General features: G+C 28.8%; 112 protein-coding genes, 1 riboswitch and 1 other annotated feature (1 of these 114 running past the window's edge). Of the genes, 12 read left to right on the top strand and 100 right to left on the bottom strand.

Features of this window, described 5'->3' with window-relative positions; translation table 11 throughout:
- Window positions 1-20, bottom strand: partial view of a staygreen family protein gene (locus OW729_RS12895; RefSeq protein ID WP_268061936.1) — the 5' portion only. It extends 454 nt beyond the left edge of the window; only the first 20 of its 474 coding nucleotides appear in the window; it begins with the start codon at window positions 18-20; the stop codon falls past the left edge of the window.
- A 254-nt stretch (window positions 21-274) separates the two neighbouring features.
- Here OW729_RS12895 and OW729_RS12890 point away from each other — a divergent pair, with 254 nt between their 5' ends.
- Window positions 275-643 carry a YraN family protein gene (locus OW729_RS12890; RefSeq protein ID WP_268061935.1) on the top strand — a complete coding sequence of 123 codons (369 nt, stop codon included), beginning with the start codon at window positions 275-277 and terminating at the stop codon, window positions 641-643.
- A gap of 71 nt (window positions 644-714) precedes the next feature.
- On the opposite strand, the gene OW729_RS12885 is transcribed toward OW729_RS12890, so the two are convergent.
- From OW729_RS12885 to pta, 20 genes are all read right to left on the bottom strand, one after another.
- A complete protein-coding gene (locus OW729_RS12885) occupies window positions 715-1,569 on the bottom strand; it encodes a ribonuclease HII (RefSeq protein WP_407647678.1) in 855 nt (284 codons plus the stop codon).
- Window positions 1,520-2,362: a ribosome biogenesis GTPase YlqF gene (gene ylqF, locus OW729_RS12880; protein WP_268061934.1), complete on the bottom strand. Its 843-nt coding sequence runs from the start codon at window positions 2,360-2,362 to the stop codon at window positions 1,520-1,522. Before ylqF ends, OW729_RS12885 begins: the two co-directional genes overlap by 50 nt.
- 154 nt (window positions 2,363-2,516) lie before the next feature.
- Complete coding sequence (gene rplS, locus OW729_RS12875; protein ID WP_268061933.1) at window positions 2,517-2,864, bottom strand: 50S ribosomal protein L19; 348 nt, start codon at window positions 2,862-2,864, stop codon at window positions 2,517-2,519.
- 273 nt (window positions 2,865-3,137) lie between these two features.
- On the bottom strand, window positions 3,138-3,845 hold the full coding sequence (trmD, locus tag OW729_RS12870) for a tRNA (guanosine(37)-N1)-methyltransferase TrmD (protein ID WP_407647677.1): 708 nt from the start codon (window positions 3,843-3,845) through the stop codon (window positions 3,138-3,140).
- Window positions 3,842-4,330: a ribosome maturation factor RimM gene (gene rimM / locus OW729_RS12865; protein ID WP_268061931.1), complete on the bottom strand. Its 489-nt coding sequence runs from the start codon at window positions 4,328-4,330 to the stop codon at window positions 3,842-3,844. The genes trmD and rimM overlap by 4 nt, the downstream gene beginning before the upstream one ends.
- 78 nt (window positions 4,331-4,408) lie before the next feature.
- Window positions 4,409-4,636 (bottom strand): KH domain-containing protein, encoded by a 228-nt coding sequence (locus tag OW729_RS12860; protein WP_268061930.1) that lies wholly within the window; start codon window positions 4,634-4,636, stop codon window positions 4,409-4,411.
- Between the two features lie 19 nt (window positions 4,637-4,655).
- Window positions 4,656-4,913 (bottom strand): 30S ribosomal protein S16, encoded by a 258-nt coding sequence (gene rpsP / locus OW729_RS12855; RefSeq protein ID WP_268061929.1) that lies wholly within the window; start codon window positions 4,911-4,913, stop codon window positions 4,656-4,658.
- A 30-nt stretch (window positions 4,914-4,943) separates the two neighbouring features.
- Window positions 4,944-6,296, bottom strand: a complete 1,353-nt coding sequence (gene ffh, locus OW729_RS12850) for a signal recognition particle protein (RefSeq protein ID WP_268061928.1) — start codon at window positions 6,294-6,296, stop codon at window positions 4,944-4,946.
- Between the two features lie 10 nt (window positions 6,297-6,306).
- The gene (locus OW729_RS12845; protein WP_268061927.1) at window positions 6,307-6,654 is read right to left on the bottom strand and encodes a putative DNA-binding protein; all 348 of its coding nucleotides are present in this window, start codon (window positions 6,652-6,654) and stop codon (window positions 6,307-6,309) included.
- Window positions 6,655-6,737: 83 nt separating this feature from the next.
- Window positions 6,738-7,655: a signal recognition particle-docking protein FtsY gene (ftsY, locus tag OW729_RS12840; protein WP_268061926.1), complete on the bottom strand. Its 918-nt coding sequence runs from the start codon at window positions 7,653-7,655 to the stop codon at window positions 6,738-6,740.
- A 262-nt stretch (window positions 7,656-7,917) separates the two neighbouring features.
- Entirely contained in the window at window positions 7,918-11,475 is a 3,558-nt protein-coding gene (smc, locus tag OW729_RS12835) for a chromosome segregation protein SMC (RefSeq protein WP_268061925.1), read from the bottom strand.
- Window positions 11,476-11,808: 333 nt separating this feature from the next.
- Window positions 11,809-12,069 (bottom strand): stage V sporulation protein S, encoded by a 261-nt coding sequence (locus tag OW729_RS12830; RefSeq protein ID WP_268061924.1) that lies wholly within the window; start codon window positions 12,067-12,069, stop codon window positions 11,809-11,811.
- Window positions 12,070-12,146: 77 nt separating this feature from the next.
- The gene (locus OW729_RS12825; protein WP_268061923.1) at window positions 12,147-13,220 is read right to left on the bottom strand and encodes an elongator complex protein 3; all 1,074 of its coding nucleotides are present in this window, start codon (window positions 13,218-13,220) and stop codon (window positions 12,147-12,149) included.
- On the bottom strand, window positions 13,213-13,920 hold the full coding sequence (gene rnc, locus OW729_RS12820; RefSeq protein WP_268061922.1) for a ribonuclease III: 708 nt from the start codon (window positions 13,918-13,920) through the stop codon (window positions 13,213-13,215). Before rnc ends, OW729_RS12825 begins: the two co-directional genes overlap by 8 nt.
- Window positions 13,921-13,983: 63 nt before the next feature.
- Window positions 13,984-14,217, bottom strand: coding sequence for an acyl carrier protein (acpP, locus tag OW729_RS12815; RefSeq protein ID WP_268061921.1), 234 nt, complete (start codon window positions 14,215-14,217; stop codon window positions 13,984-13,986).
- Window positions 14,218-14,307: 90 nt separating this feature from the next.
- Window positions 14,308-15,306 (bottom strand): phosphate acyltransferase PlsX, encoded by a 999-nt coding sequence (plsX, locus tag OW729_RS12810; protein WP_268061920.1) that lies wholly within the window; start codon window positions 15,304-15,306, stop codon window positions 14,308-14,310.
- A gap of 651 nt (window positions 15,307-15,957) precedes the next feature.
- Complete coding sequence (gene rpmF, locus OW729_RS12805) at window positions 15,958-16,140, bottom strand: 50S ribosomal protein L32 (protein ID WP_268061919.1); 183 nt, start codon at window positions 16,138-16,140, stop codon at window positions 15,958-15,960.
- A gap of 18 nt (window positions 16,141-16,158) precedes the next feature.
- On the bottom strand, window positions 16,159-16,656 hold the full coding sequence (locus OW729_RS12800; RefSeq protein ID WP_268061918.1) for a YceD family protein: 498 nt from the start codon (window positions 16,654-16,656) through the stop codon (window positions 16,159-16,161).
- Window positions 16,657-16,786: 130 nt separating this feature from the next.
- Complete coding sequence (locus OW729_RS12795; RefSeq protein ID WP_268061917.1) at window positions 16,787-17,980, bottom strand: acetate kinase; 1,194 nt, start codon at window positions 17,978-17,980, stop codon at window positions 16,787-16,789.
- A 49-nt stretch (window positions 17,981-18,029) separates the two neighbouring features.
- A complete protein-coding gene (gene pta, locus OW729_RS12790; RefSeq protein ID WP_268061916.1) occupies window positions 18,030-19,031 on the bottom strand; it encodes a phosphate acetyltransferase in 1,002 nt (333 codons plus the stop codon).
- A gap of 235 nt (window positions 19,032-19,266) precedes the next feature.
- Here pta and OW729_RS12785 point away from each other — a divergent pair, with 235 nt between their 5' ends.
- Window positions 19,267-20,469, top strand: coding sequence for a nucleotidyltransferase (locus tag OW729_RS12785; protein ID WP_268061915.1), 1,203 nt, complete (start codon window positions 19,267-19,269; stop codon window positions 20,467-20,469).
- Between the two features lie 126 nt (window positions 20,470-20,595).
- Window positions 20,596-21,792 carry a sporulation integral membrane protein YlbJ gene (gene ylbJ, locus OW729_RS12780; protein WP_268061914.1) on the top strand — a complete coding sequence of 399 codons (1,197 nt, stop codon included), beginning with the start codon at window positions 20,596-20,598 and terminating at the stop codon, window positions 21,790-21,792.
- On the opposite strand, the gene OW729_RS12775 is transcribed toward ylbJ, so the two are convergent.
- From OW729_RS12775 to OW729_RS12745, 7 genes are all read right to left on the bottom strand, one after another.
- The gene (locus OW729_RS12775; protein WP_268061913.1) at window positions 21,772-22,299 is read right to left on the bottom strand and encodes an ATPase; all 528 of its coding nucleotides are present in this window, start codon (window positions 22,297-22,299) and stop codon (window positions 21,772-21,774) included. The genes ylbJ and OW729_RS12775 overlap by 21 nt on opposite strands.
- Window positions 22,300-22,311: 12 nt before the next feature.
- Window positions 22,312-22,797 carry a pantetheine-phosphate adenylyltransferase gene (gene coaD / locus OW729_RS12770; RefSeq protein WP_268061912.1) on the bottom strand — a complete coding sequence of 162 codons (486 nt, stop codon included), beginning with the start codon at window positions 22,795-22,797 and terminating at the stop codon, window positions 22,312-22,314.
- A gap of 7 nt (window positions 22,798-22,804) precedes the next feature.
- A complete protein-coding gene (gene rsmD, locus OW729_RS12765; protein WP_268061911.1) occupies window positions 22,805-23,362 on the bottom strand; it encodes a 16S rRNA (guanine(966)-N(2))-methyltransferase RsmD in 558 nt (185 codons plus the stop codon).
- 134 nt (window positions 23,363-23,496) lie between these two features.
- Window positions 23,497-25,521 (bottom strand): ATP-dependent DNA helicase RecG, encoded by a 2,025-nt coding sequence (gene recG / locus OW729_RS12760; protein ID WP_268061910.1) that lies wholly within the window; start codon window positions 25,519-25,521, stop codon window positions 23,497-23,499.
- Between the two features lie 32 nt (window positions 25,522-25,553).
- Window positions 25,554-27,170 carry a potassium/proton antiporter gene (locus OW729_RS12755; RefSeq protein ID WP_268061909.1) on the bottom strand — a complete coding sequence of 539 codons (1,617 nt, stop codon included), beginning with the start codon at window positions 27,168-27,170 and terminating at the stop codon, window positions 25,554-25,556.
- 267 nt (window positions 27,171-27,437) lie between these two features.
- Entirely contained in the window at window positions 27,438-29,081 is a 1,644-nt protein-coding gene (locus OW729_RS12750; protein WP_268061908.1) for a DAK2 domain-containing protein, read from the bottom strand.
- A 13-nt stretch (window positions 29,082-29,094) separates the two neighbouring features.
- Window positions 29,095-29,442 (bottom strand): Asp23/Gls24 family envelope stress response protein, encoded by a 348-nt coding sequence (locus tag OW729_RS12745; RefSeq protein ID WP_268061907.1) that lies wholly within the window; start codon window positions 29,440-29,442, stop codon window positions 29,095-29,097.
- 197 nt (window positions 29,443-29,639) lie between these two features.
- Between OW729_RS12745 and rpmB the strand changes: the two genes are divergently transcribed.
- Window positions 29,640-29,831, top strand: a complete 192-nt coding sequence (rpmB, locus tag OW729_RS12740; RefSeq protein WP_268061906.1) for a 50S ribosomal protein L28 — start codon at window positions 29,640-29,642, stop codon at window positions 29,829-29,831.
- Window positions 29,832-30,424: 593 nt separating this feature from the next.
- Here rpmB and OW729_RS12735 read toward each other — a convergent pair.
- The 54 genes from OW729_RS12735 to OW729_RS12470 form a co-directional block, all read right to left on the bottom strand.
- Window positions 30,425-31,060, bottom strand: a complete 636-nt coding sequence (locus OW729_RS12735) for a thiamine diphosphokinase (RefSeq protein WP_268061905.1) — start codon at window positions 31,058-31,060, stop codon at window positions 30,425-30,427.
- Window position 31,061: 1 nt separating this feature from the next.
- Window positions 31,062-31,712, bottom strand: a complete 651-nt coding sequence (rpe, locus tag OW729_RS12730; protein ID WP_268061904.1) for a ribulose-phosphate 3-epimerase — start codon at window positions 31,710-31,712, stop codon at window positions 31,062-31,064.
- Window positions 31,706-32,575 carry a ribosome small subunit-dependent GTPase A gene (gene rsgA / locus OW729_RS12725; RefSeq protein ID WP_268061903.1) on the bottom strand — a complete coding sequence of 290 codons (870 nt, stop codon included), beginning with the start codon at window positions 32,573-32,575 and terminating at the stop codon, window positions 31,706-31,708. Before rsgA ends, rpe begins: the two co-directional genes overlap by 7 nt.
- 19 nt (window positions 32,576-32,594) lie before the next feature.
- Window positions 32,595-34,523, bottom strand: a complete 1,929-nt coding sequence (gene pknB, locus OW729_RS12720; RefSeq protein WP_268061902.1) for a Stk1 family PASTA domain-containing Ser/Thr kinase — start codon at window positions 34,521-34,523, stop codon at window positions 32,595-32,597.
- Window position 34,524: 1 nt separating this feature from the next.
- Complete coding sequence (locus OW729_RS12715) at window positions 34,525-35,274, bottom strand: Stp1/IreP family PP2C-type Ser/Thr phosphatase (protein WP_268061901.1); 750 nt, start codon at window positions 35,272-35,274, stop codon at window positions 34,525-34,527.
- 48 nt (window positions 35,275-35,322) lie between these two features.
- Window positions 35,323-36,351, bottom strand: a complete 1,029-nt coding sequence (gene rlmN, locus OW729_RS12710) for a 23S rRNA (adenine(2503)-C(2))-methyltransferase RlmN (RefSeq protein ID WP_268061900.1) — start codon at window positions 36,349-36,351, stop codon at window positions 35,323-35,325.
- 8 nt (window positions 36,352-36,359) lie between these two features.
- Window positions 36,360-37,691 (bottom strand): 16S rRNA (cytosine(967)-C(5))-methyltransferase RsmB, encoded by a 1,332-nt coding sequence (gene rsmB, locus OW729_RS12705; RefSeq protein WP_268061899.1) that lies wholly within the window; start codon window positions 37,689-37,691, stop codon window positions 36,360-36,362.
- 204 nt (window positions 37,692-37,895) lie between these two features.
- A complete protein-coding gene (locus OW729_RS12700; RefSeq protein WP_268061898.1) occupies window positions 37,896-38,576 on the bottom strand; it encodes a zinc metallopeptidase in 681 nt (226 codons plus the stop codon).
- A 96-nt stretch (window positions 38,577-38,672) separates the two neighbouring features.
- Window positions 38,673-39,602, bottom strand: coding sequence for a methionyl-tRNA formyltransferase (gene fmt / locus OW729_RS12695; RefSeq protein ID WP_268061897.1), 930 nt, complete (start codon window positions 39,600-39,602; stop codon window positions 38,673-38,675).
- Between the two features lies 1 nt (window position 39,603).
- Window positions 39,604-40,059, bottom strand: coding sequence for a peptide deformylase (gene def, locus OW729_RS12690; protein ID WP_268061896.1), 456 nt, complete (start codon window positions 40,057-40,059; stop codon window positions 39,604-39,606).
- A gap of 77 nt (window positions 40,060-40,136) precedes the next feature.
- The gene (priA, locus tag OW729_RS12685) at window positions 40,137-42,335 is read right to left on the bottom strand and encodes a primosomal protein N' (protein ID WP_268061895.1); all 2,199 of its coding nucleotides are present in this window, start codon (window positions 42,333-42,335) and stop codon (window positions 40,137-40,139) included.
- Window positions 42,336-42,670: 335 nt separating this feature from the next.
- Complete coding sequence (gene coaBC / locus OW729_RS12680) at window positions 42,671-43,861, bottom strand: bifunctional phosphopantothenoylcysteine decarboxylase/phosphopantothenate--cysteine ligase CoaBC (RefSeq protein WP_268061894.1); 1,191 nt, start codon at window positions 43,859-43,861, stop codon at window positions 42,671-42,673.
- 1 nt (window position 43,862) lies between these two features.
- Entirely contained in the window at window positions 43,863-44,084 is a 222-nt protein-coding gene (rpoZ, locus tag OW729_RS12675; protein ID WP_268061893.1) for a DNA-directed RNA polymerase subunit omega, read from the bottom strand.
- Window positions 44,065-44,697, bottom strand: a complete 633-nt coding sequence (gene gmk / locus OW729_RS12670) for a guanylate kinase (protein WP_268061892.1) — start codon at window positions 44,695-44,697, stop codon at window positions 44,065-44,067. Before gmk ends, rpoZ begins: the two co-directional genes overlap by 20 nt.
- Window positions 44,697-44,969: an extracellular matrix/biofilm regulator RemA gene (gene remA / locus OW729_RS12665; RefSeq protein ID WP_268061891.1), complete on the bottom strand. Its 273-nt coding sequence runs from the start codon at window positions 44,967-44,969 to the stop codon at window positions 44,697-44,699. The genes gmk and remA overlap by 1 nt, the downstream gene beginning before the upstream one ends.
- A 16-nt stretch (window positions 44,970-44,985) precedes the next feature.
- Window positions 44,986-45,867 carry a YicC/YloC family endoribonuclease gene (locus OW729_RS12660; protein ID WP_268061890.1) on the bottom strand — a complete coding sequence of 294 codons (882 nt, stop codon included), beginning with the start codon at window positions 45,865-45,867 and terminating at the stop codon, window positions 44,986-44,988.
- A gap of 131 nt (window positions 45,868-45,998) precedes the next feature.
- A complete protein-coding gene (locus tag OW729_RS12655; protein ID WP_268061889.1) occupies window positions 45,999-47,153 on the bottom strand; it encodes an aminotransferase class I/II-fold pyridoxal phosphate-dependent enzyme in 1,155 nt (384 codons plus the stop codon).
- Between the two features lie 183 nt (window positions 47,154-47,336).
- A complete protein-coding gene (locus OW729_RS12650) occupies window positions 47,337-48,701 on the bottom strand; it encodes an NCS2 family permease (protein ID WP_268061888.1) in 1,365 nt (454 codons plus the stop codon).
- Between the two features lie 123 nt (window positions 48,702-48,824).
- Window positions 48,825-48,924, bottom strand: a riboswitch (purine riboswitch).
- Window positions 48,925-49,012: 88 nt separating this feature from the next.
- Window positions 49,013-49,987, bottom strand: coding sequence for an asparaginase (locus OW729_RS12645; RefSeq protein WP_268061887.1), 975 nt, complete (start codon window positions 49,985-49,987; stop codon window positions 49,013-49,015).
- Between the two features lie 338 nt (window positions 49,988-50,325).
- A complete protein-coding gene (spoIVA, locus tag OW729_RS12640) occupies window positions 50,326-51,804 on the bottom strand; it encodes a stage IV sporulation protein A (protein ID WP_268061886.1) in 1,479 nt (492 codons plus the stop codon).
- A 298-nt stretch (window positions 51,805-52,102) separates the two neighbouring features.
- Entirely contained in the window at window positions 52,103-53,098 is a 996-nt protein-coding gene (locus OW729_RS12635) for an NAD(P)H-dependent glycerol-3-phosphate dehydrogenase (protein WP_268061885.1), read from the bottom strand.
- A gap of 1 nt (window position 53,099) precedes the next feature.
- On the bottom strand, window positions 53,100-54,416 hold the full coding sequence (der, locus tag OW729_RS12630) for a ribosome biogenesis GTPase Der (RefSeq protein ID WP_268061884.1): 1,317 nt from the start codon (window positions 54,414-54,416) through the stop codon (window positions 53,100-53,102).
- Window positions 54,417-54,702: 286 nt separating this feature from the next.
- Window positions 54,703-55,362, bottom strand: a complete 660-nt coding sequence (gene phoU / locus OW729_RS12625) for a phosphate signaling complex protein PhoU (RefSeq protein ID WP_268061883.1) — start codon at window positions 55,360-55,362, stop codon at window positions 54,703-54,705.
- A gap of 45 nt (window positions 55,363-55,407) precedes the next feature.
- Complete coding sequence (pstB, locus tag OW729_RS12620) at window positions 55,408-56,160, bottom strand: phosphate ABC transporter ATP-binding protein PstB (protein WP_268061882.1); 753 nt, start codon at window positions 56,158-56,160, stop codon at window positions 55,408-55,410.
- A 12-nt stretch (window positions 56,161-56,172) separates the two neighbouring features.
- Window positions 56,173-57,039 (bottom strand): phosphate ABC transporter permease PstA, encoded by an 867-nt coding sequence (pstA, locus tag OW729_RS12615; protein ID WP_268061881.1) that lies wholly within the window; start codon window positions 57,037-57,039, stop codon window positions 56,173-56,175.
- Window positions 57,039-57,929: a phosphate ABC transporter permease subunit PstC gene (pstC, locus tag OW729_RS12610; protein WP_268061880.1), complete on the bottom strand. Its 891-nt coding sequence runs from the start codon at window positions 57,927-57,929 to the stop codon at window positions 57,039-57,041. The genes pstA and pstC overlap by 1 nt, the downstream gene beginning before the upstream one ends.
- Before the next feature lie 83 nt (window positions 57,930-58,012).
- Window positions 58,013-58,924, bottom strand: coding sequence for a phosphate ABC transporter substrate-binding protein (locus OW729_RS12605; protein WP_268061879.1), 912 nt, complete (start codon window positions 58,922-58,924; stop codon window positions 58,013-58,015).
- A 267-nt stretch (window positions 58,925-59,191) separates the two neighbouring features.
- Window positions 59,192-60,898 carry a HAMP domain-containing sensor histidine kinase gene (locus OW729_RS12600; protein ID WP_268061954.1) on the bottom strand — a complete coding sequence of 569 codons (1,707 nt, stop codon included), beginning with the start codon at window positions 60,896-60,898 and terminating at the stop codon, window positions 59,192-59,194.
- Between the two features lie 7 nt (window positions 60,899-60,905).
- Window positions 60,906-61,601 (bottom strand): response regulator transcription factor, encoded by a 696-nt coding sequence (locus OW729_RS12595; RefSeq protein WP_268061878.1) that lies wholly within the window; start codon window positions 61,599-61,601, stop codon window positions 60,906-60,908.
- Window positions 61,602-61,618: 17 nt separating this feature from the next.
- On the bottom strand, window positions 61,619-62,329 hold the full coding sequence (gene pgeF, locus OW729_RS12590) for a peptidoglycan editing factor PgeF (RefSeq protein WP_268061953.1): 711 nt from the start codon (window positions 62,327-62,329) through the stop codon (window positions 61,619-61,621).
- Window positions 62,330-62,507: 178 nt separating this feature from the next.
- Window positions 62,508-62,975 carry a transcriptional regulator NrdR gene (nrdR, locus tag OW729_RS12585; protein WP_268061877.1) on the bottom strand — a complete coding sequence of 156 codons (468 nt, stop codon included), beginning with the start codon at window positions 62,973-62,975 and terminating at the stop codon, window positions 62,508-62,510.
- Window positions 62,976-63,039: 64 nt separating this feature from the next.
- A complete protein-coding gene (locus OW729_RS12580) occupies window positions 63,040-63,294 on the bottom strand; it encodes a YlmC/YmxH family sporulation protein (RefSeq protein WP_268061876.1) in 255 nt (84 codons plus the stop codon).
- A gap of 388 nt (window positions 63,295-63,682) precedes the next feature.
- Complete coding sequence (gene sigG, locus OW729_RS12575; protein ID WP_268061875.1) at window positions 63,683-64,456, bottom strand: RNA polymerase sporulation sigma factor SigG; 774 nt, start codon at window positions 64,454-64,456, stop codon at window positions 63,683-63,685.
- Window positions 64,457-64,529: 73 nt separating this feature from the next.
- Window positions 64,530-65,228 (bottom strand): RNA polymerase sporulation sigma factor SigE, encoded by a 699-nt coding sequence (gene sigE, locus OW729_RS12570; RefSeq protein ID WP_407647681.1) that lies wholly within the window; start codon window positions 65,226-65,228, stop codon window positions 64,530-64,532.
- Between the two features lie 33 nt (window positions 65,229-65,261).
- Window positions 65,262-66,056, bottom strand: a complete 795-nt coding sequence (gene spoIIGA / locus OW729_RS12565) for a sigma-E processing peptidase SpoIIGA (protein ID WP_268061873.1) — start codon at window positions 66,054-66,056, stop codon at window positions 65,262-65,264.
- Between the two features lie 186 nt (window positions 66,057-66,242).
- A complete protein-coding gene (gene ftsZ / locus OW729_RS12560) occupies window positions 66,243-67,367 on the bottom strand; it encodes a cell division protein FtsZ (protein ID WP_268061872.1) in 1,125 nt (374 codons plus the stop codon).
- Window positions 67,368-67,382: 15 nt separating this feature from the next.
- Window positions 67,383-68,636: a cell division protein FtsA gene (ftsA, locus tag OW729_RS12555; RefSeq protein ID WP_268061871.1), complete on the bottom strand. Its 1,254-nt coding sequence runs from the start codon at window positions 68,634-68,636 to the stop codon at window positions 67,383-67,385.
- Between the two features lie 310 nt (window positions 68,637-68,946).
- Window positions 68,947-70,002 (bottom strand): type IV pilus twitching motility protein PilT, encoded by a 1,056-nt coding sequence (locus OW729_RS12550; protein ID WP_326498377.1) that lies wholly within the window; start codon window positions 70,000-70,002, stop codon window positions 68,947-68,949.
- 171 nt (window positions 70,003-70,173) lie between these two features.
- Window positions 70,174-70,878, bottom strand: coding sequence for an RNA polymerase sporulation sigma factor SigK (gene sigK, locus OW729_RS12545; protein ID WP_268061870.1), 705 nt, complete (start codon window positions 70,876-70,878; stop codon window positions 70,174-70,176).
- Between the two features lie 66 nt (window positions 70,879-70,944).
- Entirely contained in the window at window positions 70,945-72,603 is a 1,659-nt protein-coding gene (locus OW729_RS12540) for a penicillin-binding transpeptidase domain-containing protein (RefSeq protein ID WP_407647676.1), read from the bottom strand.
- Between the two features lie 56 nt (window positions 72,604-72,659).
- Complete coding sequence (udk, locus tag OW729_RS12535) at window positions 72,660-73,286, bottom strand: uridine kinase (RefSeq protein WP_268061868.1); 627 nt, start codon at window positions 73,284-73,286, stop codon at window positions 72,660-72,662.
- Window positions 73,287-73,288: 2 nt separating this feature from the next.
- The gene (locus tag OW729_RS12530; protein WP_268061867.1) at window positions 73,289-74,512 is read right to left on the bottom strand and encodes a peptidase U32 family protein; all 1,224 of its coding nucleotides are present in this window, start codon (window positions 74,510-74,512) and stop codon (window positions 73,289-73,291) included.
- A complete protein-coding gene (locus OW729_RS12525) occupies window positions 74,505-75,161 on the bottom strand; it encodes an O-methyltransferase (protein ID WP_268061866.1) in 657 nt (218 codons plus the stop codon). The genes OW729_RS12530 and OW729_RS12525 overlap by 8 nt, the downstream gene beginning before the upstream one ends.
- 353 nt (window positions 75,162-75,514) lie before the next feature.
- Window positions 75,515-76,519: an endolytic transglycosylase MltG gene (gene mltG / locus OW729_RS12520; protein WP_268061865.1), complete on the bottom strand. Its 1,005-nt coding sequence runs from the start codon at window positions 76,517-76,519 to the stop codon at window positions 75,515-75,517.
- A gap of 21 nt (window positions 76,520-76,540) precedes the next feature.
- On the bottom strand, window positions 76,541-78,364 hold the full coding sequence (gene typA / locus OW729_RS12515; RefSeq protein ID WP_268061864.1) for a translational GTPase TypA: 1,824 nt from the start codon (window positions 78,362-78,364) through the stop codon (window positions 76,541-76,543).
- A 313-nt stretch (window positions 78,365-78,677) separates the two neighbouring features.
- Complete coding sequence (locus OW729_RS12510; protein ID WP_268061863.1) at window positions 78,678-80,345, bottom strand: ribonuclease J; 1,668 nt, start codon at window positions 80,343-80,345, stop codon at window positions 78,678-78,680.
- 53 nt (window positions 80,346-80,398) lie between these two features.
- The gene (locus OW729_RS12505; protein WP_268061862.1) at window positions 80,399-80,851 is read right to left on the bottom strand and encodes a Fur family transcriptional regulator; all 453 of its coding nucleotides are present in this window, start codon (window positions 80,849-80,851) and stop codon (window positions 80,399-80,401) included.
- Between the two features lie 111 nt (window positions 80,852-80,962).
- Complete coding sequence (locus OW729_RS12500) at window positions 80,963-81,229, bottom strand: DUF1292 domain-containing protein (protein ID WP_268061861.1); 267 nt, start codon at window positions 81,227-81,229, stop codon at window positions 80,963-80,965.
- Window positions 81,230-81,243: 14 nt separating this feature from the next.
- Window positions 81,244-81,651, bottom strand: a complete 408-nt coding sequence (gene ruvX, locus OW729_RS12495; protein ID WP_268061860.1) for a Holliday junction resolvase RuvX — start codon at window positions 81,649-81,651, stop codon at window positions 81,244-81,246.
- A 62-nt stretch (window positions 81,652-81,713) separates the two neighbouring features.
- Window positions 81,714-81,968, bottom strand: a complete 255-nt coding sequence (locus OW729_RS12490; RefSeq protein ID WP_268061859.1) for an IreB family regulatory phosphoprotein — start codon at window positions 81,966-81,968, stop codon at window positions 81,714-81,716.
- An 84-nt stretch (window positions 81,969-82,052) separates the two neighbouring features.
- The gene (alaS, locus tag OW729_RS12485; RefSeq protein ID WP_268061858.1) at window positions 82,053-84,692 is read right to left on the bottom strand and encodes an alanine--tRNA ligase; all 2,640 of its coding nucleotides are present in this window, start codon (window positions 84,690-84,692) and stop codon (window positions 82,053-82,055) included.
- 118 nt (window positions 84,693-84,810) lie between these two features.
- Window positions 84,811-85,002, bottom strand: a binding site (T-box leader).
- A gap of 154 nt (window positions 85,003-85,156) precedes the next feature.
- Window positions 85,157-86,191, bottom strand: coding sequence for an AI-2E family transporter (locus OW729_RS12480; protein ID WP_268061857.1), 1,035 nt, complete (start codon window positions 86,189-86,191; stop codon window positions 85,157-85,159).
- Complete coding sequence (locus OW729_RS12475; RefSeq protein WP_268061856.1) at window positions 86,188-86,679, bottom strand: PRC-barrel domain-containing protein; 492 nt, start codon at window positions 86,677-86,679, stop codon at window positions 86,188-86,190. The genes OW729_RS12480 and OW729_RS12475 overlap by 4 nt, the downstream gene beginning before the upstream one ends.
- Before the next feature lie 530 nt (window positions 86,680-87,209).
- On the bottom strand, window positions 87,210-87,686 hold the full coding sequence (locus tag OW729_RS12470; protein WP_268061855.1) for a DUF6985 domain-containing protein: 477 nt from the start codon (window positions 87,684-87,686) through the stop codon (window positions 87,210-87,212).
- 513 nt (window positions 87,687-88,199) lie between these two features.
- On the opposite strand from OW729_RS12470, the gene OW729_RS12465 reads away from it, so the two are divergent.
- Both OW729_RS12465 and OW729_RS12460 read left to right on the top strand, forming a co-directional pair.
- The gene (locus OW729_RS12465; RefSeq protein ID WP_268061854.1) at window positions 88,200-89,771 is read left to right on the top strand and encodes a CAP domain-containing protein; all 1,572 of its coding nucleotides are present in this window, start codon (window positions 88,200-88,202) and stop codon (window positions 89,769-89,771) included.
- 34 nt (window positions 89,772-89,805) lie between these two features.
- Complete coding sequence (locus OW729_RS12460; protein WP_268061853.1) at window positions 89,806-90,846, top strand: hypothetical protein; 1,041 nt, start codon at window positions 89,806-89,808, stop codon at window positions 90,844-90,846.
- A gap of 431 nt (window positions 90,847-91,277) precedes the next feature.
- On the opposite strand, the gene mnmA is transcribed toward OW729_RS12460, so the two are convergent.
- The 6 genes from mnmA to OW729_RS12430 form a co-directional block, all read right to left on the bottom strand.
- A complete protein-coding gene (gene mnmA / locus OW729_RS12455) occupies window positions 91,278-92,315 on the bottom strand; it encodes a tRNA 2-thiouridine(34) synthase MnmA (protein ID WP_268061852.1) in 1,038 nt (345 codons plus the stop codon).
- A gap of 161 nt (window positions 92,316-92,476) precedes the next feature.
- On the bottom strand, window positions 92,477-92,908 hold the full coding sequence (gene nifU / locus OW729_RS12450; protein ID WP_268061851.1) for a Fe-S cluster assembly scaffold protein NifU: 432 nt from the start codon (window positions 92,906-92,908) through the stop codon (window positions 92,477-92,479).
- Between the two features lie 3 nt (window positions 92,909-92,911).
- Window positions 92,912-94,102 carry a cysteine desulfurase NifS gene (gene nifS, locus OW729_RS12445; RefSeq protein ID WP_268061850.1) on the bottom strand — a complete coding sequence of 397 codons (1,191 nt, stop codon included), beginning with the start codon at window positions 94,100-94,102 and terminating at the stop codon, window positions 92,912-92,914.
- Between the two features lie 6 nt (window positions 94,103-94,108).
- A complete protein-coding gene (locus OW729_RS12440) occupies window positions 94,109-94,540 on the bottom strand; it encodes an RrF2 family transcriptional regulator (protein WP_268061849.1) in 432 nt (143 codons plus the stop codon).
- An 86-nt stretch (window positions 94,541-94,626) separates the two neighbouring features.
- Window positions 94,627-95,889: a replication-associated recombination protein A gene (locus tag OW729_RS12435; protein WP_268061848.1), complete on the bottom strand. Its 1,263-nt coding sequence runs from the start codon at window positions 95,887-95,889 to the stop codon at window positions 94,627-94,629.
- 177 nt (window positions 95,890-96,066) lie between these two features.
- Window positions 96,067-97,299 (bottom strand): EAL domain-containing protein, encoded by a 1,233-nt coding sequence (locus OW729_RS12430; protein WP_268061847.1) that lies wholly within the window; start codon window positions 97,297-97,299, stop codon window positions 96,067-96,069.
- A 322-nt stretch (window positions 97,300-97,621) separates the two neighbouring features.
- Here OW729_RS12430 and OW729_RS12425 point away from each other — a divergent pair, with 322 nt between their 5' ends.
- A complete protein-coding gene (locus OW729_RS12425) occupies window positions 97,622-98,701 on the top strand; it encodes an NAD(P)H-dependent flavin oxidoreductase (protein WP_268061846.1) in 1,080 nt (359 codons plus the stop codon).
- Between the two features lie 191 nt (window positions 98,702-98,892).
- Here OW729_RS12425 and OW729_RS12420 read toward each other — a convergent pair whose 3' ends face one another.
- Together OW729_RS12420 and OW729_RS12415 are read right to left on the bottom strand one after the other, a co-directional pair.
- The gene (locus OW729_RS12420) at window positions 98,893-99,564 is read right to left on the bottom strand and encodes an MBL fold metallo-hydrolase (protein ID WP_268061845.1); all 672 of its coding nucleotides are present in this window, start codon (window positions 99,562-99,564) and stop codon (window positions 98,893-98,895) included.
- Between the two features lie 3 nt (window positions 99,565-99,567).
- Window positions 99,568-100,899 (bottom strand): DUF5050 domain-containing protein, encoded by a 1,332-nt coding sequence (locus OW729_RS12415; protein WP_268061844.1) that lies wholly within the window; start codon window positions 100,897-100,899, stop codon window positions 99,568-99,570.
- Between the two features lie 267 nt (window positions 100,900-101,166).
- On the opposite strand from OW729_RS12415, the gene truA reads away from it, so the two are divergent.
- Window positions 101,167-101,904, top strand: a complete 738-nt coding sequence (gene truA, locus OW729_RS12410; RefSeq protein WP_268061843.1) for a tRNA pseudouridine(38-40) synthase TruA — start codon at window positions 101,167-101,169, stop codon at window positions 101,902-101,904.
- A gap of 137 nt (window positions 101,905-102,041) precedes the next feature.
- Window positions 102,042-102,434: a bacteriohemerythrin gene (locus OW729_RS12405; RefSeq protein WP_268061842.1), complete on the top strand. Its 393-nt coding sequence runs from the start codon at window positions 102,042-102,044 to the stop codon at window positions 102,432-102,434.
- Window positions 102,435-102,865: 431 nt separating this feature from the next.
- Here the strand turns inward: OW729_RS12405 and OW729_RS12400 are convergent, their stop codons facing one another.
- The 8 genes from OW729_RS12400 to OW729_RS12365 all read right to left on the bottom strand — a co-directional run bounded on the left by OW729_RS12400 (window position 102,866) and on the right by OW729_RS12365 (window position 109,550).
- Window positions 102,866-103,831 (bottom strand): 2-thiouracil desulfurase family protein, encoded by a 966-nt coding sequence (locus OW729_RS12400; RefSeq protein WP_268061841.1) that lies wholly within the window; start codon window positions 103,829-103,831, stop codon window positions 102,866-102,868.
- Between the two features lie 134 nt (window positions 103,832-103,965).
- Complete coding sequence (locus OW729_RS12395) at window positions 103,966-104,292, bottom strand: thioredoxin family protein (RefSeq protein ID WP_268061840.1); 327 nt, start codon at window positions 104,290-104,292, stop codon at window positions 103,966-103,968.
- Between the two features lie 111 nt (window positions 104,293-104,403).
- On the bottom strand, window positions 104,404-104,913 hold the full coding sequence (locus tag OW729_RS12390) for a DUF2179 domain-containing protein (protein ID WP_268061839.1): 510 nt from the start codon (window positions 104,911-104,913) through the stop codon (window positions 104,404-104,406).
- A gap of 161 nt (window positions 104,914-105,074) precedes the next feature.
- Window positions 105,075-105,701 carry a CAP domain-containing protein gene (locus tag OW729_RS12385; protein ID WP_268061838.1) on the bottom strand — a complete coding sequence of 209 codons (627 nt, stop codon included), beginning with the start codon at window positions 105,699-105,701 and terminating at the stop codon, window positions 105,075-105,077.
- A 165-nt stretch (window positions 105,702-105,866) separates the two neighbouring features.
- Entirely contained in the window at window positions 105,867-107,399 is a 1,533-nt protein-coding gene (locus OW729_RS12380; protein WP_268061837.1) for an MBL fold metallo-hydrolase RNA specificity domain-containing protein, read from the bottom strand.
- Window positions 107,400-107,513: 114 nt separating this feature from the next.
- Window positions 107,514-108,584, bottom strand: a complete 1,071-nt coding sequence (locus tag OW729_RS12375; protein WP_268061836.1) for an undecaprenyldiphospho-muramoylpentapeptide beta-N-acetylglucosaminyltransferase — start codon at window positions 108,582-108,584, stop codon at window positions 107,514-107,516.
- A gap of 320 nt (window positions 108,585-108,904) precedes the next feature.
- Entirely contained in the window at window positions 108,905-109,126 is a 222-nt protein-coding gene (locus OW729_RS12370; RefSeq protein ID WP_268061835.1) for an alpha/beta-type small acid-soluble spore protein, read from the bottom strand.
- Between the two features lie 211 nt (window positions 109,127-109,337).
- Window positions 109,338-109,550: an alpha/beta-type small acid-soluble spore protein gene (locus tag OW729_RS12365; protein ID WP_268061834.1), complete on the bottom strand. Its 213-nt coding sequence runs from the start codon at window positions 109,548-109,550 to the stop codon at window positions 109,338-109,340.
- Window positions 109,551-109,867: 317 nt separating this feature from the next.
- Between OW729_RS12365 and OW729_RS12360 the strand changes: the two genes are divergently transcribed.
- Window positions 109,868-110,047, top strand: a complete 180-nt coding sequence (locus tag OW729_RS12360) for an alpha/beta-type small acid-soluble spore protein (RefSeq protein ID WP_268061833.1) — start codon at window positions 109,868-109,870, stop codon at window positions 110,045-110,047.
- Window positions 110,048-110,117: 70 nt separating this feature from the next.
- Here OW729_RS12360 and OW729_RS12355 read toward each other — a convergent pair whose 3' ends face one another.
- Together OW729_RS12355 and recJ are read right to left on the bottom strand one after the other, a co-directional pair.
- On the bottom strand, window positions 110,118-111,740 hold the full coding sequence (locus tag OW729_RS12355; RefSeq protein ID WP_268061832.1) for a sensor histidine kinase: 1,623 nt from the start codon (window positions 111,738-111,740) through the stop codon (window positions 110,118-110,120).
- 156 nt (window positions 111,741-111,896) lie between these two features.
- Window positions 111,897-113,663, bottom strand: coding sequence for a single-stranded-DNA-specific exonuclease RecJ (gene recJ / locus OW729_RS12350; protein ID WP_268061831.1), 1,767 nt, complete (start codon window positions 113,661-113,663; stop codon window positions 111,897-111,899).
- A gap of 88 nt (window positions 113,664-113,751) precedes the next feature.
- Here recJ and OW729_RS12345 point away from each other — a divergent pair, with 88 nt between their 5' ends.
- Together OW729_RS12345 and OW729_RS12340 are read left to right on the top strand one after the other, a co-directional pair.
- Window positions 113,752-114,570: a TIM barrel protein gene (locus tag OW729_RS12345; protein ID WP_268061830.1), complete on the top strand. Its 819-nt coding sequence runs from the start codon at window positions 113,752-113,754 to the stop codon at window positions 114,568-114,570.
- A 56-nt stretch (window positions 114,571-114,626) separates the two neighbouring features.
- Window positions 114,627-115,205: a flavin reductase family protein gene (locus OW729_RS12340; RefSeq protein ID WP_268061829.1), complete on the top strand. Its 579-nt coding sequence runs from the start codon at window positions 114,627-114,629 to the stop codon at window positions 115,203-115,205.
- The last annotated feature ends 138 nt before the right edge of the window (window positions 115,206-115,343 follow it).

Here is a 115,343-nt window from a genome sequence, read left to right as displayed (position 1 = left end):
TCTGATTCTACTTTGTGCAAAACTGTCACTCCATTCAAAATCAAAACTTAATTTTTTGCTCTAAATGACTACTTAATTTAACATAATAGTCTTCTATAATAATATTATGATTTATATATTAAAATTGAAACTAAACTATGACTTTATTTATATTTTAAACTTTGAATTATGATTTAATTTATATATTTTCATATGATTTTGCGCTTCTTTTGAATATAAGGAGATCTGATTGACAATAATCTAAGATATATTGAGATTTAGGAGTTGAAATTTATTGGGCCATTATAATAAAAAAATAGGATCATATGGAGAATCTCTAGCTGAATCTTATCTAAAAAACATGGGATATCAAATATTAGAAAAAAATTTCATGTGTTACCATAAGGAAATAGATATTATAGCTTATCTTCCTAAAAATAATTGTATTTGTTTTATTGAAGTAAAAAGTAGATTTTCAAATAAGTACGGAACCCCCTCTGAAGCTGTTACATACAAAAAAATTATTAATTTAAACAGTGCAGCTAAATTCTATATCTCTAAAAATAAGCTAGAGAAATATAACTTTAGATTTGATATAATAGAAATTATGTTTAACAATATAGACACTAACTATAATCTTCAACATATAAAAAATGCTTTTTAAGTATAAATTATACTAAAAAGCATTTTTTATAATGTGCTATATGAAAATATATTTTTCATACCAAAATTAGCTCATATTATATTCAATATATTTTTCAAGAAACTTTTTCTGTGTATTGGGGTACATCCATACTTCTTAATTGCCTCTATATGTTCTTTAGTTCCATACCCTACATTTTTTTCAAACGCATACTTAGGATATAATTCAGCATACTTTTTCATAATATTATCCCTATAGACTTTTGCTATTATAGATGCACAAGCAATGCTTGCACTTTTGGCATCTCCCTTTATTATATATTCATTAGGGTATATACAATTCTTTATTGCATATCCATCTGATAGTACCAAATCAGGCTTTACTGAACTCCCTTCGCAGGCTCTTTTTAGTACTTCATTGTTACACCAAGCTATTCCTTTAGTATCTATTTTATTATTATCAATTTCAATAATAGAATAAGATATTGCTCTTTCTTTAATTAAGGTATCAAGTTCTTCTCTCAACTGAGCAGATATTTTTTTAGAATCATTTATGTGCAAGATTAACTCTTCGCTACTCTTGTAATTTAAGTCCAATACAACAGCAGCAGCTACTATAGGTCCTGCTAGAGGCCCTCTTCCTACTTCATCTACTCCTATAATGTAGCCATCTTTAAGAAAATTTCTATCTTTTTCATACATACCCTTCACTCTATTAATCTCTTTTTCTCTTGCCTTTATAGTCTTTTCTACGCTTTCACTCAACTTTTGAACTGTCTTTCTACTATCCTTATTAAGTAAATTCATAATTAGATTATAATCACAATTTTTTTTCTTTAACAACAAAGATACGTACTTCTTTACTTCTCCTGCTTTCATATCTTTAAAGTTAATATTGTTAAGGTCTTTCAAGTGATATTGCTCCAAGTTTACCACCCCTAAATTCATCTAAAATTAAAACAGCAACTCTATTGTAGTCAATATTTCCTTTAGATACTACCGCTCCTCTTTTTCTAGCTATGTTTTCCATATTTTCTAAAGCTTCACTGCTTATAGAACTTAATTTATATCTTTCAATTAATCTTTCTGGATAACGTTCTTGTAACCTCTCAATTAATCTTAAAGCTAAAGTTTCAATATCCATTATTTCATCTTTTATAGCTCCTGTAAAAGCTAAATTCAATCCTACTATATCATCTTCAAATTTAGGCCATAAAACTCCTGGAGTATCCAAAAGCTCTATACCTATACTTGTTTTTATCCATTGTTTGCTTCTTGTAACCCCTGGTTTATCGCCAACTTTTGCTCTACTATTTTTAGCCATTCTATTAATAAACGAGGACTTTCCTACATTAGGTATACCAACAACCATTACTCTCGTAACTATATTAGCAATACCTTTATTCTTTAATTTATCATGCTTTTCTTTTAAAAGCTCTTCTAATAAAGGTTTTATACTATTTAAGCCTTTACCAGTTAAACTATTAACAGTTGTAACTTTCACTGAATCTCTTGATAAATTTTTTATCCACTGTTTTGTAACGCCTTCCTCAGCTAAATCACTTTTATTTAATAATATTATCCTTGGCTTACCTGCACATATTTCATCTATATCAGGATTACTACTTGACTTAACTATTCTTGAATCTCTAATTTCAATCACTGCATCCACAAATTTAAGGTTTTCTTTAATCTCTCTTCTTGTTTTCGCCATATGACCTGGGAACCAATTGATTGCCATATTCTACAAAACCTCCTAAATATATAATTATTATTTCCATATAAAATAATATATAATTAGTTTTTATTGAAATTAAAACTAATTATACTTCTAATTCCAATTAATTATATTTAATGTATATAAATAAAAAAAGGGACTCTCAAGTCCCTATTTTTTATTTGATTAATTCTTTTACTTTTGCTGCCTTACCTACTCTATCTCTTAAGTAGAATAATTTAGCTCTTCTTACTTTACCTCTTCTAACTACTGTGATTTTATCAAGCATTGGAGAGTTTACAGGGAATGTTCTTTCAACACCAGTACCATAAGCTACTCTTCTTACAGTAAATGTTTCTCTTGATCCACCATTTTGTCTTTTTATTACTGTTCCTTCGAAAGCTTGAATTCTTTCTTTGTTTCCTTCAGTAATTCTTACATCCACTCTTACAGTGTCTCCAACTTTAAAATCTACCATATCTTTTTTAATTTGTTCTGCTTCAATTTCTTTTATTATATCTAACATGTGCTTTCCCTCCTTATAATTTTTTTTGACGTTCGTATCTAATATGTATTCGACAGATAGAGGACCGCCCGTACTAGCACGAAGCTTATTTTACCATAAATACATATGTATTTCAATAATATTTTATATTATTTAATTTTAAACACCTAAAGTAATCTAAAATTAATTTATATTCTCTTATTATCTTTCTCTTGCACTCGAACACTAATACCCCAATCCCCAATGGATTTAATCTAACAATCACTATATTCTATATTAAAATTTATATGATTTTTATTTTTGTAAAAGTTTTTTATCTTCCTTAGATAACTTTAATTTGTTAAATAAATCTGGTCTTCTATTTTTTGTAATTAAAAGAGATTGTGTTCTTCTCCATTTTCTTATATTCTCATGATGGCCTGAAAGCAAAATTTCTGGCACTTTTTCTCCTTCAAAAGATTCAGGCCTTGTATATTGAGGATATTCTAATACCCCATTATAAAAAGATTCTTCCATATAGCTCTCTTCAGAAGATAGCACTCCAGGAATTAATCTACAAATACTATCTACAATAGGTATACATGCCATTTCTCCACCAGTTAATACAAAATCCCCAAGAGATATTTCCATATCTATATACTTATATACCCTCTCATCAATGCCTTCATAATGTCCACATAAAAATATCAGTTCATTCTCTTGAGCTAGTTTTTTAGCTATATCCTGGTTAAATTTTTTACCTCTAGGTCCTAAAAAAATAACCTTACCTTTATTATATTGTTTCAAATTCTTTATAGAATCTACTATGGGCTGAGGTGTCATAACCATACCAGCTCCCCCACCATAAGGATAATCATCAACTTTTTTGTGTTTATTCAATGAATAATCTCTTATATTATGGGCTGTTATTTTTATAATATCATTGTTTATTGCTTTTCCTATTATACTGTGATTAAAAATCTCAAACATCTCAGGAAATAGCGTTAAAATATCTATCTTCATTGCCATACATCCACAGGTTTTATTATTATTTTTTTGTTATTTATATCTATATTAAGTATTATATCCTTAAGTGCTGGAATTAAAACTTCATTCTCTCCTTTTACCCAATACACATCGTTACTTCCTGTATATATAATCTCATCTACTTTTCCTAATTTTTTTCCTGTTTCTTCATACACTTCACAGTCAATAATATCTACAGCAAAATAAGTATCCTTAGGAAGTTTTATTGCGTTTTCCCTTTTCACTTGAATAAGTTTGTTTTTTAATCTTTCCGCATCGTCCATAGAATCTATGCCTTCAATTTTTAGTATAACCTTATCTGGTTGAAATTTGCATCCAATTACTTTTATTTCTTCCCCATCTATATAAGCTTCTTTAAGTTTTTTAAATCTTTTAACATCATCGGTAGTTGATTTTACTTTAACTTCTCCTCTAACACCATGAGTATTTATTATTTTACCTACAGTTAAAAACTGTTCCATAAATTCTATACTCCTTTTATTATATATTTAAAAGAGTTAGGAATCCCTAACTCTTCTTATAGTTTAAAATATAATGGACTAAATTATTTCTACAACAACTCTTTTATTTTCTTTTACAGCTGCTGCTTTAACAACAGTTCTTATAGCTTTTGCTATTCTTCCCTGTTTTCCAATTACTTTGCCCATGTCTTCTGGGGATACTTTTAATTCAAGTATTATGGACTGTTCCCCAACAATCTCATTAACACTAACCATGTCTGGGTCATCAACTAATGACTTAGCTATTACTTCTAGCAAATCTTTCATCTACTACACCCCCAGCCTACTATTTAGAAAGTTTTTCGCTTATTCCTGCTTTATCAAAAAGCTTCTTAACTACATCTGTTGGTTGCGCACCATTTTGTACCCATTTAACAGCCTTTTCTTCATCTATTTTTATAGTTTTTGGTTCAGAAACTGGATTATAGTAACCTATTTCTTCAATGAATCTTCCGTCTCTTGGAGATCTTGAATCCGCAACAACAACTCTGTAAAATGGAGCTTTTTTAGCACCCATTCTTCTTAATCTTATTTTTACTGCCATGTATTTCACCTCCTTAAATCCAAATATCTATTACATGAATGGAAATTTTCCAAACATACCCTTTTTGAGAGATTTCTGCTGTCCTTTCATTTGCTTCATCATCTTTTTCATCATCTGAAAATCTTTTAGAAGTTTATTAACTTGTTGGACATTAGTACCTGATCCTTTAGCAATCCTTCTTTTCCTTGATGGAGAACTACTCACTAAATCTGGATTTTTTCTTTCTTTTGCTGTCATGGAGTCAATAATAGCTTCTATTCTTTTCATTTCTTTTTCTCCCTGACTAAGATCCACTCTATCAAGTTGCTTTGTATTAACACCAGGTATCATTTCAACTAATTTAGACATAGGCCCTAATTTTTTCATTTGAGCCATTGACTCTTTAAAGTCTTCTAAATTAAATTCCATACTCATCATTTTGCTTCCAAGCTCTTGCGCTTTTTTCTCATCAATAGCTTCTTGTGCTTTTTCTATTAATGACAATACATCGCCCATTCCTAATATTCTAGAAGCCATTCTATCTGGATAAAAAACCTCAAGATCATTCATTTTCTCTCCAAGACCAACAAACTTGATTGGCTTGCCAGTTACAGCTTTAATAGATAAGGCAGCACCACCTCTAGTGTCACCATCTAATTTAGTAAGTACAACACCTGTTATATCTAATTTATCATTAAAGCTTTGAGCAACATTTACTGCATCTTGACCTGTCATCGAGTCAACAACCAGTAATATTTCATTTGGTTCTACACTTTCTTTAATGTCATGAAGTTCATCCATTAAGTTTTCATCTATATGAAGTCTACCTGCTGTATCTATTATAACTACATTTAAGTCATTGCTTTGAGCATGTTCTATAGCTGCTTTAGCAATATCAACAGGATTTACCTTATCACCCATAGAAAATACAGGTATATCTATTTGCTTTCCTACAACCTGAAGTTGTTTTATCGCTGCCGGTCTATAAACATCACAAGCAACCAGCAAAGGTTTTTTATTCCTCTTTTTTAAGTGAAGAGCTAATTTACCAGCTAAAGTAGTTTTACCAGCACCTTGAAGACCTGCTAACATTATTACAGTAGTTCCTTTCTGAGAAAATTCAACCTTACTTTCTTCATTTCCCATAAGTTCTTTCAACTCTTCATTAACTATCTTTATAACTTGTTGTCCAGGAGTTAAACTCTCCATAACCTCTTTTCCAAGGCACTTTTCTCCTGCACTTTTAACAAAGTCTTTTACTATTTTATAGTTAACATCTGCCTCAAGTAAAGCTAACTTTACTTCTCTCATAGCAGCTTTTATGTCTTTTTCAGATAGCTTTCCTTTACCTTTTAACTTTTTTAATGTTTCCTGAAGCTTTGATGCTAATCCTTCAAACGCCATCTTAAACCTCCTAAATAGAATCACTAATATAATTACTTAAATTTTCTAAAGCTACCTCTATATCTTTGTCTTCAACCTTATCTTTAATTACATCTATTTCTTTCATTACATGTTTTTTTACTTTTATTATATTATTAATTCTTTCCACTAATTTCAGCTTATTTTCGTAATCAAAAAGTATTTTAGTACATCTCTTTATAATATCGTATATCGCCTGTCTACTAGTTTTCGTAAGCTCTGAAATTTCAGCCAAAGACAAATCTTCATTAAAATAAAGCTCCATAATATCTCTTTGCTTTTGTGTTAATAATTCTTTGTAATAATCTAATAAAATAGATAATTTTATTCTATCTTCCATGTAATCACCAACTCACAAATATGATAATAACAAAATTTTAAAAAGGTGTCAAGTATTTTTACTTAACACCTAATTTTTTTTTTTTAGAAAAGAGCTTCAACAAAATCTTCTGCCTTAAATTCTTGTAAATCTTCTATACCTTCTCCTACACCTATAAGTTTAACTGGAATATCTAGCTGATGCTTTATTGCTATAACTACTCCACCTTTAGCTGTACCATCTAACTTAGTCAAAACAATACCATCTATAGGACAAACTTCTGTAAATTGTTTAGCTTGTTGAAGAGCATTTTGACCTGTAGTGCCATCAAGGACTAGTAGAATTTCTTTACTAGCTTCACTATACTCTCTGTCTATTATCCTATTTATTTTTTCAAGCTCATTCATTAGATTTTTTTTGTTATGAAGTCTCCCTGCTGTATCACATATTAAAACATCTGCTTTTCTTGCTTTTGAAGCCTGAATAGCATCAAAAACTACTGCCCCTGGATCTGAACCTTCTTGATGTCTTATTATATCTACTGCTGCCCTATTACTCCAAACCTCTAGCTGTTCTATAGCTGCCGCTCTAAAAGTATCTGCTGCTGCCATTATAACTTTGTATCCATCTTGCTTTAATTTTGATGATATTTTACCTATAGATGTAGTTTTACCGGCTCCATTAACCCCTATAACTAACATTACATGTGGAGTATTTTCAGGCTTTATGCCCTCCTTTTCCACTCCCTCACTTAAAACTTCTACTAGTACTTCTTTTAAGCAAGAATATACCTCCTTAGGATCTCGAATCTTTTTTTCCTTTACCTTATCTTTTACTCTATCAATAATTTCTATTGAAGTCTCTACTCCCACATCTGCAGTTATCAAAATCTCTTCTAATTCTTCATAAAGTTCATCATCAATTTTAACTGCCAAATTAAGTACTTCTGATACTCTGTCTGTTAAATTGTCTTTAGTTTTCGAAAGACCATTTTTTAATTTTTCAAATAAGTTTCCTAACATACATTCATCTCCTTAATAAAAATACGTATATTTTTAACCTTATTTATCCGATGTCTAGTCTACCTCCACCAATGCCTCAATGACACTCTGCAAAAGCAATTCACGCCAAATCAAATATTTGGGTTATCTGCTTTGAAGATAAGTAGAGCTATGACCCTGGATAATTGTTTCTCCTAAAAGATAACGACTTCTAAGGAGAAAATTCCTAAGAATTCTATTAATACCTTCAGTGAAGTTTAAAATTCCACTGAAGCTAATACCCCTATTTATTCAGATCTACTGAAACTATTTTAGATACCCCTTTTTCCTCCATTGTAACTCCATACAGAATATCACTAGCTTCCATGCTTCCTTTTCTATGAGTTATTGTTATAAACTGAGTATTATCTGAGAACTTTTTAAGAAATTCAGCATACCTAGTTACATTAGAATCATCTAAGGCTGCTTCTATCTCATCAAGTATACAAAAAGGTGTTGGTTTCATTTTTAATATAGCAAATAATAATGCAATAGCAGACAATCCTTTTTCTCCTCCAGACATTAAATTTATATTCTGAAGTTTTTTACCTGGAGGCTGTACATTTATATCTATATTTGCACTTAATTCATCTCCTTCTCCTAGTATTAAGTCTGCATTTCCTCCTTTGAATAATTCTATAAATGTTTCATTAAAATTCTTTCTAAGCTTTGCAAAATTTTCTCTGAATACCTCTTTCATTTTGTCAGTCATTTCACTAACAACACTTTCAAGTTCTTCTTTCGCCTTAATAAGATCTTCTTTTTGAGTTTTCATAAAGTCATATTTCTGAGCTAGATCCTTATATTCCTCAATTGCTCCTAAGTTGACTACTCCTAATTTTGAAATCTCATCTTTATAAAATCCTATATCTCTCTTACATTCATCAATACTAATATCATGTATTTTAAATTCTAAAGCTTCTGCATAAGTTAACTTCATTTCATCATTTAGTTTAGTATACAAATTCTCTTTTTCAACTTCATGTCTAGCCAATAATACTTGGCTATTATTTTTTATACGCTCATTTTTATCATATTTTGCACTAATTTCTTCTAATTCTTCTGTAAGCTTTTTTATGCTTTCTTTTATTTTTATGAGTATTATTTCACTTTCTTTAAACTTTTCTTCTAAATTATATATCAAGCCATTAATTTCTTCTACTTTTGTATTATTATTTTTAATTTTTGATTCTGTATCATTTAAAGTTTGATTCCAATCACTTTTTTCTTTATTTAAAATACTAATTTCTTCAATTATTCCTTCAATCTCTTCTTCTATCCTTTTAATATTATTATCTATATTTAAAATATTCTCATCAAACTTCGCATTTTTTATTCTTAGTGAAGTTATAACTTCGCCCTTATCTTTAATATTTTCTTTTTGACTTTCTAATTTTTTTTCTAAAACTACTATTTTCTTGTTATTGTCTTCCTCTTTCTTTGTTAAGTCTTGAAAATTTTTATTCTTACTTTCTAAATCTATATTGCTTTGATTAATTGTTTCTTTAATTAATATTATTTCATTATTAGCTACTTCTAAATCTCTCTTTAATTTTTCTGTTTCATTATTAATAGCATTAATTTTTTCATTAATTTTAGTTTTTTCGATATTTTCATAATGTATCTCATCTTTTAAATTTAGGCAAGTATCATCCATATTTTTTATGTTTTCTCTTCTATCATTAATATTAATAGTCAATTCTTTTATTAATTTATCAATTTCCTTTATCTTAAAAGAATTTTCTTCTATTTCTCTTTTTCTACTTATTATACTTGCACCTTTATGATATATACTTCCTCCAGTCAGAGCTCCTCCTACATTTAGAACTTCCCCTTCTAATGTAACAATTCTAATACTATATCCACTTTCTTTAGCAATCTTTAGAGCACTGTCCATATTCTCTACAATGACAGTTTTCCCTAGAGCATATTCTATAGCATTTTTGTATTTAAAATCATATTGAATAAGCTCACTAGCCACACCAATATACCCTTTTAGTGATTTTATCTTTTCTGATATGGAATTTTTCTTGCCTTTTACTATGTTTAATGGTAGAAATGTTGCCCTACCTAAGTGATTTTTCTTTAAGTATAAAATAAGTTCTTTGGCAATATCTTCATTATCAGTAATAATATTTGAAATAGCTCCTCCTAAAGCTATCTCAATAGCAGTTTCAAATCTTTTTTCAACTTTTATAATTTCTCCAAGAACACATGTTTTATCTTTAACTTTAGGAATTTGATTTTTGTCTATGTGCTGCATTAAATTCTTAACAGCTTTATTATATCCTTCATACTGCTTTTCCAAGTTTATTAATGCATTACAATTAGCCTCTAATTTATTATACTGGTTTATAGCTTCCTTACGTTTAACTTCACTACTATTCAAACTCCTATTTTCAAGTACAATAGCTTTTTTATATTCCTTAATAGTTTCTTCATACTCATTTATTTTATTTTGAATATTAAAAATTTCTTTTTCTAAAATATCTTTCGTTGTATAATTTATCTTAATTGAATTTACATATGTACTACTTGTATCTTTACATTCTGTTAATTTATTATTTAAAGAATTAATGTCATTTTGTAAAATTACCAATTCATTCTTATTTCTTGTTATATCACTTATCAATTGCACTTGATAATCTTTGGATTTTCTTAGTAAGATATCCTCTTCCTCAATAGTTTTATTGTATTCACTTATTTCTTTTTCTAAACTAGTTATCTTTTCTTTTATATCAAGATGTTGACTTTTTAAATCCTCTAAAGATAGTTCTTCATTTTCCTTTTGGTCTTTTAGTAATTTCTGTTTTACTTGTAATTGTTCTATTGATTTAGAGGTTTTCTTTACAGACTCTTCAATATTTTTAATTCTCTCTTTAAAAAGTTCAATCTCAGAAAGCAGATTTTGACTTTCCGCTTTACTATCATAATATTTTTTACGTTCATCACTATTTTCTATTTCAAACTTCTCTAATTCTTCATTTGTTGAAGATAACTTCTGCTTAATCCTATCTTTTTCATTGCATAAATCTCTTATTGTAATGTCATTTTTTTCTATATCATTCTTTAAAGAATTTATTTTTTCTTCAACATTATCTATATTGTATAAAATTAATGTTGCTTCCTTATCTTTTAAGCTATTTGATAGTTCTAGAAATTTTTCTGCTTTTTTATTTTCTATCCTTAAAGGCTCTAATCTATCCTCATAAGTACTAAAAATATCCGTTATCCTTTGAATATTTTGTTCTGTATTTGAAAGCTTCTTCTCCGCTTCTTCCTTTCTAGTTTTAAACTTTACAATACCTGCCGCTTCCTCTAAAAGACTTCTTCTTTCTTCTGGCTTTCCACTGAGAACAGCTTCTATCTTACCTTGTCCTATAATAGAATATCCTTCTTTACCAATACCCGTATCCATGAAGAGTTCTTGAATATCTTTTAATCTACACCGAGTATTATTTAAATAATACTCACTTTCTCCAGACCTAAAAATCCTTCTAGTTATAGTCACGTCATTATAGTCTATAGGAAGATCACCCTCACTATTATCTAATACTAATGTTACTTGAGCAAGTCCAACTGGCTTTCTATACTGAGTACCTGCAAAAATAACATCTTGCATTTTACCTCCTCTTAGATTTTTAACGCTCTGTTCCCCTAGAACCCACTTAACAGCATCTGAAATATTACTTTTGCCACTGCCATTAGGCCCTACTACTGCAGTAATTCCTTTCTTAAAAGAAAGCTCTGTTTTATCTGCAAAGGATTTAAAGCCTCTTATTTCAAGTGACTTCAAAAACATATTTATCTCTCCTATTATAATAATATTTAGTATAAATAGATTTCTTGACTTCAGATGGAGTTTTAAACTCTACCTGAGGCGTAGAAAACATTATCCGGGGTCGTGCCATTCTAATATCACCTCTTAAAAATAGAAGTATTAGAATGGTTAGACATCGCATCAATTTAATTAAATAATTTAATGCATTTTAGATATACACTTATATAATTTTATAGTATATATAGATAAATATCAATTATAACTAAAAGAACAACTCATTTACTATACTAAAATTTAATCATTAAAAATCTTTTCTTTTATAAAAATAAAAAACCGTGCGTAGCACGGCCTTGTTTATCTAGGTTCCACTATAAATTTTATGGCTGTTCTTTCTTCTCCATCTATAGATATTTGAGAAAATGCCGGGATAACAACTAAGTCTATTCCATTTGGTGCTACAAATCCTCTTGTAATAGCTAAAGCTTTAACTGCTTGATTTACTGCGCCTGCTCCTACTGCCTGAACTTCAACAATTCCACATTCTCTTAATACGGCTGCAAGTGCCCCTGCTACTGATTTTGGTTGAGATTGAGCTGATACCTTTAATACTTCCATTTTAAATCCTCCCTACAAAATTTGTTATTACATATTTTTGCATGTCTTATAGGGAATATATTCTATATATATTTAAATTATCCTTCTTTGTATTTATTTTTCAAATAATCTTTAACTGATATATTTTTACACATATTGTTATAAAATAACAACATTTCTCCTCGTTCAATATCTGATTTTTGTTGAACAATAGCTTTTTTTGGTGATATTTTAGATTCCATGTCTTTAAAAATTTTTTTCTTGTAAGCATATACCTTAGATAGATCCTTATTATTTATGTAAATTATAAAATCATCACAATTTTCATTTTGAATTTCTTCAAGAATTATATCATTATATATACTTCCTTCAACCAATTCTCTAAAAGCTGGATGGAAAGGGCCTGCAATAAGGTCTTTTCCCCAGTTTATTTCCTCTGTAGGTTGAAGTCCTATTCTTATGACATTAACATCATTAGCTACAAACATAGAATACACTTCTTTACTAATTTCTACTGCTTCTTCTAAAGTATAAGGACAATAAGTCCCGTAATTGTACATTTTTTCCATAGGAGTGTCTTTTATTACCAAGCTAGGATAAATTCTCGCTATGTCAGGGTTTAATTTTATAATATTTTTTGTGGTCTCTATATCCTTTTTAAAATCATCGCCTGGAAGCCCCAGCATTATTTGATGGCCTAATATAAACCCGTACTCCTTTATCATATGAGATGCTCTTATAACATCCTCTACAGTGTGACCTCTCCCTGATTTTAAAAGAACTTCATCATCTAGCGATTGAATCCCAAGTTCTATTATATCTGTAGAATATGCTTTTAAGTTTTCTAATATATCCTGATTAATATAATCTGGTCTAGTAGATAAGTGTATATAATCAATTTTCCCCTGATCCTTGTACATTTTAGCAACTGCCAGCAATTCTTTTTGTTTATTAATATCAATAGCCGTAAAAGTTCCTCCAAAAAATGAAACTTCTATAGTAGCATTCTCTTTATTAATAGTTTTTAGATATTCTTCAATAGTATCTTTAACGAACCTTGAATTTACCTTATTCACTTCTCCTGTAATACTATTTTGATTACAAAATACGCAATTGTGCGGACAGCCTTCATGTGGTACAAATATGGGTATTATGTAATGAGACTTACTCATATTTTTCCTCCAAGTTTCCAAGGGCCTCTTTAGCTGCATTTTGTTCAGATTCTTTCTTGCTGTATCCTTCCCCAATACCTTTTACCTCAGAGTTTATAATTAACTCTGTGAAGAATTTTCTTCTGTGTGGGGGACCTTCGTATCTTATCAAGTTATAACTGATAGTATATTCTCCATACTTTTGAATAATTTCCTGTAGTCTTGTTTTGTAATCTATTATTATCTCATCATTATCTGCTTTTTCAATAATATCTTGGAAATTATATATAATAAAGTCTTTTGATTTATCATAACCCTGGTCTAAATATATAGCAGCTATTATAGCTTCTACACAATCAGCTAATATTGATACTCTTGATCTTCCTCCCGTCATTTCTTCACCTTTACTCATGTTTATATATTCCCCTATATCCCATTTTTGTGCAACATTATAAAGGGAATTTCCACATACTATAAGAGCCCTCTTTTTAGTTAAAAATCCTTCTGGCATACTTTCATATTTATTAAATAGATATTCAGAAATACATAGTTGGAGTATAGAATCTCCTAGAAATTCTAATCTTTCATTATAGTCAGTAAACTTATTTTCATTTACACAAGAACTATGTGTTAACGCAGTATCTAATAAATTAATATTCTCAAATTTCACGTTAAGTTTATTTTCTAACTTATTGAGAACACACTTTCTATTTGAATTCATAAAAACAGCTCCCCTATTCTAATAGAAATTTAAAGTCCCGTTAAATACGGGACTTTAAATTTCTTACTCTTCAACATGTGAATTTATATATTCCACAACATCTCCAACTTTTGTTGCTTTTTCAGCATCCTCATCTGGTATTTCAACATCAAATTCTTCTTCTAAAGCCATTATTAGTTCTACTACATCAAGCGAGTCTGCACCTAAGTCGTCTACAAACAATGAATCCATTGTAATTGTATCCTCATCAAGACCAAGTTGGTCTGCTATTATTTTTTTTACTTTATCAAAAATCATTTAATTCACCTCCAATAAAAATTCTACAATATGATAATATTACATAACTTATACATCGTCAATAATATAATACATCTTTTACAGTATATTTTATACCATTTTGTCTTCAATATGTACTTTTATTTTAGTAATCACATCATTTTCATAAAAATTAATTGCTTGCCTTATTGCATTTTTAATAGCCTTACTATCTGAACTACCATGAGCTTTTATACATATCCCATTAACACCTAAAAAAGCTGCTCCACCATATTCACTATAATCATAATCTTTTTTAAATTTTTCAAAAACAGGCTTTAAAAGAACTCCTCCCATTTTTGTTGTAAAAGAAGACATAATTTCTTTTTTTAGTGTAGAAAATATGCTTTGTGCTACACCTTCATACATTTTTAATACCGTATTACCTATAAATCCATCACATACAAGTACATTTACTTTACCTTGTGGTATATCTCTAGGTTCTACATTGCCAACAAAATTCAAATTACACTCTTGTAAAAGCTTATGTGCTTCCTTAGTTAATTCATTTCCTTTTTCTTCTTCAGCACCTATATTTATAAGTCCTACAGAAGGTGTTTTTACTTTTAAAATGTTTTCAAAATAAACCTCTCCCATTTGTGCAAATTGGACTAAATTAATGGGTTTACATTCTGCATTAGCACCACAATCAATTATCATAAAAGGTCCATCTTTACCTGGCATAATTGGAGCAAGTGCAGGTCTATTAACCCCTTTTATTCTTCCAATAATTAATGTAGCTCCTGCTAAAAAAGCACCAGTACTTCCTGCTGATATAACAGCATCTGCTTTCCCATTTTTCACAAGATTAAGTGCTTTGCTAATACTGGAATCCTTTTTTCTACGAACCGCCATTACAGGATGCTCATTATTAGTAATTACTTCATTTGCATTTAGTATAGATATTTTATCAGTATTATATTCATGCTTATTTAATTCTTTACTTATTATGTCCTCTGGTCCTGTAATTATCATCTCAATATTGCTAAGTTCTCTTATAGCTTCAATACAACCCTCTACTACCACAGAAGGAGCATAATCGCCACCCATTCCATCAATTACTATCTTCATAACCCATCCCTCCTTTTATTTATCCGATGTCTAGTCATTCTAATACTCCCCTTTTTTTTAATGGGAGTAAAGATTGTCACGACCCTGGATAACGGTTTCTAGGGAGTAAACTCCTGAGAATCCTGTTTATCCGATGTCTAGTCATTCTAATACTCCCCTTTTTTTAATGGGAGTAAAGATTGTCACGACCCTGGATAACGGTTTCTAGGGAGTAAACTCCTGAGAATCCTGTTTATCCGATGTCTAGTCATTCTAATACTCCCCTTTTTTTTAATGGGGTAAAGATTGTCACGACCCTGGATAACAGCTTCTAGGGAGTAAACTCCTGAGAATCCTGTTTATCCGATGTCTAGTCATTCTAATACTCCCCTTTTTTTAATGGGAGTAAAGATTGTCACGACCCTGGATAACAGCTTCTAGGGAGTAAACTCCTGAGAATCCTGTTTATCCGATGTCTAGTCATTCTAATGCCCCCATTTTTTTAATGAGAGTAAAGATTGTCACGATTCTGGATAACCGTTTCTACCCTTCAGATGTAATAAAAAACTCCACCTAAAATCAAAAAACCTTTTTATATAAATTATAATATAACTTTACTAAAATATAAATTAGTATAATTTAAAAAAAGAAAGTCATACGACTTTCTCTTTTCTAAGCTTCTTTAGCTATTATTTCTTTTCCATTGTAATGTCCACAATTTTTACATACTCTGTGAGCAAGTTTCATTTCATGACATTGTGGGCATTCAACTATTCCTGGTGCACTTAATTTAAATGCTTGAGCTCTTCTTGAGTCTCTTCTAGCTTTTGATGTTTTACTCTTTGGATGTGCCATTCTTTTTCACCTCCTTAGCTAATTAGAAAAAAAATCTTTTAACTTTGCGAGCCTTGGATCTACATCATTCTTTTCGCAATTACACTTAGAATGATTTAAATTTGTGCCGCATACCGGACATAACCCTAAACATTCTTCACTACAAAGTTTTTTAATCGGTAGCGACAAAATCACATTATTTTCAATAATTGGTGAAAAATCTATCTCATCACTCTTCATAGTGATAATGTCGTTCTCTTCATCATTTCCGATTTTTGAAAATTTTTCATGAATCTCAATTTCTACAGGGTAATTAAATTCTTCAAGACACCTAGAACATACAAGTTTTAATGTTGTAACCATAACACCATCAAAACTAATTATATCCCCTATCATGGAAAAAATGCCTTTTATGTTAATCGGCTCAGCAAACTCAATTTCTTCTTGGTCAAATATAATATTTTCGCCTTCAAAAAACATATTTATTTCTTTTTGATTGACTTTTTTCCCTGTTAAATCAGAAATATTGACTAACATAATTACACCTCTATTATTATAAATGGGCTAATAAATTCTATGTTAAACATAGAATTTATTAGCCACAACCTATTATATAAATATGCCTAGAAAAAGTCAAGTATTTTTATACTGTTTGTTATATTCTACTTTATTTCTCAACAATTTCTCTAGTTTCTCTTGCTATCATTAATTCTTCGTTTGTAGGTATAACAACTACTTTAACTTTAGAATCATCAGCACTTATTACTCTTTCTTCGCCTCTTACATTGTTTCTTTCTTTATCTATTCTAGCTCCTATAAAGCCTAATTCATTAACTATTTCTTCTCTAATATCAATTCCATTTTCACCTAATCCTGCTGTGAATACAATGCAATCTACTCCACCCATTACAGCAGTATAAGAACCTATGTATTGAATTACTTTATATTTGAATATTTCTAAAGCTAATTGAGCTCTTTTGTTTCCTTTTGCAGCAGCATCTTCTATATCTCTAAAGTCACTACTTACTCCTGAAACCCCTAAAACTCCTGATTTTTTATTCATTATGTCATTAACTTCTGATTCTGATAAATTTAATTCCTTGATTAAGAATGTAACTATAGCAGGATCTATATCTCCACATCTAGTTCCCATAGTTAATCCAGCAAGAGGAGTGAATCCCATGCTTGTGTCAACACATTTTCCGCCTTTAATAGCTGCTAAACTTGCTCCATTTCCTAAGTGGCAAGTAATTATTCTTAAATCTTCAATATTTTTTCCTAGCATTTCAGCTGCAGCTGCAGATACAAATCTATGAGATGTTCCGTGGAATCCGTATCTTCTTATTGCATGATTTTCATATAACTCATATGGAAGAGAGTATAAGTAAGCTTTTTCTGGCATTGTTTGATGGAAAGCAGTATCAAACACACTTACCATAGGAGTTTTTGGCATTAATTCTTTACATGCATTAATACCTATCATGTTAGGTGGGTTATGAAGTGGTGCTAACTTAGCACATTCTTCTAATTCTTTCATAACTACATCATCTATTAAAACAGAAGTAGCATATTTTTCTCCACCATGAGCTACTCTATGACCAACAGCAGAAATTTCAGACATATCTTTTATAACGCCTTCTTTTTCATCAACTAAAGCTCCTAAAACAAGTTCAATAGCCTTTCTATGATCATTCATAGGCTCTTCTATAACATATTTTCTTCCATTAGCCTTTTGTGTTAAAATAGAACCTTCTATTCCTATTCTTTCAACTAACCCTTTAGCTAAAACACTTTCATCTGTCATATCAATAAGTTGATATTTTAAAGATGAACTCCCACAGTTTATTACTAATATTTTCATGAGTTATCCTCCTAAATTAAATATATTTTAGTTTGCAACAATTATAATATTATATTCCTCTTTGAGCTTGAACTGCAGTTATAGCTACAACATTTACTATATCAGTAGAGCTACATCCTCTTGATAAGTCATTTATAGGTTTAGCAAATCCTTGAGATATAGGTCCTATAGCTTCAGCTTTTGCAAATCTTTGTACTAATTTATATCCTATATTACCTGTTTGCAAGTCTGGGAAAACTAATACATTTGCATTTCCTGCAACAGTACTATTAGGTGCTTTTAATTTAGCAACAGTTGGATCTATAGCAGCATCTAATTGCATCTCACCATCAATTTTTAGGTCTGGTCTGAACTTTTTAGCTATTTCTGTAGCTTTTCTAACCTTTTGAACAAGTTCATGATCAGCACTACCCATAGTTGAGAATGATAACATTGCAACTTTTGCATCTATTCCACATAATTTTTTAGCACTTTCACCTGTTGTTACAGCAATTGAAGCTAATTGTTCAGCTGTAGGACAAGGATTAACTGCACAGTCAGCAAAAACTAATGTTCCATCTTCACCATATTCACAATCTGGAACTTGCATTACAAAGAACCCAGAAACCATTGATGCCCCTGGAGCTGTTTTTACTATTTGTAAACCTGGTCTAAATAAGTCACCTGTTGTATGTATTGCTCCTGAAACTAATCCATCAACTTCTTCTCTTTGAAGCATTATTGTTCCAAAGTAAAGAGGGTCTCTCACTACTTTTAAAGCTTTTTCAAAAGTCATACCTTTATTTTTTCTTATTCTATACAATTCATCCGCATAAACTTCAAGTTTATCAGAAGTTTCAGGATTAATTATTTCTACCCCTGTAATATCTGATCCTAATTGCTTTGCTTTACTCTTTATAACAGCTTCATCACCAAGTAAAACTAACTTAGCTAATGAATTTTTTAAAATTTCCCCTGAAGCAATAAGAGTTCTTTCTTCTTCACCCTCTGGAAGAACTATTGTTTTTACATCTGATTTAGCTATCTCCCAAATTTTTTCCATAAATCCCATGTTAATTTCTCCTTTCAATTTATCCTACAATAATATATATTATACTGTATAACACATTACATATTATACTATACACCTTTTCTTAGGTATTTTTCAATAACAAAAATAAGATTTTTTAACTGTATTATATTTTTTTTTTTTCTGTATTACATTTATATTGTATATTTTTTACCTTGTTTTCATATACTATTTTGTTGTATTTAAAATTTACATATTTCTGTTAGGTGGTGCTTATATGAATATTACTGCTATAATCGCTGAATATAACCCTCTACACAAAGGTCATATTTATCATATAAACGAAAGCAAAAAATTAACTAATTGCGACGGAGTTTTATGTATAATGAGCGGAAATTTTGTTCAAAGGGGTGTACCCGCCATAGTAGATAAATGGAGTAGAACAGAAATGGCCCTAAAAAGCGGGGTAGATTTAGTGATAGAACTCCCGGTAATTTACAGTCTATCTTCTGCTGAATTTTTTGCTCAAGGTGCTGTTAGTATCTTAAATAATTTAGGAATCGTAAAAAATCTATGTTTCGGAAGCGAAAGTGGAGATGTAGATATTCTAAAAAGAATAGCACATATATTATCAGAGGAACCTTTAGAATTTAAACTTAAATTAAAAGAATTTTTAAATAAAGGTTTGTCCTTTCCTTCTGCAAGAAGTAAAGCTCTTAAATATTTTTTTAACAATACTTCTTTAACATCAGAAGTACTGTCTTCATCAAATAATATTTTAGGTATAGAATACTGTAAAAGCTTATTAAACTTAAAAAGTTCAATTACTCCATACACCATACAAAGACAAGGTGGTACCTATAATAGCACTTCATTAGAAAACAATTTTTCTAGTGCAACAGCTATAAGAAAAGCATTAAAAGAAAATAATTCAGTTTCTTCCATAGAAGACAATATTCCTTCTTGTTCATCTGAGATACTAAAAAACCTTATAAATAAAAACTCTTTAAGCTTTGCTGAAGAAATGTTTAATTTTCTCAAATTCAAAATTTTCACATGTCCTTATAATATAGAAAATTTGCCTGATGTATCAGAAGGACTTCACAATAAAATTATAAAATCTATTTATAAATCAAATTCATATAAAGAACTTATAAATAATATAAAAAGTAAAAGATATACAGAAACCAGAATAAATAGGATATTATGCCAATATTTTATAGGTTTCGAAAACTACGATACAAAAACCTTAAGGAAATCTAATGGTACTCATGCAAGAGTATTAGGTTTCAACGAAAAAGGAAAGCAAATATTAAAGATATTAAAAACTACATCTTCTATACCCATATATACTAAACTGCCTAAAATCTTAAATCCATACTTATCACTAGATATTCAGGCAACTAAAGCTTATAGCTTAATAAATAATAATATTTCACCTTTTTCAGACTACTTGTTAAATCCAGTAATGTTATTTTGATTTACTGGTAATATTATTTGTCCCTCTTAAAATATATTTATTATAAGCTATGATTTCGGAAATTTCTTATTAAGTATAAATTTCAAAATCATTTGCTATAAAAATATACTTTAAGGGGATTTTTTTATGAAATTTATAATTTTTATATTAATTATAATAATATCTTTATTGACTTTTATATTATTTAAACTCTTAATACCTAAAATAAAAAAAAGCATATTTTTTACTGTTATATCCACTATTATAATTACTCATATAATTTTCAACCCTAACATATGTCTTAATTCTTCATTAATAGGTTTAAAATTATTTGTAAACTCGGTATTTGTATACTTATTTCCTTTTCTTGTATTAATTAATATAATGATATCTTTTAATGGTGTACATATTTACTCAAAATTTTTAGGCAATATATTATGTAAACCTTTAAAACTCCCTAAAAACTGTTCTATTGTTTTGATTGTAAGCATATTGTGTGGTTATCCTTTGGGAGCAAAATATGCTTGTGATTTATACAATGATAATTTTATAGATTTTGAAACCTGTGAGCGTCTTATAAGTATAGCTTCTAATCCAAGCCCTTTATTTATAATAGGTTCTGTAGGGAATTCAATGCTACATAATAATTATATTGGTTTTATTTTGTTAATATCTTGTTATCTATCTTGCTTTATCATAGGATTAATTATTCCCCCTGAAATTCATCCTAGACTTAATAAATATAGAGATTTAAATAATAATGTTTCAGAAAGAAATCTTGGAGATGTACTAAAAGAAAGTATTGATAATGCACTAAAAACTTCTATATCCATTGGGGGCTTTATTGTATTCTTTTCAGTTATTTCTTCAATAATAAAAAACAATATCTTATTTGATATTGTTTTAGGAAATTTGTCTATATATTTAGATTTACCTTCAAACTTATTAAAAAATTTAATATTAGGATTTTTAGAAATGACAAATGGATGTAATTTAATATCCTTGAATAACATAAACATGGTATATAAAATTATATTTATAAGCTTTTTTTTAGGATTTAGTGGACTATCTATAATAAGCCAAGTATACTCAATTATATTTAAATATAATTTTTCTATAAAAAAATATATAAACATTAAATTTGTTCAAGGAATATTGTGTAGTATATTATCATTAATTCTTTATAAGATAAATTTACCTCATATAACAAATTCCGTATTTAAAGTTAATATTACAAATGCTTACTCCTTTACCTCAAATGGTATATGTATTATTTCTATTATAATTCTAATAATACCATTTGTCTTGGCAAAATTAAGTAAACTATTTAATAGTGTTTCTTAATTCATCAATATTTTGTTTAATAATATTGCTTGTTCCACTAATACTTTCCTCAATAGATTTTAGATGCTCCTCTGTTTTATTTTTAACATCTAAAATCATTTTATTACTTAAATCAGAAATTTCTTTTTCTACACCACATAAAATTTCATCTGCATATTCCCGTGCTCCAACCCTAATCACTTTTGCATCCCTCTTAGCTGAAGTAACAATTTCTTCAGCTTTTACTTTTGCTTCTCTTGTAATATCATGATTTTCTATTTGTTTTTTTAACATTACATAACTCTCTTTTTTTATCTCATCTGCTTGTTTATGGGCGTCTCTTAAAATTCTTTCTTTTTCATCACATATCCATTGAGCCTTTTTGAATTCATCTGGAAGATAATTTATTATTTGTTCTATTACATCTATTAATTCTTTTTTCTTTACCATTGTTTTACCTAAAAGAGGTACTTTATGAGATGTCTCCACTATTTCTTGAAGATATTCAAGTAATTTCATAACTTCCATCTATCTATCACCCTATTTCTTATCAATTTTAAGCATTATATCTGGTATTATTTCATTTGGAACTAAATCATCAATACATCCTCCAAACATAACAACTTGTTTAATTGAAGATGAGCTTAAATAAGAATATTTAGCACTTGTCATAAGAAAAACTGTTTCTATTGTTGCATCTAATTTTTTATTCATATGAGACATCTGAAGTTCATATTCAAAATCAGAAACCGCTCTTAACCCTTTTATAATTACATTTGAACCTTTTTCATTCATATAATCAACTAAAAGCCCATGAAAGCTTTCTGTTTTTACATTTTCAATATCTCTTGTGACTCTCTTTATTAATTCCACTCTTTCTTCTATGTTAAAAAGACCTTTCTTATCAGGATTTATTAAAACAGCTACAATTACTTCATCAAATATTTGTGAAGCTCTTTTAATTATATCTAAATGTCCTTTAGTAATAGGGTCAAAGCTCCCTGGATAAACTGCTGATCTTTTCATCTAATCCTTATTCCTCCTCATAAGCATATAAACATACTGTTGTATTGCCATACTTCCTTTTGTTTATAAGAACTATATCTTTATATCCTTCATATATATTTTCAGAAGAGTCAATTTTTGTAACTATAAGACCATCTTTTCTTAATAATTTCTTTTCAAAGACTATCTCCATAGCTGGTGGAATCATCTCTTTAGCATAAGGCGGATCAATAAATATTAAATCAAATACTTTTCCTCTTCTTGATACCTCTCTTAACGCATCATAAGAATCCATATTTAAACATGAACAAAAATCTTCAAATTTTAAACTTTCAACATTCTTTTTTAATCTCTGAAATGTAGTAGGATGTTTATCAACTAAATAGCATTCTTTAGCTCCTCTACTAGCAGCTTCTAAACCTAAGCTTCCTGTACCTGCAAATACGTCTATAATAACAGCATCTAAAGTCCTATTTTGAATTATATTAAAAATATTTTCCTTAACTCTATCTAATGTAGGTCTAGTTTGCATTCCATCAGGTGGCAATATTGTTCTCCCTTTTGCCTTTCCTGCTATTATCCTCATATTTATCCTCCTTTGTTATAACTTACTTTACTTAGTTCATATTTTAACACATATTATTTCATTATACAAAATCAATTATAATTTGCTCTATTTTTAAATAGTGTAAAAAACAACACTACTTTAAAACAGAGCTTTTAATTAAAACAAATGTATTTAGAAGTTTTATCTAATTTATTTAGTATTTCATTTTTTATATGAGAATCTTCTATTGAATCACTATTAATCATGTATTTAGCTTCGTTGCTAGCTGCTTTAAATACGTTTATATCTTCCACTATGTTTCCTAAAACAAATTCATTTTCTCCATGCTGATTTAATCCAAATATTTCTCCACTTCCCCTAAGTTTTAAATCTTCTTCTGCAATATAAAATCCATCATTGCTTTTAGCCATTATTTCCATTCTTTTTTTAGTAACATTATTATTGGCTTCCGCAATTAAAATGCAATAGGACTTTTTATGTCCTCTTCCGACCCTTCCTCTTAATTGATGCAATTGAGAAAGTCCAAATCTTTCCGCATTTTCAATTATCATTAAAGTAGCATTTGGAACATTGACACCTACTTCTATTACTGTAGTAGCTATTAATACTTGTATATATCCATCTTTAAATTTTTTCATAATATTTTCTTTATCTTTAGGTACCATTTTTCCGTGAAGAATCTCTAAATTTACATTACTAAAGACTCCTTCTTTTAACTCGTGATACAGTTTATCTACAGAAGTTATGTCCATATTGTCATTTTCTTCTACCAAAGGACATACGATGTATACTTGCCTTCCATTATTTATTTCATTTAGTGCAAACTTATATACCCTTCTTCTCATATTTTTTTCTACATAATAAGTATCTATTTTTTTCCTTCCTGGTGGGAGTTCATCTATAGAAGATACATCTAAATCCCCATATAAAGTTAGAGCCAAAGTTCTAGGTATAGGCGTCGCACTCATAACTAAAACATCTACATTTTTATCCTTATTAAACAACCTACTTCTTTGATTCACACCAAATCTATGTTGTTCATCTGTTACAATCATTCCTAATTTTTTAAATTTAACATCCTCTTCTAACAAAGCATGAGTTCCAATTATTATATCTATTTCTCCATTTTCTAATTCTTCTTTTAATCTTCTCTTATTTTTTAAGGTAGTACTTCCACAAAGTAATTCTATATTTACATCAAATTCTTTTAAAAGTTTTTTTGCTTCTTCATAGTGTTGTATAGCTAGTATTTCTGTAGGAGCCATTAATGCTGTTTGATATCCATTCTTTACCACATTAAATAAAGCAATAAGAGAAACTATTGTTTTTCCACTTCCTACATCTCCTTGTACAAGTCTATTCATAGAAATATCTTTTTTGGAATCTCTTAATATTTCTCTTATGACCCTATTTTGTGCATTAGTTAAATTAAATGGTAGCATTTCTTTCAAATTCTTTAATTCTTTTGCAATAGCAAAAGCATTTCCTTGATTGTTTCTTAAACTTTTCATCATAAATAATTTTAGTGAATAAGTAAAAAACTCTTGAAATTTCAATCTTTTTTTAGCCATTTCTAACTCTTCTTTATTACGAGGATTATGTATATTTTTTATAGCTTCATCTAGAGAACATAAATTATACTTTTCTATGATTTTCAAAGGCAAGTTTTCTTTGATTTCTATATTATTAAAAATCCATGTATTTGTTTTAATAAAAAAATTATTATTCAAATTATTTTTTAATAAATATTTAGGTGAAATGCCCTTTACATTGTTCTTATCTATAATTTTAGGATTTAATAATATTTTTTTGCCTCTCTGTATTTCTAATTTACCTTGTAAATTATAATCCTCTCCTATTTTAAAACTCTTTTTTATATAAGGCTGATTAAACCATTTAGCCTCAAAATTTGTTCTTCCATCACTAAACACCATAGTACTAATAGTCATATTTTTTCTTACATAAATATCTCTTTTAATAAATTTAGCTTTTGCTTTTATAATAATTTTTTTAGATTCTCTTATCTCATCAATTTGGCTATAATATTCGTTATGTTCATAGTCTCTTGGAAAATATAATAAAAAATCTAGTATATTAAAAATACCACATTGATTTAATACCTCTTTTGTTTTAGGTCCAATCCCCTTTAAAGTACTTATATCATCATAAATATTCACAATTATCCCTCACTAATTTATTAAAAACTTTTTTAAATAGTTTGTTTTTTCACATTTAAAGAATTCATTACTAAAATATCATTTTCTTTTATTACTGTTTTTCCCCTAGGTATAATAATTTTTTCATTACGCTTTATCATAACAACAATTTGATCTGGATTAGGTGAAAACTCAGAAATTTTCTTTTCTCGCCATTTGCTGTCTGAGGTAATTTTTAATTCAACAAGATGTACTGCAGTCTCATCTTGAAATGCAGGAGCGCTTAAAACAGCAATATCATTTTCCAGTAAAGTCGTCCTACCACTTGGAATAATAATTTCTTTATTTCTTATAAGCATTACAATTAATGTATCTGGTGGAAATGTAATTTGTCGTAACGCCTTATTTTTCCATGGATGGCATGCCGTAATAGCTAACTTTATAAATTGTACATCTGTTTCCTCGGTATAGTCATTAAAAGTTTTTAAAACATTGACATTATTATCAATCATTTTGAGTTTATTTGCCATAATTGGTATCAATGTCCCCTGGAACGAGATTGATAGAAGAACAATAAAAAATACAATATGAAACACGTCATTCTTTGTATATGCTTCACTTACTGTAACCATAATTGCAAATACAATAGAAGCAGCGCCCCTAAGCCCTGCAAATGATACTAAAATCTGTTGACGTATTGTGCATTTTGTAGGTGTAAGTAGTAAAAAGACAGCAACTGGCCTCGCTACAAATGTCAAGAACAATGTTATTGCAACAGATATCAGCAGAACAGATGAAAATTGAGATGGAAATGCTAAAAGACCAAGTAGGAAAAATATCAACATTTGCATAAGTCCTGTTACTCCATCAAAAAAGTGAACTAGGGATTGCTTGTTTTTTATATTAGCATTGCCCAAAACAATTCCAACGATATAAGCACTCAGGTATCCATTTCCTCCAATTAAATCTGGAATAGCATAAGCTAAAATAGCAACTGCCAAAACAAATGCAGCATTAAATCCCTCGGTTGCAAATTTGAAATGCCTCAATACAAAAACTCCACCCAAGGCTACTATAATACCAATAACTGAACCATATGCCATTTGTGCAAAAACCGTATATGCCACAAATCCTAGATTAGCTTTACCACTCATAATTGACAACATAATTGTAGTCAACATATATGAACAAGGATCATTACTACCACTTTCCAATTCCAATATGGAGGCAGTATTGTCTTTGAGATTCAATTTTTTAGATCGTAATATAGAGAATACTGAAGCGGCATCGGTTGAACTAATTACAGACCCCATCAATAAACTCTCCATAAATTTCATCTTTAACACAAAATAACAGAACACCCCAGTAAGTCCTGCAGTAAGAACTACTCCTACCGTAGAAAGTAAAATAGATTTTACAGCAACAGGTCTAGCTTCACTCCACCTCGTTCCAAACCCACCATAAAACATAATAAAAATCAGAGCCACAGAACAAATTTGTTCCGCAAATCTATAGTTTTCAAAAGAAATTTTAAAAAGTCCATCAGAGCCAAAAATCATTCCGAGCACAATAAATGCTAAGAGCGTAGGAACGCCAAGTTTACTTGAAATTTTATTGAACAGTACACATATAACAATGATAATAGATGTAATTAAAAGATAAATTGACAAATATTCGCCTCCTATAAACCTAAAGAATAATGTAAATAAGTCCTGTTATATCAAATAATTTAGATTATGCAAAAATTTTCTTACTGTTTAATATATTATACTAATAAAGGCTATGAGAAGCAATCACGCCAACCTTCAGCTACCTTAATGAATAAAATTTTTAACTAATTTAGATCTTAAAAATCATATATTCTTAATTTATTTTCATTAGTAGTCTGACCTTAAATATATCATAATCAAAATAAGAAAAAAAAGCCCTTAGGCTTTTTATTCAACAGATACTATGAAATAATATAAAGGTTGCTTTCCACTATAACATTGAATATCAATGTCTGAATATTTTTCTTCTAATTCTTGTGCAAATTCTTCAACTTTTTCTTCATCACAATCTTTTCCATAAAAAATTGTGATAAGTTCACTATCTTCACTTACCATATTAGATATAATATTCTCACAAACATTGTATATGTCTTTTCCTACTTCATTAATCTTTCCTTCAACCAATCCTAAAACATTACCTTCTTTAATAACCTTGCCATCCATTTCCGTATCTCTTACAGCATAAGTTACAGATCCTGTACTAACAGTACTTATAGCTGAATTCATTGCATTGGTGTTATCTTCTATAGTACCATCAATATTGAATACTGTTACTGCAGTTATACCTTGTGGTATTGTCTTTGTTGGAATTACAACCACATTTTTTTCAGCAATTTCAGCTGCTTGTTGTGCTGCCATAATAATATTTTTATTATTAGGAAGTATAAATATATTTTTTGCATTTATATTATTTACAGCTTCTAATATGTCCTGAGTACTAGGATTCATTGTTTGACCGCCTTCAATAACAAAGTCAACACCAAGATCTTTAAATATATTTCTAAGTCCTTCTCCCATAGTAACAGCTATAAAAGCACATTCTTGAACATCTTTCTCACTACTTGTTTCTTCTTTAGTAGTAGCATATTCTAATTCAAGAATCTTTCTATGTTCTTCTCTCATATTATCAATTTTAATCTTTGATAATTCTCCTAACTTTAATGCTTGTGAAAGTACATCCCCAGGATTATTTGTATGAACATGAACCTTTATTATATCATCTACACCAACTACAATTATAGAATCTCCTATAGGTTCAAGGAAATTTTTAAAATCTAAAGATTTTTCCATTGCACTTTGCGTATTTATAAAGAATTCTGTACAATAACCATATTTTATATCTTCTGATTTTATGGTTGCTTGGGCTGGTTTATTAGTTTCACCCAAAGACTGAGTATATTCGATTCTTTCAGCCTGAATGTTTTCTTTTAATGCATTATACATGCCTTTTAAGATAATTAATAATCCCATTCCTCCTGCATCTACAACTTTAGCTTCTTTTAATGCAGGAAGCATTTCAGGTGTTTTATTTAATACAATTTCACTGTGTTTGCATACTTTATTTAAAAGTTCTACTATATCAGTTTCATTTGAACTAACAGCACTTTCTCCAGCTGCTCTTACTATAGTTAAAATGGTCCCTTCTGTTGGACGCATAACTGCCTTATATGCATGATTTGCTCCCTCTTCTAAACTATTAGCAAAGTCTATAGCATCAGCACTATCTTTACCCTCAAATCCCTTAGCTATTCCTCTAAATATTTGAGAAAGAATAACTCCTGAATTACCTCTGGCACCCATTAATGCTCCTCTAGCAACCTTTTTAGCTATTTCTGATATAGAGGCACTATTTACATCTTCTATTTCCTCTACCGCACTTCTAAAAGTCATAGACATATTTGTTCCTGTATCTCCATCCGGAACTGGGAATACATTCAAAGAGTTTACAAACTCTTTCTTTTCTTCCAAGTTGTTTGAAGCATTTATTATCATATTACGCAAATCATGTCCATCTATCTTAAAACGTTCCAATTTTAGTACCTCCTTAGACCCTTACACCTTGAACATTGACCGTTATACTTGAAACCTTTAAACCCGTATATTTTTCAACATTGTATTTTATTTTTTGTATTATATTATTAGCAATAACAGATATCTTTGTTCCATATTCTACTATAATGTATAGTTCTATAGATAATTTATCATCTCTGCTATTAATTTTTACACCTTTACTTAAACTTTCTTTCTTTAATATCTCCCAAAGACCATCCTTAGCATTCTTTGAAGCCATACCAACTACTCCATAACATTCCATAGTTGACAGTCCAACAATATTAGCCAAAACTTCATGGGTATAATTTACAGAACCCATTTCGTTAGTTAAACCTAACATATCTATTCCTCCTTAATCTGCGTACATAATACTTATTTTATATTATATACATAATTTTATCAAGAAAATTAATCACATTAATACTTATTCTTACTATTTATTTTATATTTTACTTGCCAAAAACATAATAACTGTGCTACAATAAAATACGTTCTATGGTATGGAATTTTTAACTTCAGTATAGGAGGTGTTTTTAGATGTCAAAAGTATGCGAAGTATGCGGAAAAGGCGTTATAGCAGGTGTACAATACAGCCACTCTCATCGTCAATCAAAAAGAAGATGGGCTCCAAATATAAAAAGTGTTAAAGCTATAGTTAACGGAACACCTAAAAGAATAAAGGTATGTACTAGATGCCTACGTTCAGGAAAAGTACAACGTGCTATATAAGCAAAAAAAAATGCAATTGACAAAAGCAATTGCATTTTTTTATTTTTTGATATGTTCTAAACAAAAATTGTCTTTTAATACTAATCAAAGCATTGAATTGAATCTGAACACTCACCTCTTAATCCTTACTTTTTGGTAAAAATTTTTATTATTTTAGATAAAAACTTAGGAAGTTTAATTGCTATAATTTTCATAATAACCTCCAACCTCCCATTACTACAACTTAGATTTATCCCATACCTAACCATTCTAATACTCCCATCTTTTTTTAAGTGGGAGTATTAGAATGGCACGATAATGGATAACCGGTTCTTTGTTTAGAATGAAGCAAAAACTTCACCCGAAACCAAGAGCCCTGTTTATACTCTTCTATTCATTATATGTATAATTATTATTTAGGTTACAAATATTTTTTAATATCATTATTTTATTTGTAGCCAATTATAAAAAACTAGTGAAAGGATGAATCTTAATTAAGGTCCATACCTTCACTAATTTTCCAATTACTATTTTAGCGAAAATAAACACTATATTTTTAATCTTTAGTTAAAAACTAATAAGTTACTAATTAATCCATTAAGTCCTTTATTATTTTAGTCTATGGAGTCAATAACAAGTAAAACTCCTTTATCAAAACTTATTTTCACTTCTTCCTCTAAAAACTCATTAGAAATAGTAACTGGATTTCCTACTTCTAAATAAAATTTGTTTAAAGGATATTTTGCTCCAATTATAGTTAAATTCTTTACATTATTATAATAGGCAGCTAAAGAAAATGTTTTTCCTTTTTCTCCATATATAGTTATCGGTTTGTCTATTATAGTAATAACATTATTATCATCTTTTATGTATGAAGTAATATTTTTCCGTAAACATTTTAAAAGCATACCTAAATTTCCCAAAAGATGATCCACTCTTGTTCCAGTACATCCTAAGAAAATTATTTCATCACATCCAAGTTCAATAGCTTTATTTACAGCAATCTCAGTATCCGTGTAATCTTTTTCTGGATTATACTTAATTATTTCACATCCTCTATCAGTAAAATAACTAAGAACCTCTTTATCAATAGAATCAAAATCTCCCATTAATATATCAGGCTTTATGTTATATTCATACAAACAATTAGCACCACTATCTGCACAAATCAAATATGAAGCTTCCTTTAACTCTTCTTCAATTAACTCATAAGAAGGTGGATTTCCCCCTGATACTATTATACCTTTCATATTAGAATCCTTCTTTTAAATTTTTTATATTTTCTTCAATTTCTCCATTTTTAAATACTGCAGAACCAGCTACAATGACATTTGCTCCACACTCAACAACTTCTTTTATATTATCTACTCCAACCCCACCATCTACTTCTATTAATAAATCTTTGTTACATTTTTCTGCCATTTTCTTTACTTCTCTTATTTTATCTGAACAGTATTTTATATATTTTTGTCCTCCAAATCCAGGGTTAACAGACATAATTAAGACCATATCTACAATTCCTATTAGATGTTTTATTGCTTCTACAGGAGTAGCTGGATTTAATGAAATACCTGCTTTTATTCCAAAACTTTTTATGTAATTTATAGTTCTATCTAAATGCTTTTCTGCTTCATAATGAATAGTTATTATATCAGCTCCTGCTTTAACAAAATCCTCAACATATCTTGACGGCTCTTCTATCATTAAATGTACATCAAAAGGTAATTTAGTGATAGGTCTCAAACTTTTCATAACTGGAATTCCAAATGAAATATTAGGAACAAACATTCCATCCATTACATCTATGTGAATTAAATCTGCACCGTATTTTTCTAATTTTATTGTGTCTTCTCCAAGTTTTGCAAAATTTGCTGATAATATAGATGGTGATAATTTTACCATTTGTTCTTACCTCCGTTTATAACTTCCTCTAATGTTCTAGTATAAAATTTATATCTATTTTCATCAATTTTTTCTTCTTCTACTGCTCTCTTTACAATACATCCTGGTTCTTTATAATGTAAACATCCATTAAATTTACATTGATGTTCATAATCCCAAAATTCAGGAAAATAATCTTTTAAATCTTCTTTTGATTCAATAGTTAAATTAATACTTGAAAAACCTGGTGTATCAACTACAAATCCTTCACATACTTCTACTAATTCACTATGTCTTGTAGTATGCTTTCCTCTTTTTAGTTTTTCACTTATCTCTCCAGTTTGCATTACATCTTTTCCAACTATATTGTTTAATATAGTTGATTTTCCTACACCTGATGGTCCACAAAAAACCGTTATATTTCCTTTTAATTTTCCTCTTACCTCTTCTAAGCCTATACTATTTTTAGCATTTAAGAAAATATACTCATATCCAGCCTTTTTAATCATTTTTACTGCTTCATGCTCTTCATAACTATCAATCAAATCAATTTTATTAAAACAAACAACTGCTTTTATATCTTTAATTTCACATTGAAGCAAAAATTTATTTAAAAGGTCTAAATTTATATCTGGATTTTTCATTGCAAAAACAACAAATGCTTGAGTAATATTAGACACTAACGGTCTTACTAATTCGTTCTTTCTTTCATAGATTTTTTCAATAGCGCCTTTACCTTTATCCAGAGTTATTTTTACTCTGTCCCCAACAATTGGGGACAGACCATCCTTTCTAAATTTCCCTCTAGCCTTACATTCAAAGATTTCATTATTAATTTTAACATAATAAAATCCCCCAATTCCTTTTACTATTATTCCTTCCATATATCCTCCTAAATGTATTTTAAGGATTTGGTTCACTCCTCAATCTTATGGTAGTTCCTTGTGGAACTTTTTTACCTGGAGATACACTTTGAGCTGTTATTATAAAATCTCCTTTACCACTTACTTGTATATTCAAGTTATTCTGTGCGGCTATACTTTTAGCCTCACTTACCGTTTTATCTGTAAATTTAGGTACATCAACTAAATCTTTATTCCCATAAGCATAATAACTTAAGTTAATTACTGTACCTTCCTTTACTTGTGAATTTGCTTCAATGCTTTGCACAGAAACTTTACCATCTAAACTTTCATCGGATGTTGGTATTTTAGTAATTGTCCCAAGCTTTAACTTTGATGATTCTAATATTTCCATAGCTTCGTCAAATATTTTATTTACTACATTTGGTACTTTAACAGTTTTCACTTCTAATCCTCTACTAACTACTAAATCTACAGTTGTATTTTCTCCGATTTCTGTTCCAGGTTCAGGTGATTGATCACACACACGATTTTTTTCTATATTACTATATTCATAAGTTGTCTTACCTAATTTCAAGTTGTATGTCCTAAGATATTCTTTAGCTGCTTCAATTTCTACATCCATTAGATTTGGTATGGCAGCTACTCTAGGCCCAGAACTAACAATTACTCTTATTTCTTCCACTTCTCCTGTATTAATTTCTTTTCCTTCCTCTGGAAAACATTTAATAACTACACCTTTAGGTTTATCACTACTTTCTGTAGATGGAGTAAATTTAAGTCCTAAATCCTCTACTTTCTTTCTAGCCTCATCTTGACTAATTCCGATTATTTTAGGTACCGTAACGTTTTTACCTTTTTTACTACCTAATTTGCTTTGTGAATAAAAATAAGCTGTCATACCTATTATGAATATGGAAAATATAGCCAAACTACTAATTATAATCTTTTTTGTCTTACCGCTTATTTTCGGTTTGTTTTTTAGTGACTTATGTTTATAGTTATTGTCTTCATCTTCTTCGTATTCTTCATCTTCATCATTCACATTTTTACCATAAGTAGCTTTATCTATAACAGTTGTAGCATCTGTTATAGGTTTCATAACTCTTGTATATTCATTTTCTTTATTTTCAAGAGTTATCTTAGAATCTGGGTTATTTTTAATTTTTTGAAGATCTACAAATAATTCATTAGACGTATGATATCTTTTGTATGGCTCTTTCTCAATAGCTTTCAATATAACATTATTTAAACTATCTGGGATATCCGGATTTATCTCCTTAGGTGGTACAACTGGTTCTTGTATATGTTTTAATGCTACTGAAACAGGACTTTCTGCATCATACGGAACCTTTCCTGTAACCATTTCATACATTACTATTCCTAAAGAATATATATCAGTTTTGCAATCTACAAAACTTCCTTTTGCTTGCTCTGGAGAAAAATAATGGGCAGACCCTATAACTCTATCAGAATTGGTTATTGTTACAGAAGAAGTAGCTTTAGCTATACCAAAATCAGTAACCTTAATTATACCATCTTTAGTAACTAGTATGTTATGTGGCTTTACATCCCTATGTATTATATTATTATTGTGGGCACACTCTAATGCTTTTGCTATCTGCATAGCAATAACAATAGCTTCATCAGTTTTTAACACTTTCTTTTCATTTATAATTTGCTTTAAAGTTTTCCCATCTACATATTCCATTACTATATAATTAATTCCATTTTCAGAGCCTATATCATATATACCCACAATATTATTATGAGACAAGCTTGCTGCAGCTGATGCTTCATATTTAAATTTTTTTACAAATTCTTCATTATCGGAATATTGGTTTTTTAGAATTTTAACTGCAACAAATCTGTTTAACAGGTGGCACTTAGCTTTATATACTTCAGCCATACCACCTTCTCCAATTTTTTCTAGTAATTCATACCTATTTCCTAGCCTAGCTCCTATCATCTTAGCACTCTCCTCCAAATATCAAAACTGAGATATTGTCTCGTCCACCTTTGTTTTTGGCTAATTCTACCAGTAATTCACAAGCTTCTCTATTTTTATTCTTTAATATTATATCATACATTTCATCTTTATTAACTTCATTTGTAAGTCCATCTGTACATAAAATAACCTTTGTAATTTCGTCCCTTTTTCTAATAAAAATATCAATTTCTACACTTTTCTTTGTACCTAGAGCTCTTGTGATTATATTCTTATTTGGATGATTATTAGCTTCTTCTTCAGTAATACTTCCATCATCAATTAGTTGTTGCACTAAAGAATGGTCTTTTGTTATTTTTTCAACACCTCTTTCATCAACTATAAAGCAACTACTATCTCCTACATTAGCAATTACAATATGATCACCTTTCAATAAACAAGCTGTAATAGTTGTTCCCATACCATTCAGTTTATCATTTTTCTTCGATTCACTATAAACAACTTCATTAGCATATATAATTGAGTTTCTCAAAGTTTCAACAGCATCATCAATCTCATATAAGCCTTTTATGTAATTTATACAAGACTCTACTGCCATCTTACTTGCGATTTCTCCAGCATTATGTCCACCCATTCCATCTGCAACAACACATAATTGAAAAGCCTCATTGCCATAAAAATCAAGGTAATCTTCATTTATCTCCCTTACATTACCTTTATCCGACAAATAACCCACAGTGCCTTTCCCATTATTTTGCCTGTAAATATTCATAAAAAATTTACCTCCATAATACCTTCCAATTATTATATTAAATAAAGTTTACTGTTTCATGTATTTCCTTCTAAGTTGACCACAAGCTGCATTGATGTCTGAACCCATTTCCCTCCTTATTGTAGTTTCTATTCCTTCATTTGTCAAAATACTTTTGAATTTATTTATCTCATGAGCTTCTGATTTTTTATACCTATTCTCTTTTATTTCATTTATAGGTATTAAATTCACATGGCAGTTGATTTTTTTTAATATAAAACTTAATTCTCTAGCGTTTTCTTCTTTATCATTAAATCCCTTTATTAAAGCATATTCAAAAGTAATTCTTCTTTTAGTTTTATTAAAATAGTATTTACAAGCTTCCATTATTTCTTCAATTGTATATCTATTAGCTATAGGCATAGTGTTTCTTCTTATCTTATCATTAGGAGCATGTAAAGAAATAGCTAATGTTATTTGAAAATTTTCATCAGCAAGCTCTTTAATTTTAGGAACTATACCACAAGTTGATAAAGTAATATGTCTTTGACCAATATTTACAGTATCTTCTGAATTAACTAAGTTAATAAATTTTAAAACATTTTCATAGTTGTCTAAAGGTTCTCCGCTCCCCATTAAAACAATATTAGAAATTCTTTCTCCTATTTCTGATTGAGCCTTTAAAATTTGTGCTATTATTTCACCTGAAGTTAAATTTCTTACCATTCCTTCTATAGTTGAAGCACAAAATTTACATCCCATTCTACATCCAACTTGCGTTGATACACATATAGAATTTCCATAACTATATCTCATAACAACAGATTCTATTATGTTACCATCTTCATATTTAAAAAGAAATTTTTTAGTATTATCTATATTAGAAGTAAATACCTCTAATACTTCAGGTATACCTATATAAAAAGCCTCTTTCAATCTTTCTATAGTTTGTTTTGATATATTAGTCATTTTTTCAAATTGAAAAACTTCCTTTTTATATATCCAATCAAAAATTTGCTTAGCTCTAAACTTACTTTCTCCATTGTCTTCCATCCACTTTTTTAGTTCTTTTAAATCCAAATCTAAAATATTTATCATCTAAACACCTACCATTGCCTCTTTAGTTTTGTTATAAAAAATCCATCCATATATTCATTTGGTAAAATAGTAACACATCCTTCTTCTGTATATATAAAATTATCTAATTTACCATAGTACAACGGTTCTATAGAATATTGAGGGTTATTCTTTAAAAACCATCTTATATTATCTTCATTTTCTTTTTTATTTAATGTGCATGTAGAATAAAGAAGTGTTCCATTGGGCTTAACATAAGTAGATGCATTGATAAGTATCTTTCTTTGTATTTCTACCAATTCATTTAACCCTTTTAAATTTTTAGTATATTTTATTTCAGGTTTTTTTCTTATAATTCCTATACCTGAACATGGAACATCTATAAGAACAGCATCTGCTGATTCTTTTAAGTTTTCATTTAATATACTTGCATCCATTTTCTCACACGCTAAATTTTTTATTCCTAACCTTCTAGCATTAGACTTCACTAACTTAAGTTTATTATCATATATATCAAAAGCTCTAACTTTTCCTGTATTATTCATAACTTCTGAAATATGAGTAGTTTTTCCACCAGGGGCGCTACATAAATCTAAAACATTCATATTATCTTTTAAATCCATGGAAGGAGCAACTAGCATAGCGCTTTCATCTTGAACAGTTACTAGCCCTTCCTTAAATAATGGATTTAATTCAATACTCTTTCCTTTATTTATAACAATAGCTTCAGGACAAACATATCCTTCTTCTACATTGTATCCATCTTCAACTAACTTATTATAAGCTTCGTCATAACTAACCTTAAGAGCATTTACTCTTACAGTTACAGCAGGCCTTTTATTTAATCCAGATAAAATCCTCTCAGCAATCTCCTGTCCATATTGATTTATAAATAATTTTACAAGCCATTTATCAAATGAATAGTTGAAGCATAAAGCTTCAACTAAATTCTTATCATTATAATATTTTTTATCTAAATTTCTCAAATAATTCCTCAAAACTCCATTAACTAACTTAGAGGCCCCAATAGATTTTTTCTTTTTAGTTAGTTCAACAGCTTCATTTACGACAGCAAAATTAGGAATTTTATCTAAATATTTGATTTGATATACAGACATTCTTAAAATATTTAAAATATATTCATCAATTTTATTTATTCCGTTCTTAATAAAGCTATTCAATATTATATCAATTGTATATTTATATTTTATAGTGCCATATACGATTTCTGTAATTAACCCTTTATCATTACTATTTAAATCACACTTGTTTAACTCATTTTTCAATACAATGTTTGAATATGAATTTTGGTTAAACACTTTATAGAGTATGTCAGCACATATTTCTCTACTGTTTTTCATTAAAATTCTCCAATCTTATATTATTTATCCGATATCTAACTATTCTAATACTCTCATTTTTTTAAGTGGGAGTAAATAATTGTACGAGACCCTGGATAACGGTTTCCCCTAAAGGATAACAGCTTCTAAGGAGTAGGCCCCCTAAGAATTCTGTTAATAACTTTCAGATGAAGTAAAAACTCCACCTGAAACCAAGAATCCTGTTTATTCATCTCTACTACTTAACGCTAAAAGTCTTATGAGTTGTGATATAGCCATTAAAGCAGCAGCGACATAAGTCATTGCAGCAGCAGTAAGAACTGATTTAGCTCCTTTTATTTCATCACCATATAATATACCTCTTTGAGATAATATTTTAAGAGCTCTATTAGAAGCATCAAACTCTACAGGAAGAGTAATTAATTGAAATATAACCACTGCACTAAATAGATATACCCCTATATTAACCAAAGACGGTATTCCTAATATAAAACCTAAGAAAAAAATAACCCATGAAGCATTAGAACTAAAATTAACTAAAGGTACAATAGCCCCTCTTATCTGAAGTGGAGCATATTCCTTTTGATGTTGAATAGCGTGACCAGTTTCATGAGCTGCAACTCCAATAGCGGCAATAGACGTACTTCCATAGACATCTTCTGACAATCTCATAACTCTTGCTCTAGGATCATAATGATCCGTTAAATTTCCACCTATATGCTGTACAGGAACATCATATAAGCCCTCTGCATCTAAAATCATCCTGGCAACTTGAGCTCCTGTATAGCCATTGATACTTCTAACTTTTGAATATTTATAGAAAGCAGATTTAACTTTCATTTGTGCCCATAAAGAGATTAACATAGCAGGTATTAAAATAATAAAAGTTGAATCAAATATTGGCATATGTCTTCCTCCTTTAATTAAAGATCACTTAAATTTATAATTTTGTATGGAATTGTTTTAAATTATATCAAATCAATGATTTATTAAAACATATCCTTAGTTTAAAATAAATCCTTCTTCTATACTATTACCACGAATATACTCTTCCACTTTTAAAACCTTTTTACCTGGAAATTGGATTTCTTTTACAAGTAAGCACCCTTTTCCACAAGCTATTTTTATTCCTTGCTTTGAAACATCTAGTATAGTTCCAGGCTCATTTTTGCATTCCTCATCTAAAACTTCTGCTTTATATATTTTCATAGCATTTTCATTATAGTGGGTATAAGCTACTGGCCACGGATTTAAACCCCTTATAAGGTTATTAACTTCTTTGGAACTTAAATTCCAATTTATTAATCCTGTTTTTTTATCTAGCATAGAAGCATAATCTGTAGTTGTATCTCCTTGCTTTATTCTGGAAACATTGCCTTCTAAGATACCTTTTACAGTATCAACAAGAAGTTTTCCTCCCTCTTCCATCAAAATATCATGTAAATCTCCTGCTGTCATATCTTTTGTAATTTCAACTTCCTGCCTTAAAAGCATATCACCAGTATCTAAGCCTTCATCCATCATCATAGTAGTGTTTCCACTTTTCATTTCGCCCTTAATGATAGCCCAGTTTATCGGTGCCGCCCCTCTATATTTAGGAAGTAATGAAGCATGCAAATTTATACATCCGTATTTAGGAATATCTAAAACTTCCTTAGATAATATCTGACCATATGCAACAACAATTATAAAATCTGGTTCCATATCTTTAAGTTTTTGTATAAATTCAGTATCTTTTCTTAATCTAACTGGCTGATACACAGGAATATCGTATTTCAATGCAAGTTCTTTTATAGAAGACATTCCTAGTTTTTTCCCTCTTCCTTTAGGTTTATCTGGTTGAGTAAAAACAGCTTTAACTCCAAACTCATCAATTAAAGCTTGGAGAGAAGGGACTGCAAATTCAGGAGTACCCATAAATACAATATTCATTTTAATTCTCCTCACTTTCTTGTAACACCTTATCAATGAAAAGAACTCCATTTAAATGATCTATTTCATGACAAAATGCTCTCGCAAGAAGTTCCTCCCCTTCCATTTCAATCTTTTCACCTTTTTCATTTAATGCTTTTACAGTAACTTTAAATGGTCTCTCTACTTTTCCTTGTTCTCCAGGAACACTTAAACATCCCTCAAAATCGATTTGACTTCCTTCACACTTCACTATTTCTGGATTTATTAAAACTATAGGACCATTTCCAACATCTATCACTACTACTCTCTTAAGTATACCTACTTGTGGAGCTGCTAAACCTACTCCATCCGCAGCATACATAGTCTCTATCATATCATTTATTAAAACTAAGGTTCTATCATCAAGTTCTTTGACTTCTCTTGATTTCTTTCTTAGTATTTCGTCACCTTCAGTTCTTATATTTCTTATTGCCATATTAAAACCTCCAATATATTAATTCTACTTTTATTTTTACTATAAATTAATTTACAATTTATAAGGATTAAACACATTTATAATAAATTGCCTGGGTTTATATCAATACTTACTTTTACATCTCTATAAACATCTTTTAAATTTTTATACACTACATCTTTTATATTAAGAGCTAGTTCAGTATCAAAACTTCCTTTAATCAATATTTGCCATCTATAGTGTTCCTTTATTTTAGACAAAACACAAGGACAAGGTCCTAATATTTCTATTTTATCATTATTTTTTAATATATTTTTTAATATTATACCAATATTTTGTATATTTTTTATTAACAAATCTTCATTTTTGCTACTAAAATTTATAAGTAAAATTTTAGTGAACGGTGGATAATTCATACTATATCTTATTCTTATATCTTCTTCATAAAAACTATCAAAATCATTTTTTGAAGCACACTTTATACTATGGCTATCTGGAGTATAGGTTTGAAGAACTACTTTACCCTCTTTCTTTCCTCTTCCTGCTCTTCCAGCAACCTGAGTTATTAATTGGAATGTTCTCTCACCAGACCTAAAATCAGGTAAATTAAGAGATATATCCGCTGCAATAATACCTACTAAAGTTACATTTTTAAAATCTAATCCTTTTGTCACCATTTGAGTTCCTATTAATATATCTGCCTCTTCATTTTTAAAGGCATTATAAATATCTTCATAAGAATTTTTCTTTCTTGTAGTATCAAAATCCATTCTTAAAACTCTAGCTTGAGGAAATTTTTTCTTTACTTCTTTTTCAATTTTTTCTGTTCCTACTCCAAAATATTTAACATACTTACTTCCACACTTAGGACATATTTTACTCACTGGATAACTTTTTCCACAATAATGACAGCTTAAATAATTATTATGATGATAAGTTAAAGAGATGTCACAGTTTTCACACTTGAATACATATCCACACTTTCTACAAGAAACAAATGTGGAAAACCCCCGTCTATTTAAAAATAAAATTATTTGTTCTTTGTTTACCAAAGAGTTGTTTATACCATTATATAATTCCTCACTAAAAATAGACTTGTTATTTTTCATTAATTCTTCTCTCATATCAACAATACTAATATCAGGCATCAAAGCTCCATCTGCTCTTTGGGTTAGTTTTATAAGTTGTATCTCTTTATTCAAACACCTATAGTAAGTTTCTATTGATGGAGTTGCAGACCCTAAGATTACTTTACATCCTTCTATATTAGATTTAAGCTCAGCTATTTCTTTTGCATTATATTTAGGATTACTATCAGATTTATAACTTCCTTCATGCTCTTCATCTATTATAATCATTCCCAAATTGTCAAAAGGTAAAAATATAGCTGATCTTGCTCCTATAGCAACTTTAACTTGTTTATTCTTAACTCTAAGCCATTCATCATATCTTTCTCCATCAGATAATCTACTATGAAATACTGCAATGTCCTTTCCAAATCTACCTTTAAACCTTTCTACCATCTGTGGCGTTAAAGAAATCTCTGGTACTAACATTACACACTCTTTGTTTTCTTCTATCATATTTTTTACTAAATTCATATAGATCTCAGTTTTACCACTACCCGTTACTCCGTAGATAAAAAATACTTTATCATCAGATCCCATTATTGTATTCACAGCATTTTGCTGTTCTAAATTCAGAATTTTTTCATTATAATCAGAGTATTCCCTTGAATTATATCTATTAACAATAGTTTTATTAGTTAATAAAAAATTATGTTTTATTAACGTATTTATAGATGATAATGAAACTTGAAATTTTTTACTTATTTCAGTTTTTGAATAAACTCCATTATTCTCTTCTACGATTTTATATATTGCCTTATAAGAATCTTTAAGAAATTTTCCTTCTAGATTTTTTCCTAAAAGTATTGTTTCTTTTACCTTGTTTTTAACTCCTTTAATTATGCCTGTGGGCAAAAATACCTTTATACAATCTAGGTAAGTGCATAAATATCTTCTTCTCATTTCTTTTATAAGCTTAATATCATTTTCCCTAATTACAGTAAAATCATCACAAATATCACTTATATACTTTAGCGATACGGAATTAGAACATTCCTCATAAAATTCTAATACAAAGCCATCTATTCTTCTATTTCCTTTTCCAAATGGAACCTTAACTCTATGTCCTATTTTTATTTTTGGTAATAAATTTTCTGGTATCTTGTATGTAAAAATCTTATCTACTTGAAATGACTCATTATTAACTACTACTCCCGCATATAGATACATTTACTTCACCCTTTATCTAAATCTAAGGTTCTGTTTTAAAACAGTATTGTTTTTTACACTTTTTAAAACCACCTTTAGTATTCCTACGGATATGTTTTAAATTGTTGAGTTTATTATTAATAAAAGTTTAGAATTGTTTTTAAAATTATATAATCAACAATTTATTAAAACATAGCATTATTCAATAAATAGTTTTCTAAGCCTCATACTGAATCTTAGAAACCATTTTCCAAAATCTAACCATTCTTCACTTCTATTTTAAAGAAGATAGGGGCATTAGAATTGTTAAACATCATATGAAAATTAAACCCTTACAACTACAAGAAAAAAGCGCGTTAGCGCTTTTCATTAATTATATTAAATAACTCACGTGCTATTTTTTTCTTACTCATTTTTTCTAATGGTATGATTTTGCCATCCCTACACAGCACATTAACTCTATTATCATTAGATGCAAAACCTGTGTCACTACAAGTAATATCATTAGCAACTATGTAATCCAAATTCTTTTTCTGAAGTTTGCCTTTTGCATTTTCAAGCAAATCATGGCTTTCTGCTGCAAAACCAACTAAAATTTGATCCTTTTTCTTTGAACCAAGTCTTTTTAGTATGTCTGTATCTTTTTCTAATAAAAGATTAAACTCATCTTCATTCTTCTTGATTTTTCTATCAGAATACTCTTTAGGTTTATAATCAGCTACAGCTGCAGCTTTTATTACAATATCTGCCCAATCAAAGTTATCCTCAACAACTTTTAACATTTCCTCATTAGTTGAGATATTTATATTCTTCATTCCAAAAGGTTTTTCAATACTACTAGGGCCTGAAATTAGTATTACTTCAGCACCTCTATCTCTTGCTTCTTCTGCAATAGCATATCCCATCTTACCACTAGACCTATTAGTTATATATCTTACAGGATCTAATGGCGCAATAGTAGGTCCCGCTGTTACTAATACCTTCTTACCTCTTAAGTCTTTTATATCATATAACATACTTATTATAGTATCTGAAATCAGTTTAGTATCTGCAAGTTTACCAGCACCAACATCTCCACAGGCAAGTCTTCCACTTTCTGGTTCGATAAATTTATATCCATATTGTTTTAATTTTGTAATATTATCTTGAACTATAGGATTTAAAAACATGTTAGTATTGGCTGCTGGTGCAAAAACTACAGGCGCCTTAGTTGCCATTATTGTAGTAGAAAGCATATCATCTGCGATCCCACAAGCAACCTTACCTAATATATTTGCTGTAGCAGGAACAATAACCATCAAATCTGCTTTTTTAGCTAATGATATATGTTGTATCTCCCAAGCTTTAGGTTCGGCAAACATATCAACTATGACCATATTTTGGCTTAGAGATTGAAACGATATAGGGTTAACAAACTTTGCTGCATGTTCAGTCATTATAACATGTACATCTATATCTTCTTTTTTTAACCTACTAACAACATCTAGGGCTTTATAAACTGCTATTCCTCCAGTTACCCCTAGCACTACTGTTTTCTTACTGTCCATTTTACTTTATTCCTTCCACTAAAGATTTATATAAAACCTTTCCTTCATTAACTTCATTTATTGCCATAGTAAGCGGCTTTACATTTTCATCAATATTTACTAATACTGAATCTCCATCAATTAACTGCCTTGCTCTTTTAGAAGTTACAGTTACTAAAGAATATCTGTTATCAACTTTATTTAGTAGATCAACAATTGATGGATTAATCATTGAGTTGTTCATGGATTAGTCTCTCCTTAGAAAAAATATTATTTTTTATTCTTTCAACACTACATTTTTCTGCTGTTATTATACTTTTAATCTTTTCAACAGCTGTATTTAAATCATCATTAACTACTGCATAATTATACTTAGATACATAATTTATCTCTTTATATGCAGATTTGAATCTTGTCATTAAAGATTCTTGCGTTTCACTGCCTCTTTTAATTATTCTATTTTTTAATTCCTCCATGCTTGGAGGTAAAATAAAAATAAATAACCCTTCAGCATAATTTTCTTTTACTTTTAGAGCACCTTGAATATCTATTTCTAATATTACATCTTTCCCATCATTGAGTTTTTCTATAACCTTAGATTTAGGAGTTCCATAATAATTTCCATAAACTTCTGCATATTCAAGGAAGTCATCCTCATTAATTTTTTTTATAAATTCATCTTTAGTAAGAAAATAGTAGTTTTCACCTTCAACTTCTCCATCCCTCGGAGATCTTGTAGTTGCTGAAACTGAAATCCACAAATCATTTTTTTTAAGAATCTCTTTGCAAATAGTACCTTTGCCTGCACCAGATGGCCCTGATATTACAATTAATAATCCTTTTTTATTTAACTCCATTATTCATCAGCCTCATCAATGCTCACTTCGCCTTTTGATGATAACCTATGAGCCACTGTTTCTGGTTGAACAGCTGATAATATTACATGGTCACTATCAGTAATAATTACTGCTCTCGTTCTTCTACCATAAGTAGCATCAATAAGCATTCCTCTATCTCTAGCCTCTTGAATTATTCTTTTAATTGGCGCAGATTCAGGACTTACAATCGCTACCAATCTATTTGCTGAAACAATATTTCCAAATCCAATGTTTATTAATTTTATGCCCATGATGGCCCTCCTACTACTATTCAATATTTTGTACTTGTTCTCTTATTTTTTCTATATAATTTTTAATATTTATAACTGAATTAACAATTTCCAAATCATTAGCTTTAGAAGCAATTGTATTTGCTTCTCTATTCATTTCTTGAACAATGAAATCAAGCTTTCTTCCAACTGATTCTTCTTTTAATAAATTTTCCTTCAATTGGACTACATGACTATTAAGCCTTACAATTTCTTCATCTATTGAGGCTTTATCTGCAAATATGGCAACTTCTGTCGCTATTCTATTTTCATCAATGACTGTACTCTCTAAAAGTTCACTTAATCTACCTTCAAGTTTTAATTTATACTCTTTTACAACAATTGGAGACTTTTCTTCAATTTCATCTACTAATTGTTTAATGTTATTGCACTTTACTAATATATCCTCATGCAACTTTTCCCCTTCTTTTTTTCTCATATCAACAAGACCATCTAAAGCCTCAATAAGAGGAGTTCTTAGAGATTCCCATACTTGTTCCAAATCTTCTTCCTTTTTTTCCATAGTAATAACTTCTGGGAACTTAGCAATCAAAGAAATAGATATATCGTTAATAATATCATATTTACCTTTAATTTTTTCTAGACATCTAAAATAATTATCACTTATTTCTTCATTAAAACAGATTTCTCTGTCCTGTTCATCATATGAATTTTGAGAAATAAATACATCTACTTTTCCTCTACTAATTTTACTATTAATCGTCTCTCTAACTTTATTTTCTAAGGATACTAACGTTCTAGGCATCCTCACATTTAAATCAAAGTATCTATGATTGACCGTTTTAATTTCAATAGTAAAACTGCGACTGGTACCTTCTTCTGAGATAGCCCTGCCAAAGCCTGTCATGCTCTTTACCATTATTATCATCCTTTCGCAGTACATTGTGAATTTATTTTAATTATACATAAATACTACTTGAAAATTCAAGAACATTTTGTTTTAGCTGCACATTAATTATAATATCATATTTTAACCAATATTAAAATAGACTACTTATCATACACTTTAAAACTATTTAAAGCTCCTATTAAATTACTTTTATTAACAGTTAAAGCTATTCTAAAATATCCTTTACCACAAACTCCAAAAGTATCTCCTGGCGTAACAATTATACCACATTTAAATAATATGTCTTTACAAAACTCCTCAGTAATATAATTTTTTGGAGTCTTACACCATATATAAAAAGTACCTTTTGAATCATAAAATTGTATGTTTTTCTTTTTTAAAATTTTTTTAGCTAAGCTTCTTCTTTCATCATATATTTTTCTTATATCAATTACATACTCTCGTGGTAAACTCAAAGCTTCTATAGCTGCATATTGAATAGGCTTAAATTGACCTGAATCTATATTAGATTTTACTTTTAATAGATTATTTAGGATTTTTTTATTTCCTACAGCATATCCTATTCTAAAACCAGTCATATTATATGTTTTTGATAATGTCCCAAATTCAATACAAATATTCTTATCATATTGCAAAATGCTAATATTTTTTTCATCAGCTCCAATTATTTCATTATAGGCACCATCGTTACATAAAACTATGTTTTTTTCTTTACAATATTGTATTAACTCTAAATAAAATTTTTTATTAGCAACAGCTCCTGTAGGATTATTTGGATAATTTATTATCATAAGCTTGCTTTTTTCGGATATGTGATCTGGTATATCTTTTACATTTAAAAGATATTTATTTTCTTCTTTTAAAGGTACACTGTATGGTTTAGCTCCCCATAAATATGAGCATTTTTCATAAACAGGATAAGCTGGATTAGGAACTATAACATAATCTCCAAAATTGCAAACAGCAGGTATTATATTACTCAGCCCCTCTTTTGAACCAATAAGTATTAAAATCTCATCTAAATCCAACTTTACAGAATACACATCATAATAGTATTTAGCTATTTTTGTTTTTAATTCTTTTATTCCTTCATAAGAGGGATATTTATTAAAATCTTTGTATTCTAAGCCTGCAATTAAAGCGTTTATTATCTTACAATTTGTTTTTATATCTGGGTCACCTATCCCTAAATCAATAATATTTTTTCCTTCATTTATTAATTTAAGCTTTATATCATCAATTTGCTTAAAATGATATTCATTTATTTTTATAAGTCTATCATTATTAATTTGCATAAAACTTCCTCCATTTAAAAATAGTTTACTAATTTATTTTATTCACATACAAATTTTCTTGTTACTTTGTAGTATAAAAATAAACTTAGAAACATAAATGAAGTTTTTAAAAATAACTCTCTTTTGAAACTAAACATAAAAATAAAGCCCAGAACCAAAGTCTGAACTTTATAAATATAATATCTACATTTTAATTCCTGTAGCAATCAACTTAATTATAAATAATATTGCTAATACATATATTATAGGAGAAATTTTCTTCTTTTCATCCTCTTTTTTAGTAAATAAATTATTTAAAAAATTAAGAACTGCATAAGATAGTACACCCATAGTTAATCCATCACCTATACTATAAGTTAGAGGCATTAATGCTATAGTTAAAAAAGCTGGTATACCTTCTGTAAAATCAGTAAAATCTACTTTAACTATGTTTTCCATCATGAAAAACCCTACCACTATAAGAGCCGGTGCTGTAGCACAACCTGGAATAGCAATAAATAAAGGTGAAAAAAACATAGCAATTAAAAATAATATTCCTGTAACAACAGATGTTAATCCAGTTCTTCCTCCTTCAGCAACTCCAGCTGAACTTTCAACATATGTTGTAACCGTAGAAGTACCTAAAACAGCTCCACATGTTGTTCCTATAGCATCAACAAGAAGCGCTTTCCCTGCATTCTTAACTCTTCCTTCTTCATCTATCATACCAACCTTGGAAGCAACGCCAACTAAAGTTCCTATAGTATCAAAGAAATCAACAAAAAGGAATGTCATTACTATAGTTAAAAAAGACCATATTTTCTGAGTATCTCTTATATATGAGAAATCTAACTTAAAAGCAATTGGTTTAATAGACTCATATCTAAAAATACCATCAGGTAAATATATGTGATAAACCTCAGCAGCCATCTTAGGATTTAAAGCCGCATATATCCAAGCTAAAGCTGTACTAGCTACAATACCCCACAAAAGAGCCCCTTTAATATTCTTCTTTGAAAGAATAACTATAACAATAATTCCTATAACTGCTATTATAACAGGCGGCCTAGTGAAATTACCCATTTTAACTAATGTAGCTTCATCTTTTATTACAATTCCTGAATTAACAAATCCTATAAATGCTATAAATAACCCAATACCAGCAGTTACAGCTAATTTTAAAGTTGTTGGTATAGAATTAACAACAGCTTCTCTTACATTTGTTAAAGATAATATTATAAATATAATTCCTTCTACAAATACTGCAGTTAAAGCTATTCTGTAATCCACTCCCATACCTTTACACACACTAAATGCAAAGAAAGCATTTAATCCCATACCTGAAGCTAATGCAAAAGGTAAATTAGCATAAAGCCCCATAAATATAGTTGTTAATCCTGCAGTAAGACATGTAACTGTTAAAACAGCTCCTTTTGGCATTCCTGCTACTCCTAAAAAATCAGGATTTACAGCAATGATATAAGCCATAGCTAAAAAGGTTGTAATTCCAGCTATGATTTCTTTTTTTACATCTGTTCCATTTTCTCTTAATTTGAAAAAGTTTTCCATCGTATAACCTCCAAATGCTATATTTGTTGTTTGTCCTAAAAAAACAGCCACCTAGAATAATTGAGTATTCTAAGTGGCTGTAAATCTCATATAAATAAGCTTATTGATTTCAAATTTATATAAAATATCACTTTGAACACTCATAGTCTTCAATTTAAGGTATCAGGTAGAAACTCCTAGACCGTATTACTAGGATTATATGAGTTTATTTTTTATCAAATTTACAAAACTATAATATCAAATATATTTTTATTTGTCAACCCGTATCGAATATTTTAAGTAAATTTACGTTTTATAATTCGTAATATTTTTTACGCCTCAAATAAATTTTTTATCATACTCAAATCTCTACATTTTCCTAAAGCAAGCATAAGCTTTATTCTAGCTTTTTGTCCTGGCAGTGTATCACCAAATATTACACCCATATTTCTAAGTTGTCTTCCCCCTCCTGCATACCCATAGGTATCTAACACTCTTCCTTGGAAACACCTAGAAACAATAACAACCACAATATTTTTATCTATAGCCCTTTTTACTCCTTCAATCATTTCAGGTGGTATATTTCCTCTTCCAAAACCTTCTATTACTATCCCCTTAGCTTCTTTATTTATACAGAAGTCAATAAAGCTAGAGTCCATACCAGTAACACATTTTATTAAATAAACATTTTCCTCTATTTTATCAGTACAGATTTTAACCTTTGGTAAAGAGCTTCTATGAAAAATAACTTCGTTATTATCTATTATTCCAATAGGTCCAAATTCTGGACTTTGGAAAGTATTTAATTTCATAGAATGAACTTTTGTAACCTCACTAGCACAATTTAACTCATCATTTAAACAGACCATAACTCCCTTATTTTTAGATTTTTCAGAAATAGCAGTACATATGGAAGCTGCTAAATTTGCTGGTCCATCATATCCTAATTCTGAACTATTTCTCATAGATCCCGTTACAATTACTGGTTTATCACTTTCAATTGTTAAATCTAACAAATATGCTGTTTCTTCTAGAGTATCAGTACCATGTGTTACTACTACACCAGCAATATCCTCTCTCTTCAAGATATTCTGAATATATTTTGACAACTCCATCATCTTTTTTGGTGTTATATGAGGACCAGGTAAATTTGAAAATGTAAAACATTCAATTTCTGCATGTTTTTCAATACCAGTTACCATAGACATTATTTCTTCTCCAGTTAGTTTTGGTACTGCTGCTTTTATTCTATGATCTACTTTCATTGATATGGTTCCCCCATTAAAAATAACTGCAACTTTCTTCATTACTTTATTTCCTCCCTATTTTTCACAAATAGAATTCTAAGCTTTAAGAGGATTTTAAATTCCATCCAAAAGCTTAGAATCCACTATCGTATCCTATATAAATATAAATTAATTTATATGAAAAATTTTTTAAGTTTTTTCAACTACTCACTACTTTAATATTTTACAATACATTTTAAATATACATCAATAGGTTCCTTAATTAAAAATATTTTTAAGTTCGAAAACTCAACCCTAAGTATAGAACAACTTTATATTTATTTTATGATATAATATAAAAATGAGGCTATATCAAAAATGATTAACAAACCACATTTTGATACAGCCTCATTTTTATGTTATAAGATAATACAAATCAGTCCTCCGTTACCTTCATTGATAATCTTCTCTAAAGTTTTTTGTATTTTAACTTGAACATCTTCTGGCATTTTATACAGCTTATTACGCAAACCATCTTTAACTAAAACCTCTAATGATTTACCAAACATATTGCTTTCCCATATTTTACCTGGATCACTTTCAAATTGTTCTAACAGAGATTTAACTAATTCTTCACTTTCTCTTTCTGTTCCCATTATAGGGGATATCTCAGTTTCTATATCAGCTCTTATTAAATGTAATGAAGGTGCACTTGCTTTTAATTTAACTCCATACCTGCTTCCCTGTTTAACTATTTCAGGTTCTTCAAGCCTCATTTCACTCAACTGAGGAGATACAAGACCATATCCTCTTTCTCTAACATCCTTCAAAGCATCTGCTACCTTATCATACTCTGTTTTCGCCTCACTTAAAATCTTAATAATATCTAAAAGCTCATTTTCCGTATTTATGCTTCTATCACATACTTCACTTAATACTTTATAAAATAACTCTTTTTTAGGATTTAAAATTACTCTAGCTGTACCTTCTCCCATACTTATTTCACTTATTTTTGAATGTTCTAAGAAATCCACTTCACCAAATTTTTCTGCAAATCCTTTTATATCTCTTACTTTATATACACTATCACACATATCTTTAATTAATGCTATAAAATCCTTTTTCAGCCAATGATTCACATTCAATTTTTCAATCCATTCAGGCATATCTATGTTAATTTCTTTAATAGGGAACTCCTTTAGTACCCTTTCAAATACATTAGTGATATCCTCTTTTTTCATATTAAGTACATCCATTTCTTGCACAGGAATGTCATATTCCTCTTCTAATCCTCTTTTCAATTCTAGTGTCTCGTCAGAATTAGGATCCTTTGAATTTAAAACCATTATAAATGGCTTATTTATGGATTTCAATTCGTTAACTACTCTTTGCTCTGCTTCAATATAATCTTTCCTATTAAGACCAGTAATGGATCCATCTGTAGTAATAACTAGTCCGATAGTTGAATGCTCATTAATAACTTTTTTTGTTCCTATTTCAGCAGCTTCTTCAAAAGGTATCTCATAATCATACCATGGAGTATTAACCATTTTAGGTTGTTCTCCTTCTACGTAACCAAGGGCAGATTTAACTATATAGCCCACACAATCTACCATTCTAACTTTAAACTTTGTTTCTCCATTTAAGCCTATTTCTACTGCTTCATTTGGAACAAATTTTGGCTCTGTTGTATGAATAGACTTACCAGAAGCACTTTGTGGAAGCTCATCCTGGGCTCTCTGTTTTTTATAAGTATTTTCAATATTTGGTATAACCATAAGTTCCATAAATCTTTTTATGAAAGTAGATTTCCCAGTTCGTACAGGTCCCACCACTCCTACATATATGTCCCCTTGAGTTCTATCCGCAATATCTTTGTATATGTTAAAGTCCTCCAAAGTTTTACCCTCCTAGCACATACTTATTTTTTAACATTATATATATATTAATAAATATAAAAAATATTACAAAAATATACCAGTCTCCAAATTAGTCAAGGCAATATTAGCCTACTTCTACATTCATTTTATTTTTAATTTTAAAAAATAAAAGTTTCTTTTAATAAAACGTGCATATCATATATTTTAGCAAGCATATAACTTATACTTATATGAAAAAAGATATAAAAAAATAAGCTAAGTAAGTTTCATAATAAAACTTTACTTAGCTTATTTGTATTAATATTTATCATAAATATTAATAAATTTCATGTTTTTTATCTCTTGACATCAATTCGTAAACCCCATACTTAGGATCCATCCCTTCAAATAGAACCTTATATAATATATCTGTAATCGGCATAGCAATATTTAACTCTTCTTTTAATTTATAAAAAGCTCTACATGCTTTTACACCTTCAACTACCATACCAACTTCCTTACAAGATTCTTCTAGAGAATATCCTTTTCCTATTAATATACCTGCTCTTCTATTTCTACTATGCATACTAGTACAAGTAACAATTAAGTCTCCCATGCCAGTCAATCCAAAAAATGTATCCTGTTTTGCACCTAATTTTACTCCTATTCGTGTTATTTCGCTCATTCCTCTTGTCATAAGAGCAGCTTTTGTATTGTCTCCATATCCTGCTCCATCTGATATTCCAGCTGCTAAAGCTATTATGTTCTTAACTGCTCCTCCAATTTCTACACCAATTAAATCATCATTTGTATATACTCTGAATTTGCTAGTCATAAAAATATCTTGAACTTTTCTTGCAGCCTCCATATTCTTAGATGAAACTACCACCGTAGTTGGAATATCCACTGCTACTTCTTCAGCATGACTAGGCCCCGTAAGAACAACTATAGGATTGTTTTTTATTTCTTCTTCTATAACAACTGAGAGTCTTTTAGATGTTGACTCTTCAATCCCCTTAGATATATTAATGATTATAGCATTTTTATCAATTTTATTTTTTATTTGAGAACTTACTTCTCTAATTGCATGAGATGGTACAGCTAAAACTACTGCTCTACTATCTTCCAAAGCATCATCTAAATTAGTGAAAGCTGTAACATTAGATGGTATTACTACATTATGCATATATTTTATATTTTCTCTTTTTTCATTAATGTCTTTTATCACTAACGGATTTCTATCCCAAATACTAACATCGTATCCTTTCTTAGCTAGCATAACACTTAAGGCTGTACCAAAACTTCCCCCACCTATAAACGTAACGTCTGCCATGCTATTCCTTCCTTTCTCTAAATTCAAATTTTATTCCAGTTCCATTAAAATCAAAACTGTTTCTTAATTGATTTTCAAGATATCTCTTGTATGAAAAATGTAAAAGAGATGGGTCATTAACAAAGAATACAAAAGTTGGTGGCTTAACTCCAACTTGAGTTACATAATAAATTTTTAATCTACTTAGTCCTACAATTGGAGGTTCTTGCATCATCACAGCTTTACCTATGACTTCATTTAATACTCCAGTTTTTATTCTCTTTGTATAATTATTATAGCATTCTTTAGCTTCACTTAAAATCTTATGTACTCTTTGACCAGTTTTAGCTGAAATAAATAAGAATGGTACATAGCTTAAAAATGATAATTTTTGGCTTATTTCATCTTTAAATCTCTTCATAGTTTTATCATCTTTTTCTATTAAATCCCACTTATTTACTACTACCATTATAGCCTTATTAAGTTCATGAGCATATCCTATAATTCTTTCATCCTGTTCTGCTACTCCTTCAGTTGCATCTACCATAAGAATACATACATCTGCATTTTCTATAGATGCTATTGTTCTTACTGCACTATACCTTTCAATTTGTTCCTTTATTTTACTTTTTCTTCTAAGCCCGGCAGTATCAACTAAAATAAATTTTCCTTCTTCTTTTTCCACATAACTGTCTACTGAATCTCTAGTAGTTCCAGGTATATCACTAACTATGTGTTTCTCTTCCCCTAAAATTTTATTTATCAATGAAGATTTACCTACATTTGGTCTTCCTACTATTGCTATCTTTACGTATTCTTCTTCTTCCTCTTCATATTCATGACTTGGGAATTTTGCAATAACTTCATCTAACATATCACCAAGACCTAGCGCTTGAGAAGCAGATATTGCTACTGGATCTCCTATTCCTAAATTATAAAACTCGTATATATTTTCATCTAAAGCATTTCTGTCTATCTTGTTTACTGCTAATACAACTGGTTTGTTAGATTTACGGAGCATTTGTGCTACTTCGTTATCTGTATCAGTTAATCCTTGTTTACCATCAACAACAAATAATATAACATCTGCCATATCAATAGCAATTTGTGCCTGTCTTCTCATTTGAGCTATTATTATATCGCTACTTTCAGGCTCAATACCACCAGTATCTATTATTGTAAATTTGTGATTCAGCCATTCAGACTCAGCATAAATCCTATCCCTAGTAACTCCTGGTGTATCATCAACTATTGCAATTCTTTTTCCTGCTAATTTATTAAACAAAGTAGATTTTCCTACATTTGGTCTTCCAACTATAGCAACTATCGGTTTACCCATTTCTATTCCTCCTTAGGTTTACTGTTCCTTGTATAAGTTCATTTAACTATATTATCACTTACTTAATAGCATAGTCAAGATTTTACAAGCTATATCTTAAATTCTTGCAATTACTGGATATAGAATTTTCAGTACCAATGAGATTTATTTTATAATACAAAATGGAGAATTTTTATCTTCTAATACAATATATTACTAATCAAAATCTCTTTGCTACTTCAAGTACTAGTATACCCCAAAATATAATTCAAAATAAAAGCAACCTTATTAGGCTGCTATATATTTATTATTCATTTAAATCTACTTGCTCTCCTGTTACTATGTAAATAGTCCATTCGCATATATTAGTAACATGATCCGCAACTCTCTCTAAAAATTTGCATATAAACAAAAATTGAGTTCCTTGTTCTATTTTACTAGGATCTTTACTCATTACCGAAAACATCTCACTAAATACATTTTCAAATATATCATCTATTAAATCATCTCTTTTAGAGATTTCATACGCTTTATCCAAATCTCTTTCTACATATGCATCTAAACCATCTTTAATCATACAAGTTACTATATCTGCCATCTTAGGTATATCGATAAGCTGTTTCACGTATTTTTGACCTTTTAGTCTAATAGCTATTTTAGAAATATCTACAGCATGATCTGCTATTCTTTCTAAATCAGTAACTATATTTATGCAAGTAAATATAAACCTTAAATCTGTCGCTATAGGCTGTTGCATTGCAATTAACTTTATACTTTTATCTTCAATTTCTCGCATTAACTTATCTACTATGTCATCATTTTTTATGACTTCTTCAGCTATATTAATATCTTGTTCTTTTAAAGCTTTTATAGACTGATGTATTTGTTTTTCAACAATACTCCCCATTCTTAGTAAATCATTGTGTAATTCCTTCAATTCCGTTTCGAATACTTTTCTTGGAGCCACAATCTTCACCTTCCTATATATTATATATTTTCTTAAATAAAAATATCATCCAAATCTTCCAGTAATATAATCTTCTGTTCTCTTATCTCTAGGCTTATAAAAAATATTTTCTGTTTTATTATACTCTATAATAACCCCATTATAGAAAAAAGCTGTATCATCTGAAATTCTTCCTGCCTGCTGCATATTATGAGTAACTATTACTACAGTATAATCTTTTTTTAAAGTATCCATAAGTTCTTCTATTTTTGAAGTAGATATTGGATCTAGTGCTGATGTAGGTTCATCCATTAATATAACTTCTGGTTCAACTGCTAAAGTTCTTGCAATACAAATCCTTTGCTGTTGCCCTCCTGAAAGACCTAATGCACTCTTTTTAAGCCTATCTTTTACTTCATCCCACAAAGCTGCACCTTTTAAGCTTTTTTCTACAATTTCATCTAATGCATTTTTATTGTTAATTCCATGAATTTTAGGTCCATATGCAATATTATCATATATACTCATTGGGAAAGGGTTAGGTCTTTGAAACACCATACCTATTTTTTTCCTTAACTCAATAATATCATAATTAGATTCAAATATATTTTCCCCTTCGTATATTATTTTTCCCTCTATTCTTACCCCTTCAATTAAATCATTCATTCTATTTAAACACCTTAAGAAAGTTGATTTACCACAACCAGAAGGACCAATTAATGCTGTAACACAATTTTTCTTTATGGACATATTTATATCATTTAAGGCTTGCTTATTTCCATAAAATAAATTTAAATTTTTAATATCTATTATGTTCATTCTATTCCCTCCCTATTTGCTCCCCGTATGCCTTTCATATATCTTTTTTCCTATTATTCTGGCTAATACATTAAATAGAAGAACCATTATAATAAGTACAGCTGATGCCCCATTAGCTATTTTACTAGCATCAGGTACCATCCCTTCAGAATTTAATTGCCATATATATACCGATAAAGTTTCTGCTGGTCTAAATAAATTAAAAGCAGATCCATTACTAATCCTAACAATCGGAGCACTCATTCCTGCTGTGTATAAAAGTGCAGCAGCTTCTCCAAATATCCTTCCTGCGGCCAAAATTATTCCTGTTAATATTTGTGGTATAGCCGATGGTAGGATAACTTTTATCATTGTTTGCCATTGAGTTGCTCCTAATCCTAAACTAGCCTCTTTTACTTTTTTAGAAGCATCTAATATAGCACTCTCACTTACTCTTGTCATAGCGGGTATATTTAGGATAGTTATAGCCATAGCTCCTGCAAAAATGGAATAGCCCCAACCTGTCATATTTACAAAAACTAACAATCCAAATAACCCTACAACTATAGAAGGTAATGATGCCATAGTATCAATACATAATCTTATAATATTTAGCACTTTACCCTCTTTTGCATATTCAGCCAAATATATGCCTGCTCCTATTCCTAAAGGTACAGTAATAATTAATGATATTACTAGCATATAAAACGAATTAAATAAATGGAGTCCGATGCCTCCTCCAGCTTCCATTGATGGCTTGCCAAATAGGAATTCAGGATTGAAACAATGCCTGCCATTATAAATTATATATCCAATAAGGCCTATTAAAAGCGCCACTATTAAAACAGCAATCATATATAAAATCCCGGTAGCAATTTTGTCTATTTTCTTTGCATTCACTAAACTTTCCCCCTTCTACCTATAGCTCTTATGATTAATATAAATATAAAGGATATAACCAAAAGCAATAGTGATAAAGACCAAAGTGCATTATTGGACTGTGTTCCAAATATAGTATTAGCCATATCCATAGTAAGAATACTTGTAATAGTGGTTGTAGTATCTAATAACCCACCAGGAATTTTAATTGAATTACCTATTACCATCTGCACAGCCAAAGCTTCTCCAAATGCTCTGGCCAATCCTAATACAACCCCAGTTAATATACCACTTTTACATGCTGGTATAATTACTTTTACAATTGTTTGCCATCGCGTTGCCCCTAGTCCATAAGAACCTTCTATATACTCCATTGGTATAGCTTTTATAGCATCTGAAGATATACTGGTTATTGTAGGTAATATCATTATGCTTAATACTAAAATACCTGCAAATAAACTAAATCCAACTCCTCCAAAACTATTTTTGAGCATAGGAATTAATACAGTAATTCCTATCCAACCATATACTACCGAAGGTATACCTACAAATAATTCCATAGCTGGCTGAATAACTTTTTTTCCTAACTTAGGTGAAATTAAATTCATGAATATAGCTAAAGCTATACCTATAGGTGCGCTGATTAATACAGATCCAATAGACACAAGAGTTGACCCAACAACAAATGTTAGTGCTCCGAATTGAGGAGTTTCTCCTTCTGGCTTCCAATGAGTTGAAAATAAAAATTCTTTTATAGAATAACTATTCTCCAAAAAAATACTAAGGCCCTTTGAGGCCACAAAACCTATAATAGCTAATGTACATATTACAATAATATATCCGCAAATGATTGAAAAACTCCTACCTAAATATTCATTTTTAAATTTTTTCCAAAATGATTTTTTATTCATAATATCCTACTCCAAACTAAATTTTTCAAAAATCGAGACCAGTTATAGAACAACTAGCCTCAGTTCTTATTTTTAAGTATAATTTATTGTTTAGTTTTCATATCTGATACTGGAATATATCCTTTGCTTTCAATTATAGTTTTAACTTCATCTGAAACCATATAATCTAAGAAAGCTTTAGTAGCTCCTTTTGGCTCTCCCTTTGTATACATGTGTTCATATGACCAAAATGGATACTTACCACTTACTATATTTTCTTTATTTGCCTCTACTCCATCAATTTTTATTAAGTTCATTCCTTTTTTTGATTCTTCACTTACAAAATAAGATAGTGCTAAATATGAAATGGATCCTTTAGTAGCCTCTATTGACTTTTGTACCGCTCCGCTTGAATCCTGAGTTGTTCCTATTCCTTCTGCCTCTTCTTTATTATCCATTATAGTTTTTTTGAATGTGGCTCTTGTACCAGAAGATTTACCCCTATTAACAATTTCTATCTTCATATCATCCCCGCCAACTTGTTTCCAATTAGTAATTTTACCTTGAAATATATCTTGAATTTGTTGTTTTGTTAAAGAGTCGACTTTTACATCTTTATTTGTTACTATAGCAAATCCTATAGCACACACTTTATGGTCAACTAATTGTTTAGCTATTTGTGCTTTATCTCCTGTTAGTTTTTCTTCAGCTAACACATCTGAGTTTCCAATTTGCACTGCTCCTTGTGCCACTTGAGATAACCCTGTTCCACTTCCACCGCCCTGTATATTTATCTGAACGTTAGAATTTTTTTCCATGAATTTATCTGCTACTACTTTAGCCAGTGGTTGAAGAGCTGATGAACCTGATGCTGTTATAGAACCACTTACTTCTTCTATTTTTGCAGAATCCTTTTTTTCATCACTTTCTGAAGATTTACCGCATCCTATAAAAGTGCCTCCTATTATACTTATAGCTAAAACAACTCCCACTAAGTTTAAAACTCTTTTTTTCATATAACAATCCTCCATTCAAGTTAATAACCTCATTCATTTCACAATTAATATCTTATACCTATAAAGTTAAAATAATATTATGTCCATGTTAAGTTAAATTAACATAACAATCTAAAAAGGCTTACAGTATTTATTCTTTCATAAATACTGTAAGCCTATACTTTTAATTAATACTAAACTTGCATAAAAGTTAGTTTTTATCACTTTATTTAAAATCAATTTTCCTATTATATTATTGTAATAAACAAATGTTTAAAATGTAGTTTTTTATACTTCCCTAAACAAAGGTATTTTTACTATGAACTTAGTTCCCTTACCTAGTTCACTTTCAACATATATTTCACCTTCAAAATTAATAACTATATGTTTTACAATAGCCAAACCTAATCCTGTTCCGCCTCTTGCTCTGGCTCTTGCTTTATCTACCTTATAAAACCTTTCAAAAAGTCTAGGTATATGTTCTTTTGGAATTCCTGGTCCTGTATCTTTTACCCAAATAGTACATTTTTCATTTTCTATTTCACTGCCAATATAAACTTTATCTCCCTTTTCTGAATACTTTATTGCATTGTCTACAAGATTTATGAGCATCTGCTTAAATTTGTCCTTGTCTCCACAAATTTTAGGAGAATAGTTATTTACAAGTTCTATAGATATATTCTTTAAATTTGCTGTATTTTTCATAAGATTATATACATCTTTTATTGTAGAATTCACGTCAATAATGTCATTAATCTTTAATTCCCTATGCTGCTCAATATCAGATAGGATTAATATATCACTTATTAATCTTGTAAGTCTATCTGTTTCATCATCGATTATGCCTAAAAATTTATCTCTTGTAGCTTTGTCTTCAACATATCTTAAAGTTTCAGCAAACCCTTTTATAGATGTTAAAGGAGTTTTTAATTCATGTGAAACATTAGTTACAAACTGTGTTCTCATATTCTCTAGTCTCCGAATATCTGTTATATCTTGAACAACAGCAACCGTCCCTATTCGTTGATTAGAACTAATAATATCTGCTGTTTTAACTTTTAAAGTTCTTTTTTCTGGCCATAAAATTTTAATTTCTTTTTGTTCAATATTATTATTAAATATCTCTTCAAGTTCATAGTCTCTTATACAATCCATTAGGTTATGACCTATTATCTCTTTTTCAATCCCAAATATTTTTTCAGCATATGGATTTATTATAATAACTTTATTTTCTCTATCCACAGCTATAACGCCACTATCCATACTCTTTAAAATAGATTCTAATTTTGTTTGCTTCTCAACTGAATCTCCTATGGTATACTGAAGCTTATCTGCCATGTCATTAAATGTCTTAGCAAGCTGACCTATCTCGTCCTTGGAACTAATAGCAACCCTTCTGTCCAATTCTCCCTTTGCAATTCTAGATGTTATAAATTCTAGATCTTTTATAGGTTTTACAATTACATAAGATAATTTAGAAGAAATTATAATAGATATAAAAAATACTAATATTAAAACAAATATATAATACTTTAAATATTTCCCTTCAAATCCCGTTACAACTTCTATAGGCATAGAACTTCTAATTACACTTCCATCTCCAAACTTAGAAGCATAATAAATCATTACTTTTTTAGTTGATTCACTAAACCTTGTACTATAGGCGTTCCCATGATTTCTAGCTCCTACTACCTCTTCTCTTGTATTATGATTATCCATTACTTCTGTTGGTTCCTCTGAATCATAAAGCACATTTCCATCTACATCTATTAATGTTACTCTAAAGTTAGATTTTTTAAAATTTTTAAAATAGATATCTTTATCCTTAATAAGATTTGAACTTAACAAACCTATAACTAATTTGTTATTTTCTTTTAAACTCTTTTTAATATTCTCTTCTCTTTGATAATTAACTATAGTCATGTATAATGTCGTTACTAAAGATAAACTTACAATTATTGTAGCTAATATAGATGTCATAAGCTTCTTTTTCATATTCATTCTATTCACCTAAATTGAATCTATATCCAATACCTCTTATAGTTTCTATATATCTAGGATTCTTATCATCATCTTCTACTTTTTTTCTTAAGTGTCTTATGTGGACATCAACCGTTCTTGTCTCTCCAATATATTCATATCCCCATATTTTATCTAATAAAAAATCTCTAGTCATAACTCTTCCTTTATTTTTTATTAAAACTTCAAGTAATTCAAATTCTTTTAAAGTTAAATCTATTTTCACATCATCTTTTAATATTTCGTGTTTTTGGAAATCTATACTTACATTTCCAAAGCAATACACATTATCAATGTATTGTATCCTAGTTCTTCTTAAGACTGCTTTAACTCTAGCTACTAATTCTCTTATAGAAAAAGGCTTAATTATATAATCATCTGCTCCTAATTCTAATCCTAGAATTTTATCCAATTCCTCTCCCTTAGCAGTAATCATTATTATAGGTATATTAGATATAGTATTATCTTTCCTAATTTCTTTACATACATCATATCCATCCATTCCTGGAAGCATCACATCTAATAGAATCAGCTGTGGCATATATTTTTTAGCAGTTTTTAAAGCTTCTATTCCATCGCTAGCACATAAAACTTCATATCCGTTGTTTTCTAAATTGAATTTTATAAGTTCTTGTATATGTATCTCGTCGTCTACAATCAAAATTTTATCTCTGCCCATTATTCCATCTCCTTATATCATTTCAGGAAAATAAAAGAAAACATCCTTCCACTCTTTTCTCTATTTTTTCTATAAGAATACATACTATAATCTTTATTACAAAAAGTACATATGTCTAAAGTTTTTACTTGGTCATCTTTTACTCCCAAACTATTTAGCTGAATTAAAATACATTTCTGTAAATTTAAATTTCTTCCTTCTGCTATATTAAAATTTTTATATAAACTTAAAGATTTAAACTCATTTATTAGTTCTTCACTAACTTCATAACAACAGCTTTGATTATGTGGTCCTATATATATAGACAAATCCTCCACAGAAGTATTAAATTCTCCTATCATTCTATTTATAGCATTTATACATATACACTTTATCGTTCCCCTCCAACCACTATGAACAGCAGCAGCAACTTTATTTTTTTTATCAAATATAATTATCGGTACACAATCTGCACTAAAAACCCCTATAGCAACTCCCTTTTTGCTGGTTATAAGTGCATCTCCATCTTGTATTTGTCTACTATAAATATGTACTAAATCACTATGAACCTGATTTAAATATCCTACTTCTGACACCTGAAACCATTTTTTTATATTCTCAATATTTTGAAGGCCTTCTTTTGTACTCTTATTAAAGTCCAATCCACTTTCTGCTGTTGAAAAAAATATTTCAGCACCACTCTCTATACACTGTAAAAATTTATAACTTTCTATATTAACTATTCCCATATTCAAAATATACACTCCTCATATAAATATATTTTAGCATATCTATAAAATATTTTAATATTTTATAGATATAATTTAATATTTTTAACTAGATTTTAACAAGGCTATGTTTTAAGTTGTTCTATTTAATAAACAATTTTTAAAACATAGCCTTTACTAAAATAAAAATACTCCAATTTTATTTGGAGCATTTTTTATTTGATAACAAGTGTTTTATTTCTTCAACAAAAGTATTAACATCTTTAAATTGTCTATAAACAGAAGCAAATCTCACATAAGAAACTTCATCTATCTCTTTTAATCTCTCCATTATCATTTCGCCTATAATTTCTGATTTTATTTCAGTAATCATATCATTAGATAACTTTTTTTCAACCTCATCTGCAATACCATCTATTTGAACCCTAGATACAGGTCTCTTTTGACAAGCTTTCACAAGTCCACTAATTATCTTAGACTTATCAAAATATTCTCTATTACAATCTCTTTTTATAACTAATACAGGTATGTCATCTACCTTTTCATATGTAGTGTATCTTTTATTACACTTTAAACATTCTCTTCTTCTTCTAATTGCTCTATGATCCTCTGTAGATCTTGAGTCAACAACCTTACTCTCTTCAAAGCCACAGTAGGGACACTTCAATCTATCACGTCCTTTAAATAGTATTTTTCAACTATATTATACATTTTTTTTATAAAAATTGCTACTATTTCTCATTTTGTAAATTATTATTTTCATTTACCAATATAACATCAACACCTATCTTCACAATTTTATCCCAATCTATTTCAATATAATCATTTTTGCCAAACCAAGAAATTCTTTCTGTTGGTATTATCATTGATATTACTTTATGATCATTACAATCTATTTTTAAATCCCTAATATATCCAATTTTTGATCCAGTATTTATGTCTATAACTTCCATCAATTTTAAATTACCTATCGAATATAATTCCATATTTACCTCCTACACACTTTAACAGTATGGTATATTTTTCAGATACATATTTTAACTATAGATTCTGTTTTTTAATACTCTTTTAAAACTTCCTTTAGTATTCCTAATGCTATATTTTTAAATTGTTAAGCTCATTATAATGAGAAGTTACAAGTCTTATTTAGTTTAGATAATCGAGCGTTAAGAAATTTCATTTTTTGTGTTATGCTAGTTATGAAATTTTAGCCGTATTACTTAAATTAAATTTAGAATTGTTTTTGAAATTATAGGTCATCAATAATTTATTAAAATATAACCTACATATAAATTCTTATTAATATATAATATATATTGAATTTTCATATTATTACTAGTTTTTATATACAAAAAATATAGAGCCCCGAAGGCTCTATACATATTTTCTCATATGTTTTAATGCGGTTTTTTCAAGACGTGATACTTGGGCTTGAGAAATTCCTATCTCGTCAGCTACTTCCATTTGAGTTCTTCCTTGAAAAAACCTCATATTTAATATTAACTTTTCTCTATCATTTAATTTTTTCATAGCTTCTTTTATAGATATGTTTTCTAGCCAACTTTCATCAATACTTTTGCTGTCACTAATTTGATCCATTACATATAAAGCGTCTCCTCCATCATGATATATAGGTTCAAACAAAGATACAGGATCTTGAATGGCATCCAATGCAAAAACTACTTCTTCTCTAGGAAGGTTTAATTCTTTAGCAATTTGAGAAATAGTAGGCTCTTTGTTTTCTTTACCCACAAGTCTATCTCTTACCTGTAAAGCTTTGTAGGCAATATCTCTAAGTGATCTGCTTACTCTTATTGAGTTATTGTCTCTTAGATATCTTCTTATCTCTCCAATAATCATAGGAACTGCATAGGTAGAAAACTTAACATTTTGGCTTAAATCAAAGTTATCAATTGCTTTTATAAGTCCGATACATCCTACTTGAAATAAATCATCCACATTTTCTCCCCTATTATTGAACCTCTGAATTACACTTAATACAAGCCTCAAATTTCCTCTTATAAATTTCTCTCTTGAAACAGAGTCACCATCCTTCATCTTTAGTAACAATTCTTTCATCTCTTTTTCTTTTAAAACAGGTAATTTTGCAGTATTTACCCCACAAATTTCTACTTTATTTATCATCATAAAAATCAGCTCCCTCAGATTAGTCGCATTTTAATTATCTCCTTAGAAACCGATTTTTATACTTGAGACAATCCTATACCATTTTATTAATTTCTTTTTTTAATCTTTTTATAATACGTTTTTCTAACCTAGAAATGTAAGACTGAGATATTCCTAAAATGTCCGCAACTTGCTTCTGAGTTCTTTCTCCAGTACCACTTAAACCAAACCTTAGTTTTATTATCTCTTTCTCTCTTTCACTTAACTTTCTCATAGCTATAAATAAAAGTTGCTTATCTACTTCATCTTCAATCAAATTATATACGGTATCATTTTCAGTTCCTAATATATCTGATAGAAGAAGTTTATTTCCATCCCAATCTGTATTCAAAGGCTCATAGAAAGAAATTTCAGCCTTCACTTTATTATTTCTCCTTAAGTACATTAATATTTCATTTTCTATACACCTTGAAGCATAAGTAGCTAATTTAATCTTCTTTTCAGGATCAAAAGTATTTACTGCTTTAATTAACCCTATAGTACCAACTGATATTAAATCCTCAACTAAAATACCTGAATTTTCAAACTTTCTCGCTATATATACAACTAGTCTCAAGTTCCTTTCTATTAATATACTTCTAATATTTTCACCTTCATCTTTTATTCTTCCAACTAGATTTTCCTCTTCTTCTTTTGAAAGTGGAGGTGGAAGAGCATCATTTCCACCTATAAAATAAACACCCTTAATAAAAATTTTAAATCTTGTAAGAAATCTGTTTAAAACTAACAATATCTTTTGCAAAATTTCATCCCTCCTCTACTTTTTTTAAAAAATTCCCCTTGATAATAAAGCATTATAGTCATTTAATTGACTTAATTTATTTTCACATAATGCAATTATGACCTGATAACTTTGAATTTTATCATCCTTATAAATCTTTATCATTTTAGGTTTAAAGCCCTCCAACCTAGCTGAAAATCCATTAACAACCCTATAAGGAATAATAAATTTATCCTTATCTTCAATATTTAGATTGCGAAAAAAGCTTTTCTCTACAATCATAACTGGCAAATTTGTAGCTGGCTCTCTCAGTTCATTACCTGTGTCAAAAAACGCTTTAACTTTTTCTTGAAAATTATCGTCAATAATCTCAACATCATATATCAATTGATCTATTTTTTTTCTATCCCTTATATAAATAACCATTCTATGTATTGCTATATATATTACCATTAAAGAACAAATTAATGATTTGTAAGAAAAGTATTTAAAACTTAGGTCAATACTTGAACTTTTATTAAATTCAATAAATACGCACATCCCTCCTAAAAGAATTGAATACAAAATAAACGTGATGGCTGCTTTTATATTAAATAAAAAATCTTTTTTATTAAAAGATATTAAAACCATACTTATAGCTATAAGTAGTTTTATAGGAATATAAAATAAAAACTTTAAATTGGTGCATATTGTAAGAACTGCATATAAAGCTCCAAAGATAGCTGCAAGAATATTATTTTTAATTTTAATATTAATTTTCAAAGTTTGAGATGTAATATATAGTAAAAACAAATTTACAATAAAATTTTGAATAAAAAATATATCTATATAAACTATCAACTACCTTCCCCCTTTGAAATAATTATATAACTATTTTTTTCAAAATTTTGTCATTTCATATAATGAGATGTGTTTTTATGCTTTACATTTAATTCCATATTTTTCCATAGTGTATCAAAAAAATAATAAAACCTGTGTAAAAATACACAGGTTTTACCTTTAGATTAAAATTTATGTAAATAATCTTTATCTGTGATGTCTTCTTAAAAAAGCTGGGACCTCTAAATCCATTTCTTCATATCTTGATTCTCTAGAGGCAGCTGTTTCTTCAAATGCTGGCTTAAATTCCTCTTTATTATTAAATGTTTTTTCCTTGTTTTCAGGCTCACAAGACATAGTTGGTCTTTCACTCTCTGCCTTTTCTTCAAATCCTGTAGCAATAACTGTAATCCTTATTTCATCTTTTAAGTTTTCATCAATTACAGCACCAAAAATGATATTAGCATCAGGATCTGCCGCTTCTTGAACTATTTCAGCAGCTTCATTTATTTCAAGTAGTCCTAAATCTGCTCCTCCAGTAACATTTAATAATACACCTGTTGCCCCTATAATAGACGTTTCTAATAATGGGCTTGATATTGCTTGTTTAGCTGCTTCTTGAGCTCTATTATCACCAGTTCCATTACCAACTCCCATATGAGCTAATCCTTTATCTAGCATGATAGTTCTCACGTCTGCAAAGTCTAGGTTTACAAGTCCAGGAATAGTTATCAAATCTGAAATACCTTGCACACCTTGTTTTAATACTTCATCAGCTAATTTAAAAGCTTCCATTAATGAAGTTTTCTTATCAACCATAGCTAATAATCTTTCATTAGGAATAGTAACTAAAGTATCTACTGTCTCTTTTAAATTTTTTATACCCATTTCAGCATGAAGCATTCTTTTTCTTCCTTCAAAAGGAAATGGTTTAGTTACAACTCCAACAGTTAAAATCCCCATGGATTTAGCTATTTCAGCAACAACTGGTGCTGCACCTGTACCTGTTCCACCACCCATTCCTGCTGTAATAAAGACCATATCAGCCCCTTTTATGGATTGTGAAATCTCATCTTTACTTTCTTCTGCAGCTTTTCTTCCTATCTCAGGATTAGCTCCTGCTCCTAAACCTTTTGTTAATTTATCTCCAACTTGGATTTTAAGAGAAGCTTGAGAAACCGCTAATGCTTGTTTATCTGTATTTATACCGATAAATTCAACATTTTTAAGACCTTCTTTAATCATTCTGTTAACGGCATTGTTTCCTCCTCCGCCGCAACCTATTACCTTTATTTGTGCAAATTGTTGAACATCTACATCGAAATCTAGCACATTAATACCTCCTTACTAAAAAAATTCTGCAAAAAAATCTTTTAGCCTTGAAAAAAAGCCACCATTATCATCATTTTCTGTAACACTAGTTTTTTCTTTTGAAGAAGCAATTTCCTTCTTTAAATCATTTGAATTTTTGTTTATTTTTAAACTTTTAACAATATCCTCTATAATTCCAACTGATGTGGAGTATACTGGACTTACTGCCCCTATATAGCTTGGACACCCTATTTTCACTGACTTTTCTAACACCCTTGAAGCACAACTACTAATCCCTTTAAATAAAGCTAATCCACCTCCAACAATTATGACACCTGAAATCTCGTCTATATATTTGCTCTCTTTTAGCTTGTCCCTTACATAATACAATAATTCCTCTACTCTTGCTTCAATTACATCCTTTAAAAACTCAACATCCACTTCAGAAGAATTATTATATCCTGTATCAATATTTATTTTTCTATCTTTATCAAGCTCTTTATTACTTAAAGTGCCATATTGGATTTTTAACTTTTCTGCTTCTATAAAAGGAATCTTCAAGCAGATTGATATGTCATTTGTAATATTGTCGCCTCCTAGTGGAACCATACTAGTATAGCAAAGATTTCCTTTCTTATAAATAGAAATATCTGTAGTTTGAGCTCCTACATCAACAAAAGCTATTCCCATATTTATTTCTTCTTTATTTGATACAACCTGTGCAACAGCTTGTTGTTGTAGTACTTCCCCCGCAATATTTATTCCTGCTCTAGTAACACTTTTTCTAAGATTGTTTACCACATTGCTCTTTGCTAAAACTACTTGAGCATCTACTTCAAGTCTAGTACCGCTCATTCCTATAGGCTCCATTATATTGTCATATCCATCTACTATGTATTGATAAGGAACAACTCCTATAATCTCCTTATCTTGAGGCACAGATATTAATTTTGCAGCATCAAGAACTCTAAATAAATCTTTTTCTCTAATCTCTTTATCATCTGATGACACTGCCACAATTCCCTTATTCCAAAATATCTCACTGATTCCTGCTGGCAAAGTTATATAAACATCAGAAATACTTATATCTACCATTCTCTCCAAATTATTAATACATTCCCTAATTGATTGAGAGGTACTATCTATGTCCACAACAACAGACTTCTTTAGCCCATTGCATTTCACACTAGTAATTCCAATTATTCGGATTTCTCCCTCATTATCTACTTTTCCAACAGCACCATATACATTAGAAGATCCAATATCTAATCCTACTATATATTCGTGCATTTGGTTTCCCTCCCTTATAGCAATCCACTAACTATATATTCAACAAGAGAATCATTTTCCCTTTAAAATTTAATGAGATTTTGTATTTAATATACATTTTGCAGAAATATATTATAAACAAAATGTTATTATGTAATCTTTTCCCATGAATATATTGCAGTATTAATTATAATTTTATCACAAATAAAATTCATATACCATATCTTCTATAGAAAATATTTATATACAATATTTTCTATAGAACATTCTGTATACCATATTTTTTACATAATGTTTTATAAAAAAATATATAATTATGTTAATTCTAAGTTTATATTTGAATCATTCTGTTTATTATATCTTTGTCTATTGAGGCCGTTATTATATCTTCATAAGAAACTAATCCTTGCTTATATAATTCCACTAAATTCATGTCCATAGTCTTCATACCATATTTCATTCCGGTCTGAATAGAAGATTGTATTTGATGAGTTTTTCCTTCTCTTATTAAATTTTGGATTGCTGAATTCATGACCATTATTTCCATAGCTGCAATCCTACCTTTACCATCAGCTCTAGGTATTAATTGTTGAGAAATGATACCTTGTAACACAGCTGATAATTGTATTTTTATTTGTTCTTGTTGATGAGGAGGAAAAACATCTATAATCCTATCTATAGTTTTAGCTGCTCCTATGGTATGCAAAGTAGATAAGACCAAATGCCCTGTTTCTGCGGCAGTAACAGCTATAGATATAGTTTCCAAATCACGCATTTCTCCAATAAGTATAACATCTGGATCTTCTCTTAAAGCAGATCTTAGAGCCGCTTTATAGGATAAAGTGTCTTTTCCAATTTCTCTTTGGTTTATTATTGATTTATTATGTTTATGTAAATACTCAATAGGATCTTCAAGAGTAATAATATGGGAAGCTCTAGTTGAGTTAATTTCATTAATCATGGCAGCAAGAGTTGTACTTTTGCCACTTCCAGTTGGTCCAGTAACAAGTACAAGGCCCCTTTTTCTTTTGGTCAGTTCCTTAACCACAGAAGGCATCTTTAATTCACTTAAAGTAGGTACCTTTAATGCAACAACTCTTATTGCAACTGCATGACTTCCTCTTTGTTTATATGCATTTACCCTAAATCTTCCCACTCCTGGCAATGATAATGAAGTATCTATTTCACCAGTTTTTTCGTATAAATGGTATTTATCCCCCAAAATTTCCTTCACATAATTTTCAGTATTATTCGCTGTTAGCTTTTTATCTCCTAATTTCTTAAGTTCTCCATTAACTCTTATAGTAGGATAAATGCCTACTGTTAAATGTAGATCAGAAGCATTTTCCTTAACAGTTATCTCCAGTAATTCGCTTAATGTAATCAAAATAATTTCCTCCATTTTAGTTAAAAAATGCATAAATACCTTTTTAACTTTATTATTACTCTTATTTTCGTAAGATATCTACCAAGTTTTAATACTTTATTAAATGTATTTTTATAAATAATCTAAATATTTGACAAAAAGCTTATTTTTTATTTAAAATATCCTTAGATTTTATTTTTTATCTCCCCCGTTAAACTCTTTATATAATTTTCTTAACGCTCTTTTCTCTATTCTAGATACATATGATCTTGATATCTTTAAAAACTTTGCTATTTCTCTTTGAGTCCTTGGCTTACCGTCAACAAGACCATATCTCATCTTTATTATTATTTTTTCTCTTTCAGTTAAGCAAGAATTAATATTATCATACAGTTTTTTTATTTGTATTCTATTTTCTACAACTTCAATAACAGAATCTTCTCTGCTACTTAAAACATCCATAAGTGAAATTTCATTTCCTTCTTTATCTACACCTATTGGATCTTGAAGGTAAACTTCGTTTTTAATTTTTTTTGTATTTCTAATAAGCATTAATATTTCATTTTCAATACATCTTGCAGCATAAGTTGCAAGTCTTGTTCCTTTAGCGCTATCAAAAGAGTCTATAGCCTTTATTAGCCCTACTGTTCCTATAGATATTAAGTCATCTACGTCTTTATGTGGATACGAGTACTTCTTAACAATGTGAGCAACTAATCTAAGGTTTCTTTCTATAAGTACACTCTTAGAAAACAGATCCCCATCTTTAAATTTTTTTAAATAATATTTTTCTTCTTCTTCGTTTAAAGGTTGAGGAAAAGATGTTCCATTACTCACATAAGCTATCAGAAAAGTTATATTATCTATTATTGTAAAAAGGTAATTAATAATAAACACAAGGATATCCTCCCATTAGTGCTTATTACTATAATATGATTTATTATAATAAATTTGCATGTACACCTAAAAATTATTTAAGTATTCTTTTGTTTCTTGTACTATTTCTTTAAAAATTGGAGCTGCTGTGCTACCGCCGCCCTTATCAGAACCTATGTTTTTAACAAAAACCACCATAGAATAATTTTTTTTATCTATAGTAAAAAATCCAGCAAACCATCCATCATAAAACTTATTTTTGCCTTCTTCTCTTTCTGCCGTACCAGTTTTTCCCCCAACAATAATATCATTAAGGTATGCTTGTTTTCCTGTTCCTCTAGATGATTTTACCACTTCTAGCATTTGATTTTTTAATATATTGGCTGTAGTTTCGCTAAAAACTTTAGACTTAACAGTATTACATTCTTCAATAGTAACATTATCCTGATTAACATATGAATCTATAATATACGGTTTAACATAAACACCCTTATTTATTACAGTATTAGGTATACTTATCGCTTCAATAGGAGTTATTCTCTGCTTTTGTCCAAAAGAAGTTAATTCTACATCTCCAGCTTCTTTATCATTTCCTTCGAAAAAACCATGAGTTTCTTCATCCAAATTCAATACTTTATTTGTAAAACCCTGTTTTTCAGAAAAATTTTTAATGTCTTTTATTCCTACGTCTATTCCAATTTGAGCATATATATCATTTGAAGACTGAATTAAGGCTTCCCCACAATCCATAACCTCTTCTCTTTCATGCCCCTTATACCTTAAACTTAAATTAGTATTGAGTCTATATTTTTTATTTAAAGATATCTTTCCTGTTTCTAATCCAGCTTCTTCTACAATTACCTTAAAAATAGACCCTGGAAAAAACCCATGATTTGTAGATATGCCTAGGTTAACATTAGGATTCATATCATCTTTTTGAACCATAGCTCTAATTTTTCCAGTATCACTTTCCATTAAAACAACCCCTATTTGCTCATAAGAATTGTGTGGCTCATTATTTAAGATCTCTTTTATTTTGTCTTGAAGGTACTTGTCTAAAGTGGTTCGAATATGAATGTTGTCTTTACTACTAGTTACGTGTTCTTTGTACACATTCCCATTTACATCTTTTTTTAACATGCTATAAACATATTTGTTATTAGCTGTCTTATCTTTCAACATATACTCTAAAGAATCTTTATCTTTATCTATTTTCTGACCTTTAGGATCAATTTTATATGAATTAGTTAAAATATTCTCTACACTCCACCATTTATTTTCTCTATCTACTTTTACATATCTATATATATAAAAACCTTTTATTCCTTTTATCTTTGTTAACTTATTATAAGTAGTCTCATCAATTATCCATTTTATTTTTTCACTTTTCTTCTGAAAATCTATATTATCTAAATTGTATTCTTTATTATAATTCTTCAAAGTTACATTCAATGCATATAGCTCATCCTTTTTTGTGTAATAATTATTAAATTTAAAACTATAAGGGTCTATAACCGCATAGTATTCATTAGAATATGTTAGTAAATCTTTTCCATTGCAATCTAGAAGTAAATAATTTAATTCACTTACCTTTTCTTTGTATTGATATTGATTCTCTGCTATTGTTTTTAAATCTTTAGCATTAATATATTGATATATAAATATTCTTAAAGTTAGCAAAACAAATATTAAAATAAACACTACTCTTATAATACAAATTCTTTTTTTAAAAATTTTACTATCCAAAAAAAACACCCCTTTCAGGCAAAATTATAACCTAAAAGAGGGTAATTTATTCCAAACTATTTATTTTCTGATAAAATTTGTTTTATCTTTGATACTAATAAGTCTACAGCAACTTCATTTTCGCCACCTTCTGGTATTATTATATCTGCATATCTCTTGGTTGGCTCAGTAAATTGCATATGCATAGGTTTTACTACAGTTAAATATTGTTCAATAACAGATTCCACCGTTCTACCTCTTTCGTTTATATCTCTCATTATTCTTCTTATAATTCTTACATCATCATCAGTATCTACATATATTTTTATATTTAAAAGTTCCCTAATGGCTGATTCTTGAAGAACAAGTATACCTTCAACGATGATTATATTTCTTGGTTCTACCTTTATTGTTTCTATTTTTCTTGTGTGTTCTTTAAAATCATACATAGGCTTATAAATAGTTTGTCCGTCTAATAACTGTTTTAGATGGTTCATAAGAAGCTGAGTATCAAAAGCATCAGGATGATCATAATTAGTTTTAATTCTATCTTTAAAGCTTAAATGACCTTGATCTTTATAATATGAATCTTGTTCTATCATTACAATACAATCCTCATTAAAGCTATCATAGATTTTACTTGCAACTGTACTTTTACCAGAACCTGTACCACCTGTAATCCCTATTAGTATTGGTTTGTTCATAATTATTTCTCCTTAGCCTTTATTAAAATATCCTTTTCTTTTAATTCAATGTCTGTTACTGCAGTAAATATCATTTGTGCTGAACGAGCAGCATCAATCTTATTTCCATTCTTATCTTTCATATCCTTTAGAGTTACCTCAAAACTATCAGATGATGCTCTTAATATTTCTACTTTTTCTCCTTCAAAAACCCTATTCCTTTGTTCTATTAAAGCTGTAAAAGTATCTTTATCATATTTTTTTACAATACCAACTATATCGTAATCTCTTACATATGCTGAAGACTCATAATTTTGTATATTTTTGTCTCCAAAATAAAATCCTGTTGAATACTCCCTGTGACTAGGTTTCATCAAATATTCTAGCCACTCCTGTTTAAACTTATATTCTTTAGGATTTTCTAAATATGAATCTAAAGCTTCTCTGTAAGCTTTAACTACTGATGCAACATAATATGAACTCTTCATTCTTCCTTCTATCTTAAATGATTGAATTCCAGCCTCAACTAATTCAGGTATATGTTCAATCATACACATGTCTTTTGAATTTAATATATAAGTTCCTCTTTCATCCTCATTTACTGGGAAATATTCTCCTGGTCTTTTTTCTTCTACTATGTAATATTTATATCTGCATGGTTGAGCACAAAGCCCTCTATTTGAATCTCTTCCTGTCATATAATTTGATAACAAACATCTTCCAGAATATGACATACACATAGCACCATGTACAAATGCTTCTATTTCACAAGTTTGTGGAAGCTTTTGTCTAATTTCTTTTATTTCTTCTAAAGATAATTCTCTAGCTAAAACAATTCTTTTAACTCCTATTTTATGCCAAAATAAACCAGACTTCCAATTTACATTATTAGCTTGTGTGCTTAAGTGTAATTCTAAATCTGGAACTACTTCTCTTGCAGCACTTATAATTCCTGGATCAGAAACTATTAAAGCATCTACTCCCATTTCATACAATTCTCTTAAATAATCCTCAAGTCCATCTAAATCTTCATTATGAGGGAAAACATTTAGCGTTACATAAACTTTTCTATCTCTATCATGAGCATATTTTAACCCTTCTATTAATGTTTCATTATCAAAGTTATCTGCTAATGCCCTTAAGTTTAATTTACTTCCTCCTAAATATACAGCATCTGCTCCAAAATCAATAGCAGTTTTTAATTTTTCTAAGTTTCCTGCAGGAGCCAATATTTCAGGTTTATTCATGATTATTCCTCCTTGTAGTAACTGCAATACCATCGCCCATAGGTATAACAGACGTGATAAGTTTCTCATCACTAGATACTAATTCTAGATAAGTTCTCATCCTTTTAACAATTGTTATTTTTCTTCTCTTAACTAATTCATCAGAAGCTACCATTCCTCTGAATAACACATTGTCTGCTACAATAATGCCATCTTGGTTTAATAACCTTAAACAATGAGGTAAAAAATGATTATAATGTCCCTTACCAGCATCCATAAAAATCATATCATATTTATCATCTAGCTCTTCTAATACTTCTAAACAGTCACCTTCTAGTATTTCGATATTATCTTCAAATCCATATTTTTTTATATTTTCTTTAGCCAACTTTATCATTTCTATATCACGTTCAATAGTTGTAATTTCCCCTACTTCTTTTGAAGACAAAGACATCAGAATTGATGAATAGGCTATTGCAGTACCTAATTCCAATATTCGTTTAGGCTTCTTCATAGTAACCATTAATTTTAAGAAATTCGCAACTTCTTTCTGAACAATAGGTACTCTATTATCCTTTGCATACTCTTCTAATTCTTTTAAAATTCCGTCTTCTCTCGGAATTAAACTCCTTATATATTCAACCATATACTCATGCGCTATCCCGCTCATTAAAATTCCTCCATTTAAGTAGCCAAAAAAATTATCTTAAACAAGGTTTCAAGTTCTAGATGAAGTTTTAACTTTATCTAGAACTTGGAATCCATTATTAATAGCCATATCACCACTTACTTCTAATTTCTTGAGATTAGTTCATTAGTGACAATAGACATGGTATAAACAGATTTCTAAGCTTTAGATAAATTTTTTTACTCTCACTAAAGCTTATTAACAGACTTCTAAAGAGTTCTTTTACTCCTTAGAAGTCGTTATCCTTTATGGAAAATCGTTATCCAGGACATAACCGATCTTTATTCTCACTTTGAAGAAAATGGGAGTATTAGAGCGGATAGTCATCAGATAAATTACTTAAATTGTTTTTTATATCTTTCTTTAGCTTTCAAAAAATCTTTATAGTTACTAGTAAAATAATGTTTTTTATCATCTTGTAGTACATAATATATATATTGTGTACTTGTAGGATTTAGTGCAGCTTCAATAGACGGTCTTCCAGGTGAACATATCGGGCCAACTGGAAGTCCTTTTATCTTATAGGTATTATAGGGTGAATTAACTTTTAAGTCTTTCAAGTACAGTCTATCTTTATGCTGTCCTAGAGCATATAAAACTGTAGCATCTATTTGAAGCATCATATTTTTTTTCAATCTGTTAAAAATCACAGATGCAATTTCAGCTCTATCTTCGTCTATTCTAGCCTCTTTTTCTACTATTGATGCAATTATAATCGTATTTTTTAGATTAATAATCTTTTTATTTTCGTCTTTTTCTATTTCTTTTATAACTTCTTGAAATCTATTTAACATAGTAGAAATTATTTTATTAGCTGAATAGCCTTTCTCAAATTCATAAGTATCAGGAAACAGATAACCTTCTAAATTATATTTACCTTTAACATTAGTTTTGATGTTCTCTGGTACCTTATACTCCTGACAACTCTTAATAAAATCTTTTTTTGAAACTAATCCCTTTTTTTCTAACAACTCTCCTATACGTTCTATATCATACCCTTCAGGAATAGTAACATTTATCTTCATGCCTTTATTTAATATACTCACAAATTCTTCAATTGAGATATTGCTAGGGATTTCATATTCTCCTGATTTTATAGTAGTATTTAACTTATTATTTTTAATATACATTTTCATTAACTGTTTATTTTTCATTAAACCATCTTTATTTAATTTATCAATAACATAAAAAAGAGACTCTCCTTTATTTACAACAAATTCAACTTTATCTTTTTCGGTAATAAACGGATGGCTAATATCGCTTTTAAACTTTAACAGTATTCCTAAAATCAAAGCTACTATAATAATTATAACTGCACTGACTATCCTCTTCGTATTCATAAATTCACCTCATAAATAAATTTATTTGTTCCTTGAGGCTCTTTTTCTTTCTGTACTGTCAAGTAGGCTTTTTCTCATTCTAATACTCTTAGGGGTAACTTCAACATACTCATCTGAAGCTATAAATTCTATACATTGTTCAAGACTCATTTCTGGTATTGGTACAAGTTTTAAAGCGTCATCTGAACCAGATGATCTTGTATTAGTAAGATGTTTTTTCTTACATACATTAACGTCTATATCATCAGCTCTTGAACACTCGCCTGCTATCATTCCTGCATAAACTGGTGTTCCTGGCTCTATAAATAATCTTCCTCTTTCTTGAGCATTAAATAATCCATAAGTTACAGCTTCCCCTGTTTCAAAAACTACAAGAGATCCTCTAGTTCTTTCTGGAATATCACCTTTATATGGCTCATAAGATTCAAATACATGGTTCATTATACCATTTCCCTTTGTATCGGTCATAAACTCATTTCTGAAGCCTATTAACCCTCTTGCAGGTATTTTGAATTCTAATCTAGTGTATCCATTAACAGCTGATGTCATATTTATCATCTCAGCCTTTCTTGGCCCAAGTTTTTCCATGACTACCCCCATAAATTCTTCTGGTACATCAATAGTTAACATTTCTATTGGCTCTAACTTAACTCCATTTTCTTCATGGTATATAACAGATGGTTTTGAAACTTGGAATTCATAACCCTCTCTTCTCATAGTTTCAATTAATATAGAAAGATGTAATTCTCCTCTTCCACTAATTTTGAAACGATCTGGTGAATCAGTTTCTTCCACTCTCAAACTTACATTTGTTTCTAATTCTTTAAAGAATCTATCTCTTAATTGTCTTGAAGTAACATAGTCTCCTTCTTTACCTGCAAAAGGAGAATTATTAACCATAAAATACATACTAAGAGTAGGTTCATCTATATCTACAAATTCAACTGGCTCTGGACAAGATGTATCTGCTATAGTTTCTCCTATATTTATATCTGATATACCAGAAACAGCCACTATTTCTCCTAGTTGAGCCTTATCTACTTCTTCTCTCTTTAATCCATTATAAACATATAAATTTGCCACTTTAACATTTCTTTTAGTTCCATCTCTTCCTATTACAGTTACTTGTTGATTTTTTTGTATAGATCCTCTTTCTAATTTACCTATTCCAATTCTTCCAACATACTCATTATAATCAATAGTAGTAACTAATAATTGAAGAGGTTTGTCTATGTACCCTGTTGGAGCTTTAACATTTTTTATAATAGTATCAAATAAAGGTTCCATATCAACATCAGGATCCCCTAATTCTTTTTTAGCATGGCCTGCTTTTGCAGATGCATATACTATTGGAAAATCTAATTGCTCATCATCCGCACCTAATTCAACAAACAAATCAAAAATTTCATCTATAACCTCTTCTGGTCTTGCATTTGGTTTATCTATTTTATTTATTACAACTATAGGTTTTAAATGTAATTCTAAAGCTTTTTTCAATACAAATTTAGTTTGTGGCATTGCCCCCTCATAAGCATCTACAACTAAAAGAACACTATCTACCATTTTTAATACACGTTCAACTTCTCCTCCAAAATCAGCGTGACCTGGAGTATCAATTATATTTATCTTAACTCCATTATAAGAAACAGAAGTATTTTTAGAAAGTATTGTTATTCCTCTTTCTTTCTCTAAATCATTAGAATCCATTACTCTCTCATCCATTTTTTCATTTTCTCTAAAAACATGACTTTGTTTTAACATAGCATCTACCAAAGTTGTTTTACCATGGTCAACGTGTGCAATAATTGCAATATTCCTTATGTCATTTCTTTCAAATAACTCCATTTTACTTCCTCCATCGTTTATCTATTATTTAACATTAATTGTATACACAAATAAAAATTGGATACTTAATGTATCCAATTCATACTTATCATATCTATGATAATATTATAAAATTAAAAAGTCAACATTTGCAAAAAAAAGTTACTTTTTAGTATCAAAATCAGGGTCTATATTTATGGTTTCATTTAACATTTTAATTATATTTATCCATAAAACTTTAACCTAGTTTTTGCTTAACTACATCCTATTATTTTAAATATGATGCAAATTCATATATTTTATCATACATACTTAGATGACCGATACCTCCTAATTATATTTCCATAATTATTGGAAGTATCATCGGTTTTCTCTTTGTTCTTTCATATAAGAACATTCTTAGCACTTCTTTCACTTTCGATTTTATTACTGCCCATTCCGTAATATGTTTATCTTCACATTCTCTTAAGGCATCTCTAACTATTAATCTTGCTTCTTCCATTAAATCTTCTGATTCTCTAACATATACAAATCCTCTAGAAATTATATCTGGACCAGCTATAACTTTGCCATCTTCCTTAGCTATAGTTACAACTACCGTTAATATACCATCTTGAGATAGATGTCTTCGATCTCTTAAAACAATATTTCCAACATCTCCAACGCCAAGCCCATCAACAAACACTTGACCAGATGATACAGTTCCAGTTTTCTTAATATAATCCCTAGTTACCTCAATAACATCTCCATTATCAGCTATAACAACATTTTTATCTTGCAATCCTAATTTAACTGCTAAATCTCCATGCTGTTTTAACATTCTATACTCACCATGAACAGGTATGAAAAATTTTGGTTTTACTAAAGTATGCATTAATTTCAATTCTTCTTGACAAGCATGCCCTGAAACGTGCACATCTGCAAGGGCTTCATATATTACATTAGCTCCCTGTTTAAATAATTGATTAATAACCTTAGATACTAACTTTTCATTTCCTGGAATAGGTGTTGCTGAAATAATAACCATATCTCCTGGTATAATATTAACTTTTTTATGATCAGAAGATGCCATCCTAGAGAGAGCAGACATCGGTTCCCCCTGACTTCCCGTAGTAATAATGGTTATTTTGTTATTAGGGTATTTTTTTATATCATCTATGCCTATTAAAGTACCTTCTTCATATTTTAAATATCCTAATTCAGATGCCACTCCAACAATATTTTCCATACTCCTACCTGAAACCGCGACTTTTCTTCCAAACTTAGCCGATGCAGTAATTATTTGTTGAATCCTGTGAATATTAGATGCAAAAGTTGCTACTATTATTCTTCCATCTGCCTTTGAGAAAATATTTTCGAAAGTTTCACCTACTGTTCTTTCTGACATTGTATAGCCCGGTCTTTCAACATTAGTACTATCCGCCATCATTACTATAACCCCTTCTTTTCCAAGCTCAGCAAACCTTGCTAAGTCAGCTACTTGACCATCGATAGGTGTATAGTCTATTTTAAAATCTCCAGTATGTAAAATAATACCTACGGGTGTATGAATAGCTATTGCAACTGAATCTGCAATACTATGACTAGTCCTTATAAATTCTAAAGATACATTTTCTAACTTTATTATATCTTTATGTTGTACTCTATATAATTTACAAGAACTTAGAAGTCCATTTTCTTTTAGCCTGTTTTCTACAATACCCAAAGTCAATTTGGTACCATATACAGGCACATTCAATTCCTTTAGAACATATGGTAAAGCTCCAATATGGTCTTCATGACCATGAGTTAAAAATATACCTTTGACTTTATCTCTATTTTTAACTAGGTAGCCTACGTCAGGTATAACTACGTCTATACCTAACATCTCATCATCTGGAAAACTAAGTCCGCAATCTATAACAATTATTTCATTTTTGTATTCAATAGCTGTTAGATTTTTGCCTACTTCATTTAATCCACCTAAAGGAATAATCTTTATTTTATCTTTTTCTTTTCTCAATAACCTACCCTCCTTCTTTATATTTTTATTTAAATTATTTTTATTAATCTTGTTTATTTTTTCAAACATTTACTACAAACTCCATAAAATTTAACACTATGATTTTCTATTTTAAATTCATACTCTTTTTCAACTTTTCTTTCTATTGAATCAAGTAAATCTCCTTCTACTTCTATAACATTGCCGCACCTTGTACATATCAAATGATGATGTTGATGTATCTCATCCTCATTTACTAACTCATATCTATTACAACCATCATCTAAATTCAATTTACAAATAACATTAATTTCTTCTAATAATTGTATAGTTCTATATACTGTAGCTAATCCTATTTCAGGACATTCTACCTTTACAAGATCATATAATTCTTCTGCGGTAAGATGTTTTCCTTTATTATCAATAATTATATTAACAATAGCTCTTCTTTGGGGTGTTAGTTTATATCCTTTTAATTTTAATTTATCTTTTAATTTTTCAATTTGCGTTGGAGACACCTTTGACATTTTAATACCTCACTTTGAAAAACATAATAATATAATATTTTTATAATTTAAACTTAGTTTAATATTATTTTATCATTTTGTCAATTGATAATCATTATTATTTTTTTGTACCTAGTTAAGATTGTCACTCTCCATACTTAATGTTTCATAAGCTTCAGTAACCATTCTAAATTCCTCATCATCTTCAATAGTTACAAATACATCTTCACCATTCGCATCTTTATCTATTCTAAAAGCTATAGCTTCATCTTCTTCAATATCCACTGGTATCACTATTACATATTCTTTATCTTCTATATCAAATTTCATTAATAACTCAAATTCAACCTCACTACCATCTTCCTCTTTTAATACTATAGTATTAAAATCTTCATTCATTACTATCACTCCTTTTATAAACTATCTAAATACCCCTGTAATATATATACTGCAGCTACTTTGTCAACTATTTTTTTTCGTTTTGATCTTGATAAATCTGCTTCAAGCATAGCTCTATGTGCAGCAGAAGTTGAAAGTCTCTCATCCCACATTTTTATTGGCAGAGGTATATTTTGTTTTAATAATTCACAAAATTTCAAAACCTTCTCTCCTTGTTCTCCTACTGTACCATTCATATTTTTAGGAAATCCACAAAGTATATTTTCCACTTCATATTCTTTACATATTTTTTGTAGTTCTTCTATATCATTTTTTATATTTTTTCTTCTAATTGTAGTTATACCCTGTGCAGTTAGTCCCAAAGGATCACTTATAGCAATTCCTATTGTTCTATCTCCAACATCTAATCCTAGTACTCTCATATAGTTTCTCCTCACAGATATATTATGCCTAATGTTAAAATAAAAATGCCCAAAAGGGCATTTTATTTAATTGACAAATAAGCTTTTAGAACTTCTTCAAGAATTTCGTCTCTCTCCAATTTTCTAACTAAAGCTCTTGCTCCATTATAGTTAGTAATGTAAGTAGGATCACCTGAAATTAAATATCCGACCAATTGGTTAATAGGATTATATCCTTTTTCTTTTAAAGAGTCATTTACTTGTGTCAAAATAGTTCTTGTTAAATCCTTTTTGTTTTTAGGAATATCAAATTGCATAGTATTTTGATCATTACCCATAACTGCTTCACCTTCCTTTTGAGATATGCAGCCTAAATTATTTATCTTTAAACTTATTATAAACTAAATCAAATAAAAAGTACACTATTTTGATAGATTTTCCACTATATATTGAACCTTACTTATTGCCTCATTAATTTTTTCTGGATTTTTACCTCCAGCTTGAGCCATGTCAGGTCTTCCTCCACCGCCACCACCAGCGATTTTAGCAACTTCTTTTATTATATTACCACAATGGACACCTTTTGAAACAGCATCCTTAGTAGCCATAGCAATTAGTTGAACTTTTTTTCCATCTGTACTTCCAAGAACAACTAACCCACTACCTATTTTATCTTTTATTTTATCAGCTAAGTTTCTTAAAGCCTCTCCATCTATATCTTTTAATACTCCAGTAGCATATTTAATTCCATTTGCTTCTTTAATATCTTTTATAATTTCATCCTCTGATCCACTAGCAAGTTTTGCTTTAAGGGCAGATATTTCTTTTTCCTTTTCCTTTAAATCATTTAATTGTTGTTGAATTCTACTTAATATATCTTTTTGTGAGCACTTAAGAACATTACTTATTTCATTTAAAAGCTCATTTTTATCTTCAACATATTTTAGTGCATTTTCTCCTGTAACTGCTTCTATTCTTCTTATTCCTGCAGCAATTCCACTTTCAGATAAAATTTTGAATAATCCAATTTTACCTGAATTATTTATATGAGTTCCACCACAAAGTTCTGTACTAAAATCTCCTACACTTACAACTCTGACTTTATCTCCATATTTCTCATCAAATAATGCCATAGCACCAGATTCTCTAGCTTCTTCTAGAGTCATCAATTGAGTTTCTACATTGTAAGTCTTCATTATATTAGTATTTACAATTTCTTCAACTTTTATTAATTCTTCTTCACTTACAGAAGTAAAGTGAGTAAAATCAAATCTTAATCTTTCATCATCTACATATGATCCTGATTGATGAACATGCTCTCCAAGGACTTCACGTAATGCCTCATGAAGCATATGTGTAGCTGTATGGTTTTTTGCTATATTCTCTCTCCTGTTCTTATCAACTCTAAGAGTCGCAATATCTTCTAAGCTAATTGAACCTTCTTCAACCTCTACAAATTGAACTATTTTACCTCCGATATTCTTTTTACAATCTTGAACCTTTGCTTTGAAATTATTATTACATATGATTCCTTTATCTCCTACTTGACCACCCATTTCTGGATAAAAAGGAGTAACTTCCGTAACTATAATCCCTTTCTCACCTTTTTCTATAGAAGATGCAAACTCATCATTTTTAATTATAAAGCTAACTTTAGAATCTAATTCTATTTTATTATATCCATCGAATTCAGTTTCTATTTCAGATGGTATTGTATCAAGAACTTTAACATCTGTTCCCATGTAAGTACTTTCTTCTCTTGCAGCCCTTGCTCTTTCTCTTTGAATTTTCATTTCCTCATTAAATCCATCTAAGTCAATAGCAATTTCTTTTTCTTCAAGTATTTCTTGTGTTAATTCAACTGGGAATCCATAAGTATCATATAATTTAAATATTTTCTCTCCTGAAAGTATTTTTACTCCCTCTTTTTCCATGTCCTCAATATACTGTTTTAATATTTCTATACCAGCATCTATAGTTTCTTCAAATCTTTCTTCTTCTATAGAAATAACTTTCTTAATATATTCTTGTTTTTCTTTAATTTCAGGATAAGCTTCTCCTGAATTTTCTACAACTGTATCTACTAATTTATTTAAAAATGCATCTTGAAGTCCAAGTAATCTTCCATGTCTTGCAGCTCTTCTTAAAAGTCTTCTTAAAACATATCCTCTTCCCTCATTAGATGGAAGTATCCCATCACTTATCATAAATGAAACGCTTCTAACGTGGTCTGTTATTATTCTTAAAGATACATCAGCTTTTTTGTCTTCTCCATATTTCACTCCGATTAACTCAGAAGCTTTAGCAAGTATGCTTTTTATAGTATCTACCTCAAAAATAGTATCTACTCCTTGCATTATTGTTGCCATTCTTTCAAGTCCCATACCTGTATCTATATTAGGAAATTGCAATTTATTATAATTTCCTTCTTCATCTTTATCAAATTGAGTGAAAACAAGATTCCAAAATTCAACTGCTCTATCTGCTTCTGATTTTTCCACAAATTCTTCTGCTGACTTTATTTCTCCACTATCTTTATAAAAGTGTATTTCTGAGCAAGGTCCACAAGGTCCTATACCATGTTCCCAGAAATTATCTTCTTTTCCTAATCTAAAAATATGTTTTGGATCTACATCTGTTTTAGTAGTCCATAATTTATAAGCTTCATCATCATCTAAATATATAGTTACATATAATTTTTCTTTTGGAAGCTTCAAAATTTCTGTTACAAATTCCCAAGCCCAAGGAATAATTTCATTTTTAAAATAATCTCCAAAAGAAAAGTTTCCAAGCATCTCAAAGAAAGTAGCATGCCTTGAAGTTTTCCCTACATTTTCTATATCCCCTGTTCTAATACATTTTTGGCATGTAGTAACCCTTTTACTTGGTGGAACTTGCAATCCAGTAAAATACGGTTTTAATGGCGCCATACCTGCATTTATTAACAATAAGCTTTTGTCATTTTTAGGAACTAATGAAAAACTATCTAATCTTAAGTGTTTTTTACTTTCAAAAAACTTTAAGTAAGCTTCTCTAACCTGGTTTAATCCCATTTTCTCCATTTGTAATTCCTCCATATATAAATTATTTTTTATAAACAGGGTTCTTGGTTTTAGGTGGAATTTTTATCCCATCTAAAATCTAGAAACCGGACAAAACAAAAAACTCTCATCTCCTTAAATAAGGGACGAAAGTTTATTCCGCGGTACCACCCTAGTTATATAAAACATATATTCAAAAAACATATGTTTATTATATCACTCCATTACACAAGCTCAAAGATAGCTTCAATATCTACTTTAAGAAGTTTTCACCCAACACTTCCTCTCTAAATAAAGATCAATATCTACTCATTCTTGTCATCACTCAATACTATACAGTTGTAAATAAATACATTTTGATTATAAGTAAAATTATTCTTTATGTCAATAATATTATGAATCCATAATTTAAATTCATATTAGCAGAAATAATAATTTAAATAAACTAAAATAAATTTAACAAACTATAACATAAATAATTAGCATTAAAATAAATAGTAATTCAAATCTTCGTATATTACTTTAATTATAACACTCACAGGAACTGCTAAAATCATTCCTAAGAATCCTCCAACCTTTTCTCCTATAAGTAAAATTACTATAACACCCACAGGATGTATACTTACACTTTCTCCTATAATTTTTGGAGAAATTATATTCCCCTCAATTAATTGGATTAAATATAACCATAGTGCAGTATATAATGCAACTTTGTTTGAAGTTAAAAATGCTACTATTACACAAGGTAATGCACCAAATATAGGTCCGAAATATGGTATTATATTTAGTATTCCATTTAAAATCGCCAGTATAAGTGGAAACTTTACTTTTAAAAAAAATAATACTATAAAAGTAAGTATACTGATAAATATAGAAAGCATAAACTGGGTTATTATATATCTACCTAAAATTCTATCTACATCTTTGTTTATCTCCTTAATTATACACCTACTACTTAACGGAAATAAAGTCAACACCTTACCTTTTAAATATTTACTATCACACAAAAAATAGTACGTAATTATAGGAATTACAAAGTAAGATAATATACTTTCACTAACTTGAGCACCAAATTCAATTATGTTATTGAACATATGTAAAAATGCAGCACTTATTTTATTATTTATAGTATTAAAAATAGTATAAATAATCTTATTGTTTCCTTCTGGCTTTAACTTATAATATAAGTTTTGAAAATACCTACCCATATCTTCTAAAGTACTTTTGATGTTAGAACTTTCTCTTATTATTGCTGGTATCAAAATCGTAAACATAATTATTATACCTAATATTAGTGCTAAAACTAATATCAAAGATGAAACTCTTCTTGTAATCCCTCTTTTAAGAAATGCATTTTGAATAGGCTTTAAAGAATATGCTAAAATAAAGGACAATAGTAGTAGTGACCCTATTTCTGTTATTATAGACACTTTTAAAATAAAAAAGATAGAAACTAAAAAAATAACTATCCACAACAAGCTTTTTACAAATTTTTTTTTCTTATCTTCTCTTATATTCATTTATTTACACCTGTAATATTATGCGGCATAGTTTTAAACTTTATTTTAGTTTCATCTCCATAATACAAAATATCTTTATCTCCCAATAATAGCTGTTTAATAAGAAAAATCTTTTTTCCCTTTATAAAGTTATTTATTAAACCTCTCGATATTATTAAGCCATAAATTTTAAAAGAGTAGTCATCAAAAATAATATCCTCCATCACTCCCATATCATTTCCATGCCTATCTATAACTTCCATACCTTTTAATTTAAAAAACCTTAATTTTTCTTCTTTAACACTTTTTGCAACTATAATATTTTCATTAAAAGATATAATATCTTCTTTTAATATAGACATATTCTTATTTAATAAATTACTACAGCACACACTAAAACCTTCTATATACCCCTTACTAAAATCAATTAAAATATCATTAATAAACCCTATCTTTTTTCCTTTTGTATTTAATACCTCCATTAATAAAAAATCCTTACTTCTATACATAAAATCATCCGTTCTAAGAGTTTAATATGATTAGTATTTCCAAACTTTATGAAAGTATTCAATGGAAAAATGTTGCGTGGCAACATTTTTCTATAGAATAGTGAATAGTAGATGAGGATTTTGTTTTAGACAAAATCATCCTCATGTCAGAAAACCTTTGAACTTAAATGCTTTATTTATGATTTGAATTGTCATATAGAATTTAGATGTGAAACAAAACTTTTAAAGAAAGCATCTAAGTCCTAACGGACAAAAGATTATTTCAAAGTTATTTTAAGGAATAAGAGATTAACCTTAAGATAAAGCACTAATCCCATTGAGCTATCGCTCTGAGAGCTTACAGTTCTTTTGAGAATAACAAGAAAAGCAGTTAATGAAAAATTAAATTTTTTATTAACTGCTTTTAAAATTTAAGAATTTTTTAACACCAGAAAAAAATCCTTTTTAATTGGTTACTGGTATCTGGTTATTAAAAAATGTTGTGACGCTACATTTGCTATTATTTATATTGATAAAGAGTAATAAGTTTCTTATTTGCTAAAAGCATAGTTCCAACTAATTTTTTCGTAATATGAAGGGTCTGACCAACCATCTTCGGCATTAAATGAGCCAACATAAAGTATTTTTCCATCATTAATTGTCCATTCTAATCCATGTTCTATTTCCCAGTCACAATTTAATTCTAAATGAATTACTGGCTTACTATTATCTTTTGGAGTATCAATTATTAAACAATTTGGTTGTATATAGTTCAATACATCTTTTACTGTATTGAATTTAGGCGGCTCTTCACCTATGTCATCACAAAAGTCATTGCAATAAAGTATAGAAAATTCACATAATTTATTTATAGTTATATCATCTAAGTTATTTAAACTTTTAGCACATAAGTTAGCATATTCTAAATCAATATCTTTGTCCATAAGAACATTAATAGCTGTATTAAATAATTTAAACTCAATAGTACCTTCTAATCCATAATTTGTTTTAGTTATATTATTAATCATTACATTCTCTCCTTACAATCGATGTTTTAAGGTTAATGTTTGCCTATATATTACTACTCATTTAAAGGCAAGAAACCTATCTATTAATATAAGTTATAGTGTTATATCGTATTTATTATAAAATAATTTACAGAGTATCTTATTAATTGAGAAAATTACATAGTTAAGGAAATTGCATAATTGAAAAATATATAACTCCATGCAAGTTTAACTGTTAATTGCTTTAAAATTTTAATTGTACAGTTTTGAATCAATGGCTTATTTCAAGAATTTACTACAATAGACGATAATTAAAAGTATTTCAATAATTTTGTGTGGAATTCTTTATGGTGATGATTAAATAAAACACTACGATTTTATATAAATAGTTCTAAACTTCACACGAAGTTTAGAACTTGCATTACGTATTGGAACTTTTTAATTATGCAATTTCCTCAAAATTAAAAACTTTATTTGGAGATGGAAAACTTATTTATTATTTTGACTTAAGGAAAACAAAGGAGCGAAGGAAAAGTGAAAAACAAAAAAATATCAGCATTAATTATTGGAGCAGCAATTCTAGCAGCAGGAGCAGGAACAATACCAGCAAATGCTCAAACTCAAACACCATCAAATACTACAAAAGAGTATGTAACAGCTATAAAAGTACAAGCTGTAAAAGGACATAAAGATTTACCTTCAAAACAGAACATAGACAGCAATAAAACTTTTGCAATACAATTCAATACAGAAATAGATTTCTCAACAGTAAGTAGAAATAATGTAAAAGTAACTGATAAAACAGGCAGTACTGTTCCAGTAACTTTAAAATTAAAGGAAGGTAATAGCAAAATACTTCTTGTAGAAGCTCCAAAAGGTGGATATAAAAGTGGAGAAAACTATACCTTAAATATATATGAAGGAATAAAAACTAAAAAAGGTAAAGGTTTAGGACATACTGTAACAATGAAATTTACTGTGAAGTCTAATGATAGTGGCTCAGAAACAGAAATACCAACAAATAGAGATAGTATGGATGTTATTATAGGGACACTAAAAGGAAAGCGTTCTTATGATATGAGTAGCGGAAATGATTACAAGAAACTTTCTGCTTGGAATAGTAGTAGAACTACGGAACAAATGCAAGAAATGTTTAATGTTAAAAACTATTATGATTATGAAAATTCTATAGTAACTTTTCTAAATAAGTATAAAAACTCTAAATATAGAGATATAACAGATTTAGATTATTATAAGAAACTTCCTAACTTAACTATAAACTTTGACAATGTTAATAACAGTAATGAGTATAGTGTTAGTTATAGTTATGATTCTACATTAACACATTATTTTGGAAAATCATTTAGAGATTTTGATGATATTAATTATCAAGCAGTTACTGTAGCACCTTCAAATATGAGAGGTACAGATATATGGTATGCTACAGTAAGTTTTTTAAGAGATTATAAAACAAAACATAGAGAAGGAGTATTTGTTTGGAGAACAGATGTAGAAAAAGAAATGCTTGATGAAATAAATAAAAGAAGAAAAGAAAAGGGTATGAATCCTCTTAAATTAGACAATGATTTAATTGCAATGGCAAAACATTCAGCAAAATTATCTCAATTAGGTTTTTCTCATAATAGTATGTTTGTAAAACCATTACCACTTACAGGTGGAACAAACAAACTTTGGGCAAGAGGAAGTGTACCTTATGCTTATAAGAATACTTCTGATAAGGACAGTTATATAGACGTAGTAAATTTTGAAGATAATGCTAAAAGAATGTTTGGATATAACAAAGAAGTTAAAGCCATAAGTGAAGCAACTGCCATATATACAAATGGTAAAGAAATTCTTAATGCTTGGGAAATGAAGGGAAATATATTTTCAGATGAATGGAGTTCTTTAAACTATTATGATGATAGAGTAAAAGATGTACCTTATGGTATCTCTAAAGAAAGATTTGATATGCCTATTAAGTTAGAGGAAAATATATATAATCCTAATATGAAAACAATAGGTATAGGATGTGTTCATGAACCACCTATTTCTGAAATAGAATTTAATGGTAGCTTAGGAGTGTTTATAGTAACAAGTAAATAAGTTTATTAGGTAACTGCAATGCAGTTACCTATTTATGTATACAAAACAAATACAATTTAAGGAGGGGATTGTTATTAATGGCAAAAGTGTTTCGAAATCATTAACAGCATTTACTATAATGGTTTCTTTGGTAACTTCATTGTTTACTGGTATAAATCCAAAAATAGCAAAAGCAGAGGAAACTAAAAAAACTAAAATCACAAGACCATTTGTTCGTGCAACAAAAGATGAACTTAAAGAAACCTTAGTTATAGATGGTGTAACATGGAAGAGAATAAGTCTTGTAGAGGAAAAAAAGCAGTTTTTTCCTGAAATAAGATTTAGCCATCATAGAGAACTCATTACAAATTATTATCTTCTTTGGAATTATGATAACAAAGATGGCTCAAAAGGACATCTTAGTAAAGGAAAACAAACAAATTATTGGAATTATCATGATAATGGATATGGATTTCAAAGTGGTTATAAAGTTTGGGATGGGTATGAATCTAAAGGTGGTAATTATAATGCTGATAAAGATTTAAGTCTTAGAGTGGAAATAACTCAAGGTCAGAAAAATACTAGTAGTGGTAAAGATTTTTTAAATAATGAATTTCAGACCAAAGACAAAAATGGACTTGAATATGTTTTTCAAACAGGAGGCAGTTTCACAGATGATATAATGTTTTATGCTTCAAAAGAAGTTATAGAAGAATTTTTAAAAACAGATTATGGTGAGAGTTCTACATTTAATTTAAATGACTTTAAAAGGTCAGCAAAACTTGAAAATAGAATGGTAAGGCCAACAGATGAAGGAACTGCTGACCCTAAAGTATCTCAATATGTTGAGAGCCATCAAACTGATTTACATAGTAAAGGTGATTGTAGAGATAGTTCAATAGGCGATAAGTTAGAAAATGCACCAGCGGGAATAAATTATAATATATATAATGATTATTACAAAAAATATAATTTTGAACAATACACTAACGCCAATACAGATATTTCAAAAATAAAAGATAAATTAGTTGTTGTTGAAAAAGCAAAAAAGAAAGGAGATATAGATATATTAGGTAAAAATTATTTTAAAGCATAAGAGATTAACCTTTAGTATTTAGTATCTCCTATACTCTATATAAATGTTAAACTATATTACCTATAAAAAAATAAGGCATAGGGATAAGATTTTCTTATATATGTAGTTAGCCGATTAAACTTTGAAGTAGCAATTAGAAGTACTTAAGGTGGAGAATTCTAATATTACAACGTAATATTAGAGTAGAGATTAGCGAACAGATAATAGAGAATAGTAGATGATGATTTTGTTTTGGACAAAATCTTTAACTTATATTATAGAAATTTATTGATGAAATAAATTTCAACCTATACTATTCACTATTCACTATTCCTTATTCTCTGAACAAATAGCACTTCTTTGTGTGCTGAAGGTTTAATGGATAACTACATATATTCTAGAAAATCCTATTTCTCTGCCGTTACTCATTACGTCACAATATTATTCTATTATTAACAAATTTCTTCTATAGTTCCGCCACCTATAAGTAAATCTTTTGAATAAAACACTACACATTGACCTTTTGTAATGGCTCTTTGCTTATTTTCAAACTCAACCTTAACTTTATTATTTTCAATAGGTACTATAGTCGCTTTGCTCTTTTTCATAGAATACCTTATTTTAGCCTGTACTTCCATAGGAAATTCAAGTTTGTCAAAAGGTATAAAATTTACATCCTTAGCAATTAACGTAGTCTTAAGTATTTCTTCTTCTTCTCCAATTACTACCTCATTTGTACTTGGACGAATATCTATTACAAACGCAGGCTTGCCCAATGACAGTCCTAGTCCTTTTCTTTGACCTATAGTATAGTTTATTATACCCTTATGTTTACCTAATACATTTCCTTCTTTATCAACAAAAGTTCCCTCTTTACATTTTCTATCACTTGCCTTATTAATATATTCTCCATGGTTATTATTAGGTATGAAGCAAATTTCCATACTATCTTTTTTATTATGAACTTCAAGTCCTATTTTCCTTGCTATTTGTCTTATTTCATCTTTTGAGTATTCACCACAAGGCATCAACACATGCTTTAAAACATCTTGACTTAAACTATAGAGCATATATGTTTGATCTTTTTTTTCATCTTCTGCGGTAACAATAACATATCTTCCATTATGCTCTTCTATTCTAGCATAATGTCCAGTAGCTATGTAGTCTGCCCCTAATTCCTTAGCCTTATCTAACAAAACTCCAAATTTAATATATTTATTACATACAGCACAAGGATTTGGTGTTCTTCCACCTAAATACTCACTAATAAAATTATCTATTACATAATTTTTAAACGGTTCCCTTAAATCAATAGTATAATGAGGAATGTTAAGTTTTTCAGCTACCTTTTTCGCGTCTCCAGAAACATCTACTTCTGAGCACAAACGCATTGTTAGCCCTATTACATCATACCCTTTCTCTTTTAAAAGATACGCTGTAACAGAACTATCTACTCCTCCACTTAACCCTACTGCTACTTTTTTCTTCATATAATCACCTATTTTTCATTAAGTTTAATCTGTCTAACGCATTATGTACTATAAAATTTTCAAATTGCTAATGGTTAAACATTACATAACAGTTTTTAAGCTTGAAATAGAGTCTTTAATCCATCTCAAGCTTAAAATCCTATCTTACAAATCCTATTTATTTATTCGTGCCCATGAACATCATCATGAATATGTTCTGAATGATTTTTCATTTCTATTGGTTCAAAACCACTTTTTACTCTATAATCATTTATAGCTTTATGAATTGCTTCTTCTGCTAAAACAGAACAATGCATTTTTATTGGTGGAAGTCCGTCTAGTGCTTCAGCAACCGCTTTATTGCTTAAAGTCCAGGCTTCATCTACTGTTTTTCCTTTTATCAATTCTGTAGCCATACTAGAAGAAGCTATAGCTGAACCGCATCCAAAAGTCTTAAATTTAACATCTTTGATAATATTATCTTCAACTTTTAAATATATTTTCATAATATCTCCACACTGTGGATTTCCAACTTCTCCTATTCCACTAGCATTCTCAATTTCTCCTACATTTCTTGGATTTCTAAAATGATCCATTACTTTTTCACTATACATAAATTATTTCTCCCCTTTCTCTTTCATAAATTGCTCCCAATATGGAGACATCTCTCTTCTTCTTTTTACTATATCTGGTATTACTTCTATTGCATAATCTACGTCTTCTTCTGTAGTTCCATCTCCTAATGTTAACCTTAAAGAACCATGAGCAACTCCATGTGATAATCCTATAGATAATAAAACGTGTGAGGCTGCTAAGTCACCTGAAGCACAAGCACTTCCTGTAGATGCATATATTCCCTTATCATCTAAATCTAATAATAAAGTTTCACCTTCAACCCCTACGAAGCTCATATTTACATTTCCAGGCAATCTGTCTTTTCCAATAGGTCCGTTTAATTTTGCATAAGGTATTCTTGCTGAAAGTTCTTTGATAAGTTTATCTCTAAGCCTTATTAGCTTACTATTCTCTTCATCCATATGAGAAATAGCTAACTCAATTGCTTTACCCAGCCCTACTATTCCTGGAACGTTTTCTGTACTAGCTCTCTTTCCTTTTTCTTGTCCTCCACCATGAATAAGATTTTCTATTCTTAATCCTCTTTTTATATAAAGCGCTCCTACTCCCTTAGGTCCATAGAATTTATGACCTGCCATAGATAATAGATCAATATTCATATCTTTTACATCTATAGGCACATGTCCAATCGCTTGAACAGCATCTGTATGAAACAATACTCTTCTTTCTCTACATATTTCTCCTATTTTCTTTATTGGTTGTATAGAACCGATTTCGTTATTAGCAAACATTATTGAAACTAATATTGTTTTATCGGTTATAGCTTTTTCTAAATCTTCAATATTTATAAGACCATATTCATCAACTGACAAATAAGTAATTTCAAATCCATTGTCTTTTAAAAACTCACAAGTACTTAAAATAGCATGATGTTCTATTTTTGTAGTAATTATATGATTGCCTTTATTTCTACGAGCAAACGCAACTCCTTTTAATGCCCAGTTATCTGCTTCAGAACCACCTGCAGTAAAATATATCTCATCTTTCTCAGCATTTATAGCCTTAGCTACTTTTTCTCTTGATTCGTCTACAGCTTTTCTATTTGTATTTGATAAACTATAAAATGATGATGGATTTGCAAAATTTTGTGTAAAAAAAGGAATCATTTCCTCAAGAACTTCAGGTTTTGTATATGTAGTTGCAGAATAATCCATATATACTTTTTTTGTCATGTTTTATCACTCCTTATCTTTAATCATCCTTCTATAATCATCAGCCATATCTTGCAATGTAACTGACTTCATTATATCTTCCATACTGGTTTTTACCTTTTCCCATAAAAGTCTTGTTGAGCAACACTCATAGTTACTATTACTGCATACTCCTTCATCAACACAAGTAGAAATTTCAATAGGTCCTTCTAATACTTCCATAACATCTGCCGCAGTAATTTCTTTAGGCTGTTTATTTAATACATAGCCTCCTTGAGCTCCTCTAATACTTTTAATCAGCTTAGCTTTTCTCAAAGGTGAAAATAATTGTTCTAAGTAGCTCTCAGATATTCCTTGCCTTTCAGCAATAGACTTAATTGATACTGGCATTTCACCATAATGAATAGCCAAGTCAACCATAGCTCTTACACCATATCTTCCTCTAGTTGATAACTTCATTAAATCACTCCTTTTAATCCCGAGTGTTTTGCTTGGTTTTATGTTTTTATATTATCAAACCCGACTAATTTTGTCAACTTTATTTTTTATTTTTCTTCATAATAACTTCTTCTCTTCATTTCTTTCGGTAAGTACTCCTGCTCAACATAGTTTCCCTCATAATCATGAGGATATTTATACCCCATATTTCCAAGTTCTTTCGCACCAGAATAATGTGCATCTCTTAAATGTACAGGAACCCTATATTGATATTTTTCAGCATCTCCTAGCGCACTATCTACAGCTTTAATTACGGCATTAGATTTGTTAGCTTTTGCAAGATATATAATAGCCTGAGCAATAGGAATTCTAGCCTCTGGCATTCCTACAGTTTCTAATGCATTCCAAGCCGCATGAGCAATAAGCATTGCTTGTGGATCCTTCATTCCTATATCTTCTGAAGCGTGTACTATCAATCTTCTTACTATGAACCTAGGATCTTCTCCTCCAACAATCATCCTACCAAACCAATATAAAGCAGCATCTACATCTGAACCTCTAATACTCTTTATAAAAGCTGATGTTATATCATAATGGTTATCTCCGCTAGAATCGTAATTTACTACAGGTTTTTGAATACATTCCTTTACAGTATTTGTATTTATAACATTAACTCCATTTTCATTTTTGGGAGTTGATAAAACCGCAAGTTCTAAAGTATTAAGAGCACTTCTTGCATCCCCTGCAGACATATTTGCTATAAGGTTAATGCTTTCTTTGTTCATATCTATTTTTAAATTCCCATATCCTCTTTCTTTATCTTTTAAAGTTTGAACTATAACTTCACTTAAATCATTTTCTGTCAACAAATCTAATTGAAATATTTTTGATCTACTAAGAAGAGCTCTATTAATTTGAAAATAGGGATTTTCGGTAGTAGCACCTATTAAAGTAATAACTCCTTTTTCTACTGCATCTAAAAGAGCATCTTGTTGAGCACCTTTCTTTAATGAATGTATTTCGTCTATGAAAAACATTGTTCTCTTACCATAAAATTTTATTAATTCTTCTGATTTTTTTATGTACTCTCTTATCTCTTTAACTCCTAAAGTTGTAGCATTTAACTTTATAAATTCACATTTAGTTTCTAAAGAAATTATATAAGCAAGTGTTGTCTTCCCTACTCCTGGAGGTCCAAATAAAATTATAGATGTTAAACTATCATTTTCTATTAATCTCCTTAGTAACTTTCCTTTACCTATTATATGTTTTTGCCCTATAAATTCATCTAAATTTCTAGGCCTCATTTTTTCTGCTAAAGGCTTTTTCATATTATTACTTTTACTCATGGCTAAATCAAATAAATCCATTTATATCGCTCCTATCCATAGTAAGCTATATTTTAACAATCCTTTATATCTTTAAAGTCATAGCGTTACTATATTTAGATTTTCCATTAATTTGTAATTTAAAACAAACATAAATCAATCTAATATTTAATTGCAACATTAAAGTCAGCAATAACTGCTGACTTCAATATTTTTTATTTAAATATTTATATCATTGGGATTAAAATCTATACATAAGATATATCTTTTATTATCTTTGCTCTCAAATACAGAAGATATTGTGGTACATAAATTTCCTGTAGCTAATGATATATATGGTTCAGTAATATATTTTGTAAGTCCCATGTTTTTAAGAAAATAATAGTACTTCTTTAAAGAATGATTTGTTCCTTCCTTTGCAGGCTGAAATATTAAAGCTTTTTGTTGAAGCATATTTTTGTAGTAAGTAAATGTCTTACTCACCTGAACGCCTTTGTCATTTAATAAATAAATGCATTCAAATTCTTGATTTATGCAAATCACATTATTAAGAATTTCATCGAACTCTCTTTCTGTTCTTTTGGATAATTCACCTAATACATTTTCCATCATTTCTTCATAGCTTTTATGCTTTGTTTTCTCTAATTTTATCTTATCCTTCATGTAATCTTCATACTGTTTAGCTACATCTTGAACTTTAATTTTAGCTTTTTCAATAAGCTCTTTTCCTATTTCTTCAGAATTTCCAAAGTAAATTCCTTCTAACATATCAGAGCCTAGCTCAATTATAGTTAAAGCCTGTTCATAACTTTCTATACCGTCCACAATAACAAGGGCCCCTATATTCTTTGATAAGTTTACTAAAGCTTTAAAAATTTCCTGTTTGTAATAGTCACACTCCACATTTTTACTTATAGCTCCACTAATTTTAATTATATCCGGTTCTACATAAGAAATCTTATCTAAGTTAGAAAACCCGTGTCCCATATCACTTAGGCATACCAAAAATCCTAAACTTCTATAGTTATTAATAAATGTCTTTAAGCTTTCTATATCTTTTACATTATCTTCTACAATTTCTAAAACTACATTACCATGATTTATTCCAAATTCATTTATCAAATCTTTAATAATTCCAGACCCTACATAATTTGAAATTATAGATGCATTTATATTAATGAACAATAGAAATTCTTTGTTTTTTTCATAGATTTTTTTAAAAGCTTCTATTGCTTTCTCTCTGTAGAGTCTATCTAATTCAATGGTACATGCTTCTTTTTCAGCTAAATCTACAAGTGTTTCCATAGTTATTATTTGATCATTATTTTCTGCTCCTATACTGGTTACTTGAAAACCAATAACTGAGTGTTTTATTACTGATACTACAGGTTCAAAAATAATTTTTAAATTTCTATTTTTTATTATATCTTTAATATCTATATTATCCATCATATATTCCGCCTTCCTCGTGTATTATATAATAAATTATATTAGGTCATATTTTAATAAAAAGAAGTTTTAAAAGAACATACAATATGACCTCTTTGAAAACACCCCTTTATATTAAAATTTAAAATTATGTATATAATAAGTATATTATACTACATTTTCAAGATATAAATTTCAGTTTTGTTTATATATATAATACTTATTTTCACTACAGGTTTCAATAAAAATAATTTTATTGACATACTATACATTTTCCAATATACTTTCATTATCAAATATTTTGTCAGTCAAAGTATTCACATTAAACATAGAAGGAGTAGATAACATGAATTTGCCATCTTTAAAAATAGGCGAATTGACCGCTAAAATTCCTATAATCCAAGGAGGTATGGGTGTCGGAGTTTCCCTTTCTTCTTTAGCTTCCGCTGTTGCAAATGAAGGAGGTATAGGAATTATTTCTGGTGTTCAGATTGGTTATAGAGAAAAAGACTTTGAAGAAAATACTCTTCAAGCAAATATAAGAGCTTTAAAAAAAGAAATCAGAAAAGCTAGAGAATTAAGTCCCAAAGGAATATTAGGAGTTAATATTCTTGTAGCAGCAACTCATTATGCAGAGCTCGTTTCCACTGCTGTAAAAGAAAAAATAGATTTGATAATTTGCGGTGCTGGCCTCCCTTCAACTTTACCTAAATTCATAAAAGGTACTAAAACTAAAATCGCTCCAATTGTCTCATCTGGTAAAGCCGCTTCAGTTATAACAAAGCTATGGAAAAAAAAATTCGATTATCTTCCCGATTTAATAGTAGTAGAAGGTCATAATGCAGGTGGACATCTAGGATTTTCTAACGAAGATTTAGAGTCATCAAATCTGAAAGATTTAAATACTATATTAAAAGAAGTTTTAGAAGTTACAAAATCATTAGAAGATAAATATAATAAACACATACCCGTAGTAGCTGCTGGGGGAATATTTACTGGAAAAGATATTGCTGAAGTTATTAAATTAGGTGCTGATGGAGTTCAAATGGCCACTAGATTTGTTACCACAGAGGAATGTGATGCCCATATAAACTTCAAAGAAGCATACATTAACTCAAATAAAGATGATATCATAATAATAAAAAGTCCAGTGGGTATGCCTGGTAGAGCTATTAATAATAAATTTATTAAATCACTAAATGAAAATAAAGAAGATCATAAAGTAAAAAAATGTTATTCCTGTATAAAACACTGTAATCCTGTTACAACTCCTTATTGCATTTCGAATGCTTTGATAAATGCAGTAAATGGTGATGTAGATAATGGGTTAATTTTTGCAGGAACAAATGCTGAAAAACTAGATAAAATTACGACAGTAAAAAAACTTATTAATGAATTAGTGACTGAGGCTGAAAATAATCTCTAAAAGAATGTAATACACTTTTTATCAATAATCAAATTGTAGTAATTGGTACTCATAATAAAAGAGAAGCTAATAAAAACTCAGTTTTTATTAGCTTCTCTTTTATCCTAATTTAAGTATTATCTGATATTTAGAAGTAAACCATACTTAATGGGGTAACCACCATTTAAGAAAATATTGTATCATAATATTTTTTACATTGATTTAAGTTTTTTTATATAATTTAAGTTCTTTATTACTAAATCATAATCAGTAATTTCTCCATGACCCGGAATAATACGTTTCACTTCCATAAATATATAATTAGTTAATGTTCTTTCATACTCATCAAAATTATTGCTATTTAAATAAGGATTAGGGCTCTCTACATTGTCTCCAGCAAATAATATATTGTCCACTCTATCAATGCAAGATGCTGAATCATTAGTATGCCCAGGAGAATAGATAAACTCTATACCCTCTTCATAAAAATGAATTTTATCTGTAAATATAATATTAGGTAGACATATACTCACCTTACCTTGGCAATAATTCCTATATTTATTTAGTTCAACTTGAGCATTTTTCTCTATATTCTTTATTGTATTTTCATGTGCTATAATTAATTGCTCTTTAAAAAAACAATTTCCCCAAATATGGTCCCAATCTGAATGAGAATTAAAAATAATAATCTCCTTCTTTTTTAAATATTTATCAATAAATTTTTTTATTAACAACATTGATTTTGGTCCCAAAAAAGTATCACATATAAATATATGACTTTTTCCATCTATAACATATATATTAGTAGTACAGTTGAACTCTGTGTTTAATAGTTCATCGAAAGTAAATACAAACCCTCTTGAACCAATCCTATCAACTTTCATATACTACTCCTTATTCTGTTTTTTTGAACCATTATTTAAATTTATACCTCTTTTTAATAACGTATTATCTAATTCTTTCTTAAGTTCATCATCAACCTTATAAGAAGAATTAACTGCTTGTACGCCTTTTCTTAACAATATATATATATCTGATCTTTTAACTATTCTTGACTTCTTTATTAAAGAAATATATTTTCTAGCATCCTCATTAGTCATTTCCCCTTTAATGCCATTTACATATTTAGTTATCTTATGTGTTGATATTAACTTCCAAAATTCCATAAAAGTAGCAGTACCAACTATTAATAAAACAATAACAATAGAAGAGGTACTCATTTTATCATCCTCAGATTTTTCATCTTTTCCTATTTTAAATACTTCTTTAGATGATCCATCTTTTTTCACTCGATTAAGTTTTGTAGAATCAAAACTTAATCCTTTAGAAGGGTCTGGCGTTGTATTCCAATAATAAATATAATCACCGATTACATTCATTTCTCCGACACCTTCGTCAGTTAATTTGACCTTATCTTTTCCATCTAGTTTAATCTTATATAGTTTCATATTGTCTTTTACATTAGAATAATATATATAATTATCTGATATATTTGCAAAAGATGTATTATCATCACTTATTTTTAAATTGTTTTGTCCATTTGTATTTATTCTATATATTTTATCTTGCTGAGCATGGTTTTGGTAATAAATAACGTTATCTACAATATCAATCAAAATAGATTCTTCGTCATTTAATTTTGTTTTTTCACTTCCATCTAATTTAATCTTATATAACTTATTTTTATCTGATTCATTTGAATAAAAAATCCAATCATCTTTTATTGTAAACCCGAATATCCTATCCCCTATAACTTTTGTTTCTTCACTACCATCTGTTTTTATTTTATATAATTTTTGTCCTTTATTATCTCTTTTTGCATAATAAACCCAATCTCCTATTACTTTAATCCAATGAGAACTTGCTTTATTTAATGCTGTTCTCTCGCTTCCATCTTTCTTTACTTTATAAATTCTAAATCCTTCTTTTACACTAGAATAGTAAATATAATCTCCAACTACATTTATATAATTTGGTATATCTTCAGTTATTAATTTTTCTTCTTTACCATCAGATTTAGCTTTATATAATTTACTTCCTGCCGCTATATTAGAATAATATATATAGTCCCCTTCCTTAGAAATATACCCTAAATTAGAAATATTACCGTTTGTATTTCCTTGAAATTTATCTTGTCCATAGGCAAATCCTTGAAAACTAAAAAGCATACTGAATATTAAAAATAATAAACTAAATCTAACTCTATATTGTCTTTTCAAAGTATTTCCTCCTTATTAAATATGGTATAAGTTAACCTAAAACCGTTTCCATAAATTTTATCATAAAAAATTTTTTTTTACAAATTAAACTAAACTCTCTTCCCTTTATGCTAGCTATTCCTCAATAATTTTAATACCATGCTATATTCCTAAAGAATTATAATAATGGAATTGCATATAATCTTAAATTTCTGTTATTATATTAAGTGAATGTAATAGCTATTATTTTAAAATATACTTTGCTATTATAGTAAAGGAGACATTTAAATGAGAAACATAAAATTAACCATTCAATATGACGGCTCTAGATATAAAGGATGGCAAAGACTTGGGAATACAGAAAATACAATTCAATGTAAAATAGAAAAAGTTCTTAGTACTTTATTAAATGAGAATATAGAATTAACCGCCTCTGGAAGAACAGATGCAGGTGTTCATGCTGAAAATCAAATAGCTAATTTCCATACTAAATCCAATATATCCACTAATACTATATTAAATCATTGCTATAAATACTTGCCTTACGATATTGTGGTAAAAAAAGCAGAGGATGTAGAAGAATCTTTTCATTCAAGATTTAATGTATCACAAAAAATTTATACTTATAGAATATGTAATTCTACTTTTCCTGATGTTTTTACTAGAAAATACTCTTATCATGTTACAGAAAAATTAGACATAGAAAAAATGAAGGAAGTAGCCTCTCTCTTTATTGGCACACATGACTTTAAAAGTTTTACTGCTTTAAAGTCAAAAAAGAAATCCACTATAAGAGAAATATTCTATATTCAATTTAAGCCCTCTGAAAATGGGATTGATATAATCTTCTCTGGAAATGGATTCTTGTACAAAATGCTTAGAATATTATCAGGAACATTAATACAAGCAGGGCTAGGAAAGATATCTCCAAGGGAAGTAAAAGAAATACTTGATGCCAAAGATCGTTCTTTAGCACCTGATACTGCACCATCCCATGGACTATTTTTAACTAGTGTTTTGTATTAAAAATATATAATAACTCATATATTTTTAATATATTGTTAATTTCAAAAACATAATTTAAGCATATGAGAATAAATAACAAGTCACAGATGCTGGTTATTTATTTGAATGTGCTTTATAATCATAAGGAGGTACACTAAGTGATAAAATGGAAAGATGAATTTCTTACAGGTATAGAACTTATAGATAATCAACATAAAAAACTATTTGAAATAGCAAATAGAGCTTACAAATTATTAAAAAGCGACTTTTTTACTGATAAATATGATAGAATTTTAGAAATATTAGAAGAATTGAAAAGTTATACAAAATATCATTTTAAATCAGAAGAAGAATATATGATGAGTATTAACTATAAAAAATTTTTCTCTCAAAAGATGGAACATGACGCTTTTATAAAGAAACTTGATGAAGTTAATCTTAAGGATCTTGATGAAAATCAAGATAAGTATTTAATGGACATACTAGAATTTATTGTAGATTGGATTGTAAATCACATATTAGGAAAAGATAAGCTTATAAATGCAGAATAGAATAATGTTGCGAGGCAACATTACAGTAGCGATTAGTGAACAGAGAATAGTGAATAGTAAAGGAGGATTTTCTGACGTTAGGAGGAAAATCATCCTTTAGTCTTCCTCTTCTCCCCAATGTGCATGTTAAGCTGTATTAATTATAAAAAAATCAAGGCATAGGAATAAGATTTTCTTATATATGTAGTTAGCCAATTAAACTTTGAAGTAGCAATTAGAAGTACTTAAAGTGTAGAATTCTAAAAATCCGTAATTGCAGGAATGGACTCCTGCAGCCGAACTGCGTCATGGACGACGCATAGTGAGGGTAGGGTTTTTAGAAGGCTACGCCTTTAGTACTTCTTTGCGTACTGAAGGTTTAATGGATAACTACATATATTTAGAAAAATCTATTTCTATGCCGTTATTCATTAAGTCGCAACATTATTCTATCATGTCAAAGCTTTTCCCGAATCCCTCATCTCTACTAATTCTTCAGGGTAAGGATTAAACAAACTTTGATCAATTATTTCTATATCATTAAATCTAAAAGCATAAGATTTAATTAAATATAAAGGCACACTATATGGAATATGCCCTTCTTTATATTTTTCAATAGTTTTTAAAACAAACCTTCTTTCTTCCTCTGAAACTTTATAAGAAAACCGTTTAAATACACTTAAAAGTAAGTTGTTCCTTGATGTATTTCTTGCATTTCTTATAAAAATAAGTTTCAAAGTATTTTCATAATCATTTAAAATTTCATCTATACACTCAACTTTGCCCTTGCTAATTATATTATTTAGAATATTCAACCTACTTTTATTATACATTAAAAATAATAAATTATTTTTCTTATGAAACTCCATCAATTCGTTTATCTTTCTTTTTTGTTTTACTTTTCTAAATTCATGCATAATAAAAACCTTAGTTAAAAAATGCTCTCTTATATCGAAATCCTTAAGCCTTCCATCATCTTCAATGGCTATTCCCATAATCTTATCTATTAATATTGCTCCAAATATACCCTTTCCCTTAGAACTAGAACTTCCTTTATCTATGCTGTTATATATTTTTACATCCTTTATACCACAAGAGGGAGATCTGCTTTTTAAAATACATCCATCAATCTCACCAACATTATCTAAAAATTCTTTAGAAAACTTCTCCATACTTTTAGTGTAATCTTTCCCTGTCTTAGGCTGTACAAGTCTAATTTGATTCTCTTTTTTAACTAGTCTTATGGGATCTCTAGGTGTACTCATGCCTATTTCTATTTCAGGACATACTGATATAAAATTAACATATTTGCTCATATTTTCTATAAAACTATCTTTAACTATTCCACCATTATATCTACACGCTTCAAACCCTATGCATCTACTAATTAATATTATTGGTTTTTCAAAGCCATTCATATTATCACCATCCAAATACAGAATTCATAATATATGTTCTGTACAGATGATTTATTTATTCTCTTTTTAGGTAATTAAATAATCTACTTTTCATATCAACACCTACTAATCAATTATTTAAATAATCCATTTTTCTATCCAAACATTATTTCATAATATCTTCCTATACTTCTATCTAATTCTTCAATACTTATAAACCTAGCTTTTCGAATATACTCTTTACCATTTATATATAGTATTACCGCTGGTATTGTAAAAACTGAAAATTCTCCTGCAACTTCAGTATAATCATCAATGCTTATAGCTTTTAACTTTATTTCAGGATACTTTTTAAGAATGAATTTAATTTTTGGTAATAATGCATGGCAAACACTGCATTGTGTTGAAGAAATATATAATAATACCAGTTTATTATCTTGAATAAGATTTTTTATACCTTCTATAACACCAGTTTTTTTCATATGTACAACTCCTAAATTATAAGACTTCTATAAAATAAACTCCATATTAAAAACTTAAATTATTTATTCTATAAAAGTCTATATTCTAAAAACTATTATCATTAATTAATACTACTTTTTTATACCATATCCACCATAAACAGTCTTTGTATCATTAATAGAAATTACTGCTGATATGTTAGTATTTTCTATAATCTTTATTATATCATTCTTCCTTTTACGCTTAGCATGAATAATTAAAATTTTTCTCTTAGAATGAATTCCTTCTCCTTCAACTATAGTAACTCCTACGCTTTCTTCTCTTAGCACACGAGATAACTCTATACTATCTTTTTCACTAACTATCACATTCATAGTTAGTATACCTATAGCAAGCTTATCTTCTATAATGCATCCTATATAATTTCCACAAGCAAATCCCAGTGCATATATAATCATCTTTTTTGGATCCTCTTGTATACCATTTAATACTCTTCCTATTACATATAACCATATTGAAACCTCAAAAAAACCTATTACTGCAGCTAAGAGTTTTTCACCTCTTGTTATAAAGACTGTTCTAATAGTAGTCAAAGATACCTCTAATATTTTTGCAAAAAAAATAAAAATATAAGTGACCATATTACCTCTCCTCCTACGCATTAAATAGTATACTTTGTATTATATACTATATATAACCATAAAAAAATCCTTAAATAACAAAATAAGATGACTTTATTTTTTATTGTCATCTTATTTTAGCACTAAATACTATTAATATTTTTTATAAATTGTAATGATTATTAACGTCCAATAAACATTTGTGTCCAATATAATTGTCCATTAGATGCCTTAGCTACTCCTACACCTATTTCTGTATATGTTGAATTTAATATATTTTGTCTATGACCAGGAGAATTCATCCATGATTTCATAACTTCACTTGGGCTATTTTGACCATAAGCAATGTTTTCCCCTGCACTTCTATAATTTATTCCAAAATTACGTATCATATCAAAAGGAGATCCGTAAGTAGGAGAAGTATGAGAAAAATATCTTTTATTTACCATATCCTGTGATTTATACCTTGCTACTCTTGAAAGTTGCCAATTGGCTTTTAATTGTCCAAGACCTGCCTTACTTCTTTCTACATTAACAAGTCTTATTACCTCATTTTCTAATTTTTTGACTTCACTTAAATTAGGTATTTTAATTGTTGTATTAGGATAAATCATATTTGGATTTGTAATATTAGGGTTCAGTGATAATACTTCTGAAATGCCAACCTCGTATTTCACACATATTTTCCAAAGACTATCTCCACTTTTGACTACATAATTAAATGTTTCTTGTGCTAAAACATTTACACTTCCAGTTAAAAATAAAAATATAGTTGAAAACAGAAATTTCTTAAATTTTTTATTTTTCATAGTATAACCTCTCTCTAAAATATTTTTTCTTTATCTCATCAAAACTATTTTCTGCAAAATAAGACTTTTTATTATATAAAATAATTTAAGTTATTAAATGGAAAAACTAAACTGTCGATAAATTTAAAAGAAGCTGTTTAAATTTATCAACAGCTTCTTTCAAATTTATTTCTTATTATCATTTCTATTTATAACCTTACCTATTTCTTTTATTAAATCCTCTTTATTCATACCCTCAATATTATCTATAGAATTTAATAACTTTATTATTCTATGCTTAACATTTTGATCACTACGATTAAAATCTTCGTTTATATAATAAGTCTCTCCAATATCCATTATTCTTGACTTATATTCTTTAGATTTTAAAAGCTCATTAAAGCTATTTTGGGATTTTTCATCACCATGGACTAATAATATCTCTTTTGGCTTTTCCATTAGTTTATCTAACCAATTAATAAGTCCATCTCTATCGGCATGCCCTGACAATCCTTCCAAAGAATATATTTTTGCATTAACTGCTATAGTTTCTCCAAATATCCTAACTTTTTTCTCCCCATCTAATATAGCTCTTCCTAATGTTCCTTCTGCTTGGTATCCTACAAATACAATTGAAGACTCTCTTCTCCATAAATTATGCTTCAAATGATGCTTTATTCTACCAGCTTCACACATCCCACTCGCTGAAATAATAATAGCCCCTTTTTGAGTCTTATTTATTTCTATTGAATCTTGTATAGAAGTAGTAAACTTAACTCCTTTAAACTTTAAAGGATCTATTCCTTTATATAAAAGCTTTTTAGTTTCTTCATCAAAATATTCAGTCCATTTTTCAAATACCTCGGTAGCATTTGCAGCAAGAGGACTATCTACAAATACGGTTATATCTTTTAATTCATTATTTTCTACATATTTATTCAATGCATATAAAACTTCTTGAGTTCTTCCTACTGAAAAAGATGGTATAACTACATTACCTCCTCTCTCAAAAGTTATTTTTATAATATTTATAAGTTCTTTAAAAGCCCAATCAATATCTCCATGAACTCTATCTCCATAAGTTGTTTCCATTATTAAATAATCCGCATAATTTATATACTCTGGATCTCTTATTATGGGTTTATTGACATTTCCAAGATCTCCCGTATAAACAATTTTAACTTCTTCTTCTTGTCCCTCTTTAACGTATAATTCCAATATAGCTGAACCTAATAAATGTCCTGCATCTTTAAATCTTACTTTCAGTCCATCAAATACGTCTATAAGTTCCCCATAGTTAACTCCTCTAAAAAGGTTCATAGATTCTTCAGCAATTTTTGATGTATATAATGGTTCTATAGCCTCTAATCCTTGTCTTATTCTTTTTCTATTTTTCCATTCAGCTTCACTTTCTTGTATATATCCACTATCAGGAAGCATTATATTACAAAGGTCTCTTGTACCATTTGTACATAAAACTTTTCCTCTAAATCCTTTTTTATATAATAAAGGAATTCTCCCACTATGATCTATATGTGCATGAGACAATATTACATAATCAACAGCTTTAGGATCAAAATTAAATTCTTCATTTCCTTTTTCTCTTGCATCTTTTCCTTGATAAAGCCCACAATCTAAAAGAACTATTTTATTATTTATCTTCAAAATATGACAAGATCCAGTTACACATTTTGCTGCTCCATAGAATTCAATTTTCATATTCGTCCCTTCTTCCTTTTAGTTTTATAATAAGTATTATATTACATTTTTTGATTGTTTTCAAAATGTTTTGACATTTTTATAAATAAAAAAGAGGAATTCCCCTCTTTTTTTCTAGTTACTATATTTTTTTATTAAGTTAATTATCTCACTTACCGCATCTTTAACTTTACTTTTTTCCATATTCTTTTTATATTGTTGTCTATTATTATATAAATCTTCTAGCTTATTAATAAGCTTTTCTTTATTTAGTTCTTCTTCCTGAATAAGCATACTATACCCACTTTTTTCAAAAGAATTTGCATTTAATATCTGATCTCCTCTGCTAGCTTTTGCAGATAGTGGTATTAATAAATTAGGCTTATTTAAAGCTAAGAGTTCAAATATAACGTTTGCCCCTGCCCTAGAAATAAATATATCCGCTGAAGCCATTAAATGTGGCAACTCTTCTTTTACATATTCATATTGAATATACCCTTTTTTATTTTTTAATTTTTCATCCAAATTTCCTTTTCCACATATATGTATAATATTAAATTTAATCTGGAGTTCATCTAATGCTTCTCTTACAGCATCATTTATAACTTTCGAGCCTAAACTTCCACCTATTACCATAACAATAGGTTTTTCATCATTAAACTTACAAATATTTTTTCCTTTAATTTTACTTCCCTCTAATAATTCTTTTCTAATAGGTGTCCCTGTGAGAATTCCTTTATTTCCTTTAATAAACTTTAATGATTCTGGAAATGTAACACATACCTTAGTACAAAATGGAGCCGAAATTTTGTTAGCAAGCCCTGGTGTCATATCTGATTCATGAACAATTACTGGAACTTTATTTAAATATGCTCCAATTACTACAGGTACAGATACAAATCCCCCTTTAGAGAATACTACAGTTGGTTTTTCTCTTTTTATAATGTTTTTAGCCTCTATTACTCCCTTGAGAACTTTAAATGGATCTGAAAAATTTTTTATATCAAAATATCTTCTTAATTTACCACTAGAAATAATATGATATTTAATTTTTTCCTCTTCAATAATTTTCCTTTCGATTCCATCTTTAGTACCTATATACTGTATTTCATATCCTAACTCCTCTAACCTAGGAACAAGTGCAAGATTAGGAGTAACATGTCCGGCAGATCCTCCTCCTGTCATAATGATCTTTAGTTTTTTCAAATCACCATCTCCCAACTACTATTACTTTCATATTTTAGTTTTATTCCATACTTATTGTCTATTATTCATTATTCCTTGTCAATTGTAAAACAAAAAATTCAAATAAAAAATTATACTTACTATTTATTTTACTAAAGTAACTGCTTAATTGTTCTTATTTGATTCAATTTAGATTTTATAATGATAATCTTTAGAAAAATAAACTCAGTAGTTAAGGATTAAACCTCTACTTTAGATATGTTATTTTGAATTCTTTAATTTTCTCAAAAAAAAACTAACTTTACCCTTTTGTAAAGTTAGTTTCTTTTAACATCTATTTATTATTTGCTACCTAAACCTTTTTCATAAGATTCAACCATCTTTTTAACCATTGTTCCGCCTACATATCCATTTTGTCTTGAAGGTAAGTTTCCTTTATCCATTTGATCATAGTTTGACATTCCCAATTCTGATGCAACTTCCATTTTAAACTTGTTTAATCCTTGTTTAGCCTCTGGAATTAATGTTCTATTTCTGCCTGTATTATTATTATAATTTGCCATAAATACTTCCTCCTTCATAAAAATCTTTTATTAGGTTTGTACTACAGTAATAGTTTGCAACTTATTTTTAATATTATTACATGCAATTTCATGTAATCCAAGCAATGGTTGGTTTAACACTTTAAATTTATTAATTAATATTTTTACTATTACTACACAAAAAGACTAACCCAATAAAATCATTAGGTTAGTCTTTTGTACATTTTATATATTATTTCAAACCTTGTTCGTATGATTCAACCATCTTTTTAACCATTGTTCCGCCTACATATCCATTTTGTCTTGAAGGTAGGTTTCCTTTATCCATTTCTTCATAGTTTGACATTCCTAATTCTGATGCAACTTCTGCCTTAAATCTATTTAAACCTTGTCTTGCTTCTGGAATTAAAGTTCTGTTTCTACCTGTATTATTATTATTTGTCATAAATAGTTCCTCCTCTATAAAACTTTATTTAATTTATGTTACAATACTAGTTTGCAACTTATTTTTAATTATATTACATGTAATTTAATATAATTAAAGCAACAAATGACATTATTAGAATTTATACTAATAGAGTATATTTAAACTTACTTAGGGCACTATAATTTATGTGTATAAGAAGTTATTGAAAAATATGTAGTTAAATGAATTTAATGTACTATATACTAAAACTATGAATTTTTACCTCTAGTTTTCTATAATATATGCGATTATATTGGATAAGCTATTATTACAAACAAATAAGGAGGTGAAAGATAATGGCACAAAAATTAGTACCTGAAGCTAAACAAGGATTAAATAGATTTAAAATGGAAATAGCTAATGAATTAAACGTTCCATTTACAGACTATAACGGAAACCTTTCTTCAAAACAATGCGGTAGTGTTGGTGGAGAAATGGTTAAAAGAATGGTAGAACAATATGAAAAAAGTTTATAATTACTAAAAAATAACTATGATTTACCTTAATTATAGTTATTAAATACAACAAGACACATTTGGCTTAGCCTCATGTGTCTTGTTCTATTATGTCTGAAAATTCTATGTCAACTTTATCATCTATATTATCTTCATACTCAAAGCAATCAATTTGTAAATGATTTTTTAAAATTTCACCTTTAAACATCACATTAAACTCTGTGCCTTTTCCTTCCTCACTTTTTACTAATATTTTTCCATCCATTACATCAACAAATTTTTTTACTAAAGCTAAACCTAATCCTGTTCCTTGGACCCCTCTACATAATGAATTATTTATTTGAGAAAATCTATCAAAAACTTTATCTATTTTACTTTCCTCAATACCTACACCTTCATCTTTAATACTTATTGATATTTTATCTTTATGAATATTAATTATTATCCAAATGTTTTTTCCATGCGGTGTGAACTTTATTGCATTTGAAAGTAAATTTAATACGATTTTCTCATACTTGTCTTTGTCCAAACTTACACAACATTCTTCTATATTAGTATCAAAAATTAACATTATTCCTTTGCTTTTAGCGTACAGATTAACAGACGATACAATATTTTCAGTAACATACACTATATCAAAATCAGAATAATTTAATTCTAAAAAACCAGCTTCTGCTTTTGATATATCAAGTGTATTGTTTATTAATTTTAATAGCCTACTACAATTTTGATTTACTCGTAACAATACTTTCTTTATGTTAGGAGTTATTTCTTTATTATAAATATCATTAGCTAATTGAAGAGATGAGTAAATTACTGTAAGTGGAGTTCTAAGTTCATGAGATATCATGTTCAAAAATTCATCTTTCATTTTAGTGACTCTTTCTAATTCTAAATTTTGTTTTTTTATCATAATTTCATTAAGCTTTATTTCTGTAATATCTTTTATGGATATTACTATGTATACTAATCTGTTTTTGTCATTCCTAATGTAATTACAATTAACCATTATGTATTTGTATTGGGATTCATTTTTACAATCTCTTGTTTTAACAATCGCATTTCTTAATTCAATTGAATTTTTCAAAAAATAGTTAAGCACTTCCTCAAAATCATTTCCATATTCTTTATAATTTACTACCTCTACATACTTTATTATTTCCTTTATACTCTTAAATTCTTGTAATGTTAGTCCAGTAATATTTAAACTTGACTTATTACAAAAACTAAATTTTTTATTTTTATCTAATACAACTATTCCTTCTGATATATTATTTATTATATCTTTTAGATTTATAAGATACTGTTTTTCAATATCCCTAATATTTTTTATTATGTCATATTTAGCTTTTATTTCTGTTGAAATACCAAGGAACTTTTCACTGTCTTCCCTTACTTTAATTTCTTTATTAACATAATCAGTAATCTCATATATAAATACTTCTAATATATCTTTTTTATAATTTATAATAAAATCAAAATACTTATTGTTTATATTTATCTTTTTTAAATTTTTACATAATTTATGAGTACAACATTTCAATAAAACATTATTAATAACTCCAAGGCATTCAATATCACTAATATTCTTATAAAAATTATCTTTATCCAAATTAAAATCATGAATAAATTTTTTATTTAGGTATTCTATATTAAGATTTGTTTCATCTAAAATCATTACACCAAAAGGCAAATCTTCATATATATCATACACACTTATCACCTCCGAATTAACATACATTATAAATATATTCTATGTTAATCCTATTTTTCCTCCTTTTTCCACAATATACTCAAGCTTATTTCTGTATGATAATAAATAAAAACTATGACAAAAACACTCTAATGCATTTCATCATAGTTTCTTTAGTTAATTAGAAAGTCTAAAATCTTTAATTCTCAATTGTTCTTTTTTATTTCCATTAAATTCATTTATCATTGGAGAGAAAATTAGGTCCATCTTTATTCCATTAGGATTCATTATTATTTTTTGGTACTGTTTACCATATTTAATCTTTAAAATTTCTTTAAACTCCTCAACCCTATTAAAACATATAGCATCTATATTTCTATTATTGTTTACTGAACAAATCAATTTTAAAGTATTCTGATTTTTTCCAAGTACCTTTACATCAATTATTTTTACGTTTTTCTCTGCAAAAAATGGACTTGAATTACCTTTTCCAAAAGGTTCAAGTTCTTCTATTTGCTCTATTAAATTAAAATTAACTTCACTTAAATGTATTCTTTTATCTATTTTTATCTTTGGTATTAAATCTTTATCTGTAAGAGTACAATTTTCATTTAATCTTCGTCTTAGCTTATCAATATTTTCTTCTTCTATAGACAACCCAGCTGCCATAGGATGTCCTCCAAATTTACCTAATAAATCTTTGCATTTTATTAATTCTTCAAATAAATTATATTCTTCTATAGAACGCCCTGACCCCTTTGGCATATCTTTTCCTTTTGTAAGTATTATTGTTGGCACATTAAATTTTTCTCTTACCTTTCCCGCAACTATTCCAGCAATACTTTCATGTACATCTTCTTTATAAACAACTAAAACTTTATCTTTTTTCAAATCAGAGTTTTCTACATAATCAATGATCTCTTCTACATTTTTTAGTGTCATATCCTGCCTAGTCTTATTTAAATGTTCTAAGGTTTTAGCTAAACTTAAAGCTTCATTTTCATCATTACAAGCTAATAATTTAACAGATAATGCTGCTGTATCTAATCTTCCTGTAGCATTAATACATGGACCTATCATAAATCCAATATGATAAGATTTTATTTTTTTATCTTTTATTCCTAATACCTTCATTAAAGCGTTCAATCCTATGTTTTTGCTTTTTGACATCATATTCAGAGCATTTTTTGCAATAATCCTATTTTCTCCAACCAAATCAACCACATCGCAAATTGTACCTATCCCTGCTATTTCTATAAGTTCATATACCTTTTCTTCTTCAATTCCCAACTTCATATGTAATGCTTGTACAAATTTAAAAGCTATTCCAGCTCCACATAATAATTTAAAAGGATATTTACACTCCCCTTGTTTTGGATTAATTACGGCATCAGCTTCAGGAATAGTATATTCTCTTTTTTCTTCATTTTCAAAAAAAGGAAGTTCATGGTGATCTGTAACAACTACCTTCATACCAAGACTTTTTGCAAAACTTACTTCCTCAATAGCACTTATACCATTGTCACAGGTTAAAATAACCTCTGCTCCTTCTTCTTTTAAAATTTGAATTCTATCAATACACATGCCATAGCCTTCTGCTTCTCTATCCGGTATATAGTATTCTACATTTGCTTCTAATTCTAATAAAGCTTTATATAAAATGAATGTACTAGTAACCCCATCTGCGTCATAATCTCCATATATAACTATCTTTTTTCCTTCTTCTATAGCATCTATAATAATATCTGTACCTTCATCCATATCTTTCATTAAAAAAGGATCATACATATCCTGTAAACTACAACTCATAAATTTTTTTATTTCTTCTATATCCTTAATCCCTCTATTAACTAAAATCTTTGCAATACTTTTGCTTATATTTGCTTCCTTAGATATTTTATCAAGATCACAATTGGTAACTTTAAGTCTCCATTCTGTCTTCATATTTATCACCTTCTCCCATGACATTATATCATAATAATAAACTTTATTTTTAAAAATTGTGATATAATATTTTGCGAGGTGATTACAAATGAACAAACTATTATTTGGAATATCAGGTCTTCCTATTGGAAAAGATAATATGAAATTTAATTATAAATTAGGAATTGAATATTTAAAATTAATTGGATTAGATGCTATGGAACTGCCCTTCGTTCGTTCTGTAAATATAACAGAAAAAAATTGTAAAGAAGTCTTGGATACAAAACTACATAATAACTTTTATCTATCTGCTCATGGCTCCTATTTTATAAATCTTAACGCAGATGAAGAAGAAAAACAACAAAAGTCTTTAGAAAGAATTATTAAAGGAGCAGAAGCACTAAAAAAAGTTAAAGGAAGAAGTTTAATATTTCATCCTGGATTCTACTTAAAAGACTCAAAAGAAGAAACTTTTGAAACAATAAAAAATAACCTTCTAGAGCTTCCCAACTTTGGAATAGACTATAGATTAGAAACTACAGGAAAAGGAACTCAATTTGGTTCTTTGGAAGAAAACGTTAGACTCTGCATGGAAGTTCCTACCTGTAAATTATGTATAGACTTTTCACATATTCATGCAAGATACAATGGTTCATTAAAAACATATGATGACTTTGCTAGAATACTTGATTATGTAGCTTGCAATCTGGGAGACTCCGCTTTAGAGGATATGCATATACATCTTTCAGGAATAAATTATACTGCAAAAGGTGAAAGAAATCACCTTCCATTTGAAGAAAGCGACTTTAACTACAAAGCTTGTATGGAATCCTTTATGAAATTTAATATTAAAGGATGTATAATTTGCGAAAGTCCTATTTTAGAAAATGACGCACTACTTTTAAAGAAATATTATGAATCACTTTAAGCTTTAATCAACGCTTTATTAAAATATAAACCAAATTAATTTAGGAGAGATATAATATGACTAAAAAAACTTTTAAAGGAAGTGCTATGTTAAATCCAGTTCCTTGTGTACTTGTTACATCCCAAAACAATGAAGGAAAAGTTAATGTGTTTACTGTAGCTTGGGTAGGAACTGCATGTACAAAGCCTCCTATGATTACTATAGCAGTTAGACCAGAAAGGCTTTCTTATGAATATATAAAACAAACAAAAGAGTTTGTAATTAATCTTCCAAATAAAGATATGGTTAAAACTGTTGATTTTTGTGGAGTACGTTCAGGTAAAACTATTGATAAAATAAAAGATTGTAAGTTAAACTTGGCCTCTAGTGAAAATGTAGCTACTCCATATATAGAAGATTGTCCCATCGCTTTAGAATGTAAACTAAAACAAATTATCCCTTTAGGAACTCACCATTTATTTTTAGCAGAAGTTTTATCTGTACATGTGGAAGAAACTTTGATAGATGACAAAGGTAAAATTCATTATGAGAAAGCTAATTTGCTTTGTTATTCCCATGGAGAGTACTTTGGTATTTCTAAAAATCCTATTGGAAGTTTTGGTTTTTCAGTAAGAAAAAAAAGAAAAAAAAGATAAACAATTGTAATTACCTAAGTTTTGTACAAACAAAACTTTATTAGTTTCCATATTATAGTTTCCAAAAAATAAATAGTGGATAATACCAAGCCTTGAAGTATAATTTTCTTGCTACAGAAAAATTAAGAAAGGCGGTAT

It is taken from the genome of Clostridium brassicae (assembly GCF_026738875.1).
Taxonomy (GTDB): domain Bacteria; phylum Bacillota; class Clostridia; order Clostridiales; family Clostridiaceae; genus Clostridium_H; species Clostridium_H brassicae.
This window is presented reverse-complemented; position numbering and strand designations above follow the sequence as displayed.

Coding starts and splice junctions, on each gene's coding strand:
- OW729_RS12885 (WP_407647678.1), bottom strand. CDS start 1,569: ATGAATTTAGGGGTGGTAAACTTGGAGCAATATCACTTGAAAGACCTT.
- ylqF (WP_268061934.1), bottom strand. CDS start 2,362: ATGGCAATCAATTGGTTCCCAGGTCATATGGCGAAAACAAGAAGAGAG.
- rplS (WP_268061933.1), bottom strand. CDS start 2,864: ATGTTAGATATAATAAAAGAAATTGAAGCAGAACAAATTAAAAAAGAT.
- trmD (WP_407647677.1), bottom strand. CDS start 3,845: ATGAAGATAGATATTTTAACGCTATTTCCTGAGATGTTTGAGATTTTT.
- rimM (WP_268061931.1), bottom strand. CDS start 4,330: ATGGAACAGTTTTTAACTGTAGGTAAAATAATAAATACTCATGGTGTT.
- OW729_RS12860 (WP_268061930.1), bottom strand. CDS start 4,636: ATGAAAGATTTGCTAGAAGTAATAGCTAAGTCATTAGTTGATGACCCA.
- rpsP (WP_268061929.1), bottom strand. CDS start 4,913: ATGGCAGTAAAAATAAGATTAAGAAGAATGGGTGCTAAAAAAGCTCCA.
- ffh (WP_268061928.1), bottom strand. CDS start 6,296: ATGGCGTTTGAAGGATTAGCATCAAAGCTTCAGGAAACATTAAAAAAG.
- OW729_RS12845 (WP_268061927.1), bottom strand. CDS start 6,654: ATGGAAGATAGAATAAAATTATCTATTTTATTAGATTATTACAAAGAA.
- ftsY (WP_268061926.1), bottom strand. CDS start 7,655: ATGTTAGGAAACTTATTTGAAAAATTAAAAAATGGTCTTTCGAAAACT.
- smc (WP_268061925.1), bottom strand. CDS start 11,475: ATGTTTTTGAAGTCACTTGAAATAAGAGGCTTTAAATCCTTTGCAGAT.
- OW729_RS12830 (WP_268061924.1), bottom strand. CDS start 12,069: ATGGAAGTATTAAAGGTATCAGCTCAATCTCAACCAAAATCAGTAGCA.
- OW729_RS12825 (WP_268061923.1), bottom strand. CDS start 13,220: ATGAGTAAGTCTCATTACATAATACCCATATTTGTACCACATGAAGGC.
- rnc (WP_268061922.1), bottom strand. CDS start 13,920: ATGAATTCAAATAGAAAGTGTGTTCTCAATAAGTTAGAAAATAAACTT.
- acpP (WP_268061921.1), bottom strand. CDS start 14,217: ATGATTTTTGATAAAGTAAAAAAAATAATAGCAGACCAACTTGGTCTT.
- plsX (WP_268061920.1), bottom strand. CDS start 15,306: ATGAAGATAGTAATTGATGGAATGGGTGGCGATTATGCTCCTTCTGTG.
- rpmF (WP_268061919.1), bottom strand. CDS start 16,140: ATGGCACATCCAAAGAGTAAAACATCAAAAGCTAGAAGAGACTCAAGA.
- OW729_RS12800 (WP_268061918.1), bottom strand. CDS start 16,656: ATGTTAGTCAATATTTCTGATTTAACAGGGAAAAAAGTCAATCAAAAA.
- OW729_RS12795 (WP_268061917.1), bottom strand. CDS start 17,980: ATGAAAATATTAGTAATAAACTGTGGGAGTTCATCTTTAAAATATCAA.
- pta (WP_268061916.1), bottom strand. CDS start 19,031: ATGGGATTTATGGAAAAAATTTGGGAGATAGCTAAATCAGATGTAAAA.
- OW729_RS12785 (WP_268061915.1), top strand. CDS start 19,267: ATGAATATTACTGCTATAATCGCTGAATATAACCCTCTACACAAAGGT.
- ylbJ (WP_268061914.1), top strand. CDS start 20,596: ATGAAATTTATAATTTTTATATTAATTATAATAATATCTTTATTGACT.
- OW729_RS12775 (WP_268061913.1), bottom strand. CDS start 22,299: ATGGAAGTTATGAAATTACTTGAATATCTTCAAGAAATAGTGGAGACA.
- coaD (WP_268061912.1), bottom strand. CDS start 22,797: ATGAAAAGATCAGCAGTTTATCCAGGGAGCTTTGACCCTATTACTAAA.
- rsmD (WP_268061911.1), bottom strand. CDS start 23,362: ATGAGGATAATAGCAGGAAAGGCAAAAGGGAGAACAATATTGCCACCT.
- OW729_RS12745 (WP_268061907.1), bottom strand. CDS start 29,442: ATGTTAGGTTTAACTAACGAAATGGGTTCTGTAAATTATACCCATGAA.
- rpmB (WP_268061906.1), top strand. CDS start 29,640: ATGTCAAAAGTATGCGAAGTATGCGGAAAAGGCGTTATAGCAGGTGTA.
- OW729_RS12735 (WP_268061905.1), bottom strand. CDS start 31,060: ATGAAAGGTATAATAGTATCAGGGGGAAATCCACCTTCTTATGAGTTA.
- rpe (WP_268061904.1), bottom strand. CDS start 31,712: ATGGTAAAATTATCACCATCTATATTATCAGCAAATTTTGCAAAACTT.
- rsgA (WP_268061903.1), bottom strand. CDS start 32,575: ATGGAAGGAATAATAGTAAAAGGAATTGGGGGATTTTATTATGTTAAA.
- pknB (WP_268061902.1), bottom strand. CDS start 34,523: ATGATAGGAGCTAGGCTAGGAAATAGGTATGAATTACTAGAAAAAATT.
- OW729_RS12715 (WP_268061901.1), bottom strand. CDS start 35,274: ATGAATATTTACAGGCAAAATAATGGGAAAGGCACTGTGGGTTATTTG.
- rlmN (WP_268061900.1), bottom strand. CDS start 36,351: ATGATAAATATTTTAGATTTGGATTTAAAAGAACTAAAAAAGTGGATG.
- rsmB (WP_268061899.1), bottom strand. CDS start 37,691: ATGAAAAACAGTAGAGAAATATGTGCTGACATACTCTATAAAGTGTTT.
- OW729_RS12700 (WP_268061898.1), bottom strand. CDS start 38,576: ATGCCAATATTTGATTCAACTTTTATTATTTTAATACCTGCTATGTTA.
- fmt (WP_268061897.1), bottom strand. CDS start 39,602: ATGAATATTGTATTTATGGGTACTCCTGAATTTGCAGTCCCTTCTCTC.
- def (WP_268061896.1), bottom strand. CDS start 40,059: ATGGCAATAAGAAATATAAGAACTGAAGGTGACGAAATACTAAGAAAG.
- priA (WP_268061895.1), bottom strand. CDS start 42,335: ATGTATCTATATGCGGGAGTAGTAGTTAATAATGAGTCATTTCAAGTA.
- coaBC (WP_268061894.1), bottom strand. CDS start 43,861: ATGGACAGTAAGAAAACAGTAGTGCTAGGGGTAACTGGAGGAATAGCA.
- rpoZ (WP_268061893.1), bottom strand. CDS start 44,084: ATGAACAACTCAATGATTAATCCATCAATTGTTGATCTACTAAATAAA.
- gmk (WP_268061892.1), bottom strand. CDS start 44,697: ATGGAGTTAAATAAAAAAGGATTATTAATTGTAATATCAGGGCCATCT.
- remA (WP_268061891.1), bottom strand. CDS start 44,969: ATGGGCATAAAATTAATAAACATTGGATTTGGAAATATTGTTTCAGCA.
- OW729_RS12660 (WP_268061890.1), bottom strand. CDS start 45,867: ATGGTAAAGAGCATGACAGGCTTTGGCAGGGCTATCTCAGAAGAAGGT.
- OW729_RS12655 (WP_268061889.1), bottom strand. CDS start 47,153: ATGCAAATTAATAATGATAGACTTATAAAAATAAATGAATATCATTTT.
- OW729_RS12650 (WP_268061888.1), bottom strand. CDS start 48,701: ATGGAAAACTTTTTCAAATTAAGAGAAAATGGAACAGATGTAAAAAAA.
- OW729_RS12645 (WP_268061887.1), bottom strand. CDS start 49,987: ATGAAGAAAGTTGCAGTTATTTTTAATGGGGGAACCATATCAATGAAA.
- OW729_RS12635 (WP_268061885.1), bottom strand. CDS start 53,098: ATGGCAGACGTTACGTTTATAGGTGGGGGAAGTTTTGGTACAGCCTTA.
- der (WP_268061884.1), bottom strand. CDS start 54,416: ATGGGTAAACCGATAGTTGCTATAGTTGGAAGACCAAATGTAGGAAAA.
- pstB (WP_268061882.1), bottom strand. CDS start 56,160: ATGAACATAATAGATATTAAAAATTTAAATTTATTTTATGGAAATAAG.
- pstC (WP_268061880.1), bottom strand. CDS start 57,929: ATGAATAAAAAATCATTTTGGAAAAAATTTAAAAATGAATATTTAGGT.
- OW729_RS12605 (WP_268061879.1), bottom strand. CDS start 58,924: ATGAAAAAAAGAGTTTTAAACTTAGTGGGAGTTGTTTTAGCTATAAGT.
- OW729_RS12600 (WP_268061954.1), bottom strand. CDS start 60,898: ATGAAAAAGAAGCTTATGACATCTATATTAGCTACAATAATTGTAAGT.
- OW729_RS12595 (WP_268061878.1), bottom strand. CDS start 61,601: ATGGGCAGAGATAAAATTTTGATTGTAGACGACGAGATACATATACAA.
- pgeF (WP_268061953.1), bottom strand. CDS start 62,329: ATGGGAATAGTTAATATAGAAAGTTATAAATTTTTACAGTGTATAGAG.
- OW729_RS12580 (WP_268061876.1), bottom strand. CDS start 63,294: ATGGAATTATATTCGATAGGTAATTTAAAATTGATGGAAGTTATAGAC.
- sigG (WP_268061875.1), bottom strand. CDS start 64,456: ATGATGATAAATAAAGTAGAAATTTGTGGGGTAAATACTGCAAAATTA.
- ftsA (WP_268061871.1), bottom strand. CDS start 68,636: ATGCACGAATATATAGTAGGATTAGATATTGGATCTTCTAATGTATAT.
- udk (WP_268061868.1), bottom strand. CDS start 73,286: ATGAACAAACCAATACTAATAGGGATTACAGGTGGTACAGGTTCTGGT.
- OW729_RS12530 (WP_268061867.1), bottom strand. CDS start 74,512: ATGAATAAACCTGAAATATTGGCTCCTGCAGGAAACTTAGAAAAATTA.
- OW729_RS12525 (WP_268061866.1), bottom strand. CDS start 75,161: ATGAGCGGGATAGCGCATGAGTATATGGTTGAATATATAAGGAGTTTA.
- mltG (WP_268061865.1), bottom strand. CDS start 76,519: ATGAATACGAAGAGGATAGTCAGTGCAGTTATAATTATTATAGTAGCT.
- typA (WP_268061864.1), bottom strand. CDS start 78,364: ATGGAGTTATTTGAAAGAAATGACATAAGGAATATTGCAATTATTGCA.
- OW729_RS12505 (WP_268061862.1), bottom strand. CDS start 80,851: ATGTCAAAGGTGTCTCCAACGCAAATTGAAAAATTAAAAGATAAATTA.
- OW729_RS12500 (WP_268061861.1), bottom strand. CDS start 81,229: ATGAATGAAGATTTTAATACTATAGTATTAAAAGAGGAAGATGGTAGT.
- ruvX (WP_268061860.1), bottom strand. CDS start 81,651: ATGAGAGTACTAGGATTAGATGTTGGAGATAGAACAATAGGAATTGCT.
- OW729_RS12490 (WP_268061859.1), bottom strand. CDS start 81,968: ATGGGTAATGATCAAAATACTATGCAATTTGATATTCCTAAAAACAAA.
- alaS (WP_268061858.1), bottom strand. CDS start 84,692: ATGGAGAAAATGGGATTAAACCAGGTTAGAGAAGCTTACTTAAAGTTT.
- OW729_RS12480 (WP_268061857.1), bottom strand. CDS start 86,191: ATGAATATAAGAGAAGATAAGAAAAAAAAATTTGTAAAAAGCTTGTTG.
- OW729_RS12475 (WP_268061856.1), bottom strand. CDS start 86,679: ATGTATAGAAGTAAGGATTTTTTATTAATGGAGGTATTAAATACAAAA.
- OW729_RS12470 (WP_268061855.1), bottom strand. CDS start 87,686: ATGATTAATAATATAACTAAAACAAATTATGGATTAGAAGGTACTATT.
- OW729_RS12460 (WP_268061853.1), top strand. CDS start 89,806: ATGTATACAAAACAAATACAATTTAAGGAGGGGATTGTTATTAATGGC.
- mnmA (WP_268061852.1), bottom strand. CDS start 92,315: ATGAAGAAAAAAGTAGCAGTAGGGTTAAGTGGAGGAGTAGATAGTTCT.
- nifU (WP_268061851.1), bottom strand. CDS start 92,908: ATGTATAGTGAAAAAGTAATGGATCATTTTAGAAATCCAAGAAATGTA.
- nifS (WP_268061850.1), bottom strand. CDS start 94,102: ATGACAAAAAAAGTATATATGGATTATTCTGCAACTACATATACAAAA.
- OW729_RS12440 (WP_268061849.1), bottom strand. CDS start 94,540: ATGAAGTTATCAACTAGAGGAAGATATGGTGTAAGAGCTATGGTTGAC.
- OW729_RS12435 (WP_268061848.1), bottom strand. CDS start 95,889: ATGGATTTATTTGATTTAGCCATGAGTAAAAGTAATAATATGAAAAAG.
- OW729_RS12430 (WP_268061847.1), bottom strand. CDS start 97,299: ATGATGGATAATATAGATATTAAAGATATAATAAAAAATAGAAATTTA.
- OW729_RS12425 (WP_268061846.1), top strand. CDS start 97,622: ATGAATTTGCCATCTTTAAAAATAGGCGAATTGACCGCTAAAATTCCT.
- OW729_RS12420 (WP_268061845.1), bottom strand. CDS start 99,564: ATGAAAGTTGATAGGATTGGTTCAAGAGGGTTTGTATTTACTTTCGAT.
- truA (WP_268061843.1), top strand. CDS start 101,167: ATGAGAAACATAAAATTAACCATTCAATATGACGGCTCTAGATATAAA.
- OW729_RS12400 (WP_268061841.1), bottom strand. CDS start 103,831: ATGAATGGCTTTGAAAAACCAATAATATTAATTAGTAGATGCATAGGG.
- OW729_RS12395 (WP_268061840.1), bottom strand. CDS start 104,292: ATGAAAAAAACTGGTGTTATAGAAGGTATAAAAAATCTTATTCAAGAT.
- OW729_RS12390 (WP_268061839.1), bottom strand. CDS start 104,913: ATGGTCACTTATATTTTTATTTTTTTTGCAAAAATATTAGAGGTATCT.
- OW729_RS12385 (WP_268061838.1), bottom strand. CDS start 105,701: ATGAAAAATAAAAAATTTAAGAAATTTCTGTTTTCAACTATATTTTTA.
- OW729_RS12380 (WP_268061837.1), bottom strand. CDS start 107,399: ATGAAAATTGAATTCTATGGAGCAGCAAAATGTGTAACTGGATCTTGT.
- OW729_RS12370 (WP_268061835.1), bottom strand. CDS start 109,126: ATGGCAAATTATAATAATAATACAGGCAGAAATAGAACATTAATTCCA.
- OW729_RS12365 (WP_268061834.1), bottom strand. CDS start 109,550: ATGACAAATAATAATAATACAGGTAGAAACAGAACTTTAATTCCAGAA.
- OW729_RS12360 (WP_268061833.1), top strand. CDS start 109,868: ATGGCACAAAAATTAGTACCTGAAGCTAAACAAGGATTAAATAGATTT.
- recJ (WP_268061831.1), bottom strand. CDS start 113,663: ATGAAGACAGAATGGAGACTTAAAGTTACCAATTGTGATCTTGATAAA.
- OW729_RS12345 (WP_268061830.1), top strand. CDS start 113,752: ATGAACAAACTATTATTTGGAATATCAGGTCTTCCTATTGGAAAAGAT.
- OW729_RS12340 (WP_268061829.1), top strand. CDS start 114,627: ATGACTAAAAAAACTTTTAAAGGAAGTGCTATGTTAAATCCAGTTCCT.